We start from the raw sequence: 115,343 nt of genomic DNA on the forward strand, positions 1-115,343 counted from the left end.
TTATTTTGGGAGCAAAAGATAACAATTGGACAGCAGTTCAATTTTCCGAAGAAATAAAACCAAACACAAAATTTGCTTATAATAATGCATATTACCTTATTGCAGAAATGAAAAAAGGTGAAGCAGAACACGAACATTAATTATGGAAACAATAGAACAAGTATTAGAGTCAAAAAACATACGTGTTACTGCAATGCGTTTATTAATTTATAAGTTCCTTGCGGAAAACCAGGTGGCCGTAACGTTAAGTGATATTGAGAACGCTTTTGAAAAGGCAGATAGAACAACACTATATAGAACAGTTAAAACATTTGTAGAAAAAGATATTGTACACCAAATAGACGACGGTACAGGTATAGTAAAATATGCACTATGTGAACAAGATTGCAGCTGTGAAATTGAAACGGATTTACACCTGCACTTCCATTGTAATAACTGTAATGAAACCATTTGCTTAACAGAGCATAAAATCCCTAAAATAAAAGTCCCTAATGGCTTTGTTTCGGAAAATATAAACCTAGTGGTGAAAGGTATGTGTGATAAATGTAGTGGGCAATAATGCAATTCCATTGCATACATTTTAGCAGGATATTTGCTGTTATCAATTTCAAATAATAATGAAAAAAAAGAAAGTAAATTTAAGAGACTTAAAACCAGCTTCAGAGGAGCAACATAGTCACGATGATGGTCACAATCATAGCGACCCTAAAGGCGCTTCAACTTTTAACACCTATTTGCCGGCTATTTTCAGTTTTGTAATGTTAATAGTAGGTATTGCTGTAGATTATTTTGAAGCATTTCCTCATTTCTCTGGTTGGATTCGCATTCTTTGGTATGTGGTGGCCTATATCCCCGTGGGTTTTCCTGTGGTAAAAGAAGGATGGGTAAGCATTAAAAAAGGCGACTTCTTTACCGAGTTTTTTTTAATGTCCATAGCCACTATTGGTGCATTTATTATTGGTGAATATCCGGAAGGTGTGGCAGTAATGTTATTTTATGCAGTTGGTGAATTATTTCAAAATGCGGCAGTCAACAGAGCAAAAGGTAATATAAAGGCATTACTGGATGTTAGACCAAAAGAAGCCAATGTATTTCGTGAAAGAGACTATATAAGTGTTTCACCAGAAGATGTGAGAATTGGTGAGAAGATTCAAATTCGTGTGGGCGAAAAAATTCCTTTGGACGGCATATTATTATCCGAAAAAGCATCATTAAATACGGCTGCCTTAACTGGAGAAAGCAAACCAGATTCTGTTTTAAAAGAAGGAAAAGTATATGCGGGCAGTATTAATTTAGAAAGTGTCATTGAAGTTGAAGTCACTAACAAGTTTGAAGATAGTTCTATTGCCAGAATATTAGATTTGGTCCAAAATGCTACTGCACGTAAATCAAAAACGGAATTATTTATCAGACAGTTCGCACGAATTTATACACCAATTGTAGTGTTTTTAGCGATAGGTGTAACATTCATCCCTTATTTTTTTGTAGATGATTACGTCTTTAGGGATTGGTTGTACAGAGCATTGATTTTCTTGGTGATTTCTTGCCCTTGTGCATTGGTGATTTCTATTCCTTTAGGTTATTTCGGTGGATTGGGTGCAGCTTCAAAAAATGGTATTTTGTTTAAAGGAGCTTCCTTTTTAGATGCTATGACCAAGATAAATACATTGGTAATGGACAAAACAGGAACTGTTACCAAAGGTGTTTTCAAAATCAAGGAAATCAAGTCTATAGGTTGGGAAGAATCTGAATTTATGAAATACCTAATGGCTATGGAAGAACAGTCAACTCATCCTATTGCAAAAGCTATTATGGAGTATAAAGAAAATGGAGATGACTATGAAGCAAAAGAAGTTTCTGAAATTGCAGGTAAAGGCTTAAAAGGAATAGTAAAAGGTAAAATCGTTTTAGTAGGAAATAAAGCCTTAATGATTGTCTATGATATTGATGTTCCAACTGAAATTGAAAGTATTGTAGAATCTATAGTATTGGTTTCAATCGATAATGAATTTGCTGGTTATGTGGTGATAGCAGACGAATTAAAAGAAGATGCGAAAGAAACGATTACCGCATTGCAAAAAGTAGGCATTAAAAATATAATTATGCTCTCTGGTGACAAAGATTCCATTACCCAACAAGTAGCAAAAGAATTAAATGTAGAAAATGCTAAAGGAGGCTTGCTACCAGAAGATAAATTAAATGAAGTTGAGACCTTAAAACAAAATTCAGAAAATAAAGTAGCATTTATTGGTGATGGCATTAATGATGCACCGGTTTTAGCTGCAAGTAACGTTGGTATTGCAATGGGTGGTTTAGGAAGTGATGTTGCTATTGAAACGGCAGATGTGATAATTCAAACCGACCAGCCATCTAAAGTAGTTAGAGCTATCAAAATAAGTCGTTCCACTCGTAAAATTGTATGGCAAAACATCATATTAGCGTTTGGCGTAAAAGTAATTGTTCTGATTTTAGGAGCAGGTGGATTAGCTACAATGTGGGAAGCTGTATTTGCAGATGTTGGGGTGGCATTATTAGCTATTTTGAACGCTGTTAGATTACAACGAATACGTTGGAACTAGCTATTTTGCAAAATTAAAATATTGTTAATCCTAATAAAAACTGTTAAAATTTTATACCTTTGCATTACCAATGAAGCAATTTTTTCATAAAATATCATCCTTTTTAATGGCAATTGTAGTATTATTTTCTACAATGTCATTCACTATTGATATGCATTATTGTGGAGATTCTTTGGTAGAAACTGCCATTTTCAAAAAGGCAAAAGGCTGTGGTATGGAAATGGAAAACCCTTCAACTGAGGGATGTTCTATTAAGGTAAAAAATTGCTGTTCTGATGAACAGTTGATAGTTGATGGTCAAGATGAATTAAACATAACTTTTGACAAGTTATCTTTTGAGCAACAAGTTTTTGTTGCTTCATTTGTTTACACTTATATCAACCTTTTTGAAAGTTTAGATAAAAAGGTTGTTTCCTATGAAGAATATAGGCCTCCTCTCGTTGTCAGGCAAATCTACAAGCTTGACGAGACATACTTAATTTGATTTTTAAATAATAGACTTTTTTATCCAGTGGATTATTTCCATTAGGATAATTCCTTGTATTCGGTGTTTTCTTAGCACCAATGTCTAATTATTTAATTATCAAGTCAATGCTAAACAAAAGCATAAAATTTCTAATAGAAAACAAACTCGTTGCAGTACTACTACTTGTCCTTTTTGTAGGCTGGGGAATTGTAAATGCACCTTTTAATTGGGACACTGGTTTTTTACCAGCTAATCCTGTAGCTGTAGATGCCATTCCAGATATTGGCGAAAATCAGCAAATAGTTTTCACTAAATGGGATGGTCGTTCCCCACAAGATATAGAAGACCAAATCACTTACCCATTAACGACATCACTTCTAGGTATTCCTGGAGTAAAAACCATACGTAGTTCCTCTATGTTTGGGTTTTCGAGTATCTATATCATTTTTGAAGAAGATATAGAATTCTATTGGAGTCGTAGTCGAATTCTAGAAAAGCTAAATTCATTACCTAGTGGGCTACTTCCAGAAGGAGTCAACCCAGCTTTGGGTCCTGATGCTACAGGTTTAGGTCAAATATTTTGGTACACTCTTGAAGGTCGGGACGAAAACGGTAAGGTTACGGGCGGATGGGATTTACACGAATTGCGAAGCATACAAGATTACTATGTAAAATATGCTTTGTCATCGGCAAGTGGTGTGTCAGAAGTAGCATCCATAGGTGGTTATGTTCAGGAATATCAAGTAGATGTCAATCCAGAACTGATGCGACAATATAATGTCGGATTACATCACGTTGTAAAAGCCGTAAAAGAAAGTAATAAAGATATAGGTGCCCAAACTATAGAAATCAATCAAGCTGAATACTTAGTGCGTGGTTTGGGGTATGTGAAATCTGTATCGGATATAGAAAATGCAGTCGTTACATCAGAAGATTATACGGCAATCAAAATTAAAGATATTGGTAAAGTGTCTTTAGGCCCAGCAACACGCAGAGGAATACTAGACAAAGAAGGTGCGGAAGTTGTGGGAGCAGTTGTTGTAGCGCGATATGGTGCTAACCCAATGGAAGTCATCAATAATGTAAAAGAGAAAATAAATGAATTAAGCCCTGGGTTACCTACAAAAGTTCTGAGTGACGGAAGGACTTCACAAGTGACTATTGTGCCTTTTTATGATAGAACAGAACTTATACAAGAAACTCTTGGAACACTTAACGAAGCCCTCACTTTAGAAATACTTATTACCATTTTGGTTATCATCATTATGGTATTTAATCTTCGAGCTTCGGTACTTATATCTGGTCTTCTACCTGTTGCAGTTTTAATGGTTTTTATTGCGATGAAGCTTTTCGGAGTTGATGCTAACATAGTTGCATTGTCAGGTATCGCTATTGCTATTGGTACAATGGTAGATGTGGGGGTCATACTCTCTGAAAACATTATTAGGCATCTTGATGAAAACAAAGAAAAGCTACCTATAAACACCGTTGTTTATACTGCTACTGCGGAAGTCTCTGGTGCAATTGTAACGGCGGTAATGACCACCATTATTAGTTTTATCCCTGTGTTTACAATGATTGGTGCAGAGGGTAAATTGTTCAGACCATTGGCATTCACAAAAACATTTGCGTTAACGGCTTCCATAATTGTTGCCTTATTCTTAATTCCGCCTTTTGCAGCATTCTTGTTTAGAAAGAAAAGCCTTAAGAAACTATCAGGTTATATAATCAATGGTCTTTTAGTTGTTTTAGGAATAGTAGCCTTAATTTTTGGCTCTTGGTTAGGCATAATTCTAATTGCGTTTGGCATTACTGCCTTCTTAAAATCACAGGACAGGATTACAGAAAAACGTTCCAATCTATTAAACATAGGGATTTCCGCTTTTGCCATTGTATTCTTGTTAGCAGAATATTGGCGACCACTTGGTGTAGACAGAAGCATCCTTTGGAATTTAATTTTTGTTGGAGTTATTTGCTTCGGGCTATTAGGAGCATTCACCCTATTCAGACGACAATACACACGCATCTTAAGGTGGGCTCTTGCCAATAAACTATTATTTCTATCAATACCTACACTTATTGTCATTGCTGGTTTTTCCATTATGAAAAATACAGGGAAAGAATTTATGCCATCATTAAATGAGGGTTCATTCTTGTTGATGCCAACTTCTATGCCCCATTCAGGAGTTGAAGAAAACAAACGGATTTTACAACAGTTAGATATGGCGGTAGCCAGTATTCCAGAAATCAAAACCGTTGTTGGTAAGTCAGGTAGAACGGAATCAGCTTTAGACCCTGCTCCTTTATCAATGTATGAAAATGTTATTCAGTATAAACCAGAATATGCACTGAACGAAAAAGGAAATCGGCAACGCTATAAAGTAAATGACGACGGATTATTTGAATTGAAGGATGGGCGATTTATTGCAAATCCTAACAATTCTGAAAATGCTACTTTCAGTACATTCGACAGCTCACAATTACTCGAAGATAGCAATGGTGAATTCTATCGAAACTGGCGACCTGAAATAAATTCTCCTGACGATATATGGAAAGAAATAGTAAAAGTAACCAAGTTACCAGGCGTTACTTCAGCACCCAAATTACAGCCCATTGAAACCCGATTGGTAATGCTTCAAACAGGAATGCGTGCTCCAATGGGAATTAAAGTAAAAGGGCAAGATTTAAAGCAAATTGAAGCTTTTGGAATTCAATTAGAAGATATTTTAAAACAAGCTGAAGGTGTTAAAGTAGAAGCTGTTTTTGCAGATAGGATAGTTGGAAAGCCTTATTTATTAATTGATATAGATAGGGATAAACTGGCTCGTTATGGCATATCCATAGATGATGTTCAAAATGTGCTGAAAGTTGCTGTAGGTGGAATGGTGTTAACACAAACGGTAGAAGGCCGTGAACGTTATGGTGTTCGTGTACGCTATCCAAGAGAATTGCGAGCCAACCCGAACGATTTAAAACAAATTTATGTGCCTGTCGAAAAAGGAAGTCCTGTCCCACTGAGCGAATTGGCATCAATTCGATACGAGCAAGGTCCACAAGTCATTAAAAGTGAAGACACCTTTTTAGTTGGTTATGTGCTGTTCGATAAATTAGATGGTTTTGCAGAAGTCAATGTGGTTGAAAATGCCCAGACTCTAATTCAACAAAAGATAGATTCTGGGGAATTAATTGTACCTAAAGGCATCAACTATCAATTCACTGGAACGTATGAAAATCAATTGCGAGCAGAAGAAACATTATCAGTAGTGGTGCCGTTGGCTCTACTTATTATCTTCTTGATTTTGTATTTCCAGTTCCGTTCGGTAGCCACATCATTAATGGTATTTACAGGCATTGCAGTAGCGTTTGCAGGTGGTTTTGTAATGATTTGGCTATATGGTCAGGACTGGTTTTTAAACTTCAGTTTTTTTGGAGAAAATTTAAGAGACCTATTTCAAATGCACACCATTAACCTAAGTGTTGCTGTTTGGGTCGGTTTCATCGCGCTATTTGGTATTGCTACCGATGATGGTGTAGTGATGGCAACTTACCTAACCCAAACATTTGATAGAAATACACCAGAAACGAAACAGGAAATTAGAGCTTCCGTAGTGGAAGCTGGAGAAAAGCGTATTCGCCCCTGCTTGATGACCACGGCAACCACCATTTTGGCATTACTGCCAGTTCTAACATCCACAGGACGTGGAAGCGATATAATGATTCCTATGGCAATCCCAAGTTTTGGCGGGATGGTCATCGCCTTAATTACACTGTTTGTTGTTCCTGTATTATACAGTTGGAAACACGAGGCACAACTTAAAAAAGTAGCGAAATGAAGAAAATAATTTTATTAGGGATTGGGCTTTTGACATTTGGTTTTTCAAATGCACAGCAATTGGAAACTCTTATTGAGGAAGCTCTGAAAAACAGTCCCGAAATTCAAAAATTTGAATTGCAATATAGTATTGTCTCTGAAAAAGTGAACGAAGTAAACACGATTCCAAACACTGAATTTGGAGTTGGATATTTTGTTAGTGAACCTGAGACAAGGACAGGAGCTCAACGCTTTAAGGTATCGGCAAAACAAATGATACCCTGGTTTGGTTCGATAACTGCAAGGGAAAACTATGTAAGTTCATTGGCCGATGCCAAATACGAGGACATTGTTATTGCCAAAAGAAAATTAATCGCTTCTGTATCGCAATCCTATTACAATTTGTATGCAAACAAAGCAAAGCAAAAGGTCTTGGTGCAAAATATTGAATTGCTCGAAACCTATGAGACTTTGGCATTGACCTCTGTTGAAGTCGGTAAAGCTTCAGCGGTGGATGTATTGCGATTACAAATGCGTCAAAATGAGTTGGAACAATTAAAGGAAGTATTAGCTCAACAGTATTTAGCAGAACAAACGGCACTCAATAAACTTTTAAACCGTGATAAGGATATTGTGGTGAATGTAGTTCAAGAATTGACGATTCCTTCTGAAACTACTTTGATTAATACAGAAAACTTATCCCTGCATCCAGAACTGATAAAATATGACAAGCTCTACCAATCTGTTGAGCAGTCAGAATTATTAAATCAAAAAGAAAGCCTTCCTATGATTGGTTTTGGTTTGGATTATGTCAACGTTGACAAACGACCAAATATGGATTTTAGTGATAACGGAAAAGACATTGTAATGCCAATGGTATCAGTGTCAATTCCAATTTTCAACAAAAAATACAAATCGCAAACAAAACAAAACCAATTACAACAGCGGGAAATAACTGCTCAGAAACAAGAACGTTTGAACAAATTGGAAACAATTTTGGACAAAGCTGTAAACGATAGAATCTCAGCAAGAATCAGCTACAAAACACAGACGAAGAATTTGAAGCAAGCTAATGATGCCGAAGAAATATTAATCAAAAGCTATGAAACTGGAACCATTGATTTTAATGATGTTCTGGACATTCAGGAATTACAGTTAAAGTTTCAAATAAACCAAATAGAATCCATTAAAACCTACTATATAAAAACAACAATAGTCAATTATTTAAGTAACTAAAAAACAAGTATAATTTAAAATTAATAATAATGAAAAAAGTAAGATTAACAACAACAATTATGATGATGGCATTTTTAAGCCTAACTGCAATGTCTTGCAAAGACACCAAAAAGGAAAATGCGCAAGATAATACAACACATTCCGAAATGAACCACGATAAAATGGATAAATCCAATGATATGATGGATTCCGATACGCAGAACTTAGGTGCACAAAAAGTTTTGGCAGATTATATGGCTCTTAAGGATGCTTTAGTAAATGACGATAATGCAAAGGTAAAGGAATTGGGTAATGTATTGGCTCAATCTTTAAAATCGTTTGACGCATCTAGCTTTTCAAGTAAAGAGAAGTCTGAATTAAAGGATATTATGGAAGATGCTATCGAGCACGCTGAACACATCAGCGAAAGCGATATTAAACATCAGCGTGAGCATTTTAAAGTCTTGAGTAAGGATGTTACGGATATGGTAGCTATCACAGGAACAAAAGTGAAACTATACGAGCAATTTTGCCCGATGTATGATGGCGGTACAGCTTGGTTGAGTACAAAGGAAGAAGTACGAAATCCATATTATGGAAGCCAGATGTTGAAATGCGGAAAGGTGCAGCGAGAAATTAACTAAATGAAAATTACAAAAATCATAGCATTGATTTTATTGATTGGATTTGTGGGCATACAGTTTGTGCCCACAGACCTTAATCAAAGTGATACTGTGCCAAAAACCGACTTCTTGTTAGTAAACAACACTCAAGAAAACATAAGCGCAATATTACAAGAGTCCTGCTATGATTGTCATAGTAATAACACAAAATATCCTTGGTACAATAAAGTACAACCTGCTGCTTGGTTTTTAGAAAACCACATAAAGGATGGAAAGGAAGAATTGAATTTCAATGAATGGGACACATATTCCAACCGAAGAAAAAATAGCAAACTAAAGTCAATAATTAGTCAGGTTAAAGATGATGAAATGCCACTAGCATCTTACACATTGATTCACAAGGATGCTAAGTTGTCCAAATCTGAAAAGACCTTGATTATTGATTATATAAAGAACCTAAAAGAAAATTTAAGATAAAGCCCTGATATGGGAAGGAAATACTGGTTGATTGGTTAATAGCCCTTCCCGTTTCAGGCACTATAAAAGAAATATGGAACAAACCCTTAACATAAAGAATATGGTGTGCGACAGATGCAAATCAACTGTATTGCGTGAGTTGGAGGAATTGGGTTGTGACATAAAATCGGTTGAGCTTGGGCAAATTGTTCTAAATGAAAAGACAGGCATCCAAGCATTAGAATTGGAAAAAGTGCTGAACAAACACGGTTTTGAAATCATAAAGGATGAAACAGAAATTTTGATAGAGGAAATAAAGATTGTACTCATACAAAAAATCGAAAATCAAGACAATGCAAACCTTTCCACTTTTTTGACCAAAAGGTTTAATAAATCCTATTCGGCTTTAAGCAAGTTGTTCAGTAAAACTGAAGGTTTAACCATAGAAAAATATGAAATCAACTTAAAGATTGAAAAGGTAAAAGAACTGATACAATTGGGGCAGTTGAATTTTTCAGAAATAGCATACAGCTTGAACTATAATAACAGTAGTCATTTGGCGAGACAATTCAAAAATGTAACAGGAATGTCAATGACAGTATTTAAGAACCTGCAAAAATGGAACAGAAAACCCATAGACCAAATTGTGTAAGGATTATCCAGAATTGTACAAATGAAGGTGGGTTGCCGAAATTAATTTTGTGTAATAATCATTAAAAAAAATGAACAATGACACATACATATAACATAACAGGAATGACCTGCGGAGGCTGTAAGGCTTCGGTAGAAAAATATTTAGGTAACGTAGATAACGTTACCAACGTTACTGTTAATCTCGAAAAAGCCGAAGCTGAAGTTACAATGAGTAGTCACGTTGCTACGGAAGTTCTTAAAAAAGCATTACCGGAAAAATATACTCTTTCGGAAAAGGAAAACAAAAATGTTTTCCAGATGACATCCCAATCTATGGATGAAACAGAGCAAAAATCAAAACTGCAACAATTGCAACCATTATTGCTCATCCTTTTTTACATAGCAACTGCAAGTATTTTGTTGCATTATAAAAATTGGGATGGTAATGCCGTAATGTTGGATTTTATGGGGTTGTTTTTCATAGTGTTCAGTTTCTTCAAGATGCTAGATTTAAAGAATTTCCCTGAATCCTTCAGAATGTATGACCCATTGGCAAAACGAGTTTCAATATATGGTTGGATATACCCATTCATAGAAACTGCTCTGGGTTTGATGTTCTTAATGCGTTTTGAAATTGAAATTGCCCTTATAGCTACCCTTATAATATTAAGTATCACAACGGTTGGCGTTACTAAAACGCTTTTGGATAAAAAATCAATTCGTTGTGCTTGTCTTGGAACGGCATTAAAATTACCAATGACCGAAGCCACATTTATTGAAAATGCCATTATGATTGTAATGGCGATAGTAATGTTAACTCAAATTATATAAAAGATGAAATCACATACGCTTTGGATGATATTAGGTTGTGTACTTCCATTACTACTCATTTTTATTGCACCAAGTATAGGAATGGGGGAGAATATATCCTTATTCATTTTTATAATTCTAATGTTTGGTTGCCATCTGTTGATGCCGCATCATAAACATAATCACGATAAAGAAAATAACAATAAACCACAATTATGAAAACAATCAGCATCAAAAAATTAGGAATGGCCACAGGCCTTACTGGAGCATTGCTCTATTTGGGTTGTATGGTGGTAATGTTTACTGTTGGCCGTGAAGGCTCTGTAAAATTCTTCAATAGCCTACTGCACGGATTGGATGTATCGACCATAATTAGGATGGATATGCCACTTTGGGAAGCTTGCCTAGGTATTATCCAAACGTTCATTTTGGGTTGGTTAATCGGTGCCTGTATTGCATCGCTTTATAATTGGCAAATAAAGAAATAAGATGAAAAATATATTAGTACCCACAGATTTTTCGGATAACTGCAATAAAGCGGCAAAATTGGCAATAGAAATGGCGGCGCTTTTTAATGCAGAAATACATTTTTTGCACCAAATAAGTACTGTAGTTAACTGGACAAAATTGACCAAGACCCAGGAGCAAAACTACCCTGACACCCTTGCAGAAATTGGCATAGCTAAAAGCAAATTGAGGACTTTGGACAAAGAAGCTGAAGGTAAAGGTTTGAAATCAAGGACGTTTCTAGAATTTGTTTCAGATGAAGATGCAATTGTGGCACATTCCCACAATTTTAATCACGATTTTATTATTACCGGAAGCAAAGGCATACAAAATGGATTCTTAAAGAAATTGTTAGGAAGCAATGCCCAAAAAATCATTCGTAAGGCACGAGTACCTATTTTGGTTGTGAAAGAAGATGCTGTAGCCTTTCCTTTTAAGGATATCGTGTTTGTGTCTGATTTTAAGGAAGGCATATCCAATGCATTTGAGGAAGTTGACAAAATAGCCAAAGAATGTAATGCAAAAATCCATTTGTTGAATATCAACACCACATCGGATTTTAATAGTGTTGAAAATGGACTGCAACCCATCGAAGAATTTTTAAAACTCTTCCCAAAATTGGAAAACTACGCAATGCACGTCTATAATGAATCTACCGTGTTAGGTGGTATTGAAAAATTTGAAGGTTCAAATGATGTGGATTTAATAGCAATGTACACCCACAGTAGAAAAGGGTTTGCGAGTGTCTTTTCAAAGAGTATTGCTGAAAGTGTTACTAACCATTCAAAAAAACCTGTAATGACAGTTCATCTTTAAAATGGAAAATGCAATCAATATCATAAAGTATTCGGGTGAGGTTGAAGTTTTCAATATTGAAAAGCTAAAACGCTCTTTGAGGCATTCCAAAGCGAGTGAACAACTTGTAGTGGAAATCGCCGAAGAAGTACAGAAGCAATTAACAGATGGAATGACAACCAAACGAATTTATGAAATTGCTTATGCGATTTTGAAACAGAAATCAAAATCAGGTTCTGCTCGATACAAACTCAAAAAAGCCATTATGGAATTTGGTCCTACTGGCTACCCTTTTGAGAGATATATTGGTAAAATTCTCGAATATGAAGGTTTCAAAACAGATGTAGGTGTAGTTATGCAAGGTCATTGTGTAACCCACGAGGTAGATGTAACCGCTTTGAAAACTAACAAACATTATTTGGTGGAATGTAAGTTCCATAGCGACCAAGGCAGGAATTGCAATGTAAAAATACCTCTTTACATACAGTCCAGGTTTAAAGATTTAGAAACCCATTGGCTAAAGCAAAAAGACCATTCCAAGAAATTTCATAAAGGCTGGGTTTATACCAATACAAGATTTTCAACCGATGCAATTCAATTTGGTGAATGTGCTGGACTCGGATTAGTTAGTTGGGATTATCCTCAACAAAATAGTCTTAAAAGTAAGATTGACCATTCAAGATTGTACCCAATTACAGCATTGCCCTCATTGAGCAAACAGGATAAACAAAAGATTCTAAACAATGGTATTGTGCTTTGTAGGGAGGTTTGCGATAATCCCAAGCTATTAAACAACTTAGGAATACCTACATCGAAAAAGAAAAAGATTTTAGAAGAAGCTAATGAATTATGTAATCACTAAAAGAAAATGAAGAATTACCAAATCATAGAAACCAATTGGTGTGTCATAACAGGAGGCCCAAGCACTGGCAAAACTACTACTATCAATATGCTTGCAGAACTGGGGTATGAAACTACCATTGAACACGCTAGACATTATATAGATACGATGCGAATAAAGGGGCAAACAGTTGAAGAACTTCGAAGCAATAAACGAGAGTTTCAACTCGGTGTTTTAGATATGCAAATCGAACAGGAAGCATCGATAAACCCTAAAAATTTAGTTTTTCTAGACAGGGCAATCCCAGATGCGTTAGCATATTATCGGTTTTTAAAATTGGAAGTTGACGAAATTTTAAAAGACGCAATGCGTAAAGTGAATTACAAAATGATTTTCGTTTTAGACAAACTGCCTTTAATCAACGACTATGCGCGATTGGAAAGTGAAAACGACCAAATTCAAATACACAATCTTATTACCGAAGTGTATGAATCATTACCCTTTCCAGTGGTACACGTACCTGTATTACCACCATTGGAACGAGTGAATTTTATATTGAACAGTATTAAAGACAATTAAAATGGAAAATCACGAACACCACAAACATCATAACCACGAAAACCATCCCAAACAAAAGGCAGAAATGGACCATAGTAAGATGGACCATTCAGGTCATAATCCTGCTCACGGCGAAATGGGACACGACCATCACAAAATGATGATAGAAGATTTTAAACGAAGATTTTGGGTGTCCACAATTTTGACCATACCTATTCTTCTATTATCGCCAATGATACAGAATTGGTTGGGCGTGGACTGGAATTTCACTGGCAGTAATTATGTGCTGTTTGCATTGTCGAGTATTGTTTACTTCTACGGCGGATGGCCATTTTTAAAAGGTTTGGTAAGTGAGTTAAAGAAGAAATCGGCAGGAATGATGACACTTATTGCCGTAGCAATTTCGGCAGCATATTTTTATAGCGTAGCTGTCATTTTTGGGTTTGAGGGGAAAACGTTTTTTTGGGAGTTGGCAACACTTATCGATGTAATGCTAATTGGTCATTGGCTAGAAATGCGTTCTATTTTGGGTGCTAGTAAAGCTTTAGAAGCATTGGCAGCATTAATGCCTAACGAAGCTAACTTGGTAGATGGAAACCAAACTCGAAAAGTAAAAATAAACGAGCTAAGCGAAGGTGATATCATTCTCATTAAACCAGGTGAAAAAGTTCCAGCTGACGGTGTAATAGTAGAAGGTAAAAGTGACCTCAATGAAAGTATGCTCACTGGGGAAAGTAAGCCTGTAAGTAAAAGTGTTGATGAAGAAGTAATTGGCGGTGCTATTAATGGTAATGGGGTCATCAAAGTAAGAGTAAAAGGCATAGGAGAAGAAACCTATTTATCAAAAGTGATAAATATGGTTCAGACGGCTCAAAAGCAGAAGTCCAAGACGCAACGTTTGGCAGACGTAGCAGCAAAATGGCTTACTGTAATTGCATTAGTATTAGGTTTTGGTACATTCTTTACGTGGTTGGCATTAGGAGAAACAGTATCATTTGCCTTAGAACGTATGGTAACTGTAATGGTAATCTGTTGTCCACACGCTTTAGGGCTGGCAGTGCCTTTAGTAGCTGCAATATCTACAAGTATCTCTGCTAAAAATGGACTCTTAATTCGTAACCGAACAGCATTTGAGGCTTCTCGAAAAATATCAACCATTGTGTTCGACAAAACTGGAACACTAACTAAAGGTTCACACGAAGTAGTAAGAATTGTTCCATTGTCATCAGACTACGATAAAACAGAACTCTTAAAGTATGCGACTGCTGTTGAAAGCCCTTCCGAGCACCATATCTCTAAAGGATTAAGACGAAAAGCAAAAGAGGAAAATATTGAGATTCCTTCTGTAACCGATTTCAAGTACAACGCAGGCGTTGGTGTTAGCGGAACAGTCAATGGAAAGAAAGTACAAGCAGGTGGATATGTACTAATGGAACAATTGAACAAAGATGTTGCTGAAGATAAAGACGAGGGTATTGAAACCAAAATCTTTACCATTGTAGATGATGAAGTGATTGGCTTTGTAACCTTCGCAGATGAAATCAGGGAAAGTTCTTATGAAGCTATTAAAGTCCTTCAGAAAAACAATATCAAAGTCTCTTTGCTTACTGGAGACAATGAAAAAGTAGCCAAAGATGTCGCTGATAAATTAGGACTAGATGATTATATGGCAGAAGTACTGCCAGACCAGAAACAAGACAAAATAATAGAATTGCAAGCAATGGATGAATTTGTGGCAATGACAGGCGACGGTGTAAACGATGCACCTGCATTAGCACAAGCAGATGTTGGTATTGCCATTGGTTCTGGAACGGATGTAGCCGCCGAGACCGCAGATATTGTTTTAGTGGACAGTAATCCAAAAGACATTGCCAACTTGATATTATTTGGTAAGGCTACCTATCGTAAAATGGTCCAAAATCTGGTTTGGGCAACAGGCTACAATATTGTGGCTTTGCCCTTGGCAACAGGGTTCATCCCTGGGCTTATGATAAGCCCTGCATTTGGCGCGGCGTTAATGAGTATAAGTACCATAATCTGTGCTGTAAATGCACAATTATTAAAAAGGAATTTAATAACCACAAAAGAATAAATCTATGAAAATCATATTCACAATACTATTTGCTGGAATCCTCCTCATAAGTTGTAAAAACGTAAATAGTAATAAAGAAGAACATAACCACCAAGAAACTATGGAGGTGGATGCTGAGAAGAATAAAAAGAAAGTTTTAAGCCCTCATACATCTGCAATGGCAATGGTAGGTGATGCACATATTCACGTAGACTATTCATCACCTGGAGTTAGGGGTAGAATAATTTTCGGCGGTTTATTGGCATACGACCAAGTATGGCAATCAGGAGCACATATGGCTACTTGGATAGAGACCAATAAGAATTTACAAATTAAAGGTAAAACACTTCCTGCGGGTAAATACGGATTCTTTACAATTCCTTCAAAAGATGAATGGACAGTCATATTTAACTCTAATTGGGAGCAACACGGTAAAGATGAATATGATGAAAAAGATGATGTAATTAGGTTTAAAGTAAAACCTAATTTTTCTGAAGAAATAAAGGAACATTTAGAATACAAAGTCAGCAAAGTTGATGACGTCGAAGGGAAAATAAGTCTGTCTTGGGAAAAAGTATCAATTGACTTCAATTTTAAAGTAGAGCAATAGATGGTAAATAGGCACACAGCACTAAAAATCAGAAAAACACACCGCTATTTAGGGTTGTTTTTAGGAATACAATTTTTGTTTTGGACGATTAGCGGTATGTATTTCAGTTGGACAGATATTGACGATATACACGGTGACCACTTTAAAAATTTAGAGCATCAGCCCAAAGCGTTTAACAATCTTATAAGTCCATCACAACTTAATGTTTCTGAAGGTGTTAACACCATCGCTTTAAGAGATATTGGTAACGTGCCATATTATTGGGTAAATGGCAAGCAGCTGTATAATGCTGTAGATGGAAGCCCAAAGAATAGCATCACAGAGGAAGAAGCACTCTATGTTGCTAAAAACTATATGAAAAACGGTTTAGAGGTGGACGCTATTGAGCAAATAAATGAGGTTGGAAAGCATCACGAATATAGAGAGAAACTATTGCCTGCTTATGTGATTTCATATAAAACAGACGAAGCCCTTAAAGCCTATGTATCGACAAAAGACGGAAAATTTCAAACCGTTAGACATCGAAGTTGGCGTTGGTTCGACTTTTTATGGATGACACACACTATGGATTACGACGGTAGGGATAATTTCAATACTATGGTCTTAAGAGCTTTCTCCCTTTTAGGTTTGATTACAGTATTAAGTGGCTTCTTATTATGGTACACATCATCACCCTCAGTTAGAAAATTATTAAAACGAAAAAAAACAAAGAAATGAAGAAATACGCGATTTACATTGGATTAGTAGTCCTAGGATTACTGTTTGGGTGGTTACTATTCGGTAACTCATCAAACAAGGAAGCAGAGCATAATCACAATGAAGTGGCAGAGACCAATCAAATGTGGACCTGTTCAATGCATCCACAGATTATGCAACCAGAAGCAGGCGACTGCCCTATATGTGGGATGGATTTAATTCCTGCCGAAAGTGGTGCAGATGGTTTGTTGGCAGACCAATTCAAACTTACAGAAAACGCAATGGCTTTGGCCAACATTCAGACATCCATAGTTGGTAATGGTGACGTGGAGAATAACACCATAAAGTTATCAGGAAAAATAGTAGAAAATGAAGAATCCAACGCTGTGCAAGTAAGCTATTTTTCCGGAAGAATTGAACGTTTGAATGTGAGCTTTACGGGTGAAGAAATTCGTAAGGGGCAACTGTTAGCTACTATTTACTCGCCTGAATTATATGCAGCGCAACAAGAGTTGATTACGGCAGCTTCATTAAAAGAGTCGCAACCAGCATTATACAATGCGGTCAGAAACAAATTGAAACTCTGGAAATTATCGGAGAATCAAATTAATAAAATTGAGACTTCTGGTAAGGTGTTAGAAAACTTTCCTGTATATGCTACGGTTTCTGGTACAGTTTCAGAAAAGTTAGTAGAACAAGGTGATTACATAAAGCAAGGACAACCGCTACTGAAAATTGCAAAACTAAATACAGTTTGGGCCAATTTTGATGTCTATGAAAATCAGATTGATTTATTCAAAAAAGGACAAAAAGTGGCTATCACCACCAATACTTATCCCAACAAAGAATTCATAGGGAAAGTTTCATTTATAGACCCAGTATTAGATACACGTACAAGAACCGTAAAATTAAGAGTTGTATTAAACAATACAAAAGATGAGCTTAAACCAGGAATGTTTGTTGAAGGTAACATTGAAGGTATTTCTTCAACTAAAGAACAATCACTTAGTATTCCATCAACAGCGGTCTTATGGACTGGAGAGCGTTCGGTTGTCTATCTAAAAAGTAACCCTGATGAACCAGTTTTTGAAATGCGCGAAGTAAAATTGGGTAATACTTTAGGCGATAATTATGAGGTGTTAAATGGCTTGGAGAATGGTGATGAAATAGTCACTAATGGAACTTTTACCATCGATGCAGCTGCTCAATTACAGGGTAAAAAATCAATGATGAACAAGGAAGGTGGAAAAGTAATGACCGGACACGAAGGACATTTGGGAATGCAAGAAACAACTTCAAGTAACAATAGTAATCACTCTGAAATGAATGAGAGAATAAAGGTCTCGGTGGATTTTCAAAGTCAATTGAAAACTGCTTTTAATGATTATTTAGAAGTAAAAAATGCATTGGTAAAAGATGATTCAAAGAAAGTAGCTGACGATGCAAAGAAACTACTCGATAAATTGAATCTGATAGATATGACCCTATTGAAGGACAACAATGCTCATAATCACTGGATGAAGTTAGAGAAAGAACTGAAATCCTCAACCAAATCTATCGCAGAAACCTCGGATATTAAAAAACAGAGAAATCATTTTAAGCATCTATCATCTCATTTGGGCAGTGCGATACAGTTATTTGGAGTCAACGAAAAGGTTTATAATCAATTTTGCCCAATGGCGGATAACAACAAAGGCGCTTATTGGTTGAGCAAAGAAGAAAAAGTATTAAACCCATATTTCGGTGATGCAATGTTGACCTGTGGAGAGGTAAAACAGGTAATAGACTAATCAACCATTTAGCACAAAACTATTGTATTATGAAAACTCATATTATTTCAACAGGTGGCACGATTGAAGGTCTGGATTACGAAAATCTTAATCAAAAGCAAACAAATACAGTTGCTATTGAAGATATACTTTCAAATGCCAAAATCACTTCAGCTTACAGCATAGATAAAATTCTGAATAAGGATAGTCGCTTTATTAATGATGATGACAGAGAACTAATAGCTAAAACCATCAATTCTTCAGACTCGGATAAGATATTATTAACTCACGGTACTGTTACAATGGCTGAAACAGCCAAATTCTTAGGCAGGCTTAAAATCAAAAAAACCGTCGTTCTCACTGGAGCATTTGTTTTGGGAACAAAAAAGAATAGCGATGCGCCTTTCAATTTGGGATTTGCTCTTTCTGCGCTTCAGTTTCTAGAACCAGGAGTGTACATCGCTATGAACGGAACAGTTTTTAATTGGGATAATGTCCGAAAAAATAATCAGCACAATCGGTTTGAAACCATATAAGGTTCAGTATGCGCTATGTTTGGAACCTCGATACATTGGACAACTTTTTTCTATCTTTTATTAGATACGGTCATTGTATTGTTTACACTTTACTATTCAACGCGTAGGTATTCTAGCGGTTACAAAAGATTTTTCTATCTGGGTATACTGTTTATAACGTACAATCTAACAGGTGGGTTCTTACCAATTGATAACTTTCCAGGGCCTTTCATCCTTCAATATATCATAACCTACGGGGTCGCTATTTCGCTATGCGTTTATATCGTTTACTACTTGTACAAGGAATATGATATTGTGGTTTTAAAATATAATTCTTCTATACGAAATTTAGCAATTTTAGTCTCAGCAAGTTTCATCGTCCTCTTCTTAATTCCTTACTTCTTTACAAATTCGTTGAATTCTTCAAGATTACTTTTTACCATACCAATTTCGATAATCGCCTTTTTATTTTTAGGGATGTTTTACGAAAGGATTTCTAATCCAAGTAACCCAAATGAATATATTTTACGTCGTAACAGATTATCAATGATTAGTGTGGCGAGTATAGCTCTGTTACCAGTACTGACATTTATTGGAGATTATCAGTGGTTGACCTTCACAGTTATGAATGCATCTTTCTACGCCATAACGATTATTGAGATAGATAGGCACCTTTACTTTCTAGAAAATAAGACAAAAATGTACGAAGTATTTGCAATGAGCAAAGAACAGGCAATCAACTCGGCTGATACAAGAATTATTTATGAAAATTTGACAAGAAGAGAAATAGAGATTACCTTGTCCATTCTCGGCAATCTTAGTTATAAACAAATTGCCAAGGATTTATTCATTGCAGAAAGTACAGTATCAAAACACGCCTCTAACATCTACAAAAAAACAGGCGCAAAGAATAGAAGGCAATTTATTTCTCGCTACAGAAAAAAATCGAAATAGCGTTATTCTTAGGTTTACAGCAATTACCGTAGGAATATACGGTTGATTCCGTACATAACTACGGAATAAATTACGCTTCTTTCAAAATTATGTTAGTACTTTTCGGTTAGTTCTTTAGCTCATTCTTAGTATAAAACTTCTACTTTCAAAGTACGGTACTACGCATTGATACCAAAGAATTCTAACAACTAAACCACCCAAACCTAGATGGACTTAACTGTATTTATGGATGCAATTGGATTTAAAAACATTATGCGAAAATCTTCTCGAAGAGTTAAACGGGATAAGGCTCGAAAATCTACCAATTTTGGAGCAATCTTATCGTTCTATTGAGCTAAGTAGAAATTTGCTTAGTGTTTTCAAAAGAGAAATTTTGGTCAATGATTTTGAAAGTGTCGATAAAGAAATAATCTTTTTCAAGAAAATTAAGCAAATACCATTAGTCAAGCTTATTTACTTCTCTGAGATTCATTCTTTTGAAATTCAATTCCCCAAAGCGGATAGTGCTGCCCAATTAAAATTTGTAAAAAAGAAGATTAACAAATTAAATCGATTTTTCCTTTATAATATTGACTTCGGTCAATATGTAAAATCTGGGGCAACTCACTTCGATAAAGCCTACTATACCAGAAGCCACCTTGATATTTACCATATTACTACTTCCAAATTTTATTTTCAAGACCCTGATTTTTGTACACCAAGAGATATGCTTTTGGGAAAGTTCAAGGCGTATATTTCTCTTATCAACTATATGGACCAAAAGAAACATTCTATTAAAAATAAATTGAACGGTAATAGTGTGAATATAAAACCTACGGAAAAAATTCCCTGGCCATTCACAAATACAGATTGGGTAGAACTTCTCTATGCATTATCTGCTAGTGGAATTGCGAAACAAAAAGGTCTAAGTATCATTAGATTATCTAAAATATTGCAAGAGGTATTTGACTTTACCCCAAAGGAAATATACAAAACCTTTCAAGACATCAAAAACCGCAAAAATAGCCGGACATTGTTCCTCGACCAGCTGACTGCTTCTCTACTTTCGGAAATGGACAAAAGTGAGGAATAGTTATTCGTTTGCCCTTCTTTTATTCGTTAAAATAAGACCGTACTACAGTTGACCTACGGTAATCACACTGTACACCTGTTTTCCATAAATTTTGATACAATTTAAAGGTCTCTTAATTACGGAAACTCAAGAAAACAGCACTAAAACAAATAAAACTTCAAAATGTTAAATTTTGACCGTAGTACGGTTATACTGGGGAATAAAATCCACTAAAGCTATTCAAATTTGTAGAACGAAAGTCAAATCAGGTCAGAGGTTATCAAATTAGTTGATAGAGATGCGATAGCCTCTTTCTTTAAAACCGTTCTATTATGCCGGCAAATATCATTACAACAGACGACCTTCGGGAATTCAAAATGGAATTGCTCGATGACATTAAAAAATTATTATCCAAAAAAGCTACTGGAAAGCTGAAAAAATACCTCAAATCTTCTGAGGTTATGGATTTGCTTCAGGTAAGTCCAGGTACTTTACAAAATCTACGCATCAACGGCACTTTACCCTATACCAAAGTAGGTGGTATCATCTATTACGATGCTGAAGAAATTCAAAGCATAATGACTGCCAATCGTGTACAGCACGGTTCAAATTCTTAAATGATGAACTATATAAAGCTACTCAATGCGGCTTTTGAAAAGTTCTATTTTGATGACCGCCTAAATCCTACCCATATCAGTCTGTATATGGCATTGTTCCAAGAATGGAACAGCAGTCGCTTTGCAGACGAATTTTATGTAAACCGTAGAGATTTAATGCGCTGTGCTAAAATAGGCTCAAAATCCACATACCATCGTTGTGTTACGGATTTGGACGCGTGGCTTTATCTATCCTATTTCCCATCCAACAATCCATACAAAGGCAGCAAAATTAAGATGTCCATTATTGGGACAAGTGATGAACCAGGTATGGGACGGTACAATCCCACATTAGAACAGCTTGCGGAACAGTACTATCCCATACGTGAACCAGTTGTGGGACAGCACCATCCCATAAATGGACAAGTACTGGTATCTAATACAAACAATACCAAACAAGAAAACTATACAAAACAGCCAAAGGGCAGACAGGCGGTTATTGATTTTTTTGAAGAAAATGGATTTGATGCATATGAGGGCATAAAATTCTTTGAGCACTACGAAGCTCGGAACTGGCAAACTAGTGATGGTGAGGCAATTCGTGATTGGCGCGCTTTGGCCACGAATTGGATGGACAGAACGGAATTATTTGATGAAGAAAACAGAACAAACAAAAATCAAGCGTCCCAAATCAAGGACAACTTGCGAACCACTAAAAACAAAGATTATGGACAACCCCTCTAAAATAACCGAAGGTGGCGTGGAATATTCGCTGGGAAAATTTGACGGCAAAAACGTTGTCTATGACTTTCCAAAAATTTTAATTTACCTGAATGCAAAAGGAAAACTATTGTTTGGCAAGAAATTCAGAATCTATGAAGAGGATAAAAGCATACTGCTCAAACTTTGTTCATACTTCATTAAGGATAAAGAGAACTGTGCTACTTACGGTATTGACATTGACAAAGGTATTTTACTTTCTGGACCTGTTGGATGTGGCAAAACTACCCTTATGAAATTACTACGCCACATAGTTCCACTACAACGCCCTTACGAAATGATTCCCTGCCGGAATGTGACTTTTGGTTTTAACCATCTTGGCTTTAAAACCGTTGAAGAATACGGCAATACTAAATTCTATTGCTTTGATGATTTGGGCGTTGAACCGGCTGGACGGTTTTATGGAAAAGACTTGAACGTAATGGGCGAAGTACTCTTATCCAGATATGAACTCTATCTAGAGACCAAACGCAAAATCAAAACTCACGCTACCACAAACCTTAATGCTGAAGAACTTGAAGAACGCTACGGAAATCGTGTTCGTAGTAGAATGCGAGAACTTTTTAATTTGATTGCTTTTGATAAGCAGGCTGGGGATAAGAGGAAATGATTTAGAAAAGACTTTTGATGATTGTAATTAGTTAATTTAATTGTGTCAAATTAACTAGCACAACAACTTAATTTAGAAACATCTTTTCCAAACGTAATCGCTGCTAACTTGATTCCTTCTCCTAATGTTAAATAAGGGTAAAAACTTTCAGCTAAATCTTTTACTGTAATGCCAAACTTAATCGCCATACTTAATTGTTGAATAAGTTCGCCACCTTCTGGTGCAATGACTCTAGCTCCTATTAACTTATCTGTTTCAGTATTACGAATCAATTTAATGAAGCCTCTTGTGTCTTGTGCTGCCAATGCTCTAGGAACGTGTTTTAAGTCTAATTTACTCACTTCAAAAGGAATACCTTTTGTTTCTGCTTCTATTTCATCCATTCCTGCACCAGCAATTTGAGGGTCAGTAAATACTACCCAAGGTAATGATCTATAATCCACACTATTCTTCGACAATGAAAATGCATTATTTACTGCGGTATTACCTTCGGTGGCAGCTGTATATACAAATGGTGGTGTATTTGTTACATCCCCTGCGGCATAAATGTTAGAAACATTGGTTTCCATTTTTTCATTAACTACAATTTGTCCACTTTTGGTTAAGTTTATATCAATATTTTCAAGACCTAATTTAGTGGTATTGGGTTTCGTTCCGGTGGCTACAACAATATGTCCTTTCTCAATGATTTGAGTTGTCGAACCATCGGGACAGTTGCAATGAATGATAGTATCATTACCTCGCTTTTCGAATTTAAAGGCTCGAAAATTTGGTAAAATTTCAATGCTTTCACTTTTCATTTGTTCAACCAATACATCTGTAATATCATCTGTTTGACTACGTAAAGGTCTATCCGTAAATTCTATGATACGCATTTTTACACCCAATCGGCTATAAGCTTGTGCTATTTCTAATCCAATATATCCAGCTCCCATAATGGTTAAGCTTTCAGGTTTTTCTTCTAAATCAAATAAAGAAACATTGGTTAAGTAACCTACTTCATTTAATCCTTTAATATTAGGAATATTCGTAGTTGCTCCTGTTGCTATAACAATATTTGTTGCAGTATAGGTGTCTTTACCATCAACAATAATGGTGTTATTATTTACAAATTTAGCCCATCCCTTAAGCATTGTTAGATTTTCAAAATCACTTACAACATCCATATATTTTTGTTGTTGCAAAGCCGAAACCAATTCCTTTTTACCTTTAATGATTTGCATAAAATCAATATCTACACCTCTAGGTTTAATACCTTTGAAATTTGAATGTGTTGCGTGATATGCAGTTTCGGCAGCCCTTATTAAGTTTTTCGAAGGTACACAACCTACATTTACACAAGTACCGCCAAAGTTTAAGCCACCATTTACCATTAGTGTTGTAAGCCCTAAACCTTCAGCTTTTATCGCTGCTGAAAATGCGGCGGAACCACCACCAATAACAATTAAATCAAATTGATTTTTATCTGTATTGGATTCTTTTGAAATTGTAGCATCAGACGTTGAAGAGCAACAATCTTCTTTTTCAATACCATTTACAACAGAATAATTACCAATGCTATTTACTGCATTGATTAATTCTTCACTATCAATTCTACTCGTATCAAAAGTAAACTCTCCCTTTCCTGTTTCGTGATTTACAATGCTACTTACAACGCCATTGGTCTTATTCATATCTTTTTCGATATGTGATGAACAACCACTACAAGTCATACCACTTATTTCTAAAGCGATAGTTTTTAAATCTTTATTTTCGTTATCTCTCATTATTGTAACTGGTTATTCGATTAAATGATAAAGGTTAATATCTACACTTTATCCTTTAGTAGTTCTACTTTATATCCTTTCTTCTCAATAACAGCTTTTAAGGTTTCCATACTCGTCTTTGTCTTATCGAATCGTATTACCGCAATATCGCCTGGATATTCAACAGAATGCTCCGTAACACCGTCAACTGCTTTAATTGCTTTGTAGATACCATTAGAACAACCCGCACAGGTTATTCCTGTTATTTTAAATTTTATCGTTTTAATATTCTGGCTGTTCGAATCTGCATTTACCTCTTGTTTAACCGTTTCATTACTTTGTGCTTGGACGTTATACGAGCATAAGGATAATGCAATGATTGGAACTAAAATTAAACTTCTCATAATTATGTGTTTTTTATTATTCATTAATGATTATGTATCGAGTTTCATTGATTATTAATTGTATTTCCATAGTTAGTCTATTTCTTCCCCAAATTGGATTAAATAACCGTTGTTATCATGGATAGCAAATTCTTTCATACCGTATTCAAAGGATTGTAATGGATATGAAATTTTTACCTTTTCCTTTATCGAGTTCCAAAGTGAATCAATGTTTTCTATTTTAATATATACCGAACCCGTAAATGTTGGTTTTTTAAATGGTAGGTGTTCGTTTGGAAGCGAAAACATTATTTCAGCTCCATTTTTCTTAATATTTACCCATCCGGAATCAGGTTCAAAACTGTCACATTCAAATCCTAAAATATCACAATAGAAATTTATGCTTTCTTGAAGTTGTTCAGTATATAAAACAGGGATTACTTTATTCATCGCTAATTACTTTATACCCTGTTGAGTTTATTGCTTTTTCTATATCCTCTTTAGTAGTTTTCGTGTTATCGAATTCTACTTTTGCGTTGGCTTTTTCATAAGAAGCCGCTACATTTACAATACCTTCTAGCTCATTAACAGCATGCGTAACGTGTTGTTCACAAGAAGCGCAGGTCATTCCTTTAACATCAAAGTTCACAGTTTGAATGTTAGATTGATTTACTATAACCACTTCTTTCTCATTATTTGGATAGAAAATATGAGAGTAGTAAGGGAAGCTTATTGAGATAGCCGCAAACAGCGTAATTCCTATCAAAAATCCTTTAGTTTGAAACCATCTAGGTTTTTCATCTATCTCACAATCACAATCATCTGTGTTTTTAAGCTTATAGTAATTATACCAAGCATAACCAATAGCCACAACCGCTAAACCAATTAAGTACGGTCTAAAGGGTTCCATCCAAGATAAAGCCGAGGCACTCCCGCCAACTCCGGCAATTAGTGCAATAACTGGTGGTATGCAACAAGATGATGCTGCTATTGCAGCAAACAAACCTGTATATGCTGCTTTATTTGATGTTTTTTTTGAACTCATTACTATAAATTTTATGCTATTTTTCTTTCTAATTTTATTGATTTGAATATACTATTCAAAATATCCGTTTCATCGTCATTTAATGAATAATATAAGGTCTGCCCTTCTCTTCTGGCAGTAATAATACCTGCATCCTTAATTTTCCGTATATGTTGTGAAACCGCAGGGACACTCATACCTAGAATATCGGCTAAATCACAAGGGCACAACTCTTTTTCCATATTTAAAAGGAATAGAATTTTTAAACGTACCTCATTACCTGAAATTGATAGTAATTTTGAAATTTTATCAAAACCATTAGCCATACCATCAATAGTAGTTCTACAGTTTTGTAGCTGCTTGTGGTCAGCTTCAGCTCGTGTGCAAGATATTTCTAGTTTCATATTATTGCTTTAGACGGGCAAATATATAATTAATTACGTATTTAAGCAAATACTTAAATAAATAATATCGATTTATGGTGATTTTCATTTTAGCTACTTTTAATATAAGTGTTAATAATAAGTGGAAGTAATCTAACTTCTGAACAATTTATATAACAAAATCACTTCTGAAATAAACTGTATTACAATTGCCTTTAAGCTTTTGGTTAACTCTAAAAAAATATCTTTCATAATGCTATTGTTTTTGTATGGATAATAAAATGGCCAATGCCATCAATTTTATATTTGTGGAATTTGACAAATAGCTACTTTCGTCTTTATTGGATAAGAAACCTAGTTCCAAGAGAACAGAAACACAATGACTGGTTGTTTCTCTCAGCACTTGAAAATTTGCAAACTTCACGCCTCTACTTTCATATCCTATCTCTTTGCAAAGTGCTTTTTCAATTTGATAACCTATATAAATAGATTCTTTTGAATAATTTGTTTGTTTTCGTGACGCATAAACTTCTATTCCTCTAGCATTAGAATTATCCGAATGATTGCAATGTAAAGAGACAAACAAATCCGTATCAAGGATTTTGGCCAGTTTTGTTCTATCCGATAACGAAATAAGCGTATCATTATACCTGGTCAAATAAATATCCAGAGGCTTATTAAATTTATTATTCAGCTTCAAAATCGCATTTGCAATATTCAATACAATATCCTTTTCTTGAATTTTATTTGCACCTATCGCACCGGAATCTTTTCCACCGTGTCCAACGTCAATTACAATTCGTTTTTGAGTACTCGATTCTTGTCCAAAAACGACACACATTTTTAGAAGCAAAAAGACAAAACTGACGTTTTTGAGCACTTTTTTCATTTTCAATTTTTAGGTTATCAACAACTTTCTTTCAAAATCTCATAGAATTTGATACCAAATAATAGCAATTAAATTCAATTGATTTCAAATAATATTTTATTCACAAATATTTGATTTTCAGTTATTTATGTACAAATATATGTAAATTTAAGAAAGAGAAAATGAATAAAAAATCTAAACAGTTTTATTATGAAAAAATCAATCTACTTAGCAACTTTTTTATCGTTGCTCTCAACATCACTTTTTGCTCAAATTGGGGGAATTGAAGATTCCGTTAATGATGTGGGCGATACCATACGTACTATATTTCCAATTTTACTTGGTGTCATTTTTCTTGTTGGTTTCCTGTTTAATGCAGGGCACTTCTTTGGGGAAAACGCAGACCTTAAAAAAGGTATTACTAGAGTACTTGTGTTTGTTTTGATTGCTGGTGCAGTTGTCGGCATCTTCACATATTTAATAGGAATCGTAGTATAAATGAAACGCTACGAGGTCTATAAAAACATCAGGAAACGGGCGGTCATCTTTGGGCTGCCTATTTCTCTGTTTGCTCTAATGATGGTTTCCATTTTAGCTTCGCTACTCATTATCATCTTCTCTTTCAGCTTTGGGATAATAATTGGCATACTCGTTTTTAATGCTGCCTTGTACGTAGCCTTGACTAGAATAACGCATAACCCACAAATCTTTCAGATGGCTAAAGCCTTCCCTATAATAATAAGTAATAAAAGAAACTCTGGCTTCGATTATGGACAAAATTAATCTTTCAGCATATCAACCAATCACGGATATTCAAGACAATATCATATTTGCCAATAATGGCAATGTTGTCCTATGCTATGAAGGAAAATTGCCAGAAATCTATTCCTTATCGGAAAAAGACTTTGAGGATATACACGGTGCTTGGTTTCAGGCTCTAAAATCATTGCCTATTGGTACGGTGATGCAAAAACAGGATATCTACCTTAAAAAGACATACACTTCAGAGGCATTACCCAACACAACATTTTTAGAAAAAGCAACACACGACCATTTTAAAGGACGTGATTATATGGAACATCGTTGCTTTTTATTCTTTACGCTAACTAAGAACAAAGCTTTAAACAATTCAAAATATGTTAATCCTTTCCGTAAAGTTTCAAAAGGAATTATTCAACAATTAGATGACAACGTTAAGAGCTTTATCGGTTCTGTTAGTGATTCTATTTCCTTTATAAACAATAGCCGAAAAATGAATTTTCTTCCGCTTAACGCAAAAGACATTCAACAACTCACAAATGGCTATTTCAATGGCTTCAATGATGGGTTTGATACTGATATCATATTAGATAAAAAAAGTGTCAATATTGGCGAAAATTATTTTGATGCCCTGGCTATCAATAGCGAACTGTGCTTTGGCGAAAGTGTACAGAGTAGCAAGACCAATGAGAAATTCACTTCTGACGATTTTGTATTTCATCAAGGGTTCATTGATGGTTTAGGGCTTACGCTTAATGAAAACCACATTGTCAACCAAATTTTATATCTCGATGACAAGCAGAAGTGGCGCAAGCTCTTGGATAAGAAAGTCGAAGAACTGAACAAAAGTTCCAACTTCGGTTCACAAAACAAGGTAGTACTTGGTAAAATTCAGCATATACTTGACCAAATTAATGCCGACGATAATGCACGTATTATTCGTGGTCATCTAAACATTGTGTATTGGGATAAAAACCCCGAGAGTTTAAGCCGGATTGGTTCGAAAATAAAGACCGAGTTTAAGGAACTAGACATCATTCCATATTACCCAAGAGGTGAAGAACGAAAGAACTACATTCTTAACAGCTACTGCTGTTTTTCTTCCAATTTTTCAAACAACGATTTATACGTTACCGATTTAAAACACGCTCTATGCCTGTTGATTAATAACACAAACTATAATTCTGATGCTACTGGAATCATTTTTAATGATAGAGAACATAATGTTCCTGTTCTAAAAGATGTTTGGGACGAACGTAAGAAGCGCATCAAGGCACGCAATTTTGCCATTTTTGCACCAACGGGTGAGGGCAAATCGTTCTTGGCAAATAATATACTGAGGCAATACTTTGAGAGTGGTGTCCGCCTGGTCATAATTGACCTTGGTGGATCCTATACAAAATTTGCCAAACTCTATCCAGAAAAATATACCGTGCTTCGTTATGAAAGTGGCAAAAATCTCGGTATCAATCCTTTTTATATAAGTGATGTAAATGACTTGACACCTGAACGACTGGAAGATTTATCAGTCTTTCTGTTTGAACTATTCGCATCAGATTTAAAAGTAACCAAAGCACAATCGGTTTCGGTTAAAAAGATATTGCGCCACTATTACAACAATATATCAGAAAATCATTCGCTAGATGGTTTTTGCAACTTTATAGAGAGGAATCAGAAAGACCTTCTGAACACCTTAAAAATCCATCCCGACTATTTCAATATTACCAGTTTCTTGCACGTAATGTCTGAATATGTCGGCGATGGTCTATATAGCTTCCTCTTTGAAGTAAGCGAAGACCAGACCTATAAAATTGAGGACAAACGCCTGATTGTTTTTGAACTGGATGAAGTAAAGGACAATAAGGAAATCCTATCGGTAATGTTGAAGCTGATAAAGTCAGCCATCCAAAGAACAATCTGGAAAAACAGAGCCGAAAAAGGCATCATCCTATTTGATGAATTTGCAAAACAATTAAAGTTTGATAATGTACTCGAAAGTGTAGAATTCTACTATCAAGCCATCCGTAAACAAAATGGTGCGATTGGTATTATTCTTCAGTCCATTAATCAGCTTCCCAATAATTCAACATCAGCCAGCATACTAGAAAATACACAAGTTATTTATAGTCTAAACAACGAAAAAGGCTATGACGAGTTGGTCAAACGCCTCAATCTATCGAGCCACGATTTAAACCAATTAAAGTCCATCAAAAACAACTTGTCTGGACCAAGAAAATACACTGAAATGTTTATCAAAATAGGAAAGGAAAGCAACATCTTTCGTTTGGAGGTTCCAAAGGAAGTCTATGCTGCCTACCTAACCGATGGACAAGAAAATGAGGAAATAATGAAGCTCTACAACGAGCATCACAATATGGAGAAAGCAATAATTCAATTCACATCTAAAACATAATATTATGAAATCGAAGATTCACGAATACCAAAACAAATTTTTAACAATGAGTAAAACAAAAATCAAAACAATCTTGTTTGGGCTATGCTTAACAGTTGCCCTTTTATTACCCAACGGTGCTACCGCCCAGGGAATGCCAGTTTATGACAATACCAACTTTGTTAGTCTAGTAAAACAACTTATAGAATCAGGTAAGCAGACAGCTGAAATGATTAAGTCTGTAAAATTCCTGAAAGATGCTAAGGAAGCTATAGAGAAAGTATCCAGCGTTGTACAACAGCTTAGAGCAGTTGAGGAAATTGCACAGAACAATCAACGCCTTATCAATGTAATGCAAAATGATTTACAGGATATTTTAAACTCACCTTATATCAAACCAGAAGAAGTAACACGAGTTGCGGAATCATTTGATGCCATAGTTCAAAATTCTTTGGACACCGTTGATTTTATTGGCGAAATCTTATCCAGCGATAATCTAAAAATGTCCGATGCTGAGCGTGCTGAAGTTTTAAAACAAAAAGAGCAGGAATCTAAGGAAATGGTTTCTAACATTAAGACAAAAACCAAACGCTATCGTGATATCATTTCCTTCAGAAAAATGCAAGACAAAATCAATAATCGCGAAACGAATTACTAATGAGTTTTGGACTTGAATATGTGGATGCCGTCTTTCAGACGATACAAGCCAGTGACTTCTCGCAATACACTATTGCCGGAATGAAAACACTTGCTGTATTGTTCTTTCTGGTCAATATCCTTAAAAAATATAATGAAGGTGTAGCGGATAAAGACGGTTACACTTGGGGGTTGAGTCCAGGCGAATTAGCCAAGAATTTTGCCGTGGTTCTTCTTGTTATATTTTCTACTCAAGTACTGGGTTTCTTTGATGGAATTTTGGTTTCCATTGAAGCGCAGTATCGTGGTACTGCCCCTGCTTTGTTACCATTACAGATGCAGGATATTCCTATTGAGGAAGATGTAAGTATCATCGAGGTAGCTCAAGCCGCAATGACGCTCTTATATGAAGCCTTGGTCACACCACTTTATGGATTCAAAATATTTGCATTTATCATTAGCCTTATCCTTTGGATATTGGATTTGTTCATATACCCGTTATTTCTCGCCGAACGTTATTTTCTATTGGGAATTATGCAAGCCTTCTTTCCATTGGTTATAAGTTTAGCGGTTTTTGAAAAATTCCGTTCGCTTGCCTATACATTTTTTAAATTATACGCTGCGGTGTATATGTTGGTCCCAGCTTTCTTTTTGGTCAACGTATTTGTAAATGCACTCTATACCGAAATCAATACGAACTTCTGGACAAACCTTTTTGGAACTGATGTTGGCCAGGGCTTTTTTGCACCTGTAGTTCAGCTTGGGTCGGTTGGTTTTATAGTTTTTCTAAAATTCAAATTATATAAGCGTGCCACCTCATTTACCCTCAGATTATTTACAAGTTAATTCCAATGAAAATGAAAACACCTTATAAAAACATCTATGCAGTATTAAAGTTGAACAGATTTATAGTGTTGGCAGTTGTTGTTTTTGCAATGCTATCCAGCACCTTTTCACTATGGGTGGCATTTAAGACGAACAAGGATTCCCTTAATAGTGCCTTTGCTATCAATACCGATGGTAGTATTATTCCGCTGAAGCTCGTTACTCAAAAAGAAAATTTCAATGTAGAGGCATTAGCACATTTGGACCTATTCCACAACTACTTCTATAATATCGACGCCAGTAATTATGAACGGAATCTTGAAAAGGCGCTTTGGCTAGGAAATAGTTCTGTGGACAATCTATATCGCCAGAAAAAAGCTGATGGCGTCTACAATCGATTATTGCAATATTCGCTCGTTCAGAAAGTACTGAGCATAGATTCACAAATAGGGGAACAAAACGGAACATACACCTTTAGAACGGTTACCGTCTTTGAAATAAATAGAGGTTCAATAATAGACACTTATGAACTGGTTTCTAGTGGAAACTTAATTCCCGTTGATAGAAACTTTCCAAATAATCCACACGGTTTGTTGATTACAAACTATTTCGAGAACACCTTAAAAAAAATAAACGATGAAAGTTGAAAAAAATAAAATTGTCTTTGCAGCTGTACTGGCTGTGATTTTCATTTTCCTAATTTCCTATTCTGTAATGATTATAGGCGATGACGAAAGTGAAAATGAAAACCTTGAACAGACCTTAGTTCCAGACTTAGAAGAAAATCAAAAAGAATACGATTCTAAGCTTGATGCCATCAATGACTTAAAGGAAGTGCGCGAGAATAACGCACCCAGCATCTACGATGAAAAACTTTTGGATTCCACAGGTCTTTACAATCCTGATTTGCCAGAACTCGAAAAAGAACGCATTGTGGATAGTATATACAAAGCAGGTAAAATTCAATACTCTGACAAGAAATACAGAAACTTAGAGCAAAAGAAAGTTGCTCAAAAGAGCTCACAACAAATCGATTCAACCGAAATAATACGAGAGCAAAAAATTCAAGCCCAAGAATTAGGGCTAGAACATCAATTATTCTTTGCTGCCTCACCAAAACCCAATGAAGTTTCAATTATTGGTAATACAGATGAAACGATATATGTGGTTGTCGATGGTGACCAGATTGTTAAAGCGAACACTAGATTGCGAATGCGCCTTACCAAATCAGCAACTATAAATGGTAAGCTGATGCCAAAGAATACACCAGTCTTCGGATTTATAAGTTTTCAACCCAATCGTGCCTTAATAGAAATTGAGAACATTAAGCATCATCCGACCAAACTTAAAGCTTTTGATTTGTTGGATGGTAGCGAAGGTATATATGTGCAAAATAATTTTCGGGCAGAAGCTACCACAGAAGTTTTGGATGATGTTATAGGTGATATCAATATTCCGACTGTTCCACAGGTGGGCGGAATCACACAGGTATTTAGACGTCGTAATCGAAGCGTTAAGGTAACTGTGCTTAACAACTACAAATTAATTCTAAAACCAAAATTATGAGAACCCTATTTTTAATATTCATATCATTGATTTCCACTTTTGTGAAAGCTCAAACAGACACAGTACTAGATACAATTTATGCAAACGATACTAAAAATGTTGCGTTATTTTTCCCAGAACCTATTAGACAGGGCATAACCGGTTCGGATAATTTTGTTTTCAGCTATAATCGTGAAAAAGAACAATATTTCGGGCTGCTTCAGGCTAAACCTGGCAAAGAAAGTAATCTACTGGTAGTCAACAGGAATGGTGCAATTTTTTCGTATATTGTAAGATATAAGAAGCATCTGTCAAAGCTCAATTATTTTATCCCATTATCAAATAGTATTGGGAATGAAAAGCCAATTGTAACCGATTCGATTCAGGTTGTAACTTCTGAAAAAAATATAGATAACAGAACCTACTATTATCAAAAATTCTGCTCCTATCTTCTTAACAGAAACCAACGTATTGGTCGGATTAAGAAGCGAATGCAAGGCATTGTCTTGAATGTTGAGAATGTTGTTTTTGATAAAGAAGAACTCTACTTTGTTATCCAGATTGAGAATAATTCTACGTTGGATTACGATTTGAATTTTTTGAACCTCTCAATCGAGACTCGACAAAAAGGGAAAAAGAAATCTTTACAGAGTTTATATCAAGAACCTATTTACAAACACTATCTACCTTCAAAAATTGCAGAAGGAAAAATGGTGCGGTTTGTTTATGTAATGCCCAAATTTTCATTGTCCAATGACCGTAGGGCAATTTTAGAATTGAACGAGAAAGATGGCGAACGAAATATAAAACTGAATATATCACATAGATATATCAATAACCCAAATTAATAATATTATGAAAAGATTACTTATTTGCCCACTTGTACTTCTATTTATTTCCTGTGCCGGGAATAATAATATGTCCCACACCGAAACAGCTCAAATTGTTGCTGAAAGTTTCTTCTCAAAAGATGAATCAGCTTTAAAAAAGCATACAACATCAGATGGATATGCCAGTTTAATCACAGTTCAAAATATGATACCAGATTCTGATAAGGAAATTAAAGTAGAGATTTTGGATGAAGCTATTGAAGGTGAAATTGCCTGGGTAAAATATAAAACCTCTTTTGATGGAAAGTCTGGTATCTTTAAACTCGTCAAAGAAAATGACCAATGGAAAGTGACGAGTAAAGGACCGAGAGAGAAAGGGCCTTTTTAAGCACTATTTAAAGAAGTGAAATCAAACATAAAGTGTCTTATTACCATATCTTCGGGGTGTTTTGATTCATAATACTTATCGTGTAAGAGAAAGGATTTATGTTTCAAAAATTCAGGCTCCCTCTCGTCTTTTTTCAAAAGTTTATTAACCCCATTTACAGTTTTGTCTAAATCTCCTTCGAGTACATACCCAAGTAGGCATCCGTTTTCATATTTCTTGGAAACAAAACTGTTAATTCCGGTATCAATATAACGTCGTTTTAAGCCCGAATCTTTTTCTTTAAGGTTCTTGGCTTCCATATGGTATTCATATTCTAAGGATGAATTTATGGTTACCAACCTAAGGTCTATTCTAGGCAGTTTCGCAGAAAAACCCTTTTCCTTTTCTATATCATCTTTTGGCAAATGCTGTTCAACATTCGTAACGATACTCCACTTTAATCTTAGTGGGTTTTCTTTGATATGCTCGTGTAGTTCTGAAGTGATATCATTTTCATCCCAGTTTAGTTTGATGACCTTGGTTTCCATAGCTGAAACATAAGATTCTGTTATCAGCTGAAAGCATTTTTCTTCAAAGCCTCTTTTGAAGCTAGCAACTATTACTTTGCTTAATCCCATTTATTATACTTCATTAAGGATTTCCAGTATTAATTCTGAAGCATCTTCAATCGCCATCGATTGAGTCCAGAATCGCCTCTGATTGGGACGAACAATAAAAATCTCGTTGCCTGTTTTATAATTTAATTTTTTTCTGAAATAGATGTTAGTTGCTTTCTTTTGCCATAATTCTTTATCCAATTCCCGCGATATATCTTGTAAATCAACACTAGACATTGAAACTTCCTTTTCTGAATCTCCAAACATAATTTTGGCTATCATTAAAGGTGAGAAATGATTTATATTTTCATAAACGGTACAATTAGCATATAGGTTCTGATTTTGCAAAAAGTCATTTAAATGTTGTGAAACTTTTATGGCATAATCTCGAATTTCATCTTTATTGGTTGGACCGAGGACATATTGATATTTCTTGATTAATAATGGAATTGTGAATTCTACAAAATTGTCTACAATTAAACTTTCATCGATTGAAAAGTCAAAGCATTTGGATATATAGCTATCAATTTCCTGTTCAAACTTTTTTGTGTTGGTGTTGAAAATTTTAGATTCTTCAATTATCAACCTATCATAAATATCAGCAAGGTGATGTAAGTTCTTTTTTGTCAAAGAAAATGGTAGTCGATAAACTTCATTTGGTTTGATTTCTTCTCTTTCTATTCCTATAGATGCGGAACACAAGAAAAGGTAATAATAGGCAAGTTTTGAGTTTATAAAACAAGTTAATCCCTTAAGTAATTTTGAGTCTGAGTGGCTAAGCCCTAGAACTTTACTATTAAACGAACAGGCTTCATCTTCGTAAGAAGCACAAATTTTCCAATTAGAAAGACCTTCCTTAATTAAGATATGTGGTGCAAAATAAGTTTTTTTTGCGCCCACACGTCTAAATACATTAATCGTGGGTAAGTCCTCCACTTGCACACCGTAATATTTGGCATATATCTCCTTTGACCTCTGAGTAAGCCCAGAATTCAAATCTGAAAATGAGTGTGAAATGTAACGTCTAATGTTCTTAGGGGCAATGTATCTGTTTGGAATTTCGTTGTCTACTTTCGGGTTCTTAGTAGAATTATTCAAAAATTGTAATCCAGAACCCTTATAAATTTTTTCATCTGAAATAAACTGTTCGAGACTTTCTGAAGTATTTAGTTTTTGTATTAAATTAATATCTCCTATTCCACCCCACATTGCAATTTTCCAAATTTTTGAGGTCGGTTTTTTGCATTCTTCACGAGGAAGATATTTCAAATCTGTGCCATCAATGCTAACACCTTCTATAACATTGGACTTAATGTAAGTCTTAGGGGCATAATAGACAATTGTATCAGATTTTTTCTTTGGTTGATTTTTTCTGTAAAATGCAATACTTATTGGTCCCGTAGCCGAACCGAATAATTGACCACCAAAGTCTTTAGGTGCATTCCTTAATATTGAAAAGTTATAAATCTTCTCAACATAGCATTCGTTAAAAAGCCACTTCCTAAAATTCTGATATGTTATCTTGGTATTGGTGAGGATTTTGGTATTAAAAATCAAGGCAATTTCTCCATTCTCAGAAAAGGTTGTTGCTTTGTGTAAAAATGGTAAAACCATTTCTTTAGCGAAACCATATTTATCGCTATAATCACGTATAGATTGAGATAGGTTCTTAGTTCCAAAAGGCGGATTTCCTACCACCAAATCAAAATCTAATCTTTCTACTTGTGGATTTTGCTGAATAGTATCGCTTCGGAATAGATTATTACCTTGTTCGACCAGAGTACCATCCGAAGGGTCGTTTATCAAATAAGGCAAGCAATAGTCCTTATTCTGCCAAATCGTTTTTGGATTTAAGTTGTCTACCAGGGCAAGATAAAGACTAAATGCGGCAACTTTTATAGACTGCGGGTGTATCTCTACACCAAATATATTATCCGTAAGTAGCTTCTTCAATTTATTAAAGTCAGTAAGCTTCTCCCCTTTGGCATTTTCGTAACGCTTGACCAAGCGTTTAAAACTTTCAACCAAAAAAATACCTGAACCACAAGTTGGGTCCAATATCTTAACATTAAATTCTTTTTCTGCCCTAGAGATTGGTAATTTCTCATTCAATATGAGTTCTACTAGAGAAGGCGGTGTGTAAAATGTACCGGTGTCTTGCTTTAAAGTAGGGTTTATTTCCGCAAGGAAGTTTTCATAGATTTCACTCAACAACTCTATTTGAATAATACTGAAATCGAACAGGCGTAAATCCTCAAAAAGGTTCTGCTGTAAGGAATTATCGTTACCATTAATAAAACACTTTTTGATAATTAGCAAATGCTCTCTGGAAATTGATTCATTTCTATCTACTGTAAAAACATTACCGTTAAAGTATTCTTCTAGCTTCCGGAAAAGAGAATAAGTTTTATCAGCATCATCCAGAATGTCAAAGTAAGACTTTGCACCTTTTTTTATTTCTGAATAGAATTTTTCATCTGTTGCGCCCCTGTCTTCTAAATACAAAAGAAATAAAGAGCGCATTATTATTTTGTGAATAAGGTTGATTTCTAAACCTTCCTCTTGTAATTGTTTGGCCGTGTAGGTGAGACTCTCTACAAGATATTTATCAACTCTTCGTTGAAGACTTATCTTCTTCCTAATCTCAAATGCCTCTTCCAATGTCCAAATGATACCTGTATCAATGGCTATAGTAGAAAATAGATTTTGAAGCTGTTTGAGCTTGGTTTTATCTGAGAACTTGTAAGACTCAATTTCGAGAGTTTTGAGCTCCTTCTTATAATCAAAATCGTCAGTTTTAATCAAAAGAGGTTTCTCAGCGCAATTATATATACGAATTTCTGTTTCCGAATAAACATAAAGGAAAATTACTTTTTTGAAGTTCCATATTTTTTTTTGAGCAATTGCAACTTCTCGAAGGGCAAAGTCATCAAATTTTTGAACTTTCTTTAAAAAAACCGCTGGATAGCTATTGTGATTTTCATCGGTACTGAAATAAATTTCATCAATACCAAAATCCTTAACTTGATTGATTACAACTAATTGACTTTCAGAAACTTGATTGGATTCTGAAGTAATAGACACGGCCTTATTCAAGCCTAAATTTTCTATTATATCAAAATCAATCATATCGAAAGTTGTCCAAAATACCTGATAGTTAGTTACATACTAAATTAATCCCAAAGGTACAAATGATTTTGCGATTTTGATAATTGAAGTTTTACTAATATTTGGAAATATTCCAAAAAATTGGATAAAGCAATTACTAGCCTTATTAAACAGATTCTACATTAATATGACGACTATAGGTTTTAACCAAATTAAGCATAGAAACTATTTAAAAATTGACCTTGCCTCCTCATAAACCTGCTCAAAATTCTCCTCTAAATCAACCTGAGAAAACTGCTTCGATATATTAGGTAATTCTCGTTGAATATTAGCCAATTTAAATTTAATTTTCTTGTCTTTCCCATCAGCATAAGTAATAAACTCGCCCTGTTTTAACCTGAAGAACACATCTGCTCTAATTTTTGGGATTTCTTTCTCTCCAGTCGTAATACGTGTATCGAAATCAAGATTATGCCCACGGCTAATACTCTTGGTTGGGTCTTTGATAATTTCAAAAAAGCGTTCGTAATATTTAGCCGTATCTGGGTCATTTACCTTTCCAAAAAATTGATAAGACAAATTGCTCAAAATTGCTTTACTCGCCTTATCGCCGTACATCATATCATTCTGAATTTTGTCCTGCATCACATAGATGGTGGCAATATCATAGCTTCTCAACGTTGCAGGAATTCGATGCATATTCAATAATCGGATGGTAGGCGCTTCTTCCATTAGCAAGAACGACGAATTAGAATTTCGCACGCTCATTTGTTTAGTAATTGTGTGAATTATGGTTGCAATTACAGGCGAATACGATGTTTCAAATTTTGGATTGTTTACTACGGAAATGATGGCAGGATTATCTTTGCTATTTATATTTAATGGTACTTCGTCTGCGGATAATGCCATAAAAATACGTTGTGTACTAATGCGTTTTAGTGCATTAGCCAAGGTGCTTTTAACGCCAGCTGTCTGCCTATCGGAATCCTTTCCACTAATAAAAGCATCTGCCATTGCCCTTGATGTTGTGTTGGTTTCCAAAAATTGGATAAGACTATCCGTGTCCAATAATTGATAAATAGCTATTAAATGGGGTAGCGTGCAATATTTAGGATAATCTGTTTTCAGTTTCCAAATTAAACCACCAATCAAACCTTCAGCAGCATCGTTAAAGAATTTGGTTGTGCCTGTAGTTCCTGATTCCCGTTGTTCCAAAAGGTTTTCAATTAGCACCCTCGACACTTCGTTTATACTTTCCTCGTTCTCTAAATAACGGGGCGCAATAGGATTTACCCTATGGATGATTTTATCGAAGGAAATGACCTTAAACGGAATATCGCCATCCTTAAAAAGCGGGTACGCTATTTCTGTTAGTTCAAAGTCTTTGTAGTCGTGTATGATTCCGCAAAAGTCCTCTTTCCTGAAATGGTTGAGAAACCCATAAACTATACTCTCGGTTTTTCCGCTTCCGGCGGATCCGATGACGGATGCACCACGTTTAATGTTATCTAATTTGAAGTTTCCTTTATTCGTAGAAAAACTGACTTGGTATTTCGTATTTCCATTTTGTTTATTTTCAGTTTTATGCAGAAAAACATACAGTACTGTATTAATTAGCATAAGAGGACAAACCAAATACAATAATATCGATACTAATTCATTTCCTTCAGAAATATAGAAAACGAGAAATGAAAGCATAGTGATATTTAATAAGAATGCATATTTACTTACGCGAAACATCGCATAGAAAACAGTACTGGTTAGACCAATAATTGAAAGAATTGTTATGGCATTATCTATCTGCATAGGTGTTAGATTCCGATGGAACTTGATTTTATAGCCACTTCCGCACCACGTCTTAACCGTTTAAAAACTCGAAGTGCAATTTGTGCTTGACTTACTGGAATACTTGGAACGATTGGCAATCCCGTTTTCGTCATCATTTTGAAAGCCAATGCTCTTTCGTTAGCTGGTAATTTCATCAAGGCAGCAAAGTAGAGCTTGGGGTTTTTAACAAAATCTTTGCGTGCCTTATAGGTCTCGGCAAAGTTGCGTTTATAACCAAAAGTCTTGTCAAAGGTCTTTTCCGCTTTTTCAAAGAATTTATCACGGTCAAAACCTCGTTTAACATTCTTACCGTGCATTTCAACTTCTGAGGCTTTGTGCTTGCTTCCTGGGGAAAGACTTACCGAATTGGAAGCATCCTTTCTACTTACGATGATATGGATATGACTTTGGTTTCCATCTTTAGCCATTCCTTGAACAATCCGTTTTCCATTTTGTTGATGTGGTGCTTGGCGTTCCAGTTTGGCAATTTCTTTTTTCATTTTTTTTATGCTCCCTTCAGCTCGTCCTTCTTGAACATTTCTGATTTCCGTTTTGAGCTGCAATATTTTCGTAGCATACGGTTGGTTTTCTTTAATCTGAAAATCCGTTCCTTTAAAGGTGCGTTGATGTTCAATTTTGGCGTAATATTTTATATCGTTTATTGAAATTGGTCGTCCATTTATTTCCCGATTGAAGCTGGCAACATAATCCTTCATCAGCTCACGAGTGTAGGTTTTTAAGTCTTGGCTATTGTTCTGAAGTTTACGCAATTCATATTTTGATGGACTGACTGTGATGGAATAAAATTTAGGTTCTTTCTTTTTTAGTTTTGCGGTGTTTCCATCAATCTCTTTTACCACTTCTTCGGCAGAAATCTCATCCCCACATTGATTAAAAAAGTGTTCCATATCCCGCTGTTCTAAACCTTCATTTTCTTTCTCTAAATAACCCACGAAATCTGCTGAACTTTGTGAATAATTATTACCCAATTTTTGAGCTGTGATTGTAATGTACATAGCTTAAAAAATTAGAGTTGATTACTTGTATTTTGCTTTTCACGAAAGCGTACTTCTTTCTTTTCTTCGACATATTTCTTTTCTACGATTAGCGGTTTTTTTGTGGGTTCATCTGTTTCAAACAGCGATTGAATCATTGCTACCGTAGGTTTGGTTTGTGTCTTTTCTACATCTCGCATTATAGCAATAACCGCATTGATTCTTTTAAGTAATTTCGCTTCAATGGTTCGCCCTGTCGGTCCTAGTTTTTCCTTTGGTGAAATTTCATTGTAGAAGAAAAAATCAAGCATCGTAGACATTGCCTCCGTATGCGATTCGAAGTAAGTACGTGAGAAAGTTTGGAAACGTTTTGCAGTTTCTTTTTTAAATCTAATTCCAGTAAATGAGTCCATATTTCGCCGATTTGTCGCAAAATCTTCCCTAAAAATGGGCGTTTACAGCTCGTTTGTCGCAAATCGCTGATTGCCAAGAAATTAATATAAATTCAAATTGCTGATAATCAGCTGTTTGAAAATGAAAAGGAATCCGAAACATCGCGAAGCGTGTTACCCTCTTGCTATTCCTTTTCGTCCCGCTCGCGGGACAAAAATCCATACAATCCGGCTAAAAAGCCGATTGCCTCTTTCAGAGAAAATAATTTTCCGATATGTTATTTTTCGATGTGTAAGGGTATCGGCGAAAGTCAAAAATTGGATAACCTTACTTTAATTTGTATGCTGAATTTCAGCATTGTAAAGATACATTTTTTTTCTTGAATTGGATATGAATTACATACAAAAACACCTCTAAAAATTCAGAGGTGTAAGATTCAAAAAAAATGAAAAAATTATATATTGAATACGTATGTGTAGGAATACAAATTCCGAAGTGCTTCTTCCTCAATTACCGTTTCAAAACAGATATAATTTTCCTTTACGTATTTGCGGATAGCATCCCCAAATTTTCGTTCCACATCCTTTTTAGAATTTTCTAAAAGTCGGTTTTGAGTCTCTTCGCTCAGGTCTGTAAAATTGAGATATACCATAGCTATTTGTTTTACAAAATTCCGTTATCAGAAAAACTATAGTAATCGCCATCGGGCGCAAAAATCAAATGGTCTAACAATCGGATGTCAAAAACAGATGCGGCTTTTTTGATTTTGTTTGTCAATTTTATATCTGCTTCACTTGGTTCTAACTTACCACTCGGATGATTATGTGCTAATATCAAACCTACTGAAAGTGACTTTAAAACAGTTGCAAATAGGATACGCATATCTACTAAAGTTCCTGCAATTCCACCTTGTGAAATTTGGCAGATACCTTTCACTTTATTGCTGTTATTCAAGAGTACAATTTTAAATGATTCTTGTAATTCCATAGTACGTTTATCCCAATTTTGAAAAAGGACTTCCGCAGCTTGTGCAGAGGATGAAACCTGTACCCAATCTTTGGATTTGATACCACCCTCATAACTTATTTTTATTTCGTTAACTTGTGCTTTCATTGTGCATATAATTAATGTGTGAATAATGAAAAAAGAGGGCGCATCTTTCGACGGTTACGCCCTCTTTAATTTTAGATTTAGTTATCGCCTTTACTTCCAAGTAAAAGGATTTCATCCGCTACTACTTCCGTAACATAGCGTTGTTCATTATCATCAGTTGTGTAGCTTCGAGTTTTTAGTTTTCCCGATATTCCAACCTCTTTTCCTTTGGCAACATACTTTTCTACAATTTCAGCAGTCTTGCCCCAGGCTACAATTGTATGCCAATTCGTATCTGTTTGCTTTTCGCCTTTGCTGTCTTTATAATACTCATTTGTGGCTAATGAAAAACGGGCTACTTTCTTTCCGCTTTCAAGGTTCGTAATGGTTGGTTCTTGTCCAACGTTTCCAATTAACTGTACGTGATTTTTAATAGTACTCATAATAAAATATTTAAGTGATTTATATTTCCCCTATTGATTTAAAACAGATTAAATTTTAAGGGGTGTTTGTTCTTTTCTTTCGTGCACCGCACAATGGATAGAGTGGGTTTTGTCAAGACTTTTAGGGAATAAATCAGGTGTGTTTGCGACGTAGTAAAATCCTTGGATTTTCAAGGAAGTAGAAACCTTATTTTTCAATAAAACTCGTATAGTCTTGACAAGTTCCATAAGGGCATTAGCAATTCTTTTAAACGCAGTTGCGGTTGAGCGTACCGATAGTTAAGCGAAATAAGTAGCTGTGGTTAAATTAGAATTGGTTATGTCGTGCCTGTTTTTCGACGACCCGAAAAACAACAAAAGCTTTATCCATTATAAACCCCTTAAAATGTGTAAGACAGCGGTTCGGTTTTTAAGGATTTTCGAGTGAGGGCTCAAGAAGACCGCGCCGAAAATCCTGTTGAGAAAACCGAAGTGATGGATTTCCGATGAAAAAGCGGACTTAATTTACAATTTTGGCTCGGGAATGTAGTGCTCCTTCCCAGAGTACAGGGAAGGGTTAACGAAATGGAAAGCTGAAATTGGGGATTGTGTCCAAGATATTTGTAGTGAAGCTCTTTTCCTGGAATGGAGAGTAACGAAATGTAGGGGAATGTGCTGAGTGGGTATAGAATTTTAGACGAAAAAATATAACTGGTTCTGAATCAAAAATTTTCATCAAAACAAAACGATTATTCTCTATAATAATCTGTTAAATTTTATTACATTATCAAGCTAAAAGAATTACATAATTAATGAATATATTCAAGAAAAAACTAGAAGATACTACACCAAAAGAACTCAACTTTGAACCTACTGAACTTTTTCAATCTTTATTTCATAAAGAAGGTTATGCTTATTTACGTGGCATACAGGAAGAAGTATTAAATTCTTGGCACAAAATACGAGACCAGCGCGATGTGCTTTGTAAAATGAATACGGGCTCTGGAAAAACTTTGGTAAGCCTTCTAATGTTGTATTCAAAAATGGTCGAAGGTGTCGGCCCAAGTTTATATTTATGTCCAGACAGACAACTCTTGGAACAAGCAAAAATCCAAGCACATTTGTATGGAATACCTGTCTGTGAAGTAGAATATGTAGGGCAAAGAAGTGTGTTCCCCGACGATTTCTTGAACTCTAAAGCAATACTTTTATGCACCTTTCAAAAACTGTTCAACTCACGTTCAATTTTCGAGAGAGATAATATCGATGTCGGTTCTATTGTTCTGGATGATGCACACGTATGTTTAGATATTGCTAGGGATGCAACTACATTACTAATCCCATTTGGTCACGATTTAGCAAAGAGATTATTAAAGTTATTTAAAGGGGATTTGAAATATCAGGCGCCGGGCACTTATCATAGATTGATACAGGGCGACCCATATGCTAAAATTTTGAAAGTCCCTTATTGGTCCTGGCTCTCACGTAATGACGAATTAATTGAACTCATTGGTGAATTTAGCGAGGACGATGAACTGTTTTTTAAATGGGGACTAATTGCTGACGACCTAAAATCTTATGATTGTTATGTTGGTCCCAGAGGAATTGAAATTGCACCAGCCTATGTCCCATTTCATAATGTTCGGGCTTTTAATGAAGCCAAACATAGATATATCCTTTCCGCCACATTCGAAGACCAAATAGACTTAATTAAAGATTTAGGAATAGATAAAGATAGCATCAAAAATGCTTTAATACCTAAAGACAGAAAGGATGTTGGTCAACGGCTAATACTAGCTCCACAACGTTTTGATTCCAGAATAACAGATGAGCAAATAATGGCCTTAGCAAAAGACTATTCTAAATCTGGAATTAATGTAATGGTATTAACTCCTTCTTCAGAAAGAGCTACAAAATGGGAAGATATAGGTGCCAAAGTTCTGCAAAACGATAGTATAAATTCAGATATCGGAAAATTAAAAGAAGAAAAAGGGTTGTTTTATGTGTTAGTAAATAGATACGACGGGGTTGACTTAAATGGGGATATGTGTAGAGTACTTATTCTTGATGGCTATCCATCTTTTAGTTCCTATGAACAGCTATATGCTGAACTACGTTTAGAGTCTGTCAAAGCATCATTAAAAGCGCAGATAATAGAGCAAGGATTAGGTAGAGCGGTACGGTCTGGAAGTGATTACTGTACTGTTTTTCTTATGGGAAAAGACCTATTGCAATTTGTGGGCAATAAATCTAACCTTCAATATTTCACACCTGTTACCAGAGAACAGCTTAAACTGGGTCTTTCTTTATTAGATGAAGAATCAAAAGACAATACTCTTGAAACAATTAAAGAAACAGCAAATCTATGTTTGGTGCAAGATATGAGTTGGCGAGAATACCACTCAGATATATTGTCAAAAATCGAAGGCGATAAAACAGATGACCGCATATTGAAAAATTTGGAAATCGCAGATGTAGAGTCGAAAGCTATTGACCAATTCAGAAGAAGGGATTATGAAGGTGCGAGTAATCTTATTTTAAATGATATTGTTGACTCGGTTGATTTAACTTCCAAACAACGCGGTTGGTACTTCGAAAAGTCCGCAAATTACTTATTTCTTGATAATGCTCCGAAATCCAATGATTTACAATTAAAAGCGGCTCAGACGACTTCTCATATGCTTCAGTCTAAAAATGGTCATAGCTATACCAAGATTACAGCTAATGAAGGACAAGCAATACAAGTTCTTCATTTCGTTAAACGCTTTGAAACATCACAAGACTTTAAAATGTATATTGAAAGTCTCTTTGAAAATCTTAGTTTTAGTCAAGATATACCGCACACAAAGTTTGAAAATGCCTTGGCAGAAATAGGAAGTTTAATCGGTTTTTATACACAAGAACCAGAAGCTGAGTTTGGAAATGGGCCAGATGTCCTCTGGGTAATGACAGACCAGCATTATCTAGTACTAGAAGCAAAATCAAGAGCAATTCACGATGTTATAACTAGAGATAACATCAATCAACTTCTGGGTTCTGGCGAATGGTTTAAGAATTTATATGGACCTGCCGCTAATCATAATTTGGTTACATTGCAGCCTCCAAACATTAAGGGTTGGAATGTAAATACCAGCGAAAACACTCGTGTAATCGATGAAGATTCTTTAATTCTATTGAAAGATAATTTAAGAAGATTTGTTGACGGAGTCAATAATTCGGGGTTTACAGCGGCTACAACAAGGGAAATTGCAAACTTATTAGGAATACATAATTTCACGCCCAATGGCTTTAGAACTACTTATCTCAAGCCAGTTTATTCAAAGAAAGGATAGATTAAGGGTGAAAATATAGATGGCTGAGTGGTCTAAAGCTCCTGATTGAAGTTCAGGCGTGCGGGAAACCGTACCGGGGGTTCGAATCCCTCTCTATCCGCAGATACGAAAGTATTTTAGCCCGTAATTAATTTGCGGGCTTGTTGGTTTTACCAATTTCTAACTCATTTTACAAAGAGTCGTTTTTGATGAACCGGAAAATTAGGCTTCAATGTATTCTTCTTCAAAATATTTTTAAGAGCTTTTCTTCTTTTATCATAAATCCATCTTCGCAAATTATTTAATAGACCCATTTCATATTCCGAAAGCTCTGTAGGTGCTATTTCTTTCATTGTACCTAATTGGTCTGCATTCTTAAACTGACCTGCATATTGAAGTCCCAACCAAGTATAAATGTTTGCCCATTCTGTGGGCATCGGTGCTTCATACGTTCTAGGCATCATATATGCTAAAGCCTCGGTAAGTGAAGCCATTTCTTCTTGTTGCATTGAGCATAACAGTCTTGATAATTTTATGTTTTTAAGTATGTCTTTAGGAATTATATCTTGCCAAGCAGATTTAAAAACAATGATTGGACTGGTAAGACAATCCATAAAATTAAAGACAAAATCGTTATCACGCTTTTTGTTAGGCTTCAATATCTTTTTCTTTATTTGTATCGGTTCGCACTCAAAACCAAAGTCGAGCTGTACTGTTTTTATAGTATTCATAATATTTAAATTTTAGATATAAGAGAAAATCCAGTTTAGATAGGTACTGGATAAACCTTTAACTATTTCTAAGCCATTTCATAGACTTCATCGAATAATTTCTTATCCAACCGTTCTTGTTGACCAAAACTCTTCTTCAAAGTATTATGTAATACTGAGTTAAAAGCGTTGTAACCTAACCACAGATTCGGTTCTTCATTGAGTAACAAGGCTTCGTAATTCAAAATTTCAATGACTTCACGAGACTTTTTTGAAGGGTCGCTATTCTTGTCGCTACACTCGTATCTAAAGAGTTTGGTTTTTTCGAGAATAGCCTTGACGAATTCTTGGGCATCGATGATTTTAAATTCCTTCATCTTATCGAACTTCTTAGTAATGGTATAAAACTCATTATCTAAAAACTTGTCAAACAAGTTGTTCAATCTGGGCATAATAAGGTGTGTATTGTTCTTACTGTGCTTGATAGAAAACTCGATTTCTGCCTGAGAAACGTGCAATCCGTTGGAACATACTTTTCGGTAATACCCAAAGTGACCAGAGGTCTTTTCGCTACCATCATAAGAGTTTTTAAAGCGTAACATCGGCAGTATCAAATCCTTGTTATTCTTGACGGTAAACTGACTTTTATCATCGATGATAAAGTCGGTTATGAACGACCTATCATTCTTGTTGATGGTGCGTTTGTGAAAGTTCAGTTCTGCATCGGTCAGCATTTCTTCTGCTTTCTTGAAGAACAATTGGTTCGGGATATGACCGTAGCTGTTCGAGACTACATTAACGATTTTTCCATTTGAGATGATGACATTTTCAAGCCCTCGTCGAGATTCCATCTGTGTCAAAGTTTTTAAGGATTTCATTTCTGATGGAACAAAGATTTCATCCTGCTGTAAATTTTGTAAATACATAGCTTTTGAATTTAGATTAAACAATATTTGAGCGTAACCCAAACGGAAGCTAAAATCTCAGCTCAAAAGGAAACGGAATAAATAAGTAAGGGAAGAAGCGTTGGCTTTATGCCGTAGTCTTTTGATGGGTATATTTTGCGAGTTTATCTTTGCGCTACTATTGATTGATTATTTCTTTCTGTTAAATAACCCACTTCAATCAGAATATTATCTAAAAAAGAAGAAGAGCCAGCACGAATGCCGACCCTTCTTCAAACAACAAAAGCTAATCGTTCAAATCTTGAATTTGTTTTTCAAGAATTGTTATTCGCTCTTTCAAGCGCTCTTCACGCTGGCTTCTTTTTTCAGCATATTCCTTCTCAATGTTTACAATCTTGGATTTGTAATACCCTTGCATCGCATTGTAGAATGAAATGTTCGTCAAATTATTAATGTGGTTGCTTTCGCCAAAATGTACTTGCTTAGTTAGCATATAGCGAATCAGCTTATGAAAGATTTCTTTTTTGAACTTCTTCTTGAAATTTTCGACAATTTCCACATCTGTCATCTTGGACGTATTACTCAATAAACCCGAAAAGAATCTTTGTCGTCCTACATAATCCACATTGTTTTCATAGAGCGATAATGAAAATGCCACCATTTCATCTACTGAAAGTGCTTTCTTGGTGTCAATGTATTTGGTCTCTCTAATCATTGAGACAACTTCTTCAAACTGTTTGTTATTTTCAATATGCTTTTTACGGATTTCCCTTTCGTTGATTTTTACGATTTGTTCTCCTGGGGTACAGTCAGCCATTTTTCTGTTGGCCAAGGGTTCAGAATATATTGAATTTTCAGTTTCAGATTTCTCAATGACCTTAACAAACACTTCTTTGTGTTGGTGCGTTTCAGGGTGGAACACGATGCCATTTACAAATCCATTTTCTTGAGCTGAATGATATATTCCTAATTCTTCTTCATAATCTTGTACAGCTTCCGTTAATTTTCTTCTTAATTCATCATCAGAAAGTTCATAATGTTGATATTCTGTTTTGATGTCCTCAATTGTTGGCTCATTGGGGTTTTCGATAATTTCAACATCATCCAGCAAATAGGCCTTCAAACCATTTTTTTCCAGTTGGGATATAATGAGCTGATTATTTTCGTCATCTACCCAATATTTCTGTATTTCCGGAATCAATAGAATGTTCTCTTTCTTGGATTTTTCAATCAGGTTCAAGAAAGATTTTGTCTTCTTTGCCTCAAAACAAGCTGATTTTGTACAGACCATTTTTCCTTCGCCAAATAAATTTCCTTGATTTGCCGCATTAAATGGACATTCTACACAAGACCCAGCTTTTGGCATTAACTTTTTGTCAGTTACATCAAAGGATGCTTTTTCCAAATCAAAGGTTTTGTCTTTAATCATTCTGTTGACTTGATGTGCATTGAAATTTTCACCCATTGTTTCAAGCATCATTTGCTGTTCTTCAGGCTCAAATAGTGCAACGCCAATTCCTAGAGAAATGGTCATATCACCATTGCGAACAAAGTGCTTAAACCCTTCTATAAGTCCAGCTAATTTTAAACGCTGTCTTATAAAATTATCACTTCGTCCTAATCGTTTTGCTATTTCAGAAGGCACATATTTCTCGCTCAAAAAGGCAATTGCTTCTGCCTCTTCGGTAGGTTCGACATCTTGTCTTTGTAGGTTTTCGATGATTTGAACTTCCAGAACATCATTGTTCTTATACGTTCTCACTATACAAGGTATCGTTTTCTTACTTGCTAACTTACTAGCACGAAACCTGCGTTCGCCCATTACTATGATATACTCTTTTCCAGACTTACGTACAGTAATAGGTTGAAGTACACCGTGTTTTTTAATACTCTCGGAAAGCTGCTTTAACAACGCTTCGTTAAAAGTCTTTCTTGGTTGCTTTGGGTCGGGAATGACCTTATCAATGCTAAGGTTCTGAATTTGAAGTCCAATTGCCTTTTGCGTCAATCCTTCTTTGACATCCTTTTTAACAGTTGTACTTACTTTACCGTTTCTACTTTTGATACTTGCTTTTGTTGTCATAATACTTAAATTTTAGATTAAACAATATTTAAGCAGAAACCAAACGGAAGATAAAATCTTGGCTCAAAAGGAAACGGAATAAATAAGCAAAGGATAAAGGGTCGGCTTTATGCCGTAGTCTTTTGATGGAAGTATTTTACGAGTTTAAATTGCGGGTATATTGTATGATAATAAACTCTGCCTAGCGAAGAAATGTGGATGCTATTCGCCTAAATCTATTAATTACTATGAAACTTAATATGGTTTGAGATTAAATGGAAGTAATAGTAATCAATTCAAATGTAGTTCTTAAAATATCCAAATGTTGTACCTATGTTGTACCCAAGGCTAAAAACCTTGACGAAATTCCATTGTTAAAAATAAAAAAGCCGAAGATTTCTCTTCGGCTTTTGTGCGGGCGAAAGGACTCGAACCTTCACACCGTGAGGCACTTGATCCTAAGTCAAGCGTGTCTACCAATTCCACCACGCCCGCATTTTAACAATATTTTAAGAACCTATACTTGGTTAAATCCTAAGTCTAGCGTGTCTACCAATTCCACCACGCCCGCATTAACTAACTCTTACATTGCTTAGGACTATCTGTAAAAGCGAGTGCAAATATAAACAATACTTTTAAAATAAAAAGACCAAGCCGAAAAAATATAAACTTTTAGTACTTTTAGACAAAAATTAACTCATAATATGCAACATATACATACTTATATTCAAGAACATAAGGATCGTTTTATAAATGAACTTCTTGAATTACTTAAAATTCCATCAATTAGTGCCGATTCTGCTTATGAAAAGGATGTAATCAAAACGGCTGATGTAATCAAAAAAAGCCTAGAAGCCGCTGGCTGTGATGCTGTAGAAATTTGTCTAACTCCGGGATATCCAATAGTGTATGGAGAAAAAATTGTTGATCCTAGTTTACCAACGGTTTTAGTATATGGACATTATGATGTACAACCACCAGATCCAATAGATTTATGGGATAGCCCTCCTTTTGAACCTGTAATTAAGAAAACTGAAATTCATCCCGAAGGCGCTATTTTTGCACGAGGTTCTTGTGATGATAAAGGACAGATGTATATGCATGTAAAAGCACTAGAGCTCATGACTGAGACCGATCAACTGCCTTGTAATGTGAAATTTATGATTGAAGGAGAAGAAGAAGTTGGAAGTAAAAGTTTGAGTTGGTTTGTTGAGAATAATCAAGAAAAATTAGCTAATGATGTAATTTTAATTAGTGATACCGGTATGATCGCTAAAGATGTGCCATCGATTACAACAGGGTTAAGAGGATTAAGTTATGTAGAGGTAGAGGTTACCGGTCCTAATAGAGATTTGCATAGTGGGTTGTATGGGGGAGCAGTAGCAAACCCTATTAATGTTCTAACCAAAATGATAGCTTCTTTACATGATGAAAATAATCATATTACCATCCCAGGATTTTATGATAAAGTAGAGAATTTATCTGATAGCGAACGTGAACAGATGGCAAAAGCACCATTTTCTCTTGAAGCATATAAAAAAGCCTTAGATATTAATGCGGTTTATGGAGAGAAAGGATATAGTACAAATGAAAGAAATTCAATTAGGCCTACACTAGATGTAAATGGTATTTGGGGCGGATATACCGGAGAAGGGGCCAAAACTGTAATTGCGAGTAAGGCATATGCTAAAATTTCAATGCGTTTAGTCCCGAATCAAGATTGGGAAGAAATAACAACTTTATTTAAAAACCATTTTGAAAGTATTGCACCAGATGGAGTGACTATAAAAGTAACGCCTCATCATGGTGGTCAAGGATATGTTACACCAATAGATAGTTTAGGGTATCAGGCTGCGAGTAGTGCGTATCAAGATAGTTTTGGTAAAACACCAATTCCACAACGCAGTGGCGGAAGTATTCCTATTGTTTCTTTGTTTGAAAAAGAATTAAAAAGTAAAACTATTCTTATGGGATTTGGGTTGGATAGTGATGCCATACATTCTCCTAACGAACATTTTGGCGTCTGGAACTATTTAAAAGGTATCGAAACAATTCCGCTTTTTTATAAATATTTTACCGAGCTTTCAAAGAATAAATAATATCAATATACCTTTGATGTTAAAAGGGGGAAATAAAATTCCCCCTTTTTTATACTTCAGAATTAAATAAAGAAATTATCGTTTTATCAATAATTTTTTAGAAACCGAGGTTCCTCTAGTAGTTGATATAATAACATAATATAGGCCTTCTTCAAGGCTTTGAACATTTACATTGTTTTTGGTAGATGAAATATCCTGTTTTAGTTTTACAGTTCCTAGAATATCATACACTTTTATTGAAGTGTTATCTAGATTTTTTAAAGAGTTTGCAGAAATGATGAACTCACTATTTGTTGGATTTGGATGTATTATAAAATCATCAGATTCTACTTTTTCTACAGCGGGTGAACTTTTTTCTATTGAAGTGAATACTACTTCTCTAGATGTACTACAATTTTGAATTTTTGCCGTAAATTTTGACCCTGTTGAAGCTTTGAAACCTGTTGAGAGGACCACTTTTTGACCCGCAGTATAGGTTGCAATACCGCCATTCGCAATTGTATTATTGGCAGTTAGCATATTTGCCGCTTCTTGATTATCGGTAGTTCCTCCTGGGACATTTTGGGTCACGGTCAGATTATTAGGACATCCATCTGATGGAAGAGCATTAGGAGGTAAGTCATTACCTAAATTTTGAATGATCAGTTCAATTGGTACTCCTCTATTTGGGCAATTAGCACAATGGTGTAATGCGACAACTAGGTTGTCTCCATACCCTAAAACTGGAGATCCAGAAGACCCACCTTGGGTATCAGCAAAATAGCCTATATCGTTACCACTACCACCACAACGAGGTCGGGTTAAAGAAAATATGCGAGCTACACCTCCTTGATCATTTGGATCTGTAGAAAGTAATGCAATTCGCTTACCCCAAGCTCGTGGGTGTTGAGGGATATAGATACGTTCGTTAAGAACAGCACCTGTATCTCTTAATTGAAGAAAACCATAAGTTTGAGGTAAATTAGTAGTCGTATTTAAGTCTAAAAGAGCATAATCCAATGGGGCATTAGCGCGAATAAGATTTGCAGATGTAGCCTCAATAGTACCTGGGCATGCAAACCAAGAATCACAGTTTGTACCACAATTTGCTCCTTGCGCCATGAATTCTACAGTTACATTGTTCGCGTCAGCTTGATTCTGGATACAGTGCTCATTAGTCATTAACTGGCCATTATCTCCAATTAACCAACCCGTACAAGCAGATGTCCCGTTAATTAATAATCTAGCTACTGCACGTGAGCGATTATATGCATCTGGTTCGTTATTTGAATAGCAAATAGCGTTTCTGGAGTCATCAGCACCGCAAAGAGCTTCATCTTCTTGAGCTCTTAACGATTCTATGGGATATCCTTTGGCTACAATATCAATAGTATACCCAAATCCTCCCTTAGGGTTGATACTAAAGATTTCAATGATCATTTTGTCATCATAAATAGGAATACTCCAAAAACTATTACCTCTTTTACGGATCGTATTTCCAGAGTATTTCCAGGATCTAGTATTGTCTACATCTCGTACAATTATAAAATCATTCGTAGCTAGCTGTATTTTGCTAAAGTGTACAGCCACATAACCTGCACCTTTTTGTGATATTTCTTGGCTCCATACCATTTTATAGGTATTGGTAGTATTACCTTGATATGGATGTGGACTTTGGTGAGTACGAGTAATTTCTTCACCAACTTTAGTCTGTGCTTGAATACTGAAAGCAATTAACAGGCATATAGTATATAAATATTTTTTCATCGTTTAGTTTTGATTTTTTAATTGTGAATTTTCCTTTTCTAATTCAACAACCCTTTTATTTATTTTGATAATATAAAGGGTTAACTCTTCAATTTTTTGAAGTAATTTAGCGTCCATTGTTCCTAGATTAATACCATTTTGAATCACTTCTTTTTCTGAAGGAATATTTGCAAGGTGTCCTTTTTCTTGGATATGATTTTCAACTTCTTCTAGGGTAGGAAGTTTGTAATCTTCATTAAAAACAAAATCAGCCCATACATTAGGTTTAACTTCTATTTCTTTAGCTTTTAAAGCTCCATCTATTGCCATATTACCACCTGAAACTCCAAGAGTATTGTTATCTCTTAGAATTAACCTCATATCAAAGTCGGTTGTTGGGTCATTAGAGAAATCAAGATATGGAATTCCAGTACCTCTCAATTCAATAGAAGCTCCTTGGTCGGTATTTAATAAGGCTCCCGTATTTCCCCAACTTATACTTTGTCTAGCCGATAGTTTGTTACTCATTTTGATGTCTCCACCTTCAAAAGAAAGTAAATTATCTCCTCTCAAGATTAATCTTAAATCAAAGTCGATTGTTGGATCGTTGGAGAAATCAAGATAAGGTATTCCATTGCCTCTCAATTCGATAGAAGCCCCTTGGTCGGTATTTAATATGGCTCCTGTGCTTCCCCATTTTATACTTTCAGTTACGGTAAGTTTGCCGTTAATCGTCTGATCTTGAGCAGTAAGATTACATGTTATTGTAAGAATAAGAAATAGAAATAATAAATTTTTCATAATTTGAGTTTTAAGAGTTTTATTTTTCATTTGTTAAGATCTTGAACTTTACTTTGAAGGTTTTTAATGATGCTTTTCAATTCTTTTAATTCTTTGTTTTGTTGAATGGTATATAGGGTTAACTCTTCAATTTTTTGAAGTAATTTAGTGTCCATTTCCCCTAAATTAATGCCATTTCGAATTACTTCTATTTCTGAAGGAATATTAGCAAGGTGTCCTTTTTTCTGGATATGATTTTCAACTTCTTCTAGTGATGGTAGTTGGTAATCATCATTAAAAACAAAATCAGCCCAGCCACCAACTTTAACTTCAACTTCACTAGAGGTAAGTTTGCCACGAATTCCTAGGTTTCCATTGTTTCCATTTAAATACATAGAGTAGTAGTCCTTTTTTGTAGCAGAACGTCCTGTCCCCCAATAAAAATTACCATTTTGGTGTAACCCAAACATTAATTCGTCTTTTTGTCCAGGATGAAATACCAATGCGGCATGAGCACCACCTTTAAATTCTAATCTATTTAGAAACCCATTCACAGAAGGTGTAGGATTATTTCCAAGTATTGAAGTAGATTTTATAGTTGTGGTTCCTAGAACTCTTAGATCTCCATTACTTCCATTTAAATACATAGAGTAATAGTCTTTTTTTGTAGCAGAGCGTCCAGTTCCCCAATAAAAGCTACCATTTTTGTGGAAACCAAACATTAATTCGTCTTTTTGCCCAGGATGAAATACCAACGCCCCATGATTACCTTGTGTAAATTCAAGTTTGTTTAAGAAACCATTTACAGATGGAGTAGGGTTACTACCAAAAAGATTAATACTGCTAAATTGCTCTTGTGCGTGAAATTGAATTGTAAACGTTACTACGATTAGTGTGAAGATTATTTTTTTCATTTTAAATAATTTTAAATATCATAAGAGAATTAAATGTCGTTCGAATAAAATAAGTCATCCCTAGAAGATGTAAATGCTGTGATCTTAGAAGTATTAACTAGGAGCTTATGTAATTCGACGACCTTATTTTAGTTCTTTATAATATAAGGTTGATTAGTGTTGTTTTTTTAGATCTTTAAGTTCTGCTTGCACAGTTTTAAGTGCTTCTTGAAGAGAATTTAATTGATCTTCTTGCTGGATTGTATAAAGAGTAAGCTCCTCTATTTTTTGCAATAGTTTTGCGTTCATCGTACCTAAACTAATACCGTTTTGATGCACTTCGTTTTCAGTAGGAATATTTGGTAAGTGACCCTTAGTCTTGATATGTTTAGCCACTTCTTTTAGTGGTAAGAGGTTGTAATTGGATTTAAAAACAAAATCTGGCCAAGGACTAGCTTCAACTACAATTTCTTTTGCACGTATTTTCCCGTTTACAGCCAACTTATACCCTCTTGTATTTGTAGTTCCGATGCCCACATCTCCACCTTGTCTAGCAAAAAAAACATTGGTAGGGGTATCATACCCTCCTAGGTATAGAACTCCAGTCGAATTATCTGAGCGTATAGGTTCGATTACTGCACCACCTGTACCATGCCAAATACTTAAGTATTTATCTGTTCTATCTTCTCGATAAATTCTGAAAGCTTTTCTTTCTAATGCATTTAAGTGTAGTTTAGCTTGGACATCAGTTGTCCCAATAGAAACATTTCCTCCTCTTCTAGCAAAAAAGACATTTGTAGGAGTATCATATCCACCTAAGTAGAGTATGCCATTAGAATTATCTGAACGTATAGGTTCGATTACTGCACCGCCTGTGCCATGCCAGATACTTAAGTATTTATCCGTTCTATTTTCACGATAAAGTCTAAGAGCAGTTCTCTCTAATGCATTTAGATGTAACCTAGCGGTTGGTGTGGTAGTTGTAATCCCTACATTTCCATTTAAACTGTAAATGGTGTTTTGGTTGTCGTAATTGTGTTGCGCATGCAATCCTATAGCGCTCAAAAGAGTCACTATTGATAAAATAATTTTTTTCATTGTGTAATAAATTTATTGGTTAAATCTTATTTTTAAAGGTACAAATTCCCCGTACTTGTCTTTTTTTAGAAATGTAAAATAAAAGTTAAATAATTGATATTTAGTAACTTATATACGGTTTTCCAGTAATTTTAATATAGAAAGTGATTTTTTTTTTGCTTGTAAAATATTTTATTCTACATTTGTAGAGTTAATTCTAATCATGTAGAGTAATGCAGTTATCAAAATCTGAAGAACAACTTATGCAATATCTCTGGAAACTAGAGAGAGCCTTTATGAAGGATCTTCTTGATGCTTTCTCAGATCCAAAACCTGCTACTACCACTGTGGCGACTTTATTAAAAAGAATGAAGGATAAAGGTTTTGTAGATTACAAGTTGTATGGTAAGTCTAGAGAATATTACCCACTGGTTAAAAAGACGGACTATTTTTCAAAACATGTAAATGGTCTGATAAAGAATTTTTTTAATAACTCTGCATCACAGTTTGCCTCTTTCTTTACCTCAGAGACTAATCTATCTACATCAGAGTTAGAAGAGCTCAAAAAGATCGTGGATCAGCAAATCAAAAAACAACAGTAATGATAGTGTATTTAATAAAATCATCGCTTTGCATGTTTGTCCTCTGGGGGTTTTATCTTTTGTTTTTAGAAAAAGAGAAGATGCATCATGTTAAACGGTTTTATTTAATTCTAAGTTTAATATTTGCACTGGTTATCCCTACTGTTACTTTTACCTATACGACTACTAAAATACCTGTAGAACCTCAAATAGAGCATCAGGAACAAATTATAATGACTACTATATCCAATGAAGATGTATCAACGCCTTCAGTAAACTATACACTCTTTTTACTATATAGTGTTTATGGGGTTGGTTTTTTAATTTTTGGCTTTCGATTTTTAAGAAACCTTAAAAACTTAACCTTAAAAATTACTACGAATGAGCGTTTAAAAGAATCATCTCATGTTAATGTTTTAGTGGGAAATACTGCTGTCGTACCACATACTTTTCTAAAGTATATTTTCGTATCTAAAAAAGCGTATCAGGAGCAAAGTATCCCTAAAGAAGTTTTACTTCATGAACAAACACATGTCACCCAAAAACATACTCTGGATATATTATTTGTAGAAATTTTACAGGTTGTTCTTTGGTTTAACCCGTTGTTATTCTGGATAAAAAAAGCTATTAAATTAAATCATGAATTCTTAGCAGATCAAACCGTTTTAAAACGTCAATTTTCGCTACATCAATACATGAATCTTCTTGTTAACTATCCAAACAGCACTAATCAAGCTGAGTTATCAAGTCCTATTAATTATTCATTAACCAAAAAACGAATTATTATGATGTCACAACAATTTTCAAAGACTAGAGCAGCGGCTAAAATGCTGCTGCTTTTACCTATGTTATTAGGCTGTATGCTACTTTTTAATCATGAAATTATAGCGCAGCAAAAAAATGTAAATTATACCAAGACGGTTGAAGATACAGATCCAAACAAAAAGATTAAAATCAAAATCAATGGTGATCAAATCAAAGTAAATGGTAAGACAACTGAAGTATCAAATTTTGCTAAGACTATTGATGAGATTACTAAACAATGGAATGATGATGAACTTACTGGTTTTAATTTTAATGTTCAGATTAATAATGCAGATAATGGGTTAGTGCAGAAATTAAATGAAACGTATAGAAAAACGAGATTGTATAAAGCCGATTCAAATGCTCATGATCTAATACCTCCACCACCCCCTTTACCAAAGGCACCAAAGGTAAGAAAAGGAGAAGCAAGTACTATACCAGCACCGCCGGCTCCACCTAAACTAAAAAAGAGTAAGAAAAGAACATATCCCAAACCACCCAAACCACTAAAACCTTCTAAAGCCCCAGCTGTTGGCGCATCCTATGAAGAAATAAACGAAGAGATTGAAGAAGATGAAGTAATCACCGAAATGGATGAGGTAGAAGAGGCGATGCACGAGGCAGAAATGGAGCATGAGCATGAAATTGAAAATGTAATGCACATGGTAGAAGAAGCTAGAGCTCATGCAATTGAAGTTGCAGAAAGAGCAAGAGAGAGTGCCGAAGAAGTACGCAGAGAGGCTATGGAAGTTGCACGTGAGGCTAGAATAATTGCTAGGGAAGAAGCGAATTTAGCGATGGAAGAGTCTCACAAAATCAGAGAGCGTGCTATGCATAATGCTGAAATTGCAAGGTTAAAAGCTGAAGAAATGGCAATGCTACATTCGGTACAAGCTGAACAAAGAGCTAATATAGCAATGTTGCAAGCTGAAAGAGCTAGAGAGAAAGCTAGAAATAGCGCTCATAAAGCCAGAAAAGAAGCCGGTAAAGCTAGAAGAAAAGCTTTAGATGAAGCAAGAAAAGCTCAAGTAGAAGTAAGGAGAGAAGCAGAAAAAGCCCGTAAAGAAGCCAGAAAAATAATGGAAGAAGTGCGGAAGGAAGAACGTAGAGCGTTTGAAAAATCTCGTAAAGAAAATAATTAGTTAAGCTACTTGTTTTAGATCATTTGTAATAGTCAAAAACTCCTTTATAGGAGTTTTTTGTTTCTGATTAACACCACGCTTATAGGGTTGTAGATGCAACATTAACCTATAAATCAGCGTTATATCTATTGTCAATCAAAACCCTTAGATTATGTTAAAACGTTTTTTTATTTTATGCTCAGGAGCAGATGCTGATATTTTGGATAGTTGTTCTAGTGGAGAACAAAACAAATATGCAGGTATAGGTGCTACTGTTTTTTTTACTGCAGTTATGGCTTTTGTTGCCGCCAGTTATGCACTGTATACTGTTTTTGATAATTATTTTGGAGCTGTATTTTTTGGATTAGTATGGGGATTGTTAATTTTCAATCTGGATCGATTTATAGTTTCGACCATTAGGAAAAAAGAAAGTTTCCTAGATGAGTTTTTGCAAGCATCGCCAAGACTTATTCTTGCAATAATTATAGCTGTTGTAATTTCTAAACCTTTAGAATTAAAGATATTCGAGAAAGAAATTGATCGTGTTCTATTGGAGCAAAAAAATGATTTAACCTTAGCCAATAAAGAGCAAATAGCTACACAATATACCCCAGCAATTGCCGCAATAGATGCTGAAATTAATTCTTTAAAAGAAGAGGTTTCTACCAAAGAAACAGAAGTAAATAATCTTTATGAAACTTATATAGCTGAAGCCGAAGGCAGAAAAGGAACAGAGCGCATAGGTAAAGGCCCAGTTTATAAAGAAAAAAGAGAAAAGCATGATGCAGCATTAGCAGCATTAGTCACCTTAAAAAAGACCAATAATGATAAGATTATAGGTTTAGAGACTCAAAAAAACGAATTAGCACTAGCGTACGAAAATCAAATAGTCAATTCACAACCCATTATTGATAATTTTGATGGTTTAATGGCTCGTGTTACAGCTCTTAACGAATTGCCATGGTTGCCTTCGTTTTTTATTTTCTTATTATTTCTAGCGATAGAAACATCTCCAATTTTTGCTAAATTATTATCGCCAAAAGGAGAGTATGATTTTAAACTTGAGGATATAGAAGGTGAAGTAAAAACGTGGGTAACTCAAAAAGAAAGCCAACGCAGAATAGTACTAGATACGGATCATACTATAAACGATCGTGTTTATAACGATTTAACAGAAGAAGAAGAATTATATGCATATAAGAAGAAAATAGCTCGGGAAATGATGAAAAAACAACAGGATGCATTTTATAAACGTCAAACAGGAATTTTGTAAACGTACTTTCTAAGAGATAAGGAAATTGTCTAAAATTTTCTATCCGGATGGTATGCATCAAGACTTAATGATGTTTTTTTATCTGATATAATCTCTGAAACTAATTTTCCTGTTGCAGTACCCATGCTCCAACCCATCATAGCATGACCTGTTGCAATTGTTAAGTTGTTACATTTTTGAGATTTCCCAATATAAGGTAGACCATCTGGAGATACTGGACGTAAACCTGAAGCTGCAGTTTTTTTTTCTTCAGGAGTTAATGTAATTTCGGGATAATAACGTTTTGTAGCATTAGCAATAGCTTCAATTCGTATGGGGTTTACATTATGATTAATCCCTGCAATCTCCATAGTGCCAGCAAATCTTGTAAAGCCATGCATTGGCGTAATAGCAACTTTTGCTTCTGCTAGAATAGCTGGGTATTTGATTCCTAATTCTCTTTCAGAATTAATTCTATAGCCTTTACCAGCTTCTAGAAGTAATTTGAGGCCTATTTTTTTGCTTAGAAGGTGAGACCAAGATCCTGCTGCAAGAACAAATTCATCGGCAGAATATGTTGTGTTTGTAGTCTTTAATGAAATAATTGTATCATTCTTGAATTTAATATCTTTTACTGTTTCATTTTTACGAAAAACAACACCTGCATTCTGTAAATAAGTTTTCATTTCTTCCATAAACATACCAGGAGTAGTATGCGCATCACATTTATATAAAATAGCTCCTTTTGCATTTATTGAAACATTAGGCTCTAGCTCTTTTAAGTCATTTGGTGTAAGTTCTTGTATGGGTAATCCTTCTTTTTTTGCAATTTCCGCGACACCAGTTTCTTCTTCGAGCATTTTATTGGTTTGACAGATCATAAGTAAACCTTTTTGTTCTAATTGAAACTTGAATTTTTCTTCATTTTTAATTTCCGAATATAAATCACGCCCCAAAATTGCAATATCTTTAATTGCAGGAACACCTCGATATACATTTTTTTGAGAACAAGAATTATTGAAGGCTAATGACCATCGTAAGAAATTGAGATTAAAACGTGGTTTAATAAATAGGGGACTAGAAGAATCAAACATCCATTTTAACCCTTTTTTCATTACTCCCGGTGCCGCAATTGGTATGATATGACTTGGAGACAGGTACCCTGCATTAACATACGAGGCTCCAAAATCCATAGTAGATTTATCAATTATAGTTACTTGATGCCCTGCTTTATGTAAATAATAAGCTGTGCATAACCCTATGATTCCGCCACCGATAACAATCACTTTTTTATTCATAATAATACATTTGAGTGTGTTTGCAGTACTAGTCTGTATTAAGTTTTAAATTCTTTGATTCGACTAGAGTTAAATCACTTGAAACCCATGTGCATATGGATCATCTTGTTCGTCAATTATAATAGTATTATAGCCATATATTTTGGCCCACCCTTCTATACTTGGAACGATAGCTTTTTGGTTATTATTTAGAATAGTTTCTTCTTCAATTCTTCCAATAAATGTGCTGCCAATAAAGCTTTCATGAATGTAATCTTCTCCTTTTTTTAATAGCCCTTTGGCATATAATTGAGCCATTCGAGCAGAGGTTCCTGTGCCACAAGGTGAGCGATCTATGGCTTTTTCACCATAAAAAACAGCATTCCTTCCAGATGATTCAGTATGTATTGGATTGCCGGTCCAAAGGATATGACTAACATCTCTTATCGTATCGTTTTCTGGATGTATAAAATAATCTGGATATTCATTATTTATGCGTTGTCTTATTTCTTGAGAGTATTGTATTAACTTTCCTGCAGTGAAATTATGTATCCCACTAAAGTTTTTTTGAGGATCAATAATAGCATAATAATTGCCGCCGTAAGCGACATCAAATTTGATTTTACCAAGTTCTGAGCATGTAATTGTTAATGCTTCTGCAGCTAGATACGATTTTACATTTTTGAGTTTTACCCAATCTATCTTTTTCCCGTTTTGATGATATTCAATTTCTACCAAACCTGCTGGAGCCTCCATTTTTATTTTACCAGGGATTTTAGGGTGTATTAAGCCTTCTTCAATAGCTATAGTAATGGTTCCTATAGTTCCATGTCCGCACATGGGTAAACACCCAGAAGTTTCTATAAATAATATAGCAAAATCGTTTTTTGGATCATGAGGGTCAAATAAGATGCTTCCACTCATCATATCATGTCCTCTAGGTTCAAACATTAACCCTTTTCTAATCCAATCATATTCCTTTAGAAAATGTTGCCTTTTTTCACTCATCGTTTTACCAACAAGATTAGGTTTTCCTGTGGTAACGACCCTTACAGGGTTTCCACATGTATGTGCATCAATACACTTAAAAATAGTTTTTGCCATTTTTGAAACCAATAAATTCTAAGAGTGAATTTACCAATTTCTATTCATCTTTACTATAGAGAAACTAAATTATACAATCCCCATTTTTTTAAGTAGGAAAGAGGCATTCATATTTTGACAAACTCCATCTTTGAATTTATAATCAAAATACAACTCGTCATTAACAATCTGGGCATCAAAAAATCGATTTTTTACTTGTGGTAGCTCTGAAGCAATTTCACAAAGACTTAAATCATGAGTAGCAATAATACCTGTAGCGTGTGCGGCCACTAGCTTTTCTACAAACTTTCGTGATCCTGCAGCTTTATCTTTACTATTGGTTCCTTTTAAGATCTCATCTAAAATAATAAAATACTCGTTTGTGTCTAGTGCATCAACTATTTTTTTAAGTTGTGTGAGTTCTGAGAAAAAGTAGGATGCATCATCACTTAGAGAATCTGACGTACGCATACTTGATATTAACTTTATTGGTCTATATTCACAAGAATCAGCGCAGATAGGTAAGCCTATATTTGACATTACTATTTGTAAAGCGACTGTACGTAAAAAGGTACTTTTTCCAGCCATATTGGCCCCTGTAATAATAAAAAATTGTTCTGTGTCGATAGTAATATCATTGTCTACTCGTTTTGCTGTTTTAAGCATCGGGTGCCCAAGATTTTTAGCTTTAAGAGTCGTAGTACCAGATACTATTTTTGGATAGTTATAATTGGGGTGATTAAATACAAAATTTCCAAGTGAATTATAGGCATCAAAAAATGCAATGACCTCGAACCATCGGGTAACTTTATTTTGGTTTTGAGAAATCCATTTTTCTATTCGGTAACTTTGAAGGATATCCCAAAGAAATAGTCCATTAGCAAGTACCCCAAACATCATATTATTTCGTTGATCAAAGGCATTAAGAATACTTGCAAACTGTTTTAAAATCTGCGAAGCTTTTTCTTTTTCATCAATAACTAATTGTTTTTTTTCTTTTAACAGAGCAGCATCAAAAGAGGTGTTTTCTATTTTCTCAACAAGTCTATAATATTGATCAAAAGTATCTTTTACTCTACCTGCATCGTTATATAGTGCATTTATTTTTTTAAATTGAGTTCCTGTTATACCCAGCCCTATAAAGAACCATAGTAATAGCATATTAAATGTGATAACATTAAGAAATAGTAATACAATTAGTAATGTTGAAATTGTTGATACGATTATGGGTAGTAGTTTCATTACTTTCGGAACAAAAGGAGTGTAATTACTCAGCCATTTTTGTATTGAAGCTACCGGAATAGATACGCTTACTAATGCAGCCGTTGCTGAAAATTCTTGTCTCCATTTAGCCAATTTAGCAATGTTCTGCACAGCTTCTTGTTTACGTTCTATATGATCAATAGAATTTGCAGTAAGTATTGAGGCAAATTTACTTTTTCCTGCAAGTGTTGTTGTTCGGTTTCCGTATTGAAAAAAAGATCGTTCTCCAAAAAGATCTATATCATGACTATAGACATGAGTGGCATCTATAAACTCTTTTCCTGTATCTAGTTTACTAATATCATCCTTAAAAACATCTAGTTCTAATTGATTAATTTCAATTAATTTTTCGAGTTTCTTTTTCGTATACGTAAGATTGGTATGGCGAGTGACCAAATAAATAAATACAATGGATCCTAGCAGAAGACTGCTTATAATAATTTGACTATTTGGATATCCAAAATAGACACCTGCAGCAATAGATAAAAAAACAAACAAACGTATCGTGCTTGAAAGTGCTAATTGTCTTTTAATTTTTTTTAGCGCTATTGTGTATTCAGAAATTTGCTCTGTATAAAATTCTTTAGGATTATTCATATATATTGAAGAATACGCTACTGTGTTTTTCGAAAAAACAACATATTCTCTTTTTTTTGAGTTAAAGGTTCTCTAGTTCTTGTTTCACTTTTTTGGTTAAACCACTTACGACTAGATCATAAGAATGGTCTATTAATTCGATCAACATATTAGTAGCTAAACCTTCCGAAAAGTTAACAGTATTCCAATGTTTTTTACTCATATGATATCCAGGAGTAATTTCAGAGTGGTATTCTCGTAATTCTATAGCCCTATCTGGATCACATTTTAAGTTTACACTAAACGGAATTCTTTCTAAGCCTGTTAGGGCAAACATTTTACCCATTACCTTAAATACCAAGGTTGTTTCATCAAAAGGAAAATGCTCTGTAACTCCTTTTTTTGATAGGCAATACTCTCTAAAAGCTTCAATATTCATATTAAATAATTAGTTTTCCCATTATTTTAGAAGGGTCAGGTATGGCATCAAACCCAAACTGTTTATAAAGGTTATGAGCATCGCTAGTTGCGAGCATCCATCGTTTGATATTTTGCAAATCAGGACATTCTGTTACTGCTTTCATTAATTGTTTAGCGTATCCATTTCCTCTATGTTCTTCTATAATAAAAACATCCATCACGTAGGCAAAAACAACATAGTCGGTTAAAATTCTTGCAAAACCAATTTGTGTAGTATTTATATACACTCCAAAATTTAAACAATGTTCAATACTAGTTCTTACTTCATCTTTGGTTCTTCCTTTTGCCCAATAGGACCTCGTTAAGAATTCATGAATAAAATCAATATTTAATTTTTGTTTATCTGTAGAGATATTAATACTCATTACTTCTTATTTTAACTGTTTTGCATCGGTATTATTGTTATCCAATTGTAAAGCAGAATAATCTAATTTCCATCCAATGGCTTCTGCCAGAGTTTCCATTAGTGAAATTGCTGTTAACGCCTCTTTTTGAGCAGACTCCATAAGACCGCTATTAGGTATTTTATCTTTTATAAATTGTTTGGCTTCTTTGTTAATTTCTGTAAGGTCTGTTGATGTAAAAGGGTTAAGCCATCCTTCTTTTTTATCATAATATTTAAAGTCGGTTTCAATAGTCAATAGTTTGGGTTGTGGAAAATGAGTCAAGATAATACGTTTGTTTTTAGTATCGCTTTCGAGTTTGACTTGAGATAGATCAAATCCAACATAGGCTTTTGCATCGATTAATATTAATGCTTTCTTGGTTCCAGACAGTAGGCTAAAGAATTTTTCTTTTACACTTTCATAATGATAAATTTCTGCGAAATCCCCTTCTACAGTAACAAGTTTACAGACGCTTTTGATCTTTTCCATAAGCACTGTAGACTGTGTCTTTATAGAAGATTTCTTTTTTGCAGCGGTAAACCTTGCAAAAATAAAATATGATAAGATGGCTCCGCCTATAAGTCCTATAAATAATAACTCCATTCTAATTCTTTTTTCCTATTTCTCCCAAGTGTGTAAATTTAAAACCTTTTTCGAATTTTAAGCCGTATCCTAAGATTCTATCAAAAGCAGCATGTGCAAAAAGAATACTTCCGGATAATTGAAGGATTTCATTATTACCAAAAACACCAGAAAAGTATATTAGGATAGCCAGGCCTTTATGATGAAAAAGATTGTAACAAGCTGCTCCTATTTTTGTATTGATGCTATAGCCTAGCATTCCTATATCAGGAACAAGAAAAAGTGCTAAAAACAACCACCAAGGATAAGATAAGCAATTAAAAGCATAGATTCCTAAACCTAGCATTGCAAGTTCTTCAAGTTGTAGTGTTATTTTCATTATTTCACTATTTTATATAAAACAGGTTTACTTGGTGAAGCATCATTCTCAAATGATGAGATTTGAAGGTTTAAGAAATAGATCCCGTCCTTAGTTTTAGGATGTATATATATCATTTCTGTAATAGTAGCTTGATATCTAATTTTTTGAGGATAGTTCCAAAATGCTTTATGTGCCAATAATTTTCCTTCATCTTTTTCTTTATCGACCGATGGCAAATCTATAAGTAAATGTTCAATCCTAAGTGTTCTAATATATGTGGCAGCTTCTTCTGTTAGGTACGGCCAGTTAGTATTAGAATATTGTTTATCATGTTTGCTGTTATCATTAGGTATTGTTCTTATGATTAATGCTTCTATTTGATCTGAAGTCACAGCTTTTTGTATTTGTTCTTTGGTAATGACTAGATCTTTATTTTGTTCTTGCGGTACAATAGTGATGACTTCTGCCAGGAAAAAGAAGCGTTTTAAAGTATCATTAATGCTATGAAACTCTGGAGTAATGTGTCCAACACATTCTGTATGCGTACCATGACCGTGGGGGTTAAAGGTAATTGTATTAAAGTTTGTTGATGCTCCTTCTGTAACTTTTCCGACCCATTGACCATCCGTTACAGGCTCGATCTTTGGTTCTGGTATGTACCAAGCATTAACATTCTGTTTAGAAGCTCTTAGAGGTATTGAAATGTCTAGAGGTTTAGAAAGATCAATTGTATAAGATTTGCCGTTATATTGTATTGTTGCAATCATAAAATAATAATATCAAACTTTTTTAATCGTCATAAAAAGATAATCTCCTTTTGTATTTGCATATGCTGCAATAATATCATTTATTTTTCCCGAATCAATATCTTTTTCTAAAGCTAGCAGACCTTTTTTTACTTCATCTGCATTAGCCAATGAAGAAAAAGACGATATTCCTTGGCGAACACTAGGGTCTGTATATAATTCTGGATGATGTTTTCCCGAATACAGAAATAGGTCTTTTAAGTCATCTCGAATTTCATACTTTTCGGTATTTTCAATTTGCAACCCAGCTTCATTTACACTTGTTTCTATTTTGTTATAAGAAGGCATTTGTATGATTGAGTCTTGTAACATTTTTGGGAAATAATGGTTTAGCCAATATCCTTTCATTTGTTCTGGAGTAGAGGTAAAAATAACTATTGTCGCCTTTTGTTTAAGAACTCTATTTAACTCTGAAAAAGCAAGTGTAAGATCTTGCCAGTGATGAATTGTTAAACTTGCAACAATACCATCGATACTTTGCGATGGTAGTCGAGTATTCTCTGCAGTGCCAGATTTCCAAGAGATAGAATGGTTTTGTGTTTTAGCTTTTGCCAGCATTTTAGAAGAAGGATCGATACCGATGAAGGAATATCCTTTTTTTGCAAACTCAGAGGTGTAATTGCCAGTCCCACAGCCTATGTCAAGATAATTTCCTGAAAAAGATGGATTAAGATGTAGTAATAATTGATTAAAAATGTAAGGATCTGCTTTGCGGGTACTATTATAATTTTCTCCTATTGTATCGTATTTTTCTTGCATATTCCTGAATTATGAAATTAAACGATACATACGGTAACAATAAAATAGTTTTAGGATTCTGTTTCTAGTTTTTACTACCCTAAATTTACTAAGAAAAGATCACTTGCAATTCCATCACTTAAAAACTTTCCTTTTTTAGTAACCAATAAGGTGTCACCATCTAAAAATAAGAGATGTTCTTCTATATTTTTTTGCGCTTGTTTGAGTAAATAATCTTTATACGCGATCCCGAATTCTTGCGATATTTTTTCTAAAGAAACTCCCCAGATAGTTCTCAAGCCAGTCATTATATACTCGTTGTATCGGTCTCTTATTGACAGTTCTTCAACTTCATTTGGCAGAATGTTTTGTTGCAGTGCATTTATATATTTTATGTTGTTATTAATATTCCAGCTTCGTTGTTTTCCATTATACGAATGTGCAGATGGACCAATTCCTAAATAGACTTTGTTTTGCCAATATGCAGTATTATTTTTACTGAAATATTTAGGTTTACCAAAATTAGAAAGTTCATAGTGTTTAAAACCTTCATTTTCTAATGTAGCCGTCAAAATTTCAAAGTGATGTTGCGCAATATCGTCGTTTACTGGAGGGATTTTTCCTTTTTCGATTAATTTTGGTAAGGCTGTATTAGGTTCTACGGTTAGCGCATAGCAAGAAATATGTGGTACTTTAAAATCTAAGGCAAGTTGGATGTTTTGTTTCCAATGATTAATAGACATATTGGGTATGCCGTAAATTAAATCAATTGAAATATTATCAAATAGTTGAGTAGCTAATGATAAGCAAGATTTGGCTTCATCGGCATTGTGAGCCCGATTCATAAGCTTAAGGTCTTGGTCAAAAAAAGACTGTATTCCTATGCTAAGTCTATTGATAGGACTACTTGCTAGGGATTTAATTTTTTCTGGAGTAAGATCATCAGGATTTGCTTCGACTGTTATTTCGGCATCTTTAGAAACCGTATAATTTTCGAAAATAGTATTAATAATCACTAAAAGTTCTTCGGTAGTTAATACTGTTGGGGTACCTCCTCCAAAATAAATAGTCTGTATAATTTCGTTGTCTAATATTTCAGGACTTCTTAGCACAATTTCATTACATATAGCAGAGATCATATCTTCCTTTTTTTTCATGGATGTCGAAAAATGGAAATCACAGTAGTGACATGCTTGCTTGCAAAAAGGGATATGGATATAAATTCCAGACAAATTAGTTAGTGTTTAATTAGAGAAATTGGCATTAAATTTTCTATGAACGCTATACCTTAATAAGAAATAGTTTAAGCAAAAAAAGACAATACATTGCGAATTTGATATTTTTGAAAATTACGATTGCCAATTCATTTTTTAACGCGTTTCTCATTTTGTTTTACAAAAGATGCCCAACCTGTATAACTTTTTCCAACAATATCGGCCCGACCCATATTGTAAAAATGACAAACTGCTGCGGCGAGACCATCGGTTGAATCAAGATTTTTAGGTAAAGTTTTAAGTTTTAAAAGACTTTGTAGCATTTTAGCAACTTGTTCTTTACTAGCATTACCATTTCCGGTAATCGCCATTTTGATTTTTTTTGGAGAATATTCTGTGATAGGAACTTCTCGACTTAAACCTGCTGCCATTGCTACTCCTTGGGCTCTTCCTAATTTTAACATGGACTGTACGTTTTTGCCAAAAAATGGAGCTTCAATAGCAATCTCATCGGGATGATAGGTGTCTATTAGTTCTATAGTACGCTCAAAAATAAGTTTGAGTTTTAAATAATGATCATCGTATTTGCCTAACTGCAACTCATTAAGTTGCAAAAAAGACATTTTTTTGTTAATTATTTTTATAAGTCCAAATCCCATGATGCTCGTTCCGGGATCAATGCCTAATATAATTTTTTCGTCGTTCAAATTTTGTATAGTATTTTGGATATTACAAAATTACGTAATTCATGTTTAGTAATACGTTTAATCGATACGTATTACAAGGGGGAGCTTGTACAATGCAGTTACAGGAGTACCACGTTTATGAGCAGGAGCCACTTTTGGGAGTGAATTAATGGCTGTTTCTAATAAATCTTTAAGATTAGGGATTTCTGACTCAATACGGTCTGGGATTTCAAAATCTTTTAAAAGGATTTGACTGTTTTTAGTAATGAGTACAGGAATCCAAACAGTATCGTTAATTCTTTTTTTTACTTTAATGGGTTGATCAGATAAAAACTGATGAAAATGTTTTGTAATTGTATTTTGAAAACATAACTCTAATTCTTCTTCGATACTGTTTTCACAAGGAACAAATAATGGGGGCTGTTCTACTTCATCCCAATTAAACTTGTCGAGTTTTTCCTTAACTAATTCTTCTTTTTTATCTTTTTTAAGAACAAAATAATTACAAGAAGAAAATGTAAATACGAGCAAGCTAATATACCAAATGCTATTCTTCATTATTTATGAACTATTTTGAGTGGCCAAACTACAGAAAATTTTAAGAGTTTAAAACACATTTGTAATTATTCTGTAAATCACGATAGTTAAGTTTTTGTATAGATGTTATTATACAATTAAATCATTTAAATGATCTTTTAAAGAAACATCTTCTGGTATGTTCATTTTCTTTTTTAGTCTTTTTCTTGCCATTTTTACAGCATGAGTAGAGACACTAAGTAATTGAGCAGATTCTTTAATAGATAAATTAAGTTTTATTAATAGACAATGCCTCATATCGTTCGTAGATAGATCTGGAAATCGGGTATGAATTTGTGCTGTAATACCGGGATATTGCGATTCTATTCTATTTTTTATAATAGTAAGATCAGAAGAGGACGATATAAATCGGCCTAGCCCTTTTTCTGCTTCGATAATTTCTTCTTTGTTGTCATATTTTATTGCCGAAGCTAAATTGTTTTTAATGGTAGTAAGTTTATTTAATCTTTCATTTACAGAGATCATGGTTGCCAAAAACTCTTCTTCGCGACTTTGGATATGATTTTCTAAGATTTTTTTCTCATTCTCTTCAAGTAATTCTACTTTTTTCTGATTCTTATTGTTTTTGTCATAAAAAACAAAGGAAAGAAATATAAACAATAGACTACAAAACCCTATAAATAGAGTGATCATAAGGTATCGTTTTTGTTTTTCGTTTTTATAAGTCAAAAAGTCATTGTCTCTAGTTAGTAATTCATTTTTATATTCTTCTTCTACTAATTGTACTTTTCCTTCAGAAATTCTGGACATATCTTTATACCCCTTACGATATAGACTATCTATTATAGTACCATATTTCTCGTAGTAATCGGCAGACATATTCCAGGATTCCATCCTTTTATATATCGCTGCAAGATTTTTGTATGAAAAAGCAATATCCATTGGGTCCTCGGGGCTTTGAATAAGTACATTTTTAAAATGGAGTATTGATTTATTTGGATTATCAAGAGAATTGTAAATTTTGCCTAGAACTAATGCATTGGTAGCGGCATACGAACTTAATTCGGGTTTATGATTCAAAATTTCTTTAGCTTCTAAAGCTTTTTCAAGAGCAAGTTTGTAGTTTCCTAAACTTCTATAAGCATCTGCTATTAAGGTCATTAAATTGGTTATTTCTCCTTTGTCTTCAGAATTTTCTATTGCCTTTAAGTTTGCACTCCACCAATTAATAGCTTGTCCATATTCTCTTTTATCAAAGTATGCAGTACCCAATTTTGAATACAATTTATATTTTAGATTGGCTTGATTTACGATGGTAGAATCTTGCAATAATTCTTTAGAATAAGCCAATACTTTATCTGGTTGCCCTAGCGCTAAATGACAATCTAAAATTTTCATTTTAGAATCTAATGCATCTTTTTTGTTTGCAAGCTTTAGTTGTATTTTGTTGGCTTTATGGTAGTATACAAGTGCTTGATAATGTAGTCTTTGGTTATCTAATATAGTTGCTTTTCTTACATATATATGTGATAGATTTTCTTCTAAATCAGGATGTTGTTTTAAAATATTCTCACTTTTGTCATATACATAATTTGCACTATCAATCATAGAATTGTTAGTGTAATAAGTTCCAAGGTTCATGAGGCTTTGTATTTCGCCCTTAGTATAGTTTATTTCTTGAGATAAAACAGTAATTTCTTTTAACAACTCTGCACTACCGATTAGGTCTTTTTTTGCCACTTCCGAAAGGCTATCAATATATTTGATTTGGAGTGATTGATTTAGAGAGTCTTGAGAGTGGATATTGCTTAACGCGAATAGTGCATAAAAGATCAGCGATTTTTTGATTAGGTGTTTCACTTGATTTTGGGGGTTTATTATATTTCTTTATTTATTTACGTATTAGAACAATAATAGTACGCTTTATGTATTCCTTTTTTCAACTATGTACCCCTAATGTATCCCAACTTTTAGTAGAATTATGTGTTTTAGAAAAGTAAATTTGAAGTGTCGCTTTGTATAGTTTAAATATTCTTATTTCGGAGCTAAGAATACTTTAAGTGAGATACAATCAAAATACATTCAATTTTTACCAACACGATAAAATCCAAGGCTATTTATTTGTCAAGTATTTTAATGATAAAACAGGTTTTGTATTAAAATAATGATTCCTTATTATTTGATATAAATATCAAGTAAAAGTACAACCTAAATCTGTAAGATAAATTAGTGTGTTATGACAATATACAGATTTATTACAGATTTGTAATGTATGTTGCAAACGAATTTTTTTGAAATCGATCTTAAAAAGACCTTACAAAAGCATATTAAATCGGCTTTTATTAAGTACTATGAATTTTTTGAAATCTATATTATTTTTATATGTTTTGTTAGTTGTTGTTGAGCAATCTATAGCTCAAACGACCGTGTATTCTTCTGCGAATAAACATGCAAAACGAAGTTTTGACTCAAACACAAATAAACAAGATTTAATCATAGATAAAGTAACTTTTAAGAATGTATCCCCCACGCTAAATATTAAAACAGACTATACAGTTAATTTAGAATGTATTGCCTCAAGTGATCGAGAAATTGCAGTTAGTTTTTGGAAAAATAATATTTGGTTAGGTAGCAAAATTGAGCGTATTTCTAAAGGTTTCCATGATAAAAAAATAACTATAAAATTATATACTGAACCAGCTTTGGGAAATGATTATATGTATAAGGCACATATTAGACCAATCGGAACAGATTGGCAAAAAGCTTTGGATACCGATCAGGTAAAGAATATATCTATTGAGACTAATGAGATTAGATCATTAAATGATGATATGTCTGATATAAATGTTTCTCAAGAAGATCTAAAGATTAATACAAAACATAAAATACCTTATATAATTACCGAAACAACAATAAAGTTGTCACCTAATCCCGCTAGAGATATAATAAATATACATAATGTAAAAGGTGCTTCATATATATATGTTTTAGATCAACAGGGAAGAGAGGTTTTAAGAACTACAGTAGAGAATAATCTAAAAAACAAGACTCTTGATATTTCGACCTTACAAGATGGTTTCTATTTTGTAGCTGTAGATAATAGGGCTATAATTAAATTTTTAAAGACATAAAATAATACAAGAATTAAAAGAACAATTCTTTTAATTAGATATCATATTAAACACAAACTCAAATTTACCTAAAATGAAAAAAATTAAAATAAATACACTTTTTTAAAGTAAAAAGTAACCTTCAGTTGTTATTTAAATATAGGACGCTAACAAACATCACACAGAATAGCAATACCACAACGCTATTTAAAATTGAAACGCAAATTCAGTCCTAATGAAAACTAACAAAAAGTTCTTGGTGTCATGGTATCCAAGAATGATTTCTTTTATTTTCTTATTGATGCTATTTCAATCTGGATTTTCTCTGATGTGCAGAGATTCAGTATTGGAAGAGATAGCTGTAGATGTTGAAAATGACTTTTTCGAAAGTCAAGGTAAGGAAGTCATAATATATCCAAATCCAGAATTTCATACAATTTTTATTGATGGTATAATACCAGATTCAAGTCTGACTCTGAGTAACGCCTTTGTTATTTCTTTATTTAATGATAATCTAACAGATTATGTTTTAAGTATTGATAATACCTCTTGGTATATGTTGCCTGCGTCTTAAAAAAGTAATCAAAATTTTTAAAATACTAAATAATTAATTCTTTAAAACCTTTACATATGAAAAAGATAATTAGATCAAGTGCAATACTGTTATTGTGTTTGATGTGTGGCACAATGACTGCGCAGTTTAACTATGGCGAAGCCTTGCAAAAGTCGCTTTTCTTCTACGAAGTTCAGCAATCGGGTAAGTTGCCGAGTTGGAACCGAGTAAGCTGGCGAGGAGATTCTACCATGGAAGATGGATCTGATGTTGGATTAGACCTAAACGGGGGTTGGTTTGATGCAGGAGATCATGTTAAATTCAATTTTCCAATGGCATTTAGTGTTACTTCTTTAGCTTGGGGAGGTATTGAATTTGAAGATGCTTATCGAGATAGTGGTCAATTAGATATTCTAAAAAGAAATCTTCGTTTTGTTACCGATTATTTTATAAAGTGCCATACCGCACCAAATGAACTATATGGTCAGGTAGGTAATGGTGGTATTGATCATGGATGGTGGGGCTCACCAGAAGTGTATCCTAGAGCAAGACCATCATATAAAATTGATGCAGCTAATCCAGGTTCTGATCTTGCTGCTGAAACTGCAGCGGCAATGGCAGCCATGAGTATCTTAATAAAATCAGATGACCCTACTTATAGCGCAACTTTAGTAGAACATGCAAAACAACTATACGATTTTGCCGATACTTATAGAGATGAATACTCAAACTCTATTACAGATGCAGCGGGTTTTTATAGATCTTTTAGTAGCTATAATGATGAAATAGTTTGGGGAGCAATTTGGATGTATAAAGCAACAAATGATACAAAGTATTTGACAAAAGCAGAAGCAGAATATGATAACCTTCAGAAAGAAGGACAAAGTACTACTTCTAAATATAAAGAAGCTTTTTCCTGGGATGATAAAGCATATGGATGTTATTTATTATTAGCCCAGATAACGGGAAAAGATAGATATGTACAAGATATTGAGCGTAATCTGGATTATTTTGCTCATAACGTAAATGGAGAATCAGTTCCCACTACACCTGGTGGACTTCCACATCTTAGACAATGGGGTACAATTAGATATGCGTCTAATCAATCTTTATTAGCTTTAATTTATGGAGATAAAGTAACTACAGATCCTGTTAAGCAAGCTAGATATACAGGTTTCGCAAAAAGAATGGTAGACTATGCTTTAGGAGATAATCCTATTAATAGAAGTTTCATGAATGGTTTTGGGAACAATCCTGCCAACGATCCGCATCATAGAGGAAATAGTGGAAACTGGACGAATAGCGATAGTGGCCCACCAACAGCAGCAAGTCATATTCTTTACGGAGCAGTGGTAGGAGGACCAAAAGAACCAAATAATGATAGTTTTGTTGATGATAGAGGAGAATTTGTAGCGAATGAGGTTGCCTGTGATTACAACGCATGTATCACTGGTGTTTTAGCCAGAATGTATGGAAAGTTTGGAGGAAACCCATTAACTGATTTTCCAGTTGATGAAATTCCTAGTAGAGCCGAGATTCGTTCATTTTCAAAATTTAATAGTAATAATGCATTTGGAACTACCATTAGTATAAATATTCAAAACAGAAGTGCTTGGCCTGCAAGAGTTACAGATAAATTAAGTTATAGATATTACTTTGATATAGCTGAGGGTGTTGCTGCTGGAAAAACAATAGCAGATTATGATATTTCACTTAATGGAATTGGTGGTAATGCAACTATGACTATTAAGCCAGCAGGAGGAAGTGTGTATTATGCCGAAATCATAAATCTACCTTCAATTGCTCCTACAGGAGATCCTGCATTTAGAACAGAAACACAAATTAATATTAGAGTAGCAAACGGTGTGCCTTATGATACTGCAAATGATTGGTCTGCTCAAGGGCTAGCTAATGGGGCAGTAGAAAGTGTGAATATTCCGGTATATGATAATGGTGTTTTGGTATTTGGTAATGAGCCTGATGGAGGAAACACACCAACAGCGTCATTTACTGCAACACCAGAATCAGGAATTGCACCTCTAGAAGTTAGTTTTGACGCTACAGCATCTTCAGATCCAAATGGAGATACGCTCACATACTCTTGGGACTTTGGTAACGGAGGAACGTCAACATCAGTAACTCCAAAAGTTACTTTTACAGAAATCAAAACCTATACAGTTACCCTTATTGTAAGTGATGGAACGAATACTTCAACACCTGTAACAAAAGATATTGTAGTTTCAGATGGTAATATTGCGCCAGTAGCTAATTTTACTGCTACGCCAACAGCTGGTATTGCTCCTGTAACAGTTAGTTTTGATGGTTCTGCATCTACCGATGAAAATGGAGATACATTAACTTATGCATGGGATTTCGGAGATGGAAACACTGCAGTTGGTGCTACGGCTACTCATATTTATGCTTTAGTAGGAGATTATACAGCGACATTAACAGTAAGTGATGGTAGCAAAACAGGAACAACAACCGAGGTTATCAAAGTTACCGATGGCAGTCCAATTGCATCTTTTACAGTTAGTGCAGAGTCAGGAGTTGCTCCATTAACAGTTAGTTTTGATGGGTCAGGATCTGTAGATCCCACAGGTGGTACGCTTACTTATTCTTGGGATTTAGGAAATGGAGAAACGGCAACTACTGCAACAGCTACTACAACATATACGACAATTGGTCAATTTATAGCAACACTTACAGTAACTAATGCTACAGGAGATTCGTCTGTAACTACCAAAACGATTAACGTTACCGATGGTAATACAAGTTGTGCTTTTGGAGCTCCTTTAGCAAATCCTTTACCAACAATTCCGAATGCTGCTTATACAAATATTTATGTTTTGGGAACTGGTGGTCCTGATCTTAGTAACGTTACTAATTTTACAATTAATTGGGATTTAGCCAATAATGGTTTATGGCAATTCTCTATGAATACAAACGATGGTGTTCCAAGTTGGTGGAACAATTTCTTGCCAATAGTGACACAAAATTTTAATGCAGCAGAACCAGCAATTACAATAACAGGTTCAGGATTTACAGGATTAGATGGAGAGTATTGGGCGACAATGGATGCAGATAATTTTGTATTGGTTTCTAAGACAGGAGGATTTACTATCTACTTTAGCACAGCTACTACCGCTCCTAATTGTGGTGCGGCTATTGCAAAAACAATTGCAGTTGCTGATGTGGTTATAAGTCCTAATCCTGCAACAAACTTTATAAATGTATCTATCCGCAACAATGCTGCAAAAAGTACTAGTGATATCATTGATGTACGAGTTAGATTATTTAATCTAACAGGAGCGGTTGTTAAAACACAACACATTAAAAATAGAAGTGAAAATGTATTACCTGTCGAAGATTTGGAGCCGGGAATATATATACTAGAGACTTATGATTCTGTATTAAAACAAAGAACACAGAACAAAGTAATTCTTCAGTAAACAATTTTTTTAATTAAAAAAAGAGAGAGGTTTTTCTCCTCTCTCTTTTTAACTAACTAAAGCGTACAAATCTTGTAAGCTCTTTTGAATTAAAAATCTATAAAAGAGATATTTAGGTTTTATAAATAAGTCTTTTTGCTCAAATCTTTGAGTTAGAATAAAAAAACTGACTTTTTTTAAAGTAAAAAGGAAGCCTTAGTTGTTATTAATATAGAACACAAACAAACTTAAAAATAGAATAGCAATTACCACAACGCTATTCAAAAGCTAAACTCTAATTAATTAAGAACTTAATCCTTATGATGATCAATTACATGACCTTGATACTAGCTTGTCAATGTATAAGCATCTTTACCTTATTTAAGATACTGTATCGTTTAAAACTTTCCTGTAAAACAATCAGCGAAAAAATAAATTGAATCTAAAGGATAATTCTTCTTATGAATTTACGCAAACAAGCATAATTGACTAGTTCTCTTTTTTGATAGATAAATAGTTGGTTAACTCATTGTGTAAACTAAATAGTGAATCTTAAAACCCTATAAATATGAAAAAAATGAATGAAAAAGAAGCAATAACTACAATGATTATTGCACTTAATGTTAATGATATAAACCAATTATTAACAAAAAAAATATAACCCCCTCAAACTTTTAAAATAAAACTAGAACGATTATGAAAAACATTATTAGATCGGGTACAGTATTATTATTGTATTTGATGTGTAGTACGATGACTGCACAATTTAATTATGGAGAAGCCTTGCAAAAGTCCCTATTATTTTATGAGACTCAGCAGTCAGGTGTTCTACCAGATTGGAATAGAATTAGTTGGCGATCGAATTCTGGAGTCAATGACGGAAAAGATGTAGGTCTTGACCTTACCGGTGGATGGAATGATGCTGGAGATCACGTAAAATTTGGATTTCCAATGGCATTTTCTGTCACAGCACTTAACTGGGGATTTTTAGAATATAAAGATGGTTACGATGCTGCGCAGCAGACAGAGCACTTTAAAAGAAACGTTAAATGGGTGACAGATTATTTTATAAAATGTCACCCATCACCTAATGTTTTTTATGCTCAGGTAGCCGATAGTAAATCACAAGATCATAACTTTTGGATGCCGGCAGAAATGGTTGATGTACACCCAATGTATGGTCAACGTAAATCTTATGCATTAACAACTACTAAGCCAGGAACAGAAGTTGCTTGTGAAACAGCAGCAGCATTAGCCTCAGCTAGTATAATTTTTAAAGATAGTGATCCTGCATATAGTGCAACATTGCTAAGACATGCAAAAGAATTATATGAATTTGGAGATAAATATAGAGGATTATATAATGAAGATGGAGGGATTCCAGCTACAGGAACATATTCTTCGGGTAATTTTCAAGACGAATTAGCTTGGGGTGCACTTTGGTTGTATAAAGCAACAGGAGAGCAGAAATATTTAGATAAGGCTGAAGCAGAATATGCACAACCAGATTTTTTATGGAGTCTTGTTTGGGAAGATAAGTCTTATGGTAATATGGTTTTATTATCAATTATTACTGGAAAAGAAAAGTACAAAGCAGATGCCGAACGTCATTTAGACTGGTGGCAAAAAGGTGGAGGAGTAAGTTACTCTCCAGGAGGTCAAGCACACTTGACACAATGGGGATCTTTGCGTCATGCAATGAATGCTTCTTTAACCGCATTAATATATAGTGATAATGTGGCTACACCTAAAAAACAGCAATATCATGATTTTGCTGTATCTCAGGTAAGATATGCATTAGGTGATAACCCTAATAATAGAAGTTTAGTTACAGGTTTTGGTGTAAATCCACCAACAAAACCACATCATAGAGGTCAACATGCAAGTTGGTCAAGAAGTTCTGCTAACCCAGTAGAATCAAGACACACAATGTGGGGAGCTTTAATGGGAGGTCCTATGGCTGCAAATGATGCTTTTGTAGAAGATAGAGATGATTTCCAAGCGAACGAAGTTGCTACCGATTATAATGCTTGTTATCAGGGAGTATTAGCAAGAATGGTTATGGAATTTGGAGGTACACCACTACCAAACTTTCCACAACCTGAGAAAGCAGGTATAGAATTTATCAACGAAGCTAAAATTAACAATGACCAATCTCGATTTACTGAGGTTGCAATTTGGTTAAATAACCGTTCTGCTTGGCCTGCAAGAGTTGCAAATAAATTAACTGCACGTTATTTTGTTGACATTTCTGAAGGGATTGCAGCTGGTTTTAGCGCTAGTGATTATACCCTTATAGCTCGTGGAGCAGGTTCTACAACATCACCAAACTTACAGGTGTGGGATGCAGGAAGTAATATTTACTATGCTGAAATAGAAGTTGATAAAGATAAAATGCCTTTCCCAGGAGGGCAAGGAGAATATAGAAGTGAAATTCAACTAAGAGTTTCTTTACCTAATGACGCACCTGTTGCAGCATGGGATGCTTCTAATGATTTTTCATACACAGGATTAAATAATAATCTGAAGATTTCTGAGAATATTCCTATCTATGTAGATGGAGTACTTACTGGTGGTAAAGAGCCAAATGGAGGTGATACACCTACAGCTTCATTTACAGCTACTCCAGAGTCAGGAGTTTCCCCATTAGAAGTTAGTTTTGATGCTAGTGCTTCTTCAGATCCTAATGGTGATGCGATCACATATTCTTGGGATTTTGGTAATGGAGAGACATCAACATTAGTTACACCTAAAGTTACTTTTACAGATATAAAAACGTATACAGTAACACTTACTGTAAGTGATGGTACTAATGTATCTAGTGCAGTGACAAAGGATATTGTAGTTTCTGATGGAAATATAGCACCAGTTGCTAATTTTACGGCTACCCCAACAGCAGGTATTGCTCCTGTAACGGTTAGTTTTGATGCATCTACTTCTACAGATGAGAATGGAGATACATTAACATACGCTTGGGATTTCGGAGATGGAAATACCGGAGTTGGAGTTACTGCCAATCATATCTATGCATTAATAGGAGAATATACAGCTACTTTAACAGTAAGCGATGGTAGTAAGACAGGAACATCTACACAAGTTATTAAGGTAACCGATGGTAGTCCTGTTGCTTCGTTTACAACAGATGCAGAATCAGGAGTAGCACCATTAGCAGTTAGTTTTGATGCTTCTGGATCTGTTGATCCAATAGGAGGAACTCTTACGTATGCTTGGGATTTTGGTAATGGTGAGACAGCTGCTACTGCAGTTGCTTCTACTATTTTTACAACAGTGGGGCAATTTACAGTAACACTTACAGTTACAAATGCAGCTGGTGATACAGCTGTTGAAACTAAAACAATTAATGTAACCGATGGTAGTGTAAGTTGTGCTTTTGGAACACCAACAGCAGATGCTCTGCCAGCTGTTAATAGTGCATTTGAAAATATCTTTGTTTTAGGAGAGAATGGACCAAATCTTGATAACGTTACTAATTTTACAATCAATTGGGATCTTTCTAATAATGGATTATACCAATTTTCAATGAATACAACAGATGGTAATCCTTCTTATTATGTTGATTTCTTACCAAAAGTTACACAAAACTTTAATGCTGCAGAACCATCAATTACAATTACAGGTTCTGGGTTTACAGGATTAGATGGTGAATATTGGGCAACAATAGATGCTGGTAATTTTGTATTGGTTTCAAAAACAGGAGGGTTTACTTTATATTTCAGTGGATCAGCTACAGCACCAGATTGCGGAACAACTACACCAAACCCTACAGTTAATGGAGGAGTACTTGCAGGAGGTCCTTTTACGTTTACAGTTGGAGATGGTATCGCAGATAACGTTTCAGGAATAACATTAACAGATACGGTAGGAGATACAAATCAGTGGATAGTAACTGATGCAGCAGGTAAGATTTTAGGATTACCAGCTTCTCCAGAAGTAGTTGATTTTGATGGAGCTGGAGTAGGAAGTTGCTTTATTTATAATGTAACATATAACGGATCAATTACAGGTCTTACTGCAGATGCATTAATTTCAGGCTTATCAGGAGATTTTGATCTTTCAAACAGTATAGAAGTTGTAAGAAACCCAGTAGTAACAAATCCAACAGTTGATGGAGGAGTACTTGCAGGAGGTCCTTTTACGTTTACAGTTGGAGATGGTATCGCAGATAACGTTTCAGGAGTAACATTAACAGGTACCGTAGGAGATACAAATCAGTGGATAGTAACTGATGCAGCAGGTAAGATTTTAGGATTACCAGCTTCTCCAGAAGTAGTTGATTTTGATGGAGCTGGAGTAGGAAGTTGCTTTATTTATAATGTAACATATAACGGATCAATTACAGGTCTTACTGCAGATGCATTAATTTCAGGCTTATCAGGAGATTTTGATCTTTCAAATAGTATTGAAGTAGTAAGAAACCCAGTTTCGACAGGAGGAGATTGTACTTTTGGAGCTCCGTTGGCTAATGCATTACCAGCACTTAATTCAAAGTATGAGAATATATTTGTTCTAGGTACAGGAGGTCCAAATCTTGATAATGTTACTAATTTAACAATCAATTGGGATCTTTCAAATAATGGATTATATCAATTTTCTATGAATACCAACAATGGTACTCCAGATTGGTATAATGATTTCTTACCAAAAGTAACTCAAACGTTTAATGCAGCACAGCCGGCGATTACAATTGCAGGTTCTGGATTTACAGGATTAGATGGTGAATATTGGGCAACAGAAGATGCTGGTAATTTCGTGTTAGTTTCAAAAACAGGAGGATTTACTATTTACTTTAGTACATCTGCTACAGCACCTGATTGTGGTGGAAGTAATCCAACCAATAATGCACCAGTTGCTAGTCTTTCTGCAACACCAGTTACAGGAGAATTACCATTACTAGTTACTTTTGATGCTTCTGCTTCTACAGATGCTGATGGAGATGCATTATCGTATAGCTGGGATTTCGGTGACACAAACACTGCAACTGGAGTAACAGCAGAACATACGTATTCTACTAAAGGAGATTATACAGCTACATTAACAGTAGCAGATGGAAACGGAGGAGAAGATCAAGCAAAAATCACAATCAAAGTAACTGATGGTGATATTATAATAGATCCACCAACAGGAGATAATATATATATTGATCGTTTTACTGAAATGAGGAATGAGATCTATGACCCTGCAAATGGTTATTTTAGTGCAGATGGATCTCCACATCACTCAATAGAATCTTTAATTGTTGAGGCTCCAGATCATGGTCATGAGTCTACAAGTGAATTGTATTCATATTGGTTATGGTTAGAGGTTATGAATGGTAGAATTACCAAAGATTGGAAGCCTGTAAATGATGTTTGGAATAAGATAGAGCAATTTATCATTCCTACAACAGCAGATCAGCCAACTAATGCGGCATACAACCCTTCTTCACCAGCAGCTTATGCAAGTGAGTTCCCATTACCAAGTAACTATCCTGCACCACTTAATTTTAGTGCTCCTGTAGGTGTAGATCCGGTTTCTTCGGATTTAACATCAACATACGGCGCTGATATTTACCAGATGCACTGGTTATTAGATAATGATAACTTTTATGGATATGGTAACAGAGGTGATGGTGTAAGTACACCTTCTTATATCAATACTTTCCAAAGAGGAGAACAAGAGTCGGTATATGAAACTGTACCTCATCCATCTTGGGAAGCATTTAACTGGGGAGGAACAAATGGATTCTTACCAATTTTTATTGAAGATCAGAGTTATGCAAAGCAATGGAGATATACAAGTGCTCCTGATGCAGATGCAAGAGCGGTACAAGCAATGTACTGGGCTCAAGAATATGCTAAAGAGCAAGGTGCTAGTTTAGGAAGTTTAGATTTAGATAAAGCTACCAAAATGGGAGATTTCTTAAGACTTTCTATGTTTGATAAGTACTTTAAGCCTCTTGGAGTACAAAGTGCTACGACTGGAGCAGGTACTGGATATGATAGTGCTCATTACTTAATGTCTTGGTATATGTCTTGGGGAGGATCAGCAGATCCAGCTTCTCAATGGGCATTTAGAATCAGTTCAAGTCACTGTCATTTCGGATATCAAAACCCTGTTGCTGCATATGCATTAACACAGGTAGATGAACTAAAACCGAAATCTCAAAATGGTACAAGAGATTGGAACGAGAGTCTTAAAAGACAAATGGAATTCTATACTTGGTTACAGTCTAAAGAAGGTGCTATCGCTGGTGGTGCTACCAACAGTTGGAATGGAGACTACAGTGCATACCCTGCAGGTAAATCTACATTCTATGATATGGCGTACGATAAAGATCCTGTATATCACGATCCAGGAAGTGGAACTTGGTTTGGATGGCAAGCTTGGTCTATGGAAAGAGTAGCAGAATACTACTATATTTCTAATGACCCTATGGCTAAAAATCTAATGGATAAATGGGCTACTTGGGTAAAAAGTGAAGTAAAACTTATCGGAAACGATGATTTTGAAATCCCTGCTACTCTAGAGTGGACTGGTGAGCCAGATACTTGGAATGCAGCAAGCCCAGGAAGTAATAGTGGTCTTAGCGTTAAAGTTGTAAGTTATAGCCAAGATCTTGGTGTTGCAGCTTCTATGGCAAAAGCACTTATCTATTATGCGGCAGCTACTAAAAAGTACGGTACTGTAGATGCTGAGTCTCGTGATTTAGCTAAAGAAGTATTAGATAGAATGTGGGTGACGTATAGAGATGATAAAGGAGTTTCTGCTCCTGAAAGTAGAGGAGACTACAAAAGAATCTTTGAAGAAGAAGTACATATCCCTGCAGGATTTACTGGTAAAATGGCTAATGGTGATGATATCAAGCCAGGAGTATCTTTCTTAGATATTAGATCAGGATTAAAAAATGATCCAGATTATGCTAGACTAAAAACTGCTTATGATGCTGGTACTGATTTTACACAACGTTACCACAGAACTTGGGCACAAATGGAAGTTGCTCTAGCAAATGCAGAATACGGTTTCTTCTTTGGAGATAATGCGAAGACACCTTCGGCTCCGTCAAAAACAACTTTTGATGTAAAGATGAGTCCAAACCCTGCTAAAAACTTTGTAACAATTTCTGTTAATAGTAATGAAGCTAAAAATAGTGCTCAGAGTGCTAAAATTCAAGTAGAAATATATAACCTTTTAGGAAATAAAGTTAAAGTTCAGAACATAGACAACGTAGAAAGACAAACTCGTGTGGATGTAACTGGATTAGCTCCTGGAATGTATATTGTAAATACTTTTGATGTTATTTCTAACAAAAGAAATTCAAGCAAACTAATAATTGAAAACTAGTTTAATTAAATATGAGAGAGGTTGTACAACCTCTCTCTTTTAATTTTTTGCTAAAATCTAATGAAATGAAAAACACTATTTTAAATATAAAACAGTCACTAGCTTTATTGGTAGTGATATTTGCAGTTGGACTGATATCAAAAATATCAGCACAGCAGCAAAATTTCTTGACCGTAAAAGGTAATAAGTTATATGACGTTCAAGGTAAAGAAGTTCGATTAACAGGAGTAAATTGGTTTGGTTTTGAAACCCAAAATTATTTTCCTCATGGGATTTGGTCTCGTGATATGAAAAGTGTATTACAACAGATCAAAGATCTTGGTTTTAATACCATAAGAGTGCCTTGGGCCAATGAAATGCTTAATCCAGGATCAACAATTGCAATTAATTCATATGGTACAGATCCTTATACAGGAATATCTCCTATGAATGAAGAAGAGACAAAAGTGACCAAACCTATTGAATTAATGGACATTTTTGTAAAATGGTGTCAAGAAAATGATATGAAAATCGTTCTTGATAACCATTCTAGAGCTGCAGATGGTTTTTTGAATGAAGAAGTTTGGTATACACCAGAATATTCAGAAGAAAGATGGATTAAAGATTGGGTTTTTATTGCTGATCGTTACAAAGATTATTCTGCTGTAGTAGCAATGGATTTAAATAATGAGCCTCATGGTTCTTCTTGGGGAAATAGTAATCCGGCAACAGACTGGAACAAAGCCGCAGAACGTTGTGGAAATGCTGTTTTAAAGGCAAATCCTAATGTTTTAATCATCATAGAAGGTGTAGGAGAGTTTGAAGGAAATTCATATTGGTGGGGTGGACAACTTATGGGTGCGAGAAAATACCCAATTCAATTATCTGACCCAAGTAAATTAATGTATTCTGCTCACGAATATGGACCAGAAGTAGCGCAACAAGATTGGTTTACAGCTGCAGATTTTCCTCAAAATATGCCACAAATATGGAAAGATAACTATCATTACTTATACGAAGAAGAAACTTCGCCACTATTTGTGGGAGAGTTTGGTATAAAAGAACAGGATGCATTTGGAGGTATCGCCTACACATGGTTTACAGAGTTTACAGACTTTATGGGAGATATCTATTCTTGGACATTTTGGAGTATGAATCCTAACTCTGGCGATACAGGAGGAATTTTACAAGATGACTGGACATCAGTAAACCAATGGAAATTAGATGTGTTGAAAACACATTTTGCGCCTTTAATCCCAAATGTAGTAGGTGGATCTAACCCAACAGTAAATGGAGGAACAATTGCCGGAGGACCTTTTGTTTTTACAGTAGGTGATGGTATTGCAGATAATGTTTCAGGAGTAACTATTACAGGTACAGTTGGAGACACAAATCAATGGATTGTTACAGATGCACAAGGTAAAATACTTGGCTTACCAGCTAGACCAGAAGATGTAGATTTTGATGGAGCTGGAGTAGGAAGTTGTTTTATTTATAATGTAACCTATAATGGTACGATAAGCGGTCTTGCTGCTAATCAAAATATTTCAGGATTATCAGGAACTTTTGATCTTTCTAATAGAATTGAAGTAGTAAGAAATGCTGTAGTAGTAACAGATGGAGGTACAGTGGCTACAGATGGTGGATTAACTGCCGTAACAACTATAACAGGAGATGGTATTGCCGATGTAATCGTATTTACAAATACAAGTGCAGCAACTGCTAATTATATTTATTTAATTACAGACGAAGCTGGAAAGGTTTTGACAACAGAAACAACATCACATGATTTTGAAGGTGTTTCTGTAGGGATATGTAAAGTATATGGATTATCATACACAGGAACTCTTAATGTTATTGGTAAAAATGTAACAGCAACAGACCTTTCAGATGGTAGTTTTTCAGTATCAACAAATTCTATTGTAGTAACTAGAGAAGAGCAAGGCACTACAGTTAATGGAGGAGTCATTGCAGGTGGACCTTTCACATTTACAGTTGGTGATGGTATTGCAGATAATGTTTCTGGAGTTACTTTAACAGGTACAGTAGGAGAAACAAATCAGTGGATCGTTACTGATGCACAAGGTAAAATTCTTGGATTGCCACCAACACCAGAAGCTGTTGATTTTGATGGAGCTGGAGTAGGAAGTTGCTTTATTTATAATGTAACCTATAACGGAGCTATCACAGGGCTTGCTGCAGATGCTTTGATCTCAGCATTAAACGGTGATTTTGATCTTTCTAATAGTATAGAGGTAATCAGAATTCCTGTATCATCAGGAGGAGATTGTTCTTTTGGAGCTCCTTTGGCTAATGCATTACCAACAATTGGTAATGTATCTTATAATGATGTTCATGTTTTAGGAACTGGTGGTCCTGATCTTAGTAATGTAACCAATTTTACAATTAATTGGGATCTTGCTAATAATGGATTATGGCAATTGTCTATGAATACAAATAATGGAGCACCAAGCTGGTGGGTTAATTTGTTAAGTAATATCACTACTCAGAATTTTAATGCTGCACAACCTTCTATTACACTTTCTGGAACTGGATTCTCTAATCTTGATGGATCATATTATGCTACTCAAGATGGAGATAATTTTGCATTAGTTTCAATAGGTGGTGGTTTCACTATTTATTTCAGTAATAGTGCAACAGCTCCTGTTTGTGAAGATGCTCCTAAAGGTCAAATAGTAGAAGGATTAACCGTGAAAGCACTTACAAACCCTGTTCAGGATAAATTAGTGATAAGAGGTAATGATTTCTTAGACGGTACTGCTGTAAATATTGTCAATATTGCTGGTAAAGTAATGAAAACAATGCAAGTACAATCAAAAGTGAAAGAAATAGAACTTAATACATCAGATCTTCCGATAGGAATTTATTTTGTACAGTTTAACAGTTTGAAAGGAAACATACAAACTATGAAAATAGCTAAGATGTAAATGTATTCTTAAAACCATTTAGACATATCTGAAGGAAGCTATGGGGCTTTAAATAGCTTCCTTCTTTTAAAAAATGATTTGAGTGAGATATGAACTTTTTCTGAATAAGAAAAAAACTAAACCCTATAACCAATTCTACACAAACTTATCGCTTACTTATGAAATCAAAAAAGCATACTACAAAAAGTTGGGCTTTCACCTTTGTAAAAAACAATATTCGCAAGCTTTGCGTTATTGTATTATTAGTTACACTAGGTGTTGCTATTAAGTCGTTTAGACAAGTATATGATGGCACGGCAGGTCCCAAAATGACTACGCAAACCTGGCCGGCAGGAACATTTTTAGCCAATTTTCCGGAAGGAGACAGAATTAATACCTACCACCGTAATTATTTATTTATGAGTGGTCAGGCAGGAACAGGTGTCTGGGATGTATCTAATCCAACAGCACCAAAAAGAATACAGTTTAGTGACGCTGCAAATAATGGTCACAGATGGTGGAAATTAGAAGGAGATTTATTTTATAGAGAGTATTCTGTGCCAGAAGTAGAAGGTACAGGCTATAAATATCTGGATCTTTCTGATATGTTGAACAGAAAACCGGTAACATCTTCAGATATATTATATACTGTAAAAGATGGCCAATCAAATTATGATAACCTAGAAACGTTTCCGCATACCATAGATGGTAGTCGAGTTTTCGATATGAGAACAGGAGCGCAAGTAGATGACATTCCTGCAACAGTTTCTTTACCCGATGTTGTAGTTCGTGTAGGAAACTATGTGTTTTATGCTCCCCAAACAGGAGATATTAGTGTGTTTGATTTTGGAGATCCTAAAAATATTAAATTTCTAGGTTCTTTTGGTGGTGATATCCCACATGAACAGTACAGTACAGGAATCCAATTATGGAGAAATTACTTGGTCTTTATGAGCGGTAACCAAGGACCAGATGCATTAGTAGGTTTTGATATTAGTGACCCAACAAATGTTAAAAGAGGATTCAGTTTACATTCTGATCAAATAACTCTAGGGCGTTATATGATTTTTCAGGATGAGTACGGATTCTCAGGAAGATTTGATAGAGGCGTAAAATTCAACTTTGAAAAAATGGAGGTTGAACAAGAATTTTTCCCTCCATCTAGCGATGAAACACTTCAATTTATAGATAACCAATGGATGCCTATTGGGCATATTCTTGTAGCAAGTGGAGATGATAAGACTTCTATTTTTGCCCATCAAGACGGACTGGATATTAAACCACCAACAGTAGGACATCATTTTCCGGTTGCGGGTGCTATAAACCAGCCGCAAGCAACAACATTAGGTTTTGTTATAAATGAAACATTAGATGATCTTACCTTAAACGATCAAACAATACAAGTAAGCCCTTTAGGAGGAGCACCTATAAAAGGTGATGTAACTACAACCTCATATCAAGTAGTTAATTATGCTCCTAAAGAAGAATTACTTCCAAATACAACTTATGAAGTAAAATTTGTTGAAGGAGGAATCAAAGATGCTGTTGGTAATGGGATGGAAGAGTATATTTTCTATTTTACCACAGGAGGAGATACAACTAATCAAGCTCCTGAAATTGCAGGAATAGATTTAAATATCCCTTCTCCTGTAGCCATAAATACTGCTGTGGATTTTACAGCAAATGCGACAGATGCAGACGGAAATACACTTACATATAGATGGGACTTTGGCGATGGTTCGCCAAAAACAGCATGGATCGGTAAAACAGCTTCACATACCTATACTGAAGCTGGTAATTATCTTGTTCAGGTTCAAGTTTCAGATAATAATGGGGGCTTTGTTGTAGGTTCTCAATCTATTGTTGTAGTATCTGGAACTGCTTCAACCCTACCTACCCAGTCGGGACCTATAGCAGTAGATGCTACAAATAGAATTACTTGGTCTGTAAATCCAGATAATAATACGGTTACTCTTATAAACGCCGATAATTTAAAAGTTATCAAAGAAGTAACAGTAGGACAAGATCCTGTAAATGTTGCATTAGATAATACAGGTAAAGCATGGATTTCTTGTAGAGATTCTGATGAGGTATATGTATTAAATACAGATGGAACTTTAGTGTCAAAAATAGCTTTACCAAAAGGATCACACCCTTATGGTATCGTTTTCACACCAGACGGTAGTCGTGGATTTGTATCTGCTTTTGGATCAGGAAAAATCATAGAACTAGCCCCTTCAACAAATACAATAAAAGCATCTCTAGATATAGGTGCTACTCCAAGAGCATTGGCTATTACAAGCGATGGAGAAAAATTGTTGGTGACTCGATTTATTTCTGAAGACGCTGCAGGAGAAGTTTGGGAAGTGAACCTAAATACTTTTACATTAAAAAATACAATCGCATTAGCAATAGATGATTTTACTGTAGATAATGGAAATGAAGGTAGAGGATTACCTAATTATATTGCAGGTATAACTATTCATCCGGATAATACATCGGCTTGGTCAGTAGGTAAAAAAGATAATATTCTACGTGGGCTAGCAAGAGACGGAAAACCTTTAGTTTTTGATAACGTTGTACGTACAGCGATTTCTCCTATAAACCTAAGTACGAGTAAAGAAGAACTTACTAAGAGATTAGATATTGATAATCACGGACAACCTTCTTCAGCACTTTATACACCAACAGGTAACTACCTTTTTGTGACCATGCAAGGTAATAACAGAATAGTTGTTATAGATCCAAAAAGAGGATTAGAATTATTAAAGAAAGATGTTGGAAAAGCACCGCAAGGATTGGCAATTGATCCAACAACAAATCGTGTTTTTGTAAAAAACTTTATGGACCGTACTGTTTCTGTATTTGACGCATCTGATATGATCAAAAACGGAAGTAATACCCTTAAAGAATTATCAACAATAAATACAGTTACTACCGAAACCCTTTCTCCTGTTGTGTTAAAAGGAAAACAAATTTTCTACGATGCTGCAGATTTAAGAATGGGAACCGATGGATATGTAAGTTGTGTAAGTTGCCATAGTGATGGTACGCAAGATGGTCGTACCTGGGATTTTACAGATAGAGGAGAAGGATTAAGAAATACAATCTCTTTAGTTGGTAGAGCAGGAACTGAACATGGTAGAGTACACTGGAGTGCAAACTTTGATGAAATTCAGGATTTTGAAAATGATATTCGATTCCATTTTAATGGTCAAGGGTTTATGAGTGATGCCGATTTTAACAAAGGAACAACTGCGTTATCTCTAGGCGATACTAAAAAAGGAAAATCAGCAGATTTAGACGCTTTAGTAGCCTATATAGAATCACTAAATACATTTGATCCTAGCCCTTATCGTAATCCTAACGGAACATTAACTACAGATGGTGTTGCAGGAAAATCTTTATTCGAGGATTTAAAATGTAATTCTTGTCATAGTGGTGAAGCATTTACAGATAGTAAAACTGGTAAAATGCATGATGTAGGAACCATCGTAACAAATAGCGGAGGTCGATTAGGTAAAAAACTAATCGCCTTAGATGTACCTACATTAAAAGATGTTTGGGCAACAGCACCATATTTACATAATGGTTCTGCCAAAACACTAACAGAAATATTTACAAAATATAATACCAATGATGCTCATGGCGCCACTTCCACCTTAAGTGCTACGCAAATGATGCAATTAGAAGCTTACCTTAAACAAATAGATGGATCAGCTGTATCGCCGGCAACACAACAAACACTAAAAATTGCATCTCCCTCAGATGGAACCGCTATCGATAAGGCTGATCCTATTAAGTTAAGCGTAGATACTAATATTACGGGTATTACTAAAATTGAATATTACGTAGATAATGCTTTAGTCGAAGAAGTGACTACAGCACCTTTTGAGTCTACATGGACTCCAGTTATTTGGAAAACATATACAATAACCGCCAAGGTTTTTTATAACAATGGAAATACAGCTTCTATAACTCCAGAAGTAAGTATAAAATATAAAAATACGATCGAGGTAATGTTTGTTGTAGGTGATAAGAATAATTTAACTTCAGAAGACCAACGTATTAAATCCCGTTTGGAGCAAAAATTAGGTTTTGAGATAACATTGTTTTCTGATGAAGAAGCTACAAGTCCGCAGTCTGCAAATCCGTTCGATATGGCATTGATATCTTCCACTGTAGATCCTAGAGAATTAGGAAATGATCTTGAGGCTGCCAAAGTACCTTTGATGACATGGAATCCTTTTATGTATGGTAAGTTAAAACTAACAACGGGTGAGCTAAATACAGGTTTTGGATTTACAACAGAAGGGTTTTCAACTATTACAGTTTCTGATCCAACACATCCAATGGCGGCTGGAGCAAAGGCAAGCACTGCCTTGTATTCTATTACGCAAAGTCTTCCTTTTGGAAATCCAACAGCAGATGCTATTGTGGTTGCCAAAGCAGGAACAAAACCAATTTTATTTGGATATGAAGCAAGTCTTGATATACCTTCAAGAAGAGTAGCTTTCCCATTAAGAGACCAATTCATGCATTTATTAACCGATGATGGATTAAACATGTTTGATGCGGCAGTATTATGGACACTTCATGGCGGGGATGCCAATGTCCCCATAGGCCCCCTGCCTGATGTGTTCTTTGAATCTCCATTAGATGGTGAATTAGTTAATACACCTTTAGAGATTAGATTCAAAACTGAAGGATGGTCTATACCTTCTCAACAATATAAGCTTAGGTTTAGAATTGATGGGCAAGATAGAGGTCTTGTTAGTAGTGGTGGAGTACTTACAGATCCTACTGTTTTAACAGAAGGACCACATGAATTATCGTTACAAATGGAACGTAGTGATAATTCACTCACCGATCTTGGAGAAACAATTACTGTTATTGTTACAAAAGATCAGTTGCCAAAAGATCCTACCGCAATCATTCAATCTCCGACAGATGGAGGTTTAATAGGAACCAGTTTCGATATAGAATTTTCAACCTTTAAATGGGATATTGCACCGGGAGGACAACATGTTAAATATTTTATCGATGGTGTTGAACAAGGATCTGTTTTTGAAATAAAACCTATTCCTGTTACCGATCTTGCCGAAGGGAAACATACTATAAAATTAGTGTTAGCCAAAGCAGATGGAACAGTAACTGGAGATCCTGCCGAAATTACTGTTACGGTAGATAAGAGATTTAGTAATTTGCCAGACACACCTTTTAGTCTAGAATATCGTGATAATAGCACTTCAGCAGGCACTGTAGAGTTAAAACCGGTATTTCAAATAGTAAGTGAGGCTACAGAAGCTGTTAATCTTGCAGATTTTAAAATTAGATATTGGTTTACTCCAGACAATAATGTACCAATGGTATTTAACACAGATTATTCTGCAGTAACTGGTACAACAGGAAGTTTTAATACTACAGGAACGCATGATTATCTTGAGATTGGATTTGGCTCCTCTTCTGGAAGTTTGGCAGCAAACGGAAAAACCGGTGAGATTCAGACTAGATTACATCATTCAGGATTTCAAGCACATGATCAAAGTAACGATTTCTCTTATGATGGTGGTAAAAGAGCTTTAACCCCTCATGTTTTAGTAACACTTTATCGAAAAGGAGTTTTAGTTTGGGGATTAGAGCCATCAGGAGGCCCAACAGATACTAACGGTAAACCAACGGCAAACATAACTTCAAATACCACACAGGGTATGGTGCCATTAGCAGTTGCTTTTGATGCTTCAGGTTCTACTGATCCGGACGGTGATGTACTATCTTATAGTTGGGATTTCGGAAACGGTGATACAGCTGTAGGAGTAACTACTTCATACGAGTTTAAAGATGTTGGAGACCAAATTGTTACTTTAACAGTAAGCGATGGTAATGGTAAAACAGATATAGCTACTACAACAATTAAAGTGCTGTCGCCAGCAATTTCTGTAGAGGCTAATTTTGTTGCTACACCTGTATCAGGTACAATTCCATTAGTAGTTGATTTTGATTCTTCATCATCAGTATTTCCAGTAGGAAGTACAATTAACTATACATGGGACTTTGGAGATGGAAGTACAAGTGATGTGCCAAATCCTTCACATACATATTCATTATCTGGATCTTATGCGGTTACGTTAACTATTAGTGATGGTATAAACTCTGATATTTCTAGTGTAGTTACAATTACAGCAAATGAACCAAATGCACCTATTGCAGAGGCAATTTTTGTTGCCGATGCAAGTACAGGAGTTGCTCCTGCTATCATTAATTTTGATGCATCTGCTTCAACAAGTACAGGAGGTAGTATTACCTCATATTCTTGGGATTTTGGAGATAATACTACCGCTACAGGAGTAAATGCCTCTCATGAATTTAGTGTTGCTGGAGTATATACTGTTACATTAAGCGTTTTAGATGCAGTAGGAACAACAGATAGTACAACAAGCACTATTACAATAACGGATCCTGGAAGTACAGATAGCTGTAGTTTTGGAGCCCCTCAAAGTTCAGCGTTACAAACTCTAGAGAACTTAAGTTATACCGAAGTTCATGTTTTAGGAACAGGAGGACCGGATTTGAGTAATATGACTAATTTTACTATAAATTGGAACTTAACAAATAATGGACTGTACCAGTTATCTATGAATACGAACAATGGTAATCCATCATGGTGGTTGGATTTAACAGCAAGTATAACTAGTCAAAACTTTAACGAAACTCAACCTGCGATAACATTTTCAGGAACAGGGATTGCAAATTTTGATGGTGTGTATAGCGCTACAGTAGATGGTGATAACTTTGTATTGGTATCAAATAGTGGTTTTACGCTGTATTTCAGTAATAATGGTAATGCACCGAATTGCCAAACCACAGCTGTTGTTACAAAAGCAGTTATTGATAATGCTAAAACAATAAAAGCTTTTCCTAATCCTGTTATAGATAATTTGACCTTGGTAGGTGAACAAGATTTTAGAGGTACTGTTATTAATATTGTTGATATTGCCGGAAAAGTATTGTCTACTCAAATAATTCAAACAAATTCAAAACAAGTACAGATAAATATGAATACTCTGGAAAGTGGAATTTATTTTGTGCAAATTCGTAAACGAAATAATACTATAATCAAGCAAGTTATTAAATAACACAAACATATTTATATAGGTTAGCAGTCAAGTATTTTTATTTTTTTTAAAATTCTTGACTGCTTTCTGTTTTTGCTGGTTTATATAATGGTTTTAAAGAAGAATACTTTAAGAATAAGTGTATTAAATGATAAAATAGTATTACAACTTAGAGGATTTTGAAATTACCTTTATAGTATTATTTTGATAGGAAATATGCCTGTATTCCCCTTCAATTTATAAACAATAACTGAATTTATTAAAGGTTTTAATAGTAAATATTATGTGCCTCTGTATATGATCAAAGACAGTTAATCTTACCCCCCTCTTATACATACCAATATCATTATATGGGTGAAACTGCATATAAATAAGTCTACCTTAATTAAATCAGTAAAATTTCTTAAAACACAAATTATTAGTGACTTAACTTAATTACACAATTATGAAAAACATTCTTAAAAACTTGCTTATTTATTGCTGCTTTTTATTGAGCGCAAGCTATTATCTACAGGCTCAAACTCCTGGGTTTGTATATACCGAAGGTGAAAAATTTATGCTAGATGGTAGACCATACTATTTTTCTGGAACAAATGTATACGATTTCTTTACTTATGGATCTTCAAGTGGAGATATTGAAACTCAGTTTATGGATAAAGACCGTATCGATGAGCATATGCGAAGATTATATGTGAACGGAGTGAGAGTAGTTCGTTTATGGGGATTCAGCCATGAAGATTGGCATGGTTTCGAACCACAAAAAGGGGTGTATAGTGAAGGGCAGTTTGCTCTATTTGATTATGTAGTAAAATCTGCCGAAGCAAATGGTATTAAATTAATTGTAGCCCTAGAAAACTACTGGAACGATTATGGAGGAATCAAAGATCGGCTTAAATGGGAAGGTATCGATGTTGCTGGTGCAGGGACACATGATCAAGGGCAGTTTTTTACAAATGCATCTGCAGTACAAGGATTTAAAGATTATGTAAAATATTTTATTACTCGTGTTAATCATTATGATGGAGTAGAATATAGAAATGACCCAACAATCTTAGCATGGGAGTTAATGAACGAGCCACGATACCAAGGTTTTGGAGATGATCTAACTTCTGATACTTTAAGAGCGTGGGTAGATGATATGGGAGAATTTATTAAATCCATTGATTCAAAACATCTTTTAGGAACAGGTTTAGAAGCACATGGTGCAAAATATGGTTTTGGTGGAGATGAAGGAAATGATTTTATTAAAATTCATCAATCTCCATTTATAGATTTTACATCTGCTCACCCTTACATAAGAGAAAGCTGGTCAAATTTTACCTTAGAACAAACCATGAAACTTATGGCACAATGGGCAGACGAATCTCATAACATCATCAAAAAACCATTGTATATAGGAGAATTTAATGTAGAAATACAAGAACGTTTTGAGTGGTGGGAAGAAATGTATCGTTTCATAGAAGAAGAAAAAATTGGGGCAAGTGCCTTCTGGTGGTTTCCTGATAATAAAACACCACGAGACAAATTTGGAGTTTTTGAAGGAGATACTGAAGTAGGTATATATAAAGAACATGCTCTTAAAATGGACGAAATGTCGGGAGGTGAGGCTATCTATCTTTCCTTGATGTCTCCAAAATCTGGTGATAAATACGTTTCAGGAAGTGATGTACATATCGAAGCTAATCTAATTAATGAAGATAGAAATGTAGCTAAAGTAGAGTTTTTTAGTAATGGTGTTTTAGTAGGAGAAGATGCTATCGCTCCTTATGAACTTGATCTCAAAGGACTTCCTGATGGGCAGTATACAATAACTTCTATCGCTACTGGTACAGGAATTAATCCTGTTAAAAAAACATCAACACCACGAAATATTCAAATTGGAGGAGAAGGTGTATTAACATTAGAATATAAAGATGCTTCTACAGCTGTTTTAAGTAATGTTATAAAACCACACTTTAGAATATTTAATAACTCATCACAAGGAGTTTCTTACTCAGATATTAGTGTTCGTTATTGGTTCGAAACCGAAGAAGATTTACCACTAACTTTTTCTACAGATTATGCAGTAGTAGGAAATAGTAATGTAAAAGGAAAGTTTGTACAGGTTGAAGGTAATTCATATTACCTTGAAGTTACTTTTGATCCTGCAACAGGAATATTAGGAAGAAACGCAGGATCTGGTAGAGTAGAAGCTAAAATTGCAAATAGTAGGTATTCTGAAACAAATCAAGCCAATGATTATTCCTATGATAGTACTAAGAAAGAATTTGCTCAGTGGGAAAAAATAGGATTATATCTTAACGGAAAGTTAATTAGCGGTATCGAACCTGGTACAACCGTCGATACGCCGACCGCAGCTATTACAGCGTCAACTACATCAGGAAATGGGCCTTTATCGGTTACATTTGATGCCTCGGGATCAACAGACCCTAATGGAGATGCATTGACCTATACTTGGGATTTTGGAAATGGTGATACGGCTGCAGGAGTTACAACTACCTATGAATTTACCGATTTTGGTGATAAAGTAGTAACATTAACCGTAAATGATGGTAATGGAAATTCTGATACAGAAACAATTACGATTTCAGTTAATGATCCCAATATTGCTCCTGTAGCAGCCTTTACAAGTAGTCAAGGTAGTGGAGTTGCACCAGTTTTAATAACCTTTGATGCTTCTACATCTACAGATGCAAATAATGATCCATTAACATATGCATGGGATTTTGGAAATGGCGATACGGCAACTGGAGTTACTACTTCTTATGAGTTTACTACAGTCGGAGAGTTTGAAGTAAAACTCACAGTAAGCGATGGAAAATTAGAAGATAGTAGTACTAAAACAATTATAATAAGTGACGGAAATCCTGTTGCTAATATTGCTGCAAATGTAACTTCTGGAACTGTGCCTTTAGAAGTTTCTTTTGATGCTTCTGGTTCTGTTGATCCGTCAAATAATACTTTAAGTTATTCATGGGATTTTGGTGATGGAACATCGGGTACAGGACAAACCATAATTCATACGTTTACTGCTATTGGATCCTATACGGTAATACTACAAGTTGATAATGGTCTAGGTGGAGTGGATACTGATACCATAACAATTCAAGTGCAAGATGTACTTCCAGTTTCAGATATTTCAGTAGAATATAGAGATGGAGGTAATGGAAACTCGTCTGATAATATGATTAATCCACATTTAAAAATAGTAAATGATGGAAATACAGCTGTTGCCTATAGTGATCTTACAATAAGATACTGGTTTACTTCAGAAGAAAATAAAGACCTAAATTTTTGGTGTGATTGGGCACAATTAGGAACTAGTAATGTCAAAGGTGTATTTGGAGAAGCCAACGGAGTAGATTATTTGGAAATCTCTTTTGATGCAACTGCAGGTACTATAGCTGGATTAACGAATTCGGGAGATATTCAAACAAGATTTGCAAAAGCAAACTGGAGTGGATTTGACGAAACAAATGATTACTCTTATGATAGTTCAAAAACATCGTATACAACACATGATAAAATCACATTATATCGTAGCGGTGGATTAATATGGGGTGCAGAACCAGTTGCACCAGTTAAGAGTCAACAAATAGAGAATACTGCATTAAAAGTAACTGTTTCTCCTAATCCAGTTGTTAATGATTTGACATTAAATACAAATTCAAGCCTTAAACATGCTAGTGTTAAGGTAACAGATTTTTCTGGAAAAATATTTTATGAAAAGCAAGTCCAAAACGATACCGATATGGTAAAGTTAGATTTTACACAATTACAATCAGGGATTTATTTTGTCCAGATTCGACAAGGTCAAAATATGACTGTTAAGCAGGTTATTAAGTAATAGAGTTTTAACTATTTCTGGATGTACTCTTAAGAAAAGTTTTTTAAACACTTCTTTGCGGTATATCTGGAAATTGTTATGCTAAATTTTAAATTATGAATACGATAAAAATTAAATTTTTAAAAATAGTATCGATTATATGTATGGTCGTATTTGGAATGAGTCATCAAACCTCATTCTCTCAAAATACGATTCGCGTAGATCAAGGTAAAATCTATTCTTCTTGTAATGAAGAAATAGTAATGCGGGGAGTTAATGAAATGTTTGTTTGGTCACAAGATAGAACAGGAGAAACAATACTGCCAGAAATAGCAAAGACCGGATCTAATGCAGTGAGATTGGTATGGACTACTGAAGGGGCAGAAGCAGAACTTGATAAATTAATTGATAATAGTATAAAGAATAATATGATACCCGTTGCCGAATTACACGATGCAACAGGGGATTTTAGTAAGCTACAGCAATTGTTAGACTATTGGAAAAAACCAGCAGTTTTATCTACAATTCAAAAATATAAGAAATGGTTGATTGTAAATATTGGTAACGAAGTTGGAAATGGATCTGAATCTACAGCACAATGGGTAGATTACTATAAAGATGCTATTACACAATTACGTGATGCAGGAATTGATGGGCCGCTAATGATTGATTGTGGGGGATATGGAAATAGAGAGAGTTATTTTTTGGAAGGTGGAAATGAGTTACTAGAATTTGACCCGAAACACAATATAATATTTGCTGTTCATACTTATTGGACAAATGGAGATGATCAAGCTAAGGTTGATCGGTTAAACACCATGATTGAAGATGCTAAATTAAAGAAGTTACCTTATATCATTGGTGAAGGTCCACAAGTAGTTGCATCTCCGGTAGCATGTGGACAGAGTTTTCCATATAAAGAAATGATGAAAAGATTACAAGAAGAAGGAATAGGCTGGTTATCTTGGTCTTGGGGAGCAGTAAATAATAATGATTGTGGATCTCCAAATAGTAAATTAGATATTACTACTGATGGTAAATTCGGAAGTTGGGCTACGGCTTTTGCAGAGGAAATGTGCATTTCAGATATCAATTCTATAAAGAATACATCAATAATACCAGCATCTATGATAGATGGTACTATTGCTGCTTGTGGAGCAACTTATACTATTACTGCGTCTTCAGAAGTTGGGGGATCAATCTCACCCTCAGGAACTGTCGTAGTCTCTGAGAATGATAATCAAATATTTGATATCAAAGCTAATATCGGTTTCAAAATTAAAGACGTTCTTGTGGATGGTGTTTCTGTAGGGGACGTTAGTACGTATACATTTTCTAGTGTAAAAGAAAATCATACAATAGCAGTTACTTATGCTACAGTTCCTCTTCCTCCACAAATACCATATGTAAACGGGTTACCTCAGGCTGTTCCGGGAAAAATCAAAGCTGATAGTTTTGATTTAGGTGGAGAAGCAGTAGCATATCATGATATCTCTTCTGGAAATGAAGGAAATGGAATAAGACAAGATGAAGATGTAGATACAGAAACAGCTGGAGATGGTGGAAGTATCGGTTTTACTGCAGTAGGAGAATGGATAGAATATACTGTAGATGTCGCAGAAGCAGGTACCTATAGTGTTGAGGTGTTGGTTGCTTCTCAAAACTCGAACGGACAATATCATATAGAGTTTGATGGTAAAGATGTTACAGGTATCCAGACAGTATCAACAACAGGTAGTTGGACAAGTTTTGTTCCGCATAAAATATCAAATGTTGCTCTTACTTCAGGAGAACAAGTAATGAGAATGTTTATCGATAATGGAGCATTTAATTTTTCTACAATAACGTTTACTAGTGATGGAACAACTAATAATACACCTACAGCTTCATTTACAGCTACTCCAGAGTCAGGAGTTTCCCCATTAGAAGTTAGTTTTGATGCTAGTGCTTCTTCAGATCCTAATGGTGATGCGATCACATATTCTTGGGATTTTGGTAATGGAGAGACATCAACATTAGCGACTCCTAAAGTTACTTTTACAGATATAAAAACGTATACAGTAACACTTACTGTAAGTGATGGTACTAATGTATCTAGTGCAGTGACAAAGGATATTGTAGTTTCTGATGGAAATATAGCACCAGTTGCTAATTTTACGGCTACCCCAACAGCAGGTATTGCTCCTGTAACGGTTAGCTTTGATGCATCTACTTCTACAGATGAGAATGGAGATACATTAACATACGCTTGGGATTTCGGAGATGGAAATACCGGAGTTGGAGTTACTGCCAATCATACCTATGCATTAATAGGAGAATATACAGCTACTTTAACAGTAAGCGATGGTAGTAAGACAGGAACATCTACACAAGTTATTAAGGTAACCGATGGTAGTCCTGTTGCTTCGTTTACAGCAGATGCAGAATCAGGAGTAGCACCATTAGCAGTTAGTTTTGATGCTTCTGGATCTGTTGATCCAATAGGAGGAACTCTTACGTATGCTTGGGATTTTGGTAATGGTGAGACAGCTGCTACTGCAATTGCTTCTACTATTTTTACTACTGTAGGACAATTTACAGTAACACTTACAGTTACAAATGCAGCTGGTGACACAGCTGTTGAAACTAAAACAATTAATGTAACCGATGGTAGTGTAAGTTGTACTTTTGGAACACCAACTGTTAACACTCTAGCATCTATAAGAAACTCATTTGAAAACATCTTTGTTTTAGGAGAAAATGGTCCAAACTTAGATAATGTAACAAAATTTATTGTGAATTGGGACCTTGTTAATAATGGATTGTATGAGTTTTCTATAAGTACAAATAATGGCACTCCAACCTGGTACACTAATTTATTGCCAAAAGTTACACAAAACTTTAATGCTGCAGAACCATCAATTACAATTACAGGTTCTGGGTTTACAGGATTAGATGGTGAATATTGGGCAACAATAGATGCTGGTAATTTTGTATTGGTTTCAAAAACAAGAGGGTTTACTTTATATTTCAGTGGATCAGCTATAGCACCAGATTGCGGAACAACTACACCAAACCCTACAGTTAATGGTGGAGTACTTGCAGGAGGTCCTTTTACGTTTACAGTTGGAGATGGTATCGCAGATAACGTTTCAGGAATAACATTAACAGATACGGTAGGAGATACAAATCAATGGATAGTAACTGATGCAGCAGGTAAGATTTTAGGATTACCAGCTTCTCCAGAAGTAGTTGATTTTGATGGAGCTGGAGTAGGAAGTTGCTTTATTTATAATGTAACATATAACGGAACAATTACAGGTCTTACTGCAGATGCATTAATTTCAGGCTTATCAGGAGATTTTGATCTTTCAAATAGTATTGAAGTAGTAAGAAACCCAGTTTCGACAGGAGGAGATTGTACTTTTGGAGCTCCGTTGGCTAATGCATTACCAGCACTTAATTCAAAGTATGAGAATATATTTGTTCTAGGTGCAGGAGGTCCAAATCTTGATAACGTTTTAGATTTAACAATCAATTGGGATCTTTCAAATAATGGATTATATCAATTTTCTATGAATACCAACAATGGTACTCCAGATTGGTATAATGATTTCTTACCAAAAGTAACTCAAACATTTAATGCTGCACAGCCAGCGATTACAATTGCAGGTTCTGGATTTACAGGATTAGATGGTGAATATTGGGCAACAGAAGATGCTGGTAATTTCGTGTTAGTTTCAAAAACAGGAGGATTTACTATTTACTTTAGTACATCTGCTACAGCACCTGATTGTAGTGGTATTAGTTCTGATGCGATACAAGCTCAGCCAGATGTTGTAATAAGCCCTAATCCTGCTTCAAACTTGATCAATGTTTCATTGAGACAAGGAGATGAAAAGAGTAGTAGTAAAATTACGAATGTTCGAATTAGACTATTTAATTTAATAGGTAATGTCGTTAAAGAGCAACAGGTAAAAGGCCAAGAAAATCAATCAAAAATTCAAATACCTATAATAGGTTTAGAACCGGGTGTTTATATTTTGGAAACTTTTGATTTTACTTCAAAACAAAGAACAGAAAGTAAAATAGTAATAGAATAAGTATACTTTTTGAGTCTATAAAATGGAGAGAGATTTTATATCTCTCTCCATTTGTATTTTATAACGTTTTCATGAATTGAAAATACAATGCCAATTTATTGTTAAATGAATATTAAAAAAAGATAAACAAATCCTTTAAAACACAGGGTATTCAGCTTAAAATAGTAAAGAAACTTTATAACAGATACTAATTAGTACTTAACGAATTCTAATCACAAACCTTCGAATCATAATTACATACCGTTGTCTGGTATGCTAAGTACTACTTTTAGTTTTTGATCAAATTTGTGATATAATTTGATTAAAAAACAAACAACACTAATTCAACTTTATAAATTGCTTTTGTAACGATGTCAAATTTTGCTTGGGAGGGCATTATAACATTATGCAATATTTTATAATTGAAAACTAACACTCGAAACAAATCTTTTAACGAATTAAATCATGAAACTTACAAAACTCAATTGTCTAATTGCTTTTTTCCTTCTAGGGCTAGTGGTAAAAGCACAAACTCCCGAAGGAGAATTAAAAAGATGGCATAAAGTCAGTCTTACATTTAATGGTCCTAATACATCTGAAACTGCTAATCCAAATCCTTTTTCTGATTTTAGGTTAGATGTTACATTTACTCACCAAGCAACAAATAGAAGCTATACTGTGCCAGGATATTTTGCAGCTTGTGGTAATGCTGAGAATACTGGTTGTAAATCTGGTAATAAATGGAGAGTACATTTTACACCAGATCAAACAGGGGCTTGGAATTGGTCTGCGTCGTTTAAGTCTGGATCTAATGTGGCTATAAACGGAGGAGGTTCTGGTGCTGGATTTATGAATGGTAATACAGGATCTTTTGCTATTTCAGAATCTGATAAATCAGGAAGAGATCACAGAGCAAAAGATAAAGGAAGATTACAGTATGTAGGAGAACATTACCTTAGATACTCAGGTACAAACCCTGCAAATCCTAATGGTAATTGGTTTGTAAAAGCAGGAGCAGATTCCCCAGAAAATGCACTTAACTATGTAGATTTTGATGCTACACCAAGTTATAATAATAACCTTAATAAAATTGGTAGTAAAACATGGCAGCCTCATCAAAGAGATTATGTAGCTGCAGATGCAAGTTCGTATACATGGAGCAACGGTAAAGGAACAGAGATTTTAGGTATGATTAATTACCTTTCTTCTCAAGGAGCAAATGTAGTATCGTTCTTAACATGGAATACAAGTGGAGATGGAGGAGCTGTTTTTCCTCATGTTTTAAAAGTTTCTGAACAGGAATATGGTAATACAGGGAGAGCTCAACAATGGAATAAAGTACATCATGACCGTTTTGATGTATCCAAATTGGCTCAGTGGGAAAAAATGATGGAATATGCAGATAAAAAAGGTATATACCTTCATTTTAAAACCATGGAAACAGAGAATGATAATAAAATGGATGGTGATAATTTTGGTAGAGAAAGAAAATTATATTACCGAGAATTAATAGCTAGATTTAGTCATCATTTAGCACTTAATTGGAACCTCACAGAAGAGACTACTCTTAAGGATAATGTAGCAAAGGCTACAGCATCATACATTAAAGATGTAGACCCATATGATCATAATATTGTAATTCATACATATCCTAACCAACAAGATCAAAGATATAATCCTTTACTAGGTAATAGCTCTGTCTTAACCGGTGCTTCTATACAAACAGACAAGAATAAAGTACATAACGATGTAAAGCGATGGTTAGAAAAATCTCGTAATGCGGGTAGAAAATGGGTTGTAGCTAATGATGAACAAGGTCCAGCTTCAACGGGAATTAGAGTTTCTGATAAAGAAGTAAGACACAAAGTTTTGTGGGGTACACTTATGGCTGGAGGAACCGGTGTAGAATACTATAGTGGTTATACAAATAATGATGGCGATATAAATGGGAACGACCATCGAAAAAGAGGAAATAAATATAAAGAGGGAGGATATGCTCTTAACTTTTTTAATAAGTACCTGCAGGGGGATATGATAAAAATGACCTCTTCAGATGGAGTTACATCTGATGGTAATGATTATGTACTCGCAAATGCAGGCAAAATATATGCTGTTTATAGACCAAATGGAGGTTCTACAGGGTTAAGTCTACCTGCCGGAAATAATAAGTATGATGTACAATGGTATAACCCTCGTAATGGCGGTAACCTAACAGCTAAAACAACATTAGGAGGTAATTTGGTTGCTCCTGATAATAATGACTGGGTTGCATTGATTACAAGTAAAGATGGAAACGGTAACGGCGGCGGAGACGGCGGTACTTGTGATAACACAAAAACAGCTACTCCATCTCAAGATGCGTATTTACAAGGCACAACAAAGTTTAATACGGCAGATTTAAGAGTAGAAAGTGGGAACAGAATTTCATACTTAAAATTTACAGCACCTTCAACAACAGAAAAAGTTACTGGAGTAAAATTAGAGTTAACCGTATCTTCAGATGGAGGTAATGGACTTATAGAGGTGTTTAAAGGAAACTCTAATAACTGGACAGAAGGTAATCTTTCTAATGGTAACAAGCCTGCACAAGGAACAAAAATAGGTTCTCTAAATACCACATATAGCGTAGGTCAATCGTATAAATGGGATTTAACGGGTGTTACCCCTGGAGAAACTATTTCTCTAATAATAAAGCAAACAGGAGGTAATGATGTATCTTTTTCTTCTAAAGAAGGTTCAACAGCACCAAAACTAATTTTCGAATTAGATTGCCCAGATGGAGGCGGTGATGGAGGAGGAAACTGCGGAACAGTTTCAATGAAATCAACTTCTGATTTTCCAACATTATCAGTTTCAGGATTCTCTCCTGCTTATAAAGATAATGCAAGAAATGCAGTGGCAATAGATGCATCTAAATACAAAGATAAGTTTGCAGCTGCAGAAGCTACTTTTGGAGGTGATACAGGAAAATATGATATCAAATTAACAACACTTACAGAAATTGATGGTGAGTCTTCTTATAGAGTTTCTATTGATGGTGTAAGAGTAGGGGAATTTAAAAACCCAACTACTGCTACTGATTATGCAGAGTCTGGAACAACTTTTAAAGGTATTGAAGTTAAAAAAGGAGCCAAAATTAGAGTAGAGTTTAATTCTCATACCAATGGTAATATTCCTGAAGGAAACGGGACTGCATTTTCTAGAGGAAGATGGACTGCACTTGACTTTATTTGTCAAGGAGGAGGAACTCCTGATGGTGGAGGCGACACCGATGGTGGAGAAGGATGTGTTGCTTTAGAGAAAAACGGAGTAGTAGCCGTAGAAGCAGAACACTTTTTAAGCCAAGAAAAAACAAGCAATAGAAAATGGTATGTGTTTGATGCAAATACCACAGGAACTCCTACTCCAGATCCAGATCCAAATCATGCAAATGGAGCTAGTAGTGGTGGGTATTTAGAAATTTTACCTGATACCAGAGTCACTCATGGTGATCCATTAGTAGCTGGAGTAAGTTTTAGTGATGTAGCAGGGCAAACTACAATTGTAAATTACAAGGTTAAGTTTACTTCTGCCGGAAAATATTTTGTTTGGGTACGTGCGCATTCTACAGGTACCGAAGATAATGGAGTACACGTAGGTCTTAATGGAAATTGGCCTGCATCAGGTAGAAGAATGCAATGGTGTTCAGGCAAAAACAAATGGACTTGGGAGAGTAAACAACGTACAGCGGCTAATCACTGTGGTGAAGAGCGCAAGATCTTTTTAGATATCCCATCTGCAGGAGTACATACTATCTCTTTCTCATTAAGAGAAGATGGATTCGAAATGGATAAATTTGTATTGTCGAAAGCATATACAAAACCAACAGGTAACGGACCAGCAGAGGTTTTAGTAGATTGTAATACAGGATCAGAAAATGCTAAACCACAAGTAGGAATGACATCTCCTACAAATGGAGCAACATTTGGTACTGGAGAATCAATAACACTTAGCGCAGATGCATCTGATAGTGATGGTACTGTGGCTAAAGTTGAGTTTTATATTGGTGCTAATAAGGTTGGTGAGGATACAACAGCACCTTATCAAGTAACAACTACCATTGCAAATGTAGGATCATATAACGTAACTGCTAAAGCTACAGATAATAAAGGGGCTTCAACTACTTCAACAAGTGTTGCGGTCGAGATAGAAGATAATACACCACCAGTAAATACTATAGCTATTCCAGGAAATTTTGAGGCAGAAAGTTTTGCTTCTAAATCAGGAAGTGTACGTATCGAAAACACCCCAGGAACTTCTGGTAAAAATCTTGGATTTGTTAAAAATGGAGATTATACCGAGTATACTGTTAATATTCAATCTAGTGCAAAATATGCAATTAATATTGCAGCTTCAAGTGCTGGTCAAGGAGGAACAATTGATATTGTTGAAGCCGGAACAACAGTTGGTACTGTAACAATTCCGGTAACAGGGCAATGGCATGATTATAAATCATATACGGCAGAAGTTTCACTTACTAGTGGTGAGAAAAAACTAAGATTGGTATACAAAGGGGCAGTAGGTTATCTATTTAATGTAGATAATGTTACTACAAGTGTTGTAGCTCCTCCTGTTGTTCAAACTAGAACTGTTACATTATCACCGATTCATGATGCTTATTTACAGGGGTCAAAAAGATATAACGATGGTATTGTTCGTGTAGAAAAGGATAACAGATCAGGTTATCTAATGTTTGATCTATCTTCTATTCAAGGAACTGTTACTAAAGCAGACTTACAGTTTACAATTGATTCTGATCCAGGAAATGGAAACATCAATGTAAATAAAGGGAGTAGTAGCAATTGGACAGAAAATAACTTATCCAATGCTAATAAGCCTGGAGTTGGAGATTTATTAGGTAATTTAAATACAGGGTTTGCAGTAGGAAGTAATAAAACGATTAGCCTAAATGCCGGAGGTATAAACGGAGATAAACTTTCACTTATTCTTAATGCAAGTTCTGGGAATGATATCGCTTTTGCCTCTAAAGATCATAAATCAGTAAAAGCACCGCAGTTAGTTATTACATATACAACTACTATTGGGGCTAGACAGGAAGATTTAGGTAAAAGTGCTAAGAGTGATATTAAAGTATTCCCTGTGCCTATGAAAGTGATGCTTAATGTATCAGGAGTTTCTAATGGGTCTGTTGCTAGAATAGTTGACTTTATGGGAATCTTAAGAAAAGAAGTTACTTTGAAAGAGGGTAATAACGCTTTAGATGTTCAAGACTTACCTTCAGGGCACTATATAATAACTATTCTGGAGAACAATAGAATAGTATCCAGAAAGAAAATAAGTAAATAACAAATAGTAAACACACGTTATTTTATGCAGAAAAGGTTACCCAAAATGGGTAACCTTTTTTTCTTAGTAAAGAATGAAGTATATGAGAATAACCTATCGTTTTACTAACGTCTTTTGTATAGTTTGATTTTCTAACCCTATTTTGATAAAATATAGTCCAGTTGTCAAATCTTGTATATCAATAGATTGATTATTAGTGTTTATTTCTACACTTTTTATAGCTCGTCCTAGATGATCAAAAAATTGAACAGGTACTTTAGTAGAGATAATTTTACCAAAATCGATCTGTACTTTTTCAATTGCTGGATTAGGATATAGGCTGATACTAGCTTTGTTCTTGCTATTTTCATTACTATTAGCGATAGAGGTGATAGCTGTATTTCTAACTGAAGAACTAAACTGAACAGAGTTGATATTAAAAGAACCACCCACCATAGTAAGGCGCAGAACTTTATTAGATCCACCAGAAACAGTAACTGAAGGTATGGTAATAGTCTGCCAGGTTTGCCATCCACCTGTATTGGGAACTGCAACGGTACCAAGATTTACACCATCTAATGAAACCTGAACAGATTTTGCAGTATTTCTAGGGCTAGCTACTCTAATGTTAATAGCATATGTTCCCGCCGTTGTGTTTGCGATAGTATATTCTAACCATTCTCCATTTGCAACCCAGCCTACATTTGTACCTCCTCCTGCATCAGTTGTAGTTTGAACGTCAACAGCTTCATTTGTTCTACCTTGCCCTCCATTATTACTTGTGTCTACATCATTATAGGCAACATCTTGTCCTCCATTGTCATAATTCTCTAGCTCAATAGTACCGGGAATGTTTTGAACGGCAAAAGCTGTTTGAGCACTAGTAACAGCTTCAAATCGAACCCAATTAATGTTATAGGATCCACCGCTAATGTTTAATCGTAATATTTGATTAGCATTTCCATTAGAAATCACCACGTTATTAAGCGTTAAATCTGTAAATGTTTGCCATCCGCCAGTATTTCCAATAGAGATATTACCTAAGTTTTGAGAACCCAAAAGTGCTTCAATTGATTTTGTATTGCTTACATTGCTCGCTACTCTAAAGGTAACGTTATAGGTTCCAGGTGTTACATTTCCGATAGTATATTCTAACCATTCTCCATTTGCTGTCCAGCCTATGATTTGGCCTCCTCCCGCATCTGGGGTATTGGTAATATCTACGCCTTGATTTGTTCTGCCTTGTCCCCCTATATTATTATTTGTGGTATCATTATAAGCCACACCTTGTCCTCCATTATCATAATTTTCAGCTTGGATAGTTCCCGGAATACTATTCGAAACAAATGCAGTTTGAGCATTTCCTGAGGGGGTATTAGAATTAGAGGTAAATGAACCTGTAAAAACCCCTCGTCCATAAGTAGAAGCTATAATCCTATTATTGTTATCATCTCCATTGATAGCCCAATAATCAAAAGAAGTAACGCTGGCATCACTCATTCCGTTTTGAGATCTGCTCCAAGTAGGGTTGGTAGCATTAAAATTAGTAGTAACCCAAACACCAAGTTGCGTTCCAACAATTACTTCGTCTCTGTCTAATGGATTTTGTAAAATATCTCTAACCGGAATATCAGGAAGATTTCCTTCTTTATTAACCCAGTTTGTTCCTCCATTAGTAGAAGACCAGATACTAGTCACTCCATAATTGTGCATAGTAACCATAATATCGTTTGCTGTGGCTCCAAATCTTACTGAAGACACAGAACCTACAAATGGAGTAGTAATGGCAGCCCAATTTGCAGTTCCTAATCCTACGTTAGTTAGACGTAATAAACCTCCATTGGCAGTACCTATAAGCCATGTGTTATTTGCAAAAGGAGAAGGTGTAAGTGCCGTTGGTTTTGCTGTTAATAAAGCATTTCTAATATCTGAATTTCGATCGTTAGCAACATCTATTGTTCTTATAGCAAAATTAGTTCCTGATGAGGCATTTGAGAGTAAAAAATTAGCCTGACTGTCATATCCCATTTGATTTACAAAATCTCCTGTTTGATCATCATTTGACAAGGTTGTAGCACCTCCTTGAATTCTACTTCTTCCATCCCAAGGTAAATTAAATCTATAAATAATATTATGAAGAAAAGTAGCAATCATAAATTGTCCGTCTCTATCCACAAATGTGTAAAAACCGTCACCGTCAGATAATTCTTCTGATCCATTAATTCCAGGAGTTACGTTTCTAAATGCTTGAGATCCATTGTCTTGAGCTCCTGCAGTAAAAATCCCAGCGGTGTCGCCAACACCATTAGGACCAATGGCAGCTTTTACATATTGAGTTACATTATAATTATTGTTTCTAGCGCCAAATACGTTATTATTTCCGGCTGTTGATAAACTATTAGCATAAAAAACACCACCATCATTTCCAAAAATTGCTTGGTTCGTATTTCCTGGACGAAATACCATTGCATGCTGATCTGCATGTACCAAAGAAACTGGTAAAGCTGCTAGATTATTATTGTTGGACCATTTAGAAATCTGTGTCCAGCTATTACCACTATTTGTAGATCTAAATAAATCAATACCGCCTACATACAGGATGTCATCATTTGTAGGGTCAGCTTCTATCATCAAATTATAAAATGATTGCCCACGTGTAAAGTCGTTTGTAGGAATCCCAGTATCAACATCATTTGGTAATGTTGTTTCTGTAACAGCACCAAACCTATTTGTAGTTCTGTAAATATGTACAGGATCAATTAATCTATCCTGAGCATTTCTGGCAAGACCTTCTGTTAATGCATACATCGTATTAGCATCTGTTGCAGAAGTTTCTAATTCTACTCGATTAGAATCTGGTAATGGAGATGATGTAGCTTCTGTCCAGGTAGCACCATTTGTAGATGAGAAAACTCTTCCTCCACCGTTTGAAAGCCCAGGCGTCTCTATTGTTCCCATCCATAATGAGTTGTCTGAAGCTATTTCTAAATCATTAGGGATATAGTAATAATTGGCACCACTAAATGTAAATCTAAGATTAGTAGATTCTATTCTATTCCAATTGGCTCCTCCGTCTATAGATCTATATAATCCAGCTGTTTGGTATCCTAATCTATTTGTTGGATTGGATGCATCTCCATAAATATGCGCTCCAACTCCAACGAATAACTCAGTTCGGTTTTCTGCTGTGTTGTTCCATGCAGTAACATCATTTACAAAGAAAATTCCTGATAAGAATAAATTGGTAGCACTAAATTCAAAAGTCGCGGGTCCGGCTGCCGGAATATTTACAGCTTGCCATGTTGATCCGCCATCAGTAGAACGATATACACCATTACCAACAACATCTCCAGCAGTATATTGCTCGCCGGTACCTATATAGAATGTATTAGAATTTCTTGGGTCTACGGTAATTGAAGTAACCGATAGATTTCCAGGAACATTTTCAATTCTACTCCATTGTGAATTGACTGCTGTTATATTATCGTTTACCCATAATCCACCACTAACACCACCAGCAAAAACTCTTCTATTGGTATTATCATTTGGATCAAACATGATTGCTCTGGTACGACCACCAATATCATTTGGACCTCGTTCTATCCAGGGGTTGTTGGCAGCATCTCCGGGAGCTCTTTTTGATATTTCTTTTCTTAATTTTTGTTGAAGTAGGTGTACATTCTCAGGACTTGTTTTTCCTGTTTGTGGATTTAGGGTAAGTTCCCACATTTGTTCATAATACTTGTTGGGGGGTAATCCTTTAGACTTTCGTTCTGCTTTGCTAAGTTTTAATGTTTCTGTAAAAGGGCTGTTTTTTAAATGTTGAGCGTGTAATGCTCTTTGAGCGGCGATAGTGCTGTCATTTTGTTTTTCTTGTTTTTCTAAGCCTGAGCGGGTTAGAAATAAAGCTGAAAATACAGAAAGACTTAGCCCTAACGTGACGTAGCGTTTTAACTTTTGTTTCATTTTAAGAGTTATTAATATTAGTAATAGCCACCTATGTGACGTTTGTGTATTTAAATAACAATCAAAACAAAAGCTACCCTACTTTTTTTTAAGGAAAAATTAAGATAAGCTTAGTTTTTCCTTATTATGTTTTTACTAAAAATCAACTGTTATGAGATAGAAGCGGCTATTAAAATAACTTACTTAGAACTAACGTGATATACGCTTATCGTTTTGGAATTTGATTAATTCGAATTGGATTCGATTTTGGTAGATTTAATTTCTTTCTTAAGTTGAGTTATTCTTTTTTTAACTTTTTCTTCAAAAAAACTTTTGAAGGTTCTCTTTTGGTTTTTTACCGAAGTGTTTTCTTTTTTCCCAAACTTTTCCATGTATTTGGTGTAGTAGGAAAGTTTAGTTTTAGGATCTTTATAATAGGCATCTGCAAAAACGGCGAGTTGATATTGAGATCTAAGACTCTCTGGATTTTCTTTTAAAGATTTTTTCATAAAAGTAATCGCCTCTTTCCATTTCTCCTGATGTCTATAATTCATAGCCAAATTGTGATATTCTTTATCCAGACTATAGTCAAGAAGTGTAATTGCAATATGATAGTATTTTTGAGCTTCTGCATAATTTTTAGTTTGACTGTAAAGCTCTGCTATCGTATAATACAATTTTGGATTTTTATCGTCATAATTAAGTAATATGCCATAGTATTTTAACGCTTCTTGGTATTCATACTCTTTATGATATGAGGTGGCAAGCATGCGGTAAATAAATTCATTTTTGAAATTCAATTTTAATAACTTCAAAAAATAAGGTATAGCCTTATCAAAGTGCTCTTTTTTATAATAATTTTGCCCTAGAATACTTATAAGTTCTACATTATTATTGTAATAAGAAAGACCTGTATTGGCATATTTGACAACACTATCATATGCTCTAAGTGACAAAAAATGTTTTGAAATTTTATAGCAACTCTTTTGGTGTGAATTATCTAAAGTAAAAGCATTTTGGTAATAGTTTATAGCGGTACTATCCTTACGAATCTCTTTGACTAATCCTAATTGATATTGAAAATTGGGATTCTTAGGGTATTTATAAATGAGTCCCCCAAAAATACTATCGGCTTTAACGAATTTTTTTGTTGTTATTAATAACTTTCCGTATTCAAATAAGGCTATCGTAGATTCTGAGTCTATATCGATAGCCTTTGAGTAAAAATTTAAGGCGTCATCATAAGTTCCTATTGCTTTGTGAGCTCGTGCAATCTGCAAGAATGTATAATTAGTATTGGGAGTTACATTTTCATATTTCATTATGGCGTTTGTATAATCTCCAAGTTGAAATAATTTATCTGCTTCTACCACAGTGCTTGATTGCGCTTTAATAGGTGCAATTTTGCCCAAGAGAGCAGTCAGTATAAGTACTAAAAAATAATTACCCTTCATGTATTTTTAAAATATATAAATCTCCCTCATAATTTCCGTCTAAATTAGAAGTAAGCATATTTTTTACTGTTTCTAAATCATTAGACTTTTTAAGATATACATAGTAATATTTGTCTTTCGGATTTTGAAATACTTTTGGATCAAGACCTTGCTCTTGTAATTTTTTAAGTCCTTTTTCTAAAAGTGATTTACGCTGATAAATATTAGAGATTAGATAATACCCAAGTTTAACGTTATGGTTTTTAAAGTCGGATAGATTATCCGATAAAATTATCGGTTCTGTTTTAATACTTTTTTTTTCAAACGATTTTGATAAATCCTCAGAACCATTTTTAAACACAATAGGCAAAGAATATAGCACTCCTACTTTTTCTCCATTTAATTCTCCCGGAATCATCTTAGGTATAGATTTAACTACTCTTATAGCTTCTTTTTCTAATTCTGGCGATGGCCCTCTAGCTTGCACACTTGTAATGATACCTGTTTTATGAATTTTAAAGCGAACATAAATACGATTTACACCAGGTTCTGAGTATTTTTTCATTTCAGAAACATTGAAATTGGTATTGACAAATTCCTTAATTTCATTTGACACGCATTTCTTCATTTCTACTTTATTTAGAATGCCTTTACAAGATTCTGTAGTAGGGATTTTATCTATTAATGCAAAAGGAATCCCGTCTTTAATTGTATCTTTTGAGATTTGTGTGATCCTTTTTTCAATATGATTTACATTGTCAAGAGTACTTCTAGAAGCTGTTTTTGTATTGCTTAATTTTCCCGAAAACGAAGAAAAAACGATCATTATCATAAAAACAGGAAGTATTATTAAATATTTGATTGTCATGTTTTTATTGGATTTTGGTTTTTGTAACATTAAGATTCTCTTTTTAAGTAAGGAGTGATTGAAAAATTGATTAATGAATTTTATTTTTTCTGTATCAAACCCTGTGTTTAATAATTGTTCTGAGTATTTTCTTTTTCCAAATACAGTTGCACTTTTGGCATCAGCTATAAATTCATGAAGTACATTAATCTTTGATTGATATATGTAAACTAAGGGGTTAAACCATAGTAAGATTTTAAGAAACTCAAACCATAACAAATCTATTGAGTGCCTTTCTTTAAGATGCACGATCTCATGAGTGATAATTTGTTCTTTCTCACTGTGGATTTGATCTCCTAAGTAAATGGTGTTCCAAAAAGAGAAAGCATCATTACTGTTTTTAACAGTTACCAGGTTGTAGTTATAAATTTTAGTTATTATTGATTTTTTTCTTAGTAAATAAAGTTTTACGTTTTTATTTATAAAGGATAAACAGGCAACGGTGAGACCAATACCATATATTATGAGCCACCAATTTAGATTACTAAAGTTACCTGATACAGTTGTTGTTTGCAGTATCTGTGAGGCGTTGTTAAGCTCACTTTGTTGACCAATAAGAACTGCCGGGAGGTTAACTATATATTCATCTGGAATAGTATTTTGGATGCTTTTAATCCGCACAAGAGGTAAAATAAACGATAACACAGAGGTGATAAGTAGATAAACCCTATTTAAAGAGAAAAAAGTGTCTTTTCTGTGAAACAAGTCATATGCGATTAAGAATATGAGCTGAAAAATTATAATGCTAATTAAATAATGTATCATGATGGTTAGAACTACTTTTTTCTCAATTAAATATTATTTTTTAGTTTCTGGAGTGTACTCTAATTTTAGATTATAGGAAGGTACATTTAGACCTTTTTTTGTTCTTACAGTATTATAATCAAGTTTAGGCACTCCTTTTTCTGATTTTTTGACGTTTTT

Annotated in this window: 86 protein-coding genes and 2 tRNA genes (2 of these 88 cut by a window edge); 49 read left to right on the forward strand and 39 right to left on the reverse strand. The window is 34.8% G+C overall.

The features are described from left to right. The 25 genes from D1816_RS19175 to D1816_RS19295 form a co-directional block, all read left to right on the forward strand. Positions 1-140, forward strand: partial view of an efflux RND transporter periplasmic adaptor subunit gene (locus tag D1816_RS19175; protein WP_118504979.1) — the 3' end only. Its footprint begins 1,045 nt before the window's first position; 140 of the gene's 1,185 nt are visible here — the last part of the coding sequence; its start codon lies beyond the left edge, outside the window; it ends in the stop codon at positions 138-140. 2 nt (positions 141-142) lie between these two features. After that, the gene (locus tag D1816_RS19180; RefSeq protein WP_118504981.1) at positions 143-559 is read left to right on the forward strand and encodes a Fur family transcriptional regulator; all 417 of its coding nucleotides are present in this window, start codon (positions 143-145) and stop codon (positions 557-559) included. A 58-nt stretch (positions 560-617) separates the two neighbouring features. Continuing rightward, entirely contained in the window at positions 618-2,579 is a 1,962-nt protein-coding gene (locus D1816_RS19185) for a heavy metal translocating P-type ATPase (protein WP_118504983.1), read from the forward strand. Between the two features lie 106 nt (positions 2,580-2,685). Beyond that, positions 2,686-3,063 (forward strand): hypothetical protein, encoded by a 378-nt coding sequence (locus tag D1816_RS19190; protein ID WP_233565335.1) that lies wholly within the window; start codon positions 2,686-2,688, stop codon positions 3,061-3,063. 107 nt (positions 3,064-3,170) lie between these two features. After that, a complete protein-coding gene (locus D1816_RS19195; RefSeq protein WP_118504987.1) occupies positions 3,171-6,878 on the forward strand; it encodes an efflux RND transporter permease subunit in 3,708 nt (1,235 codons plus the stop codon). Next, positions 6,875-8,092, forward strand: coding sequence for a TolC family protein (locus D1816_RS19200; RefSeq protein WP_118504989.1), 1,218 nt, complete (start codon positions 6,875-6,877; stop codon positions 8,090-8,092). Before D1816_RS19195 ends, D1816_RS19200 begins: the two co-directional genes overlap by 4 nt. A gap of 29 nt (positions 8,093-8,121) precedes the next feature. Then, on the forward strand, positions 8,122-8,715 hold the full coding sequence (locus D1816_RS19205) for a DUF3347 domain-containing protein (RefSeq protein WP_118504991.1): 594 nt from the start codon (positions 8,122-8,124) through the stop codon (positions 8,713-8,715). Continuing rightward, positions 8,716-9,171 carry a heme-binding domain-containing protein gene (locus D1816_RS19210; protein WP_118504993.1) on the forward strand — a complete coding sequence of 152 codons (456 nt, stop codon included), beginning with the start codon at positions 8,716-8,718 and terminating at the stop codon, positions 9,169-9,171. It abuts the gene before it with no gap. A 73-nt stretch (positions 9,172-9,244) separates the two neighbouring features. Continuing rightward, positions 9,245-9,802, forward strand: a complete 558-nt coding sequence (locus tag D1816_RS19215) for an AraC family transcriptional regulator (protein ID WP_118504995.1) — start codon at positions 9,245-9,247, stop codon at positions 9,800-9,802. 77 nt (positions 9,803-9,879) lie between these two features. Beyond that, positions 9,880-10,614: a heavy-metal-associated domain-containing protein gene (locus D1816_RS19220; RefSeq protein ID WP_118504997.1), complete on the forward strand. Its 735-nt coding sequence runs from the start codon at positions 9,880-9,882 to the stop codon at positions 10,612-10,614. 3 nt (positions 10,615-10,617) lie between these two features. After that, on the forward strand, positions 10,618-10,812 hold the full coding sequence (locus tag D1816_RS19225) for a hypothetical protein (RefSeq protein WP_118505000.1): 195 nt from the start codon (positions 10,618-10,620) through the stop codon (positions 10,810-10,812). Then, positions 10,809-11,081 (forward strand): DUF5676 family membrane protein, encoded by a 273-nt coding sequence (locus tag D1816_RS19230; RefSeq protein WP_118505002.1) that lies wholly within the window; start codon positions 10,809-10,811, stop codon positions 11,079-11,081. The genes D1816_RS19225 and D1816_RS19230 overlap by 4 nt, the downstream gene beginning before the upstream one ends. A gap of 1 nt (position 11,082) precedes the next feature. Continuing rightward, complete coding sequence (locus tag D1816_RS19235) at positions 11,083-11,916, forward strand: universal stress protein (protein ID WP_118505004.1); 834 nt, start codon at positions 11,083-11,085, stop codon at positions 11,914-11,916. Between the two features lies 1 nt (position 11,917). Further along, positions 11,918-12,757, forward strand: coding sequence for an ATP cone domain-containing protein (locus D1816_RS19240; protein ID WP_118505006.1), 840 nt, complete (start codon positions 11,918-11,920; stop codon positions 12,755-12,757). Positions 12,758-12,763: 6 nt separating this feature from the next. Continuing rightward, positions 12,764-13,315 (forward strand): AAA family ATPase, encoded by a 552-nt coding sequence (locus D1816_RS19245; protein ID WP_118505008.1) that lies wholly within the window; start codon positions 12,764-12,766, stop codon positions 13,313-13,315. A 1-nt stretch (position 13,316) separates the two neighbouring features. Next, a complete protein-coding gene (locus tag D1816_RS19250) occupies positions 13,317-15,386 on the forward strand; it encodes a copper-translocating P-type ATPase (RefSeq protein WP_118505010.1) in 2,070 nt (689 codons plus the stop codon). Between the two features lie 4 nt (positions 15,387-15,390). Continuing rightward, positions 15,391-15,975, forward strand: a complete 585-nt coding sequence (locus tag D1816_RS19255) for a DUF2911 domain-containing protein (RefSeq protein ID WP_118505012.1) — start codon at positions 15,391-15,393, stop codon at positions 15,973-15,975. Next, positions 15,976-16,692, forward strand: coding sequence for a PepSY domain-containing protein (locus tag D1816_RS19260; protein ID WP_118505014.1), 717 nt, complete (start codon positions 15,976-15,978; stop codon positions 16,690-16,692). Further along, a complete protein-coding gene (locus tag D1816_RS19265; protein ID WP_118505016.1) occupies positions 16,689-18,461 on the forward strand; it encodes an efflux RND transporter periplasmic adaptor subunit in 1,773 nt (590 codons plus the stop codon). Before D1816_RS19260 ends, D1816_RS19265 begins: the two co-directional genes overlap by 4 nt. A 29-nt stretch (positions 18,462-18,490) precedes the next feature. After that, positions 18,491-18,976: an asparaginase domain-containing protein gene (locus D1816_RS19270; RefSeq protein ID WP_118505018.1), complete on the forward strand. Its 486-nt coding sequence runs from the start codon at positions 18,491-18,493 to the stop codon at positions 18,974-18,976. 273 nt (positions 18,977-19,249) lie between these two features. Further along, positions 19,250-19,909: a helix-turn-helix transcriptional regulator gene (locus D1816_RS19275; protein ID WP_240338673.1), complete on the forward strand. Its 660-nt coding sequence runs from the start codon at positions 19,250-19,252 to the stop codon at positions 19,907-19,909. Positions 19,910-20,138: 229 nt separating this feature from the next. Continuing rightward, positions 20,139-20,981, forward strand: a complete 843-nt coding sequence (locus tag D1816_RS19280; RefSeq protein ID WP_233565333.1) for an RteC domain-containing protein — start codon at positions 20,139-20,141, stop codon at positions 20,979-20,981. Between the two features lie 311 nt (positions 20,982-21,292). Beyond that, positions 21,293-21,577, forward strand: a complete 285-nt coding sequence (locus D1816_RS19285; protein WP_118505022.1) for a helix-turn-helix domain-containing protein — start codon at positions 21,293-21,295, stop codon at positions 21,575-21,577. 3 nt (positions 21,578-21,580) lie between these two features. Further along, positions 21,581-22,300, forward strand: coding sequence for a hypothetical protein (locus tag D1816_RS19290; RefSeq protein WP_118506292.1), 720 nt, complete (start codon positions 21,581-21,583; stop codon positions 22,298-22,300). Then, the gene (locus tag D1816_RS19295) at positions 22,284-22,946 is read left to right on the forward strand and encodes an ATPase (RefSeq protein WP_118505024.1); all 663 of its coding nucleotides are present in this window, start codon (positions 22,284-22,286) and stop codon (positions 22,944-22,946) included. Before D1816_RS19290 ends, D1816_RS19295 begins: the two co-directional genes overlap by 17 nt. A 50-nt stretch (positions 22,947-22,996) precedes the next feature. Here D1816_RS19295 and merA read toward each other — a convergent pair whose 3' ends face one another. The 6 genes from merA to D1816_RS19325 form a co-directional block, all read right to left on the reverse strand. Next, complete coding sequence (merA, locus tag D1816_RS19300) at positions 22,997-24,712, reverse strand: mercury(II) reductase (RefSeq protein WP_118505026.1); 1,716 nt, start codon at positions 24,710-24,712, stop codon at positions 22,997-22,999. Between the two features lie 41 nt (positions 24,713-24,753). Next, on the reverse strand, positions 24,754-25,095 hold the full coding sequence (locus D1816_RS19305) for a heavy-metal-associated domain-containing protein (RefSeq protein WP_158597802.1): 342 nt from the start codon (positions 25,093-25,095) through the stop codon (positions 24,754-24,756). A 72-nt stretch (positions 25,096-25,167) separates the two neighbouring features. Continuing rightward, complete coding sequence (locus tag D1816_RS19310) at positions 25,168-25,524, reverse strand: VOC family protein (protein WP_118505031.1); 357 nt, start codon at positions 25,522-25,524, stop codon at positions 25,168-25,170. After that, entirely contained in the window at positions 25,517-26,119 is a 603-nt protein-coding gene (gene merTP, locus D1816_RS19315; protein WP_118505033.1) for a mercuric transport protein MerTP, read from the reverse strand. Before merTP ends, D1816_RS19310 begins: the two co-directional genes overlap by 8 nt. An 11-nt stretch (positions 26,120-26,130) precedes the next feature. Next, entirely contained in the window at positions 26,131-26,502 is a 372-nt protein-coding gene (locus tag D1816_RS19320) for a metalloregulator ArsR/SmtB family transcription factor (protein WP_118505035.1), read from the reverse strand. A gap of 235 nt (positions 26,503-26,737) precedes the next feature. Then, positions 26,738-27,370, reverse strand: a complete 633-nt coding sequence (locus D1816_RS19325; protein ID WP_118505037.1) for an N-acetylmuramoyl-L-alanine amidase — start codon at positions 27,368-27,370, stop codon at positions 26,738-26,740. Positions 27,371-27,559: 189 nt separating this feature from the next. Between D1816_RS19325 and D1816_RS19330 the strand changes: the two genes are divergently transcribed. The 9 genes from D1816_RS19330 (at position 27,560) to D1816_RS19370 (ending at position 34,724) form a co-directional block, all read left to right on the forward strand. Next, complete coding sequence (locus tag D1816_RS19330; RefSeq protein ID WP_073243663.1) at positions 27,560-27,847, forward strand: hypothetical protein; 288 nt, start codon at positions 27,560-27,562, stop codon at positions 27,845-27,847. Next, positions 27,848-28,132 (forward strand): hypothetical protein, encoded by a 285-nt coding sequence (locus tag D1816_RS26155; protein WP_118505039.1) that lies wholly within the window; start codon positions 27,848-27,850, stop codon positions 28,130-28,132. Next, a complete protein-coding gene (locus D1816_RS19340) occupies positions 28,119-30,521 on the forward strand; it encodes a TraG family conjugative transposon ATPase (protein WP_118505041.1) in 2,403 nt (800 codons plus the stop codon). Before D1816_RS26155 ends, D1816_RS19340 begins: the two co-directional genes overlap by 14 nt. Before the next feature lie 4 nt (positions 30,522-30,525). Continuing rightward, the gene (locus D1816_RS19345; RefSeq protein WP_199729977.1) at positions 30,526-31,158 is read left to right on the forward strand and encodes a conjugal transfer protein; all 633 of its coding nucleotides are present in this window, start codon (positions 30,526-30,528) and stop codon (positions 31,156-31,158) included. Beyond that, the gene (locus D1816_RS19350; protein WP_118505045.1) at positions 31,158-31,982 is read left to right on the forward strand and encodes a hypothetical protein; all 825 of its coding nucleotides are present in this window, start codon (positions 31,158-31,160) and stop codon (positions 31,980-31,982) included. Before D1816_RS19345 ends, D1816_RS19350 begins: the two co-directional genes overlap by 1 nt. An 11-nt stretch (positions 31,983-31,993) precedes the next feature. After that, complete coding sequence (locus D1816_RS19355; RefSeq protein ID WP_118506293.1) at positions 31,994-32,608, forward strand: conjugal transfer protein TraK; 615 nt, start codon at positions 31,994-31,996, stop codon at positions 32,606-32,608. Beyond that, positions 32,598-33,527 (forward strand): conjugative transposon protein TraM, encoded by a 930-nt coding sequence (gene traM, locus D1816_RS19360; protein ID WP_118505047.1) that lies wholly within the window; start codon positions 32,598-32,600, stop codon positions 33,525-33,527. The genes D1816_RS19355 and traM overlap by 11 nt, the downstream gene beginning before the upstream one ends. After that, entirely contained in the window at positions 33,524-34,354 is an 831-nt protein-coding gene (locus D1816_RS19365; protein WP_118505049.1) for a DUF4138 domain-containing protein, read from the forward strand. Before traM ends, D1816_RS19365 begins: the two co-directional genes overlap by 4 nt. A 70-nt stretch (positions 34,355-34,424) precedes the next feature. Then, on the forward strand, positions 34,425-34,724 hold the full coding sequence (locus D1816_RS19370; protein ID WP_233565332.1) for a hypothetical protein: 300 nt from the start codon (positions 34,425-34,427) through the stop codon (positions 34,722-34,724). Here the strand turns inward: D1816_RS19370 and D1816_RS19375 are convergent. The 8 genes from D1816_RS19375 to D1816_RS19410 form a co-directional block, all read right to left on the reverse strand. Continuing rightward, positions 34,721-35,341 carry a hypothetical protein gene (locus tag D1816_RS19375; protein ID WP_118505053.1) on the reverse strand — a complete coding sequence of 207 codons (621 nt, stop codon included), beginning with the start codon at positions 35,339-35,341 and terminating at the stop codon, positions 34,721-34,723. The genes D1816_RS19370 and D1816_RS19375 overlap by 4 nt on opposite strands. A 3-nt stretch (positions 35,342-35,344) precedes the next feature. Further along, positions 35,345-38,449, reverse strand: a complete 3,105-nt coding sequence (locus D1816_RS19380; RefSeq protein ID WP_118505055.1) for a class I SAM-dependent DNA methyltransferase — start codon at positions 38,447-38,449, stop codon at positions 35,345-35,347. A gap of 204 nt (positions 38,450-38,653) precedes the next feature. After that, complete coding sequence (locus tag D1816_RS19385; RefSeq protein ID WP_118505057.1) at positions 38,654-40,234, reverse strand: type IV secretory system conjugative DNA transfer family protein; 1,581 nt, start codon at positions 40,232-40,234, stop codon at positions 38,654-38,656. Between the two features lie 5 nt (positions 40,235-40,239). After that, a complete protein-coding gene (gene mobB / locus D1816_RS19390) occupies positions 40,240-41,271 on the reverse strand; it encodes a MobB family relaxase (protein WP_118505059.1) in 1,032 nt (343 codons plus the stop codon). Between the two features lie 11 nt (positions 41,272-41,282). Continuing rightward, positions 41,283-41,663 carry a BfmA/BtgA family mobilization protein gene (locus D1816_RS19395; protein ID WP_118505061.1) on the reverse strand — a complete coding sequence of 127 codons (381 nt, stop codon included), beginning with the start codon at positions 41,661-41,663 and terminating at the stop codon, positions 41,283-41,285. 434 nt (positions 41,664-42,097) lie between these two features. Next, the gene (locus D1816_RS26160; protein ID WP_118505063.1) at positions 42,098-42,295 is read right to left on the reverse strand and encodes a hypothetical protein; all 198 of its coding nucleotides are present in this window, start codon (positions 42,293-42,295) and stop codon (positions 42,098-42,100) included. Positions 42,296-42,306: 11 nt separating this feature from the next. Further along, positions 42,307-42,756 (reverse strand): JAB domain-containing protein, encoded by a 450-nt coding sequence (locus D1816_RS19405; protein WP_118505065.1) that lies wholly within the window; start codon positions 42,754-42,756, stop codon positions 42,307-42,309. A 77-nt stretch (positions 42,757-42,833) separates the two neighbouring features. Beyond that, on the reverse strand, positions 42,834-43,178 hold the full coding sequence (locus D1816_RS19410) for a single-stranded DNA-binding protein (RefSeq protein ID WP_118505067.1): 345 nt from the start codon (positions 43,176-43,178) through the stop codon (positions 42,834-42,836). A gap of 791 nt (positions 43,179-43,969) precedes the next feature. Between D1816_RS19410 and D1816_RS19415 the strand changes: the two genes are divergently transcribed. Further along, complete coding sequence (locus D1816_RS19415) at positions 43,970-46,489, forward strand: DEAD/DEAH box helicase (RefSeq protein WP_118505069.1); 2,520 nt, start codon at positions 43,970-43,972, stop codon at positions 46,487-46,489. Between the two features lie 15 nt (positions 46,490-46,504). Beyond that, positions 46,505-46,589: transfer RNA gene (locus tag D1816_RS19420), tRNA-Phe, on the forward strand. Between the two features lie 64 nt (positions 46,590-46,653). Here D1816_RS19420 and D1816_RS19425 read toward each other — a convergent pair. The 4 genes from D1816_RS19425 to D1816_RS19440 all read right to left on the reverse strand — a co-directional run bounded on the left by D1816_RS19425 (position 46,654) and on the right by D1816_RS19440 (position 50,640). Beyond that, positions 46,654-47,199 carry a hypothetical protein gene (locus D1816_RS19425; RefSeq protein WP_118505071.1) on the reverse strand — a complete coding sequence of 182 codons (546 nt, stop codon included), beginning with the start codon at positions 47,197-47,199 and terminating at the stop codon, positions 46,654-46,656. A 68-nt stretch (positions 47,200-47,267) separates the two neighbouring features. Then, the gene (locus tag D1816_RS19430) at positions 47,268-48,104 is read right to left on the reverse strand and encodes a DUF932 domain-containing protein (RefSeq protein WP_118506294.1); all 837 of its coding nucleotides are present in this window, start codon (positions 48,102-48,104) and stop codon (positions 47,268-47,270) included. Between the two features lie 265 nt (positions 48,105-48,369). Beyond that, on the reverse strand, positions 48,370-50,166 hold the full coding sequence (locus tag D1816_RS19435; protein ID WP_118505073.1) for a ParB/RepB/Spo0J family partition protein: 1,797 nt from the start codon (positions 50,164-50,166) through the stop codon (positions 48,370-48,372). Positions 50,167-50,558: 392 nt separating this feature from the next. Beyond that, positions 50,559-50,640 (reverse strand) — tRNA-Leu (locus D1816_RS19440). A gap of 209 nt (positions 50,641-50,849) precedes the next feature. Here D1816_RS19440 and D1816_RS19445 point away from each other — a divergent pair. Beyond that, a complete protein-coding gene (locus D1816_RS19445; protein WP_066314803.1) occupies positions 50,850-52,244 on the forward strand; it encodes a dipeptidase in 1,395 nt (464 codons plus the stop codon). 75 nt (positions 52,245-52,319) lie between these two features. Here the strand turns inward: D1816_RS19445 and D1816_RS19450 are convergent, their stop codons facing one another. The 4 genes from D1816_RS19450 to D1816_RS19465 form a co-directional block, all read right to left on the reverse strand. Beyond that, positions 52,320-53,990 (reverse strand): serine protease, encoded by a 1,671-nt coding sequence (locus D1816_RS19450; protein ID WP_118505075.1) that lies wholly within the window; start codon positions 53,988-53,990, stop codon positions 52,320-52,322. Between the two features lie 3 nt (positions 53,991-53,993). Beyond that, positions 53,994-54,770, reverse strand: coding sequence for a hypothetical protein (locus D1816_RS19455; protein WP_147405137.1), 777 nt, complete (start codon positions 54,768-54,770; stop codon positions 53,994-53,996). Positions 54,771-54,796: 26 nt separating this feature from the next. Then, positions 54,797-55,663: a hypothetical protein gene (locus D1816_RS19460; RefSeq protein WP_118505079.1), complete on the reverse strand. Its 867-nt coding sequence runs from the start codon at positions 55,661-55,663 to the stop codon at positions 54,797-54,799. Between the two features lie 153 nt (positions 55,664-55,816). Continuing rightward, on the reverse strand, positions 55,817-56,740 hold the full coding sequence (locus D1816_RS19465; RefSeq protein ID WP_118505081.1) for a hypothetical protein: 924 nt from the start codon (positions 56,738-56,740) through the stop codon (positions 55,817-55,819). A gap of 212 nt (positions 56,741-56,952) precedes the next feature. On the opposite strand from D1816_RS19465, the gene D1816_RS19470 reads away from it, so the two are divergent. The 3 genes from D1816_RS19470 to D1816_RS19480 all read left to right on the forward strand — a co-directional run bounded on the left by D1816_RS19470 (position 56,953) and on the right by D1816_RS19480 (position 60,498). Beyond that, positions 56,953-57,321, forward strand: coding sequence for a BlaI/MecI/CopY family transcriptional regulator (locus D1816_RS19470; RefSeq protein ID WP_066314791.1), 369 nt, complete (start codon positions 56,953-56,955; stop codon positions 57,319-57,321). 32 nt (positions 57,322-57,353) lie between these two features. Continuing rightward, the gene (locus D1816_RS19475; protein WP_158597801.1) at positions 57,354-59,246 is read left to right on the forward strand and encodes a M56 family metallopeptidase; all 1,893 of its coding nucleotides are present in this window, start codon (positions 57,354-57,356) and stop codon (positions 59,244-59,246) included. A 151-nt stretch (positions 59,247-59,397) separates the two neighbouring features. Continuing rightward, on the forward strand, positions 59,398-60,498 hold the full coding sequence (locus D1816_RS19480; protein WP_118505086.1) for a DUF4407 domain-containing protein: 1,101 nt from the start codon (positions 59,398-59,400) through the stop codon (positions 60,496-60,498). 29 nt (positions 60,499-60,527) lie between these two features. Here D1816_RS19480 and D1816_RS19485 read toward each other — a convergent pair whose 3' ends face one another. The 13 genes from D1816_RS19485 to D1816_RS19545 form a co-directional block, all read right to left on the reverse strand. Further along, positions 60,528-61,775 carry an FAD-binding oxidoreductase gene (locus D1816_RS19485; protein WP_118505088.1) on the reverse strand — a complete coding sequence of 416 codons (1,248 nt, stop codon included), beginning with the start codon at positions 61,773-61,775 and terminating at the stop codon, positions 60,528-60,530. A gap of 69 nt (positions 61,776-61,844) precedes the next feature. Next, complete coding sequence (locus D1816_RS19490; protein WP_118505090.1) at positions 61,845-62,858, reverse strand: 4-hydroxyproline epimerase; 1,014 nt, start codon at positions 62,856-62,858, stop codon at positions 61,845-61,847. Positions 62,859-62,927: 69 nt separating this feature from the next. Continuing rightward, positions 62,928-64,697 carry a DNA mismatch repair protein MutS gene (locus D1816_RS19495; RefSeq protein ID WP_118505092.1) on the reverse strand — a complete coding sequence of 590 codons (1,770 nt, stop codon included), beginning with the start codon at positions 64,695-64,697 and terminating at the stop codon, positions 62,928-62,930. Positions 64,698-64,758: 61 nt separating this feature from the next. Beyond that, entirely contained in the window at positions 64,759-65,115 is a 357-nt protein-coding gene (locus tag D1816_RS19500) for an MmcQ/YjbR family DNA-binding protein (RefSeq protein ID WP_066314777.1), read from the reverse strand. Between the two features lies 1 nt (position 65,116). Next, complete coding sequence (locus D1816_RS19505) at positions 65,117-65,521, reverse strand: GNAT family N-acetyltransferase (protein WP_118505094.1); 405 nt, start codon at positions 65,519-65,521, stop codon at positions 65,117-65,119. Positions 65,522-65,527: 6 nt separating this feature from the next. Continuing rightward, a complete protein-coding gene (locus D1816_RS19510) occupies positions 65,528-66,145 on the reverse strand; it encodes a DUF4230 domain-containing protein (protein WP_118505096.1) in 618 nt (205 codons plus the stop codon). Between the two features lies 1 nt (position 66,146). Beyond that, positions 66,147-66,503, reverse strand: a complete 357-nt coding sequence (locus D1816_RS19515) for a DUF4260 domain-containing protein (RefSeq protein ID WP_066314770.1) — start codon at positions 66,501-66,503, stop codon at positions 66,147-66,149. Continuing rightward, entirely contained in the window at positions 66,503-67,252 is a 750-nt protein-coding gene (locus tag D1816_RS19520) for a cyclase family protein (RefSeq protein ID WP_118505098.1), read from the reverse strand. Before D1816_RS19520 ends, D1816_RS19515 begins: the two co-directional genes overlap by 1 nt. Positions 67,253-67,264: 12 nt before the next feature. Then, entirely contained in the window at positions 67,265-68,050 is a 786-nt protein-coding gene (locus D1816_RS19525) for a class I SAM-dependent methyltransferase (RefSeq protein ID WP_118505100.1), read from the reverse strand. Positions 68,051-68,124: 74 nt separating this feature from the next. After that, on the reverse strand, positions 68,125-69,261 hold the full coding sequence (hemW, locus tag D1816_RS19530; protein ID WP_118505102.1) for a radical SAM family heme chaperone HemW: 1,137 nt from the start codon (positions 69,259-69,261) through the stop codon (positions 68,125-68,127). 131 nt (positions 69,262-69,392) lie between these two features. Beyond that, positions 69,393-69,950 carry a crossover junction endodeoxyribonuclease RuvC gene (gene ruvC, locus D1816_RS19535; protein ID WP_082832456.1) on the reverse strand — a complete coding sequence of 186 codons (558 nt, stop codon included), beginning with the start codon at positions 69,948-69,950 and terminating at the stop codon, positions 69,393-69,395. Between the two features lie 57 nt (positions 69,951-70,007). After that, positions 70,008-70,487, reverse strand: coding sequence for a hypothetical protein (locus tag D1816_RS19540; protein ID WP_066314756.1), 480 nt, complete (start codon positions 70,485-70,487; stop codon positions 70,008-70,010). A 108-nt stretch (positions 70,488-70,595) separates the two neighbouring features. After that, complete coding sequence (locus D1816_RS19545; RefSeq protein WP_147405136.1) at positions 70,596-72,326, reverse strand: lipopolysaccharide assembly protein LapB; 1,731 nt, start codon at positions 72,324-72,326, stop codon at positions 70,596-70,598. Between the two features lie 491 nt (positions 72,327-72,817). Here D1816_RS19545 and D1816_RS19550 point away from each other — a divergent pair, with 491 nt between their 5' ends. The 9 genes from D1816_RS19550 (at position 72,818) to D1816_RS19600 (ending at position 108,155) form a co-directional block, all read left to right on the forward strand. Then, positions 72,818-73,597, forward strand: coding sequence for a T9SS type A sorting domain-containing protein (locus tag D1816_RS19550; RefSeq protein WP_118505106.1), 780 nt, complete (start codon positions 72,818-72,820; stop codon positions 73,595-73,597). Positions 73,598-73,835: 238 nt separating this feature from the next. Continuing rightward, positions 73,836-74,150: a hypothetical protein gene (locus tag D1816_RS19555; RefSeq protein WP_147405135.1), complete on the forward strand. Its 315-nt coding sequence runs from the start codon at positions 73,836-73,838 to the stop codon at positions 74,148-74,150. 56 nt (positions 74,151-74,206) lie between these two features. Beyond that, positions 74,207-77,581, forward strand: coding sequence for a glycoside hydrolase family 9 protein (locus tag D1816_RS19560; protein ID WP_118505110.1), 3,375 nt, complete (start codon positions 74,207-74,209; stop codon positions 77,579-77,581). Between the two features lie 675 nt (positions 77,582-78,256). After that, positions 78,257-84,901 (forward strand): glycoside hydrolase family 48 protein, encoded by a 6,645-nt coding sequence (locus D1816_RS26165; RefSeq protein WP_240338674.1) that lies wholly within the window; start codon positions 78,257-78,259, stop codon positions 84,899-84,901. Between the two features lie 65 nt (positions 84,902-84,966). Then, positions 84,967-87,828: a cellulase family glycosylhydrolase gene (locus tag D1816_RS19580; protein ID WP_082832465.1), complete on the forward strand. Its 2,862-nt coding sequence runs from the start codon at positions 84,967-84,969 to the stop codon at positions 87,826-87,828. Between the two features lie 158 nt (positions 87,829-87,986). Further along, on the forward strand, positions 87,987-94,943 hold the full coding sequence (locus D1816_RS19585; protein WP_118505114.1) for a PKD domain-containing protein: 6,957 nt from the start codon (positions 87,987-87,989) through the stop codon (positions 94,941-94,943). A 424-nt stretch (positions 94,944-95,367) separates the two neighbouring features. Continuing rightward, complete coding sequence (locus D1816_RS19590) at positions 95,368-98,769, forward strand: PKD domain-containing protein (RefSeq protein ID WP_118505116.1); 3,402 nt, start codon at positions 95,368-95,370, stop codon at positions 98,767-98,769. 95 nt (positions 98,770-98,864) lie between these two features. Next, positions 98,865-102,830, forward strand: a complete 3,966-nt coding sequence (locus D1816_RS19595) for a PKD domain-containing protein (RefSeq protein ID WP_118505118.1) — start codon at positions 98,865-98,867, stop codon at positions 102,828-102,830. 444 nt (positions 102,831-103,274) lie between these two features. Next, positions 103,275-108,155, forward strand: a complete 4,881-nt coding sequence (locus D1816_RS19600) for a carbohydrate-binding protein (RefSeq protein WP_118505120.1) — start codon at positions 103,275-103,277, stop codon at positions 108,153-108,155. Between the two features lie 93 nt (positions 108,156-108,248). Here D1816_RS19600 and D1816_RS19605 read toward each other — a convergent pair whose 3' ends face one another. The 4 genes from D1816_RS19605 to D1816_RS19620 all read right to left on the reverse strand — a co-directional run. Next, on the reverse strand, positions 108,249-112,100 hold the full coding sequence (locus tag D1816_RS19605) for a carbohydrate-binding protein (RefSeq protein ID WP_118505122.1): 3,852 nt from the start codon (positions 112,098-112,100) through the stop codon (positions 108,249-108,251). Positions 112,101-112,324: 224 nt separating this feature from the next. Beyond that, the gene (locus D1816_RS19610; protein ID WP_118505124.1) at positions 112,325-113,533 is read right to left on the reverse strand and encodes a lipopolysaccharide assembly protein LapB; all 1,209 of its coding nucleotides are present in this window, start codon (positions 113,531-113,533) and stop codon (positions 112,325-112,327) included. Then, on the reverse strand, positions 113,523-115,184 hold the full coding sequence (locus D1816_RS19615; protein WP_118505126.1) for a M56 family metallopeptidase: 1,662 nt from the start codon (positions 115,182-115,184) through the stop codon (positions 113,523-113,525). The genes D1816_RS19610 and D1816_RS19615 overlap by 11 nt, the downstream gene beginning before the upstream one ends. A 33-nt stretch (positions 115,185-115,217) precedes the next feature. Then, positions 115,218-115,343 carry the 3' portion of a M56 family metallopeptidase gene (locus D1816_RS19620; protein WP_118505128.1) on the reverse strand. It continues 1,659 nt past the right edge of the window, so the window shows 126 of its 1,785 coding nt (coding positions 1,660-1,785); its start codon lies off the right edge, out of view — the gene reads right to left on this strand; it ends in the stop codon at positions 115,218-115,220.

This window comes from Aquimarina sp. AD10 (assembly GCF_003443715.1).
Lineage (GTDB): Bacteria > Bacteroidota > Bacteroidia > Flavobacteriales > Flavobacteriaceae > Aquimarina > Aquimarina aggregata.

Excerpts from the sequence above, each read along its gene's own strand:
- D1816_RS19415 (WP_118505069.1), top strand. The coding sequence starts at position 43,970 with ATGAATATATTCAAGAAAAAACTAGAAGATACTACACCAAAAGAACTC.
- D1816_RS19615 (WP_118505126.1), bottom strand. The coding sequence starts at position 115,184 with ATGATACATTATTTAATTAGCATTATAATTTTTCAGCTCATATTCTTA.
- D1816_RS26165 (WP_240338674.1), top strand. The coding sequence starts at position 78,257 with ATGAAAAACATTATTAGATCGGGTACAGTATTATTATTGTATTTGATG.
- D1816_RS19585 (WP_118505114.1), top strand. The coding sequence starts at position 87,987 with ATGAAATCAAAAAAGCATACTACAAAAAGTTGGGCTTTCACCTTTGTA.
- D1816_RS19255 (WP_118505012.1), top strand. The coding sequence starts at position 15,391 with ATGAAAATCATATTCACAATACTATTTGCTGGAATCCTCCTCATAAGT.
- D1816_RS19395 (WP_118505061.1), bottom strand. The coding sequence starts at position 41,663 with ATGGACTCATTTACTGGAATTAGATTTAAAAAAGAAACTGCAAAACGT.
- D1816_RS19465 (WP_118505081.1), bottom strand. The coding sequence starts at position 56,740 with ATGAAAAAAATTATTTTATCAATAGTGACTCTTTTGAGCGCTATAGGA.
- D1816_RS19475 (WP_158597801.1), top strand. The coding sequence starts at position 57,354 with ATGTTTGTCCTCTGGGGGTTTTATCTTTTGTTTTTAGAAAAAGAGAAG.
- D1816_RS19340 (WP_118505041.1), top strand. The coding sequence starts at position 28,119 with ATGGACAAAATTAATCTTTCAGCATATCAACCAATCACGGATATTCAA.
- D1816_RS19430 (WP_118506294.1), bottom strand. The coding sequence starts at position 48,104 with ATGTATTTACAAAATTTACAGCAGGATGAAATCTTTGTTCCATCAGAA.
- D1816_RS19230 (WP_118505002.1), top strand. The coding sequence starts at position 10,809 with ATGAAAACAATCAGCATCAAAAAATTAGGAATGGCCACAGGCCTTACT.
- D1816_RS19190 (WP_233565335.1), top strand. The coding sequence starts at position 2,686 with ATGGCAATTGTAGTATTATTTTCTACAATGTCATTCACTATTGATATG.
- D1816_RS19580 (WP_082832465.1), top strand. The coding sequence starts at position 84,967 with ATGAAAAACACTATTTTAAATATAAAACAGTCACTAGCTTTATTGGTA.
- D1816_RS19560 (WP_118505110.1), top strand. The coding sequence starts at position 74,207 with ATGAAAAAGATAATTAGATCAAGTGCAATACTGTTATTGTGTTTGATG.
- D1816_RS19285 (WP_118505022.1), top strand. The coding sequence starts at position 21,293 with ATGCCGGCAAATATCATTACAACAGACGACCTTCGGGAATTCAAAATG.
- D1816_RS19270 (WP_118505018.1), top strand. The coding sequence starts at position 18,491 with ATGAAAACTCATATTATTTCAACAGGTGGCACGATTGAAGGTCTGGAT.
- D1816_RS19250 (WP_118505010.1), top strand. The coding sequence starts at position 13,317 with ATGGAAAATCACGAACACCACAAACATCATAACCACGAAAACCATCCC.
- merA (WP_118505026.1), bottom strand. The coding sequence starts at position 24,712 with ATGAGAGATAACGAAAATAAAGATTTAAAAACTATCGCTTTAGAAATA.
- merTP (WP_118505033.1), bottom strand. The coding sequence starts at position 26,119 with ATGAGTTCAAAAAAAACATCAAATAAAGCAGCATATACAGGTTTGTTT.
- D1816_RS19370 (WP_233565332.1), top strand. The coding sequence starts at position 34,425 with ATGTCCCACACCGAAACAGCTCAAATTGTTGCTGAAAGTTTCTTCTCA.
- D1816_RS19235 (WP_118505004.1), top strand. The coding sequence starts at position 11,083 with ATGAAAAATATATTAGTACCCACAGATTTTTCGGATAACTGCAATAAA.
- D1816_RS19510 (WP_118505096.1), bottom strand. The coding sequence starts at position 66,145 with ATGGAGTTATTATTTATAGGACTTATAGGCGGAGCCATCTTATCATAT.
- D1816_RS19495 (WP_118505092.1), bottom strand. The coding sequence starts at position 64,697 with ATGAATAATCCTAAAGAATTTTATACAGAGCAAATTTCTGAATACACA.
- traM (WP_118505047.1), top strand. The coding sequence starts at position 32,598 with ATGAAAGTTGAAAAAAATAAAATTGTCTTTGCAGCTGTACTGGCTGTG.
- D1816_RS19310 (WP_118505031.1), bottom strand. The coding sequence starts at position 25,524 with ATGAATAAAGTAATCCCTGTTTTATATACTGAACAACTTCAAGAAAGC.
- D1816_RS19590 (WP_118505116.1), top strand. The coding sequence starts at position 95,368 with ATGAAAAACATTCTTAAAAACTTGCTTATTTATTGCTGCTTTTTATTG.
- D1816_RS19410 (WP_118505067.1), bottom strand. The coding sequence starts at position 43,178 with ATGAGTACTATTAAAAATCACGTACAGTTAATTGGAAACGTTGGACAA.
- D1816_RS19525 (WP_118505100.1), bottom strand. The coding sequence starts at position 68,050 with ATGCAAGAAAAATACGATACAATAGGAGAAAATTATAATAGTACCCGC.
- D1816_RS19220 (WP_118504997.1), top strand. The coding sequence starts at position 9,880 with ATGACACATACATATAACATAACAGGAATGACCTGCGGAGGCTGTAAG.
- D1816_RS19215 (WP_118504995.1), top strand. The coding sequence starts at position 9,245 with ATGGAACAAACCCTTAACATAAAGAATATGGTGTGCGACAGATGCAAA.
- D1816_RS19450 (WP_118505075.1), bottom strand. The coding sequence starts at position 53,990 with ATGAAAAAATATTTATATACTATATGCCTGTTAATTGCTTTCAGTATT.
- D1816_RS19470 (WP_066314791.1), top strand. The coding sequence starts at position 56,953 with ATGCAGTTATCAAAATCTGAAGAACAACTTATGCAATATCTCTGGAAA.
- D1816_RS19460 (WP_118505079.1), bottom strand. The coding sequence starts at position 55,663 with ATGAAAAAAATAATCTTCACACTAATCGTAGTAACGTTTACAATTCAA.
- D1816_RS19425 (WP_118505071.1), bottom strand. The coding sequence starts at position 47,199 with ATGAATACTATAAAAACAGTACAGCTCGACTTTGGTTTTGAGTGCGAA.
- D1816_RS19350 (WP_118505045.1), top strand. The coding sequence starts at position 31,158 with ATGAGTTTTGGACTTGAATATGTGGATGCCGTCTTTCAGACGATACAA.
- D1816_RS19245 (WP_118505008.1), top strand. The coding sequence starts at position 12,764 with ATGAAGAATTACCAAATCATAGAAACCAATTGGTGTGTCATAACAGGA.
- D1816_RS19610 (WP_118505124.1), bottom strand. The coding sequence starts at position 113,533 with ATGAAGGGTAATTATTTTTTAGTACTTATACTGACTGCTCTCTTGGGC.
- D1816_RS19445 (WP_066314803.1), top strand. The coding sequence starts at position 50,850 with ATGCAACATATACATACTTATATTCAAGAACATAAGGATCGTTTTATA.
- D1816_RS19550 (WP_118505106.1), top strand. The coding sequence starts at position 72,818 with ATGAATTTTTTGAAATCTATATTATTTTTATATGTTTTGTTAGTTGTT.
- D1816_RS19195 (WP_118504987.1), top strand. The coding sequence starts at position 3,171 with ATGCTAAACAAAAGCATAAAATTTCTAATAGAAAACAAACTCGTTGCA.
- D1816_RS19355 (WP_118506293.1), top strand. The coding sequence starts at position 31,994 with ATGAAAACACCTTATAAAAACATCTATGCAGTATTAAAGTTGAACAGA.
- D1816_RS19205 (WP_118504991.1), top strand. The coding sequence starts at position 8,122 with ATGAAAAAAGTAAGATTAACAACAACAATTATGATGATGGCATTTTTA.
- D1816_RS19480 (WP_118505086.1), top strand. The coding sequence starts at position 59,398 with ATGTTAAAACGTTTTTTTATTTTATGCTCAGGAGCAGATGCTGATATT.
- D1816_RS19515 (WP_066314770.1), bottom strand. The coding sequence starts at position 66,503 with ATGAAAATAACACTACAACTTGAAGAACTTGCAATGCTAGGTTTAGGA.
- D1816_RS19365 (WP_118505049.1), top strand. The coding sequence starts at position 33,524 with ATGAGAACCCTATTTTTAATATTCATATCATTGATTTCCACTTTTGTG.
- D1816_RS19505 (WP_118505094.1), bottom strand. The coding sequence starts at position 65,521 with ATGAGTATTAATATCTCTACAGATAAACAAAAATTAAATATTGATTTT.
- D1816_RS19490 (WP_118505090.1), bottom strand. The coding sequence starts at position 62,858 with ATGGCAAAAACTATTTTTAAGTGTATTGATGCACATACATGTGGAAAC.
- D1816_RS19260 (WP_118505014.1), top strand. The coding sequence starts at position 15,976 with ATGGTAAATAGGCACACAGCACTAAAAATCAGAAAAACACACCGCTAT.
- D1816_RS19210 (WP_118504993.1), top strand. The coding sequence starts at position 8,716 with ATGAAAATTACAAAAATCATAGCATTGATTTTATTGATTGGATTTGTG.
- D1816_RS19185 (WP_118504983.1), top strand. The coding sequence starts at position 618 with ATGAAAAAAAAGAAAGTAAATTTAAGAGACTTAAAACCAGCTTCAGAG.
- D1816_RS19405 (WP_118505065.1), bottom strand. The coding sequence starts at position 42,756 with ATGAAAGCACAAGTTAACGAAATAAAAATAAGTTATGAGGGTGGTATC.
- D1816_RS19455 (WP_147405137.1), bottom strand. The coding sequence starts at position 54,770 with ATGAAAAATTTATTATTTCTATTTCTTATTCTTACAATAACATGTAAT.
- D1816_RS26155 (WP_118505039.1), top strand. The coding sequence starts at position 27,848 with ATGAAACGCTACGAGGTCTATAAAAACATCAGGAAACGGGCGGTCATC.
- D1816_RS19435 (WP_118505073.1), bottom strand. The coding sequence starts at position 50,166 with ATGACAACAAAAGCAAGTATCAAAAGTAGAAACGGTAAAGTAAGTACA.
- D1816_RS19345 (WP_199729977.1), top strand. The coding sequence starts at position 30,526 with ATGAAATCGAAGATTCACGAATACCAAAACAAATTTTTAACAATGAGT.
- D1816_RS19600 (WP_118505120.1), top strand. The coding sequence starts at position 103,275 with ATGAAACTTACAAAACTCAATTGTCTAATTGCTTTTTTCCTTCTAGGG.
- D1816_RS19485 (WP_118505088.1), bottom strand. The coding sequence starts at position 61,775 with ATGAATAAAAAAGTGATTGTTATCGGTGGCGGAATCATAGGGTTATGC.
- D1816_RS19540 (WP_066314756.1), bottom strand. The coding sequence starts at position 70,487 with ATGAAGAATAGCATTTGGTATATTAGCTTGCTCGTATTTACATTTTCT.
- D1816_RS19240 (WP_118505006.1), top strand. The coding sequence starts at position 11,918 with ATGGAAAATGCAATCAATATCATAAAGTATTCGGGTGAGGTTGAAGTT.
- D1816_RS19605 (WP_118505122.1), bottom strand. The coding sequence starts at position 112,100 with ATGAAACAAAAGTTAAAACGCTACGTCACGTTAGGGCTAAGTCTTTCT.
- D1816_RS19305 (WP_158597802.1), bottom strand. The coding sequence starts at position 25,095 with ATGAGAAGTTTAATTTTAGTTCCAATCATTGCATTATCCTTATGCTCG.
- D1816_RS19595 (WP_118505118.1), top strand. The coding sequence starts at position 98,865 with ATGAATACGATAAAAATTAAATTTTTAAAAATAGTATCGATTATATGT.
- D1816_RS26160 (WP_118505063.1), bottom strand. The coding sequence starts at position 42,295 with ATGGTATATCTCAATTTTACAGACCTGAGCGAAGAGACTCAAAACCGA.
- D1816_RS19280 (WP_233565333.1), top strand. The coding sequence starts at position 20,139 with ATGCAATTGGATTTAAAAACATTATGCGAAAATCTTCTCGAAGAGTTA.
- D1816_RS19265 (WP_118505016.1), top strand. The coding sequence starts at position 16,689 with ATGAAGAAATACGCGATTTACATTGGATTAGTAGTCCTAGGATTACTG.
- D1816_RS19385 (WP_118505057.1), bottom strand. The coding sequence starts at position 40,234 with ATGCAGATAGATAATGCCATAACAATTCTTTCAATTATTGGTCTAACC.
- D1816_RS19180 (WP_118504981.1), top strand. The coding sequence starts at position 143 with ATGGAAACAATAGAACAAGTATTAGAGTCAAAAAACATACGTGTTACT.
- D1816_RS19375 (WP_118505053.1), bottom strand. The coding sequence starts at position 35,341 with ATGGGATTAAGCAAAGTAATAGTTGCTAGCTTCAAAAGAGGCTTTGAA.
- D1816_RS19380 (WP_118505055.1), bottom strand. The coding sequence starts at position 38,449 with ATGATTGATTTTGATATAATAGAAAATTTAGGCTTGAATAAGGCCGTG.
- D1816_RS19330 (WP_073243663.1), top strand. The coding sequence starts at position 27,560 with ATGAAAAAATCAATCTACTTAGCAACTTTTTTATCGTTGCTCTCAACA.
- D1816_RS19200 (WP_118504989.1), top strand. The coding sequence starts at position 6,875 with ATGAAGAAAATAATTTTATTAGGGATTGGGCTTTTGACATTTGGTTTT.
- D1816_RS19520 (WP_118505098.1), bottom strand. The coding sequence starts at position 67,252 with ATGATTGCAACAATACAATATAACGGCAAATCTTATACAATTGATCTT.
- D1816_RS19500 (WP_066314777.1), bottom strand. The coding sequence starts at position 65,115 with ATGAATATTGAAGCTTTTAGAGAGTATTGCCTATCAAAAAAAGGAGTT.
- D1816_RS19295 (WP_118505024.1), top strand. The coding sequence starts at position 22,284 with ATGGACAACCCCTCTAAAATAACCGAAGGTGGCGTGGAATATTCGCTG.
- mobB (WP_118505059.1), bottom strand. The coding sequence starts at position 41,271 with ATGTACATTACAATCACAGCTCAAAAATTGGGTAATAATTATTCACAA.
- D1816_RS19290 (WP_118506292.1), top strand. The coding sequence starts at position 21,581 with ATGAACTATATAAAGCTACTCAATGCGGCTTTTGAAAAGTTCTATTTT.
- D1816_RS19225 (WP_118505000.1), top strand. The coding sequence starts at position 10,618 with ATGAAATCACATACGCTTTGGATGATATTAGGTTGTGTACTTCCATTA.
- D1816_RS19325 (WP_118505037.1), bottom strand. The coding sequence starts at position 27,370 with ATGAAAAAAGTGCTCAAAAACGTCAGTTTTGTCTTTTTGCTTCTAAAA.
- D1816_RS19320 (WP_118505035.1), bottom strand. The coding sequence starts at position 26,502 with ATGAAACTAGAAATATCTTGCACACGAGCTGAAGCTGACCACAAGCAG.